The following is a 114294-nucleotide window of genomic DNA, read 5'->3' as shown; positions in this document are numbered from 1 at the left end:
TGCGGGTGATCGTCGCCCCGGTCCGTTCGGTGCTCCAGCCGCAGGTCAAGGGGCTGGCCGAGCTGGAGCCGGTGGCCGTCCGGCGCGGTGGGTCGTACGACCTGGAGGAGGTGGCCCGCCGGCTCTCCGCCGCCGCCTACGCGCGCGTCGAACTGGTCGAGAAGCGCGGCGAGTTCGCCGTCCGCGGCGGCATCCTGGACGTCTTCCCGCCCACCGAGGAGCACCCGCTGCGGGTGGAGTTCTGGGGCGACGAGGTCGAGGAGGTCCGGTACTTCAAGGTCGCCGACCAGCGCTCGCTGGAGATCGCCGAGCACGGCCTGTGGGCGCCGCCCTGTCGCGAGCTGCTGCTCACCGACGAGGTGCGGGCCCGGGCCGCCGAGCTGTCCGCCGAGCACCCCGGGCTGGCCGAGATCCTGGACAAGATCGCCGAGGGCATCGCGGTCGAGGGCATGGAGTCGCTGGCGCCGGTGCTGGTCGACGACATGGAGCTGCTGCTGGACGTGCTGCCGCTCGGCTCCGTCGCCGTGGTCTGCGACCCGGAGCGGGTCCGCACCCGGGCCGCCGACCTGGTCGCGACCAGCCAGGAGTTCCTGCACGCCTCCTGGGTCGCGGCCGCGGCCGGCGGGGACCGGCCGATCGACCTGGAGGCCATCGACGTCTCCGCCGCCTCGCTGCGCTCGCTCGCCGAGGTGCGCGAGCACGCCGACGAGATCGGGCTGCCCTGGTGGTCCGTCAGCCCGTTCGCGACGAGCCAGTCCTCCGTCGACGGCATCCTGGAGTTCGACGCCAACACGCTGACCCTCGGCATGCACGCCGTGGAGGCCTACCGGGGTGACACCGCCCGGGCGATCGCCGACGCCAAGGAGCGGCTGGCCGCCGACTGGCGGGTCGTCATGGTGACCGAGGGCCACGGCCCGGCCTCCCGGCTCGCCGAGGTGCTGGGCAACGAGGGCATCCCGGCCCGTCTGGTCGCCGACCTCACCGAGGCGCCCACCCGGGACGTCGTCCACGTCTCCTGCGGCTCGATCGAGCACGGCTTCGTGGACGAGAACCTCAAGCTCACGGTCATCACCGAGACCGACCTGTCCGGGCAGAAGTCCTCCACCAAGGACATGCGCCGGATGCCCTCGCGCCGCCGCAACGCGATCGACCCGCTGGCGCTGGTGGCCGGCGACTACGTCGTCCACGAGGCGCACGGCGTCGGCAAGTACGTCGAGATGGTGCAGCGCACCGTCCAGGGCGCCACCCGCGAGTACCTGGTGCTGGAGTACGCCCCGGCCAAGCGCGGCCACCCCGGTGACCGGCTGTTCGTGCCGACCGACCAGCTGGACCAGGTCACCAAGTATGTCGGCGGCGAGGCCCCGACGCTGCACCGGCTCGGCGGCGCGGACTGGGCGAAGACCAAGCAGCGGGCCAAGAAGGCCGTCAAGGAGATCGCCGCCGACCTGATCAAGCTGTACTCGGCACGGATGGCCGCCCCCGGCCACACCTTCGGCCCGGACACCCCGTGGCAGCGCGAGCTGGAGGACGCCTTCCCGTACGCGGAGACGCCGGACCAGCTGACCACCATCGCCGAGGTCAAGTCGGACATGGAGAAGTCCGTCCCGATGGACCGGCTGATCTGCGGCGACGTCGGCTACGGCAAGACCGAGATCGCGGTGCGGGCCGCCTTCAAGGCCGTGCAGGACGGCAAGCAGGTGGCCGTCCTGGTGCCGACCACGCTGCTGGTGCAGCAGCACTTCTCGACCTTCGCCGAGCGCTACGCCAACTTCCCGGTGACGGTGAAGGCGCTGTCCCGCTTCCAGACCGACACCGAGGCCAAGGCCGTGCTGGAGGGGCTGTTCGAGGGCTCGGTGGACGTCGTGATCGGCACCCACCGGCTGTTCTCCTCCGAGACCAGGTTCAAGGACCTCGGCCTGGTCATCGTCGACGAGGAGCAGCGGTTCGGCGTCGAGCACAAGGAGCAGCTGAAGAAGCTGCGCGCCAACGTGGACGTGCTCACCATGTCCGCGACGCCGATCCCGCGCACCCTGGAGATGGCCGTCACCGGCATCCGCGAGATGTCCACCATCACCACCCCGCCGGAGGAGCGGCACCCAGTGCTGACCTTCGTCGGACCGTACGACGAGAAGCAGATCTCGGCCGCGATCCGGCGTGAACTCCTGCGCGAGGGCCAGGTGTTCTACATCCACAACCGGGTGGAGTCGATCGACAAGGCGGCCGCCCGGCTGAAGGACCTGGTGCCCGAGGCGCGGATCGCCACCGCGCACGGGCAGATGGGGGAGACCCAGCTGGAGAAGGTCGTCGTCGACTTCTGGGAGAAGGAGTTCGACGTCCTGGTGTCGACCACGATCGTGGAGTCCGGCATCGACATCTCCAACGCCAACACCCTGATCGTGGAACGCGGCGACACCTTCGGCCTCTCCCAGCTGCACCAGCTGCGCGGCCGGGTCGGGCGAGGGCGCGAGCGCGGCTACGCGTACATGCTGTACCCGCCGGAGAAGCCGCTCACCGAGACCGCGCACGAGCGGCTGGCCACCATCGCCCAGCACACCGAGATGGGCGCCGGCATGTACGTCGCGATGAAGGACCTGGAGATCCGCGGCGCGGGCAACCTGCTCGGCGGCGAGCAGTCCGGGCACATCGCGGGTGTCGGCTTCGACCTCTACATGCGGATGGTCGGCGAGGCGGTGGCGGAGTTCCGCGAGTCGCTGGCGGGCGGCGGGGAGCCGGAGGAGGAGCCGCTCGAGGTGAAGATCGAGCTGCCCGTCGACGCCCACGTGCCGCACGACTACGCGCCCGGCGAGCGGCTGCGGCTTCAGGCGTACCGCTCGATCGCCGCCGTCAACTCGGAGGAGGACATCCAGCAGGTCCGGGACGAGCTGGTGGACCGCTACGGCAAGCTGCCCGAGCCGGTGGAGAACCTGCTGCTGGTCGCGGCGCTGCGGCTGTACGCCCGGCGGTGCGGGATCGCGGACATCACCCTCCAGGGCTCCAACGTCCGCTTCGGGCCGGTGGAGCTGCGGGAGTCCCAGCAGCTGCGGCTGAACCGGCTCTACCCGCGCAGCCAGGTGAAGGCGGCGGCCCAGCAGCTGCTGGTGCCGCGCCCGAGCACCGGGCGGATCGGCGGCAAGCCGCTGGTCGGGCGGGAACTGCTGGGCTGGTGCAGCGAGTTCCTGTCGGCCATGTTCGACGACCTGGCGGGGGCGAAGAAGTAGCGTCTGCCGCTCGGCGGTTCCCGGCCGGTTCACGGCCGGCCCCCGCCGGGTTCACAGCCGGATCGCGGCGGTCTCGGGTTTCGGCCCGGGGCCGCCGTTCCGTACGCACGGGGGTGCGGCGGGAGGTCAGCCGAGCTTCCACTGGCCGGCCTGGTTGGAGAAGCCGTTGTCCAGGGCGAACTGGACCTTGTCGAGCTTGGTGCCGTCCGGGACCTCGAAGGTGACGAAGCCCTTGCCCGTCTCGCCGGGAGCGATGTTGGTGGGGGTCTGGAAGGCGGGGCCGGCCTTGGTCTCCTCGAGGTTCGGGCCGTACGCCTGGCCCTGGGCGTCCACGACCTTGGCGCTGCTGGCGGGGACCTCGCCGTACGCCTGGGCACCGGTGGCCTTGATCTGGAACTGCACCGCGACGTAGTGCTTGCCCTCGGCCGGCTTGAGGTACTCGCTGGCGCTCTCGGCCGGGTCGACCACCTTCACCGCGGTGACGTCGGCGGTGTTGCCCTTGTCCATGCCCTTGAGCGCGATGGTGTCGCCGAGCTTGGCGGGGGCCTTGGCGCTGTCGGCGGCCTTGGTGCCGGCGCCGGCGGCCGCGGTCGGCTTCGCCTCGGTCGAGACGGAGGCGCCACCGGTCGAGTCGCAGGCGGTCGCGGTGAGGGTGACCAGCGCGGCGCCCAGCAGCAGGGCGGCGGTGCGGCGGGTGGTGACGCGGCGGGCGGTGGCGGACATGGCTGTTCTCCCGGTGGTCGGTGGTCTTCCTGGTGTCGCCCCCGTCCGGTGGCGACGGAGAGATCACACCACTGGAGCGTGAACCATGTCAACGGGATTTCACGAAAGATCTCTGTTCACACGTGAACGGAGACGGAGATCCGCATCGCTATGCTGTGCGGTCACACCCCCTGCCCGCCCGCGCCACCGAAGGAGCCCCCGTGCCGGACCGTCCCGAAGTGACCGCCGCCGAGATCGCTCGGCTCGCCGGCGTCGGCCGGGCCGCGGTCAGCAACTGGCGCCGCCGCCACCCCGACTTCCCCCGCCCGGTCGGCGGCACCGACGCCAGCCCGGCCTTCGCGCTCGCCGAGGTCGAGTCCTGGCTGCGCGCCCAGGGCAAGATCGCCGAACTCCCGCTGCTGGAGCGGGTCTGGCAGCTCGTCGACACCCTCCGCGACCCGGCCGGCCACCCCGCCGCCCCGCTGGTCGAGGCGGGCGCCCTGCTCCTGCTGCTGCACCGCGAGCCCGGACAGTGGGCCGAGCTCGCCGACCGGCCGGACACCCGGCGCGCCCTCGCGCTGCCCCGGGCCGTCGCCGGCGCCGCCGTGCACGCCTTCGGCCCCGACGGCGCCCGCACCCTCGGCCTCCCGGGCCTGCTCGGCAGCACCCAGCTGGACCTCGCCCGGCTGCTCGCCGAACTCGCCGCCCAGGCCGGCCCGGTCGGCGCGTACGAGCAGCTGCTCACCCGGTACGCCGAGGCCAACACCCGGCAGCTCAGCCCCACCCCGCCGGAGGCCGCCGAACTGCTCGCCGCCGTCGCCGGGGTCCCCGCCACCGTGCTCGACCCGGCCGTCGGCCTCGGCTCCGTCCTGCTCGCCCACCCGCCGACCACCGGCCGCTACGGTCAGGACGCCGACCCGGTCACCGCCGCCCTCGCCCGGCTCCGGATCGCCCTGCACACCCCCGCCGACGAGCCCGGCCCGCTCCCGCTCGACCTGCGGGCCGGCGACGCCCTGCGCGCCGACGGCTTTCCCGGCGACACCTTCGAGGCCGTGCTCTGCCAGCCTCCGTACAACGAACGCGACTGGGGCCACGACGAGCTGCAGTTCGACACCCGCTGGCCCGGCGGGCTCGTCCCGCCGCGCGGCGAGTCCGAACTGGCCTGGGTGCTGCACTGCCTCGCCCACACCCGCCCCGGCGGCCTCGCCGCGCTGCTGCTCCCGCCGACCGTCGCCGCCCGCCGGGCCGGCCGCCGGATCCGGGCCGAACTGCTCCGCTCCGGCGCGCTGCGCGCCGTCATCGCGCTGCCCGCCGGCGCCGCCCCGCCGTACGGCGTCCCGCTGCACCTGTGGGTGCTGCGCGCTCCCCGGCCGGGGAGCGACTTCCGCCAGGTGCTGATGCTCGACGCCGGGGCGGCACCCACCGCCGCGGTCGGGACCGCCGGGGCGCCGGCCGCCGAGGGGGGCCGGGACAGGGTCGACTGGCCCGAGCTGCGCCGCACCGTCCTGGACGCCTGGCGCGGCTTCGACCTCGCCGCGCGCGAGGGCCTGCCGGTCCCCGCCGACCGCCCCGGCGTCCACCGGGCCGTGGCCGCCATCGACCTGCTCGACGACGAGACCGACCTCTCCCCGGCCCGGCACGTCCCGCCGGCCGCACCGCTCGGCGGCGCGGCCGAACTCTCCCACCTCGGCGGCCGGCTGGCCGAACTGCTGGCCGGCCTGCCCGACCCGACCACGCTGCTGCCGCGGCCGGGCACCGCGCCCGACGGGGCGTCCGGCGCCGCTCCCGCAGGGCTGGTCACCATCGGCGAACTGGTCCGCGGCGGCGCGCTGGAGGTGTACTCCTCCGGCACCGCCACCGGCATCGGCACCGCCACCCGGCCGGCCGGCTCGGGAGCGGGCGGCTCGGGGTCGGCCGGGTCGGGGTCGGGCGGCACCCCCGTCGTCACCGACCAGGACCTCGCCACCGGTGCCGCGCCCAGCGCCGTCCTGACCGCCGGCCCCGGCCCGGCCGGGGACGTCCGCACCCGCCCCGGCGACGTCCTGGTCCCCGCCCTCGGCGGCGGCACCGCCCGGGTCGTCCCCGCCGAGGGCCCGCTGGTCGGCGCCGCCCTCGGCCGCCAACTCCACCTCCTGCGGCCCGATCCGGCCGCCCTCGACCCCGAGTTCCTGGCCGGCCAGTTCCGCTCCACCGCCGGCACCCGGCGCGCCGCCAGCCACGCCACCACCACCGCCCGCCTCGACATCCGCCGGGTCGAACTGCCCCGCCTCCCGCTCCCCGCGCAGCAGCGCCTCGGCGCCGCCTTCGCCCGCCTCGCCGCCTTCGACACCGCCCTCGCCCAGGCCGCCGCGCTCGGCCGCGGCCTCGCCCAGGCCGCCACCGACGCCCTGGCGACCGGCACGCTGCTGCCGCCGGACTGAGGGCGGTCCACGGCGGGCGCCGCGGAGGTGACCCCGGCTCAGTAGCGGCGTGGTACCGGCGCGGTACCGATGCGGCAGCGGGCGGACGGAAGCCCTCCGGAGCGACCGGGCCGGGCGGTACGGTGGGCGCAGCCGTCCGCACCGCCCTCGGTGCCGGTCCTCACCAGCTCAGGAGCGCGCATGTCAGGGCACCATCCCGGGCAGTTCGGACCGCCGCCCGGCGGCACGCCGTACGGGCCGGGGCAGGGGCCGCTTCCCGCGCCGGCGCCGGTGGTCGGGCAGGCTCCGATTCCGGGGCGGTTCGGGGTGCTCGCGCGCGTCCTGTGCGCGCTGGCCCCGCTGCTCACCTTCGGCCTGCTCGGGGCCGTCCCCTCGCTGCTGCTGGCGGTCCGGCGCCGGCGGGCGTACGACATCGCCGGTGCGGCGGTGTTCTGCGCGCTGTTGCTCGCCATGGTCGTCTCCGCCGGGGTCGCGGGCAGCCTGAAGAACCCCACCGCCGACACCACCGGCCAGATCACACTGGCCGTGCTGTGGCTCCTGCCGACGGCGCACTTCCTGGTGATGGACAGCCGCGTGGTCTGGCTGGCCGGGCCGCCCGCGCCGCAGGCCGCGCCGTACGCCGTGCCGCAGGCCGTTTCGCCGTACGCGGCGACCGTGCCCGGGTACGGGGTGCCCGCGCCGGCGGCCCCCGGCCCCTCGGTCGCGCCCCGCTTGGTGCAGACCCCCTCCGTGCAGGCTCCCGCGGTGCAGGCCCCCTCGGTGCAGGCCCCCTCGGCGCAGGCCCCCGAGACCGCCCACGACCTGCGCGAGCTGGGCGAGTTGCTGCGCCGCCAGGCCCGCGAGGATCGGCCGTGACCGCCACCCGGCTGATCGCCGGCCGCTACCGGCTCACCGAGAAGATCGGCCACGGCGGCATGGGCCAGGTCTGGGCCGGCCAGGACGAACGGCTGCTCCGCCCGGTCGCGGTCAAGCTGCTCCGCCCCGAGCACCTGCTCCCCGGCGGGACCGGCACCGGCGGCGAACGGGCCGGCCACGGCGACGAGTTGCGCCGCCGCTTCCTGCGCGAGTGCCGGGTCACCGCCGCACTCGACCACCCCGGGCTGGTCACCGTCTTCGACGCGGGCGAGGACGAGGGCGAGCTCTACCTCGTCATGCAGCGCATCCCCGGGGTCAGCCTGGCCGACCTCATCGCCGAGGACGCGCCCTTCCCGATCGAGCGCGCCGCGGCCGTCGCCGCGCAGCTGTGCGCCGCGCTGGCCGCCGTCCACGCCATCCCGGTGGTCCACCGCGACCTCAAGCCGAGCAACGTCATGGTCCGCGAGGACGGCCGCACCGTCCTGCTCGACCTCGGCATCGCCACCGCCCTCGACACCGAGACCACCCGGCTCACCCTCACCGGCGTGCCCGTCGGCAGCCCCTCCTACATGGCCCCCGAACAGGCCCTCGCCGCCACCACCGACCCGCGCAGCGACCTCTACGCGCTCGGCTGCCTGCTGCACGAGATGCTCGCCGGCGAGGAGCCGTTCCGGGCCCCCACCGCGCTCGGCGTCCTGCGCCGGCACGTCGACGAACCACCCGTCCCGCTACGGCAGTTGCGCCCCGAGGTGCCGCAGCCGTTGGAACAACTGGTGCTCGACCTGCTCGCCAAGCAGCCCGCCGACCGCCCCGCCGACGCCTGGACCGTCCACACGCGGCTGCTCCCGCTGCTGCCCCCGGCCGACGGCACCCCGCAGCCCCGCCACACCCCGCTGCCGGACCCGGCCCGCCCCTTCCGGTACCCGCACCAGCCACAGCCGCCGGCCGCGGCGGCCACCCCGGCGCCGACCGTCCGCTCCGAGCCGCGGCCCTTCCTCATGCCGCCCGCCCCGCCGACACCGCCCCCCGCCCCCGCGGGCCCGGACCTCGGCGCCGAATGCGCCCGGCTCTCCGACCTGGTCGACGCCGGCCGCCACACCGAGGTGCTCGGCCTCGCCGCCCGCCTGCTGCCCCGGGCCGAGGCCGAACTAGGCGACGCCACGCCCCTGGTGCGCACCATCCGCACCATCTACGCCCGCACCCTCCTGCACGAGGGCCACCCCCAGCAGGCCCTCCCCGAATACCGCCGCCTCGCCGCCACCGCCGACGGCGGCCCGCACGGCCCCCAGGGCCTCGACCACCGCTACCGCGCCGCGATCTGCCTCGACCGGCTCGGCCACGGACCCGAAGCCCTCGCCGAGTACCAGGCCCTCCTCACCGCCCACACCGCCCGCCTCGAATCCGGCCTCGACACCGACCCCGAGCGCAGCTACGACCTCCGCGAACGCATCGGCCTCCACCTCGCCGCCACCGGAGACCCCCAGAACGCCTGGCAGTGGCTGCTCCCCCTCCTCCTCGACCGCGAACGCCGCGACGGCCCCCACCACCCCACCGTCCGCCGCCTCCGCCAGTCCCTCTCCACCCTCACCCCCACCTCCACCCCCTGGCCCCCGACCCCCCGCTGACCCACCCCGCCGCCCCGGAACCTCCGGCACGGGTGCCCCCGGCGTGGTGGTGTGGCCTTCCGCGTCGCCCTCCGGGACGTTGGCCCCGCGCCCCTTCCGGCTGGCACGACGTGTGCGTGCCGGTTCGGAGCCTTCGGCACGGGCACACCGTGCCGGCCTCGGGACGTTGGCCCCGCGCCTCTTCTGATCACCATCAACACCTCCAGCCCCCTGGGGCCTCCACGCATCCCGGGACGCTGCCACCTGCCGGCCCGTTTGCCGAACGCCGTGCCACAGCCGCTCTCCACCGCCCCGGCGGAGGACGCCGCCATCTCGGATCAGGAAGTCGGCCGGGCCGACTTTTCGTGCGGGTGGCTTGTGGAGGAGCGGGGTGGCGCCTGGGAGTGGGAAGTCGGCGGGCTCGACTTCCTGTGCGGGCGCGGGTCTGGTCGAGGCGTTGGCCCGGGGCGGAGTGGAGTGGGAAGTCGGTCGGGCCGACTTCTCGTGTCGCGGCGGGACTGGCCGGGCGGGAGCGAGGGCGTGGGAAGTCGGCGGGTTCGGCGTTCTGCGCTGGTGGGGGCGTGGCTGGGGGCGGAGGTAGGTTCGGGGTGTGACGACGAATGTTCCGGGCGCGAAGTTGATCCTGCTGACCACCACCCACCGGGTGGCTCCCGGGCTGCTGGCGTGGCCGGCGTGGGAGGCGTTGCGGTCGGCGGGGCGGGTGTTGGTGGGGGACGAGGGGCATCCGCAGGTGGCGGCGGTGCGGCAGGCCGGGGTGGGCGTGGAGGTCGTGCCGGTCGGGTCGGCGCCCGCGTTGGCGCGGCTGCTGACCGGGCAGCCGGCCGGGGGCGGGCCGACGGTGTGGCTGGGCGGCCCGGACGGGGACCCGGGGCTGACCGACGCGTTGGCGCGGCTCGCGGTGGAGCGGGCCGGCGAGGTGCCCGAGATCGAGGTGCTGCCCGGCTCGTACGACCTGCCGGGGTCGCGGCTGCTGGACCTGGTGACGGTGATGGACCGGCTGCGCTCCCCGGGCGGTTGCCCCTGGGACGCCGAGCAGACGCACGAGACCCTGGTGAAGTACCTGGTCGAGGAGGCGTACGAGCTGGTCGAGGCGATCGAGGACGGGGAGCGGCAGACGCTGCGCGAGGAGCTGGGCGACGTCCTGTTCCAGGTGTTCTTCCACTCCCGGATCGCCGAGGAGCACCCGACCGACCCGTTCACCGTCGACGACGTGGCCGGGGACATCGTCGAGAAGCTGATGTACCGGCACCCGCACGTGTTCGGGAACGTCGAGGTCGAGGGCGCCACCGAGGCGGAGGCGAACTGGGAGCAGCTGAAGGCGGCGGAGAAGGCGGACCGCGAGTCGGTGCTGGACGGCGTGCCGTCCGGGCTGCCCGCGCTGGCGTACGCGGCGAAGCTGGTGTCCCGGGTGCGCCGGTCCGGGTTCACCGGGATGCCGGACGAGCCGTACGAGCTGCCCGCCGAGCTGACCGCCGACTCGGCGGGCCGGCTGCTGCTCGCGGTGGTGCAGCGGGCCCATGACGCCGGGGTGGACGTGGACGCGGCGCTGCGGTCGGCCGCGCGCGGTTACCGGGACGGGGTGCGCGCGGCCGAGGGTCTCGAGCCGGACGGGGAGTAGGCGCTAGGCCGCCGTGGCGGTGTGCTCCGGGCGCCGCTGCGGCGGGACGAGTTCGCCGATGGCCTCGCCGACGAGGAGGACGAGTTCGGCGAGCCGCTCCAGGTCGAGGTGGTCGGGCAGGTCGGCCAGCGAGATGATCCGCTCGCCGCCCGGGCCGGCGACGGCGAACAGGTCGATCGGCCCGAGGTGCTTCTCGGCGGTGTCGACGAGGGCGGCGACGTCGCTGGGGCGGCGGATGTCGCCGCAGACGCCGACGACGGGGCAGCCCGGCCGGTCGAGTTCGGTGGCGAGGTCCTCGGCGACGCCGACGTACTGGTCGGCGATCAGCATTCCGGCGGCGCCGGCCGCGGAGAACCGGCGGGCGAGGCCCGCGCCCGACCCGCCGTCGAGGACCGCGATGACGACGACTGACCCGCTGACCCGCATGGCCTGCTCCTCCCTGTGGGCGACACCGCACCGGCGCCCACGCGTACTGCGGAGGATCGTAGGCACGTCCTGACCCTCCGCAACAGGGATTACCCCTCAGGTGACCAGGCTCACGCCCGCCCCGCGGCCAAGAGTCGGCCAAGAGCTGTCCACGGACCGTCCACGACCCGTCCACGGACGGTCAACGGCCCGGCCACGGCCTGTCCATGAGCCGGCCGTGAGCCGGCCGTGACCCGGTCATGACCCCGCCGCGGAGCGCCGCCCGACGGGCGCGGCCCGCCGGAGGGCGGGTGCGCCGGTCGCACCGGATACGGTCGGTCCATGCCAGCTCAGCCCGACCCCGCCCGGCCCGCCGCCGCGTCCTCCGATGCCCCCGCCCCACAGCTGTTCACCTGGGAGTTCGCCTCCGACCCGTACCCCGCCTACGCCTGGCTGCGCGAGCACGCCCCGGTGCACCGCACCACCCTGCCGAGCGGGGTGGAGGCCTGGCTGGTGACCAGGTACGCCGACGCCCGGCAGGCGCTCGCGGACAGCCGGCTGTCGAAGAACCCGGCGCACCACAGCGAGCAGGCGCACCGCACCGGCCGGGTGGGCATCCCGGGGGAGCGGCAGGCGGACCTGATGACCCACCTGCTGAACATCGACCCGCCGGACCACACCCGGCTGCGCCGCCTGGTGTCGAAGGCGTTCACGCCGCGCCGGGTGGCCGAGTTCGAGCCGCGGGTGCAGCAGCTCACCGACCGGCTGATCGACGGCTTCGCGCAGCGCGGCTCGGCGGACCTGATCCACGAGTTCGCCTTCCCGCTCCCCATCTACGCGATCTGCGACATGCTCGGGGTGCCGGCCGAGGACCAGGACGACTTCCGCGACTGGGCCGGGATGATGCTGCGACACACGAAGCCGGGGCAAGGCGGCGGCCAGCGCGGCGGCGTGGGGCGGGCGGTGAAGCGGATGCGGGCGTACCTGCTGGAGCTGATCCACCGCAAGCGCGCGGACCTCGGGGACGACCTGATCTCCGGTCTGATCCGGGCCAGTGACCACGGTGAGCACCTGACGGAGAACGAGGCCGCGGCGATGGCCTTCATCCTCCTGTTCGCGGGCTTCGAGACGACCGTGAACCTGATCGGCAACGGCACGTACGCGCTGCTGCGCAACCCGGACCAGCGCCGGCTGCTGCAGGAGTCGGTGGCGCGCGGGGAGAGCGCGCTGCTGGAGACCGGGATCGAGGAACTCCTGCGCTACGACGGGCCGGTGGAGCTGGCGACCTGGCGGTTCGCGACCCGTCCGCTGACCATCGGCGGGGTGGACATCCCGGTCGGCGACCCGGTGCTGGTGGTGCTGGCCGCGGCGGACCGCGACCCGGCCCGGTTCGCCGCCGAGAACACCCTGGACCTGGCCCGTGCGGACAATCCCCACCTGGGCTTCGGGCACGGCATCCACTACTGCATCGGCGCTCCGCTCGCCCGGTTGGAGGGGCGTGCGGCGCTGGCCTCGCTGCTTTCCCGGCTGCCCGATCTGCGGCTCGCGGAAAGCCCGGACGCCCTGCGCTGGCGCGGTGGCCTGATCATGCGTGGGCTGCGCGAACTACCGGTGGAATTCAGTCCGGAGGGCCGCTCTCCGCATACCCCTCCGTACACCCCTTCGCAGGCCTCTCCAACGCCTCCGACCTGCTGAGATCACGCTGACGGGACGTCGCCGATCGCCCGCCGACGTGGGTGTGAACACCCATCAATCCGGACATAACACCGCCGTTGGTAGGCGATCGAACACGGGCCGTAATTGTCGTGTGATATCGACGATATGAGCTTGTGATTGTCCTGATGATCTGTCTACTCTCCCTGGAGTTCGCAGCTGCGGACCTCGTGCGCGGAACGCCGAATCCTGCCCGCCGCGCCCGGGAAACCGACCAGACCCTGGGCAGGGGCGGGGGAACCAGGTTTGTTGCCGTCTCCCACGGCTTGGGGTGAAGCCGCCCGAGCGGAATCGTTTCCGCGTACGGCGGCCGGGCCACCTCCCGGTCCGAACCCGACAGCTCACCTCGCAGGCGTGCGGAGAGGGACCTCTTCATGCTGTTCGTTGGAACTGGCCGTCACCGTCGTCGCACCCAAGCCGAGAAGGCCATCGCCGTCGCCGGTGTGGCCGGCGTCGGACTCGCGATGCCGCTCCTCACCGCCACCGGCGCCTCCGCCGCCCCGGCCTCCACCTGGGACGCCGTCGCCCAGTGCGAGAGCGGCGGCAACTGGGGCATCAACACCGGCAACGGCTTCTACGGCGGCCTCCAGTTCACCTCCAGCACCTGGAAGGCGTACGGCGGCACCGCCTACGCGTCGCAGGCCAACCAGGCCAGCAAGGCCCAGCAGATCTCGGTCGCCGAGAAGGTGCTGGCCTCGCAGGGGCCGGGCGCCTGGCCGGTCTGCTCCCAGAAGGCGGGTCTGACCAAGGGCGGCGCCGCGGCCGTGGTCGACACCTCCTCGGACGCCAAGCCGCAGTCCGCCCCCAAGCAGCAGACCCCGAAGCCCGCCGCCAAGCCGGCCGAGAAGCCGGCCGCGCAGCAGCCCGCCGCCCAGAAGCCGGTCCAGAAGCCCGCCGCGCAGCCGGTCCAGCAGGCCGCCCCGCAGCAGCAGGCGCAGCCGCAGACCCCGGGCTTCTCCGGCAAGGCCGGCTGGGACGCCGACGCCAAGGTGTTCTGGTACCAGAACAACGGCGCCTGGTACTGGACCAGCCACCAGAGCGTCTACCAGCAGTACGCCGGCCAGGCCGCCGCCCAGCCGCAGTACGCTCCGCTCGCCGCCCAGCAGGCCCCGCAGGCCGCCGGCCACGACTACACCGTCCGCGCCGGGGACACCCTGTCGACCATCGCCGCCGCCCAGGGCGTGTCCGGCGGCTGGCACGCGCTGTACGACCAGAACCACGCCACCGTCGGCGGCGACCCGAACCTGATCATGCCCGGCCAGGTGCTGCACCTCGGCTGAGCCGTCGCACCGGCCGTCACCCGACGCCGTCGTCGCACCGGCCGTCACCCGACGCCGTCGTCACCCCCGTCGTGACCCGACGCCGGTGCCGCTCCGCCCGCCGTCCGAAGGGGACCGGTCCTACCGGTCCCCTTCGTCCGCATTCGCCCGCTCCGGTGGGACAAGCTGGGACAAGCAGGTGAACTACCGGTGGGTAGTGGGGCCACACGCTGAGACGGGACCGAGGCGGACGTGGCCCCGGGAGCCCGGGCGGTTAGGCTCTGGTCGTAACGACTCCGCAATCGTCCTGCTGACAGCACCCACCGTCAGACCGGACCCTGCTTCCGCAAGGAGATGCCTCGTGCCGTCCATCGATGTCGTCGTAGCCCGTGAGATCCTCGACTCGCGCGGCAACCCCACGGTCGAGGTCGAGGTCGGCCTCGACGACGGCAGCACGGGTCGTGCCGCCGTCCCGTCGGGTGCCTCCACCGGTGCCTTCGAGGCGCTGGAGCTGCGCGACGGCGACAAGAACCGCTACTTCGGCAAGGGCGTCGAGAAGGCCGTCCTGGCCGTCATCGAGCAGATCGGCCCGGAGCTGGTCGGCTACGACGCCACCGAGCAGCGCCTGATCGACCAGGCCATGCTGGACCTGGACGCCACCCCGGACAAGTCCTCGCTCGGCGCCAACGCCATCCTGGGCGTCTCGCTGGCCGTCGCGCACGCCGCCTCCGAGGCCAGCGACCTGCCGCTGTTCCGCTACCTGGGCGGCCCGAACGCGCACGTCCTGCCCGTCCCGATGATGAACATCCTCAACGGTGGGTCGCACGCCGACTCCAACGTCGACATCCAGGAGTTCATGATCGCCCCGATCGGCGCGGAGTCCTTCTCCGAGGCCGTCCGCTGGGGCGTCGAGGTCTACCACACGCTCAAGGGCGTGCTGAAGGAGCGCGGCCTGTCCACCGGTCTGGGCGACGAGGGCGGCTTCGCCCCGAACCTGGACTCCAACCGCGAGGCCCTGGACCTCATCGTCGAGGCCATCCAGAAGGCCGGCTACGTGCCCGGCCGTGACGTCGCGCTGGCCCTGGACGTCGCCTCCTCCGAGTTCTACGAGGACGGCGCCTACCACTTCGAGGGCAAGGAGCTCACCGCCGCCGAGCTCATCGAGTACTACGCCGAGCTGGTCGCCGCCTACCCGCTGGTCTCCATCGAGGACCCGCTGGACGAGTCGGACTGGGACGGCTGGAAGGCCATGACCGAGAAGCTGGGCGACAAGGTCCAGCTGGTCGGCGACGACCTGTTCGTCACCAACCCGGCCCGCCTGGCCCGCGGCATCGAGACCGGCACCGCCAACGCGCTGCTGGTGAAGGTGAACCAGATCGGTTCGCTGACCGAGACCCTGGACGCCGTCGAGCTGGCCCAGCGCAACGGCTACCGCTGCATGATGTCGCACCGCTCCGGCGAGACCGAGGACGTCACCATCGCCGACCTGGCCGTCGCCACCAACTGCGGCCAGATCAAGACCGGTGCCCCGGCCCGCTCCGAGCGCGTCGCCAAGTACAACCAGCTGCTGCGCATCGAGGAGATCCTCGACGACGCCGCCGAGTACGCCGGCCGCGGCGCCTTCCCGCGCTTCCGCTCCGCCGAGTGACCAGCGGATCGGTACGGCGAGCCCGGGGCTGAGCGCTCCGGGCACGGGGGCCGAGTGCTCCCGGTAGCGCACGCCTGACCGGTGCCCCGCCGTTCACCCCGTAGGGTGGACGGCGGGGCACCGTCGCGACCAGGAGGGGATACGGGAGATGGCTGGCTGGAGGATCCCGGGCTTGGCGGCCCGGCCCCGGTTCACGAGCCGGGCGACCGTCCTCGTCCTGGTGCTCTGCTCCCTGGTGGCGATCCTCGCCTACCCGACGCGGCAGTTCATCTCCCAGCGCGCCGAGATCTCCGCCCAGCGGGCGAAGGCCGACCACGCGCGCCAGCAGGTCGAGCAGCTGCGCCGGGAGCGGGCCCGCTGGCAGGACCCGGAGTACGTCAAGGCGCAGGCCCGCGCCCGGCTGCACTACGCGGTGCCGGGGGAGACCCCGTACATCGCGGTGGACCCGGCCGGCCAGGGCTCCGCCCAGCCCTCCTCGTCCGCGGCCGGTGCGGCCTCCGCCCGGAACGCGGCCCCCGGAAGCGCCACCGGCCAGGCGATGGCCGCCAAACCCTGGTACGCCAGCATCTGGGACTCGGTGGACGCCGCCGACACCGCCGCGGCGGCCCCCGCCACCCCCCTTCCCCTCCCACCGTCCCCCGTTGGAGACACCTCCCCCCATGACCACTGAGAACCACCCCACCGTCTCCGACGCCGACGTCGCGGCCATCGCCGCCCAGCTCGGCCGGGTGCCGCGCGGCCTGCGCGGCGTGGCGCACCGCTGCCCCTGCGGCAACCCCGACGTCGTGGAGACGGCCCCTCGTCTGCCGGACGGCACGCCGTTCCCGACGCTCTACTACCTGACCTGCCCCAAGGCCGCCTCGCTGATCGGCACCCTGGAGGCGGAGGGCGTGATGAAGGACCAGAGCGCCCGGCTCGCCGAGGACCCGGAGCTGGCCGCCGCCTACCAGAAGGCGCACGAGGACTACATCGCCCGGCGTGACGCGATCGAGGTGCTGGAGGGCTTCCCGAGCGCCGGCGGCATGCCGGACCGGGTGAAGTGCCTGCACGTGCTGGTCGGCCACTCGCTGGCGGCCGGCGAGGGCGTCAACCCGCTCGGCGACGAGGCGATCGGCATGCTGGAGGACTGGTGGGCCAAGGGCCCGTGCGTCTCCCCGGCCGAGGTCGAGGCCGCCGGTGAGCGGGTCGCCCGCAACCGCGCCAAGGGGCAGGACCACGACGCGGTGATCGCCGCCAAGCAGCAGCTGACCGCCGAGCGCGCCGCGAAGAAGCGCGCCGCCGAGGAGGCCGCCGCCGGCGACGCCGCGGCGGAGCAGGAGTCCGAGTGAGCACGACCCGCGTCGCCGCGATCGACTGCGGCACCAACTCGATCCGCCTGCTGGTCGCCGACCTCGACCCGGACACGGGGGAGATCACCGACCTCGACCGCCGGATGATCGTCAACCGGCTGGGTCAGGGCGTGGACCAGACCGGCCGGCTGCACCCGGACGCGTTGGCCCGCACCTTCGCGGCCTGCCGGGAGTACCAGGAGATCATCTCCGGCTTCGGCGTCGGCCCCGAGCGGGTCCGCTTCGTCGCCACCAGCGCCTCCCGGGACGCCGAGAACAGCGACGAGTACGTCAAGGGCGTGCGGGACATCCTGGGCGTCGAGCCCGAGGTGGTGAGCGGCGAGGAGGAGGCGCACCTCTCCTTCGTGGGCGCCACCAAGGAGCTGACCGGCGGTCAGTTCCCCGGCCCGTACCTGGTCTTCGACCTCGGCGGCGGCTCCACCGAGTTCGTGCTCGGCACGGACGACGTGCAGGCCGCGCGCTCGGTGAACATCGGCTGCGTGCGGCTCACCGAGCGGTACTTCGGGGATGCCGAGCTGCCCTCCGAGGAGCAGGTCGAGGCGGCCCGGGCGCACGTGCGCGCCGAGCTGGACCGGGCCGAGGAGGTCGTCCCGCTGACCGGCGCGGGCACCCTGGTGGGCCTGGCCGGGACGGTCACCACGGTGTCCGCGATCGCCCAGGGCCTGCCTGGCTACGACTCGGCGGCGATCCACCACTCCCGGATCAGCCGGGAGCGGGTCGCCGGGATCGCCCGGGAGCTGCTGGCCGCCACCCACGCCGAGCGCGCGGCCATCCCGTCGATGCACCCGGGCCGGGTGGACGTGATCGCGGCCGGGGCGCTGGAGCTGCTGGAGATCATGGAGCGCACCGGCGCCGCCGAGGTGGTCGTGAGCGAGCACGACATCCTCGACGGCATCGCCTTCGGTATCGCCTCCTGACCCCGTGCGGGGCCTGCCCGTCACGGCCCCGGCACCCCGAAAGGGGGGCCGGGGTCCTGGCGCGCCCGCACGCGGGTGGGAAAGTTCGTGAATTTCTTCACATGGCGATCGGGCCATTCGTCGCACCGGCCCGCCCGCTACGTCCGATATGTGGGACCGAAGGCCTGTCGGGCGGGTGGCCCATGGGATCGCAGGTCAGGCCTCGTTTGAGGTTTGAAAATCGAAATCACGCGCGGGAACCCGGGCGTTGTGCGGATCGTTGCTGCTCAGGCCGGTGGTGCTCCGGCGAACGTTCGCGCGGGGCCGTCCGGGGGTGGGGGCCGCCGCGCCGGACCCGGTTTTGCGGCCGCGCAGTGTAGCACGGGGGGTCCGTCAACTTGTGACCGGGCTCACGAAGGCTGCTCCGGACGGTGCTGGATACTTTCGGATATGAGCACCACGGAGCGTCCTCGCATCCTCATTGTCGGCGGTGGTTACGTCGGCCTGTATGCCGCGATGCGCATCCTCAAGAAGATGCGTTACGGCGAAGCGACCGTCACGGTCGTCGACCCGCGGTCGTACATGACGTACCTGCCCTTCCTCCCCGAGGCGGCCGGCGGCAGTGTCGCGCCGCGCAACCTCATCGCGCCGCTGCGCAGCACCCTCAAGAAGGCGGAGGTGCTGACCGGGTCCGTCACCGGCATCGACCACGCCCGCAAGGTCGCCACGATCCAGCCCGCGGCCGGCGACAGCTACGAGCTGCCGTTCGAGTACCTGGTCGTCGCGACCGGCTCGGTCTCCCGCACCTTCCCGATCCCGGGTCTGGCGGAGAACGGCCTCGGCATGAAGACGGTCGAGGAGGCCATCGGCCTCCGCAACCACGTCATGGCCCAGCTCGACAAGGCCGAGTCCACCACGGACGAGGAGATCCGCCGCAAGGCGCTGACCTTCGTGGTGATCGGTGGCGGCTTCGCCGGCATCGAGACGGTCGCCGAGGTCGAGGACATGGCCCGCGACGCGGCCAAGCTGTACAAGACCGTCAGCCGCGACGACATGCGCTTCGTCGTGGTCGAGGCGGCCAACCGCATCCTCCCCGAGATGGGCCCGGACCTCGGTCTGTGGACCAAGGAGAAGCTCGAGGAGCGCAACATCGAGGTCTACATCGAGACCTCGATGGACTCCTGCGTCGACGGCCACGTCATGCTGAAGAACGGCATGGAGATGGACGCCTCCACCATCGTGTGGACGGCCGGCGTGAAGCCGAACCCGGTGCTGGCCAACTTCGGCCTGCCGCTGGGCCCGCGCGGCCACGTCGACACCGCGCCGACCCTGCAGGTCCAGGGCTTCGACTACGTCTGGTCCGCCGGCGACAACGCCCAGGTGCCGGACCTCGCCGCGGGCGAGGGCGCCTGGTGCCCGCCGAACGCGCAGCACGCCAGCCGCCAGGCCATCGTCCTCGGCGACAACGTGATCTCCGGCATGCGCGGCTTCCCGCAGAAGGAGTACAAGCACAAGAACCTGGGTGCGGTCGCCGGTCTCGGCCTGCACAAGGGCGTGGCGATCCTCTTCGGCAAGTACAAGCTGAAGGGCCGTCCGGCCTGGTGGTTCCACCGCCTGTACCACGGCGCGATGGTGCCGACCTTCAACCGCAAGGTGCGCGTCTTCACCGACTGGACGCTCGCGATGTTCCTCAAGCGCGAGATGGTCGGCCTCGCCCAGATGGAGAAGCCGCAGCTGCCGATCCAGGAGGTCACTCCGCCCACCAAGCCCGTCGAGGCCGCCAAGCCGGCCGCCGACAAGGAACTCGCCAGCAAGTAAGCGACTGAGACCCCGGTGTGGGAGCACCGGGGTATGAGTCGGAGGCCCTCCGCCCGGCAGCGTTGCCGGACCACGACCTCCGTGGTGCTCAGCCGGCCGTGTGACCGGGCGGAGTACAGAAGTAGAAGGTCCCCTGCCGAAACCCTCGGGCAGGGGACCTTTCTCGTTCCGGGGCCGGCCGACCGGGAGCGGTCGGCCGGCCCCGGTCGGTCAGTCGGTCTTGATGCTCTCCAGGATGTCCAGCTTGGACGCCCGGCGGGCCGGCCAGATCGCGGCCACCAGGCCGACCACCCCGGCCAGCGCCAGGAACATCGCCAGCTGGCCGTACGGCAGGACCGTGGTCAGACCGGAGAGGGTGGACTTCAGGGTGCCGTTGACCGCCCAGGCGATGAAGCAGCCGAGCAGCAGGCCGATGCCGGCGCCGAACAGCGAGATCACCACGGACTCCAGACGGACCATCCGCTTGATGCCGCTGCGGTCCAGGCCGATCGCCCGCAGCATCCCGATCTCGCGCTTGCGCTCGAAGACCGACATGGCCAGCGTGTTGACCACGCCCAGGATCGCGATCAGGACCGCCATCCCCAGCAGGCCGTACATCAGGTTCAGCGCGAAGGTGATGGTCTGGCTGAACTCGTCCCGGACGTCCTGCTTGGACTTCACCTCGATCACCGGGTTGGCGCCGGTGGCGTCCTTGAGGGCCTGCTTGAGGCTGTCGGTGGCGCCGTCCTTGCCCTTGACCAGGACCTCGGAGATGTACGGCTTCGGCTCGTGCTTGGCGACCTCGCTGTTGGCCAGCAGCGTGCGGCCGAGCACGCCGGCGTTCTCGTACACGCCGCCGATGGTGAGCTGCCCGGTGGACTCGTCCGGGAAGGTCACGTTCACGACCGAGCCGGTGGTGGCGTTCAGCTTCTTGGCCGTGTCCTCGCTGACCAGCAGCTGCCCCTTGGCGAGGTTGGCGGTGGAGCCGGCGGTCAGCTTGACGTCGGTGAGCTGGTCGAGGTTGGCCGCGTCCACGCCGTTGATCACCGCGCCGGTGCCGTTGAGGTCCCAGTAGGAGGTCGTCAGCGCCGAGGATGCGGCCACTCCGGGCGCCTTGGCGATCTGCGCGGGCACCTGCTCGGACAGGCTCATGTTGTTGGCGGCCCCGATGATGTAGTCGGCCTTCATCGCGCTGGTGACGGCCCGGTCGACGGTGTCGTTGACCGAGGCGCCGATCACGGTGAGCCCGGTGACCAGGGTCAGGCCGATGGTCAGCGCGGCGGCGGTGGCCGCGGTGCGGCGCGGGTTGCGCACCGCGTTCTGCTGGGCGAGCTTGCCCGGGGTGCCGCCGAGACCGCGCAGCAGCGGGCCGACCAGCGCGACCACCGGACGGGAGAGCAGCGGCAGCAGGACGAACACGCCGATCAGGGCCAGGAAGGCGCCGGCGCCGACCGGCAGCCGGCCGCTGTCGTTGCCGGTGGAGGCGCCGAAGCCGATCAGGGCGAGGCCGCCGCCGGCGAGCACCGAGCCGATCGTGTTGCGGACCACCAGGCTCTTCTGGGAGACCGGCTGGTCGCCGCTGCTCATCGCGGCCACCGGGGCGATCCGGGAGGCGCGCATGGCGGGCAGCAGGGCCGACAGGACCGTCACCAGGACGCCGACCACGATCGTCACCACGACGGTGAGCGGCTTGATCACCAGCGAGCCGTTCGGCATGTTCTCGTTCAGCGAGCCGATCAGCGACTGCATCCCGGCGCCGATCCCGACGCCGGCCAGCAGGCCGGCCGCGGCGGAGGCGGTGCCGATCAGCAGGGCCTCGATCAGCACGGACCGGGTGACCTGCTTGCGGCTGGCGCCGATGGCGCGCAGCAGGGCCAGCTCCTTGGTGCGCTGGGCGACCAGCATGGTGAAGGTGTTGGCGATGATGAAGATGCCGACGAAGAGCGAGATGAAGGCGAAGACCAGGAGCATGGTGCGCATGCTGCTGGTGGCCTCGGTGATCATCTTCTGCTCGTCGGCGTTGAGCTTGGCGCCGGTCTCGACGTCGAACTGGTGGCCGGACGGCACCTTGGGCTGGGCCTCGGCGAGCAGCGCGTCCTGGCTGGTGCCGGGCTTGGCGGTGAGCACGACGCTGCTGTAGCGGCCCGGCTCCAGCAGGGTCTGCTGGGCGGTGGCCTTGTCGAACAGGGTGAGCGTGCCGCCGGTGTTCACCACCGGGTCGTCGGTGGTGAAGACGCCGGTGAGCTTCGCCTCGACGACCGGGCCGTTCGCGGCGACCCGGACGGTGTCGCCGACCTTGTAGCCCGCCTTGTCGGCGGTCCTGCGGTCGAGCGCGACCTCCTTGGCGGTCTTCGGGCCCTGGCCCTCGACCATCGGGTAGCGCGGGTCCTTGCCGTCCTGGCCGGGGGCGAAGTTGGCGCCCTTGGCGGCCCAGACCTGGCCGATCAGGTTGCCCTTCCTGTCGGCCACGCCGGTGAAGCCGCTGACCACGCCGCGGGCGTTGGCGGTGCCCGGCAGGGCGGCCAGCTGCTGGACGGTGGCGTCGGTGAGGGTGGCCGAGCCGCCCTCACTCTTCTGCCGGGCGGAGGCGTGGGAGCCCGCCGCGCGGTCCACCACCTGGACCGAGACGTCCGAGTAGCTCTTGGAGTTGCTGTCCCGCATGGCCTTGCCGAAGGTGTCGGAGAAGACCATGGTGCCGGCCACGAAGGCGGTGCCGAGCATGACGGCCAGCGCCGTCATCAGCAGTCGGCCCTTGTGGGCCAGCACGTTGCGCAGTGCGGTGCGATACATGGGGTGTCCTGGGAAGAATCGGTGAGCGGGCTACGGCTGCGGGTGTGTCAGCTGGTGCGGCCCTTGGCGTCGAAGCGGCGCATGCGGTCCAGGACGGTGTCGGCGGTGGGGTGGTGGAGCTCGTCGACGATGCGGCCGTCGGCCAGGAAGACGACGCGGTCGGCGTAGGAGGCGGCGACGGGGTCGTGGGTGACCATGACGACGGTCTGGCCGAGCTCGCGCACCGAGTTGCGCAGGAAGGAGAGGATCTCGGCGCCGGAGCGGGAGTCGAGGTTGCCGGTGGGCTCGTCGGCGAAGATGATGTCGGGCTTGGAAGCGAGGGCGCGGGCGCAGGCGACGCGCTGCTGCTGGCCGCCGGAGAGCTGGGAGGGCCGGTGGCTGAGGCGGCCGGAGAGGCCGACGGTGTCGACGACGCGGTCGAGCCAGGCCTTGTCGACCTTGCGGCCGGCGATGTCCATCGGGAGGGTGATGTTCTCCAGGGCGGTCAGCGTGGGGAGCAGGTTGAAGGCCTGGAAGATGAAGCCGATGTGGTCCCGGCGCAGCTGGGTGAGCTGCTTGTCCTTGAGGCCGACGAGCTCGGTGTCGCCGATGGTGGAGGAGCCGGAGGTGACGGTGTCCAGGCCGGCCATGCAGTGCATGAGGGTGGACTTGCCGGAGCCGGACGGGCCCATGATCGCGGTGAACTCGCCCTGGGGGAAGACGACGCTGACGTTGTCGAGGGCGACGACGCGGGTCTCCCCCTCCCCGTAGACCTTGTTCAGACCGGTGGCTCGGGCGGCCGCCAGGCCGGTGTGGACGGCGGTTGCGGTCGGCGTGGTCACGGGAGGCTCCTTGTGCTCGTCGTACTCGTGGACTTGTACCTCCATGTTCCGCGACGTGATCATGGTCTTGCGTCGCTCCGCCGGACGGTTGGCCCTACCACCGCTGGGCGTACGGGAGGGGTTGGCCCCTCCTCCTGCGGTATGACGTGGACCCTGATGCGGAACGGATGGCCGGAACGGATATCCTTCGTGGCCGAATCCCGGACAGTTCGTCAGATGGCAAGGAAACATGACAACTTCCGGGGCTGGGAACATGCGAAAGGGTGAGTCGGGAGACTAGGCTCAGGGTGGTTTCGCAGACGCCCGGATGGTGGAACGCAGACACGGGCAGCTTAAAACTGCTTGGCCGCGAGGCCGTGCCGGTTCGAGTCCGGCTCCGGGCACCGATCACCAGGCGGGGGCGCGACGGCGTCCCCGCCGGTCGTTGTTCACGGATCCTCCTCGCGGCGTATCCCGGAATTTTTGCCAAGCCATTACCCTTGTACGGGGCGGTGCAGTGCCGCCACGGAGGGAATGAGCAATGAGAAGCAGCAACCCGGTCTTCTCGCGGGAGGGGTCCTTCACCCGCGACTCCGGCTACGCAGGGTTCGGTAACACCGCACAGGCCGGGAGCCCGTACGGCAACAACCCCTACGCGGGGACGCCCTACGCCCAGCAGCCGCAGGGTCAGGCCCCGATGACCGACGAACAGCTCTACGAGCTGTACAACGGTCCGTCGGCCGGGCCGGCCGCCACCGGGCGGATGACGCTCGACGACGTGGTCGCCCGCACCGCCATGACGCTGCTGACGCTGGTCGTCGCCGGCGCGGTGGCCTGGTTCGCGCTGCCGTTCGAGAACTTCGGCTTCGCGATCGCCGCCAGCCTGGTGGCCATGGTCGTCGGCCTGGTGGTCTCCTTCAAGCGCAGCGTCAGCCCGCCGCTGATCCTGACGTACGCGGCCCTCCAGGGCTTCGCGATGGGTGCCGTCTCGCACGCCTTCAACACCATGCTGAACGGCATCGTGATCCAGGCGGTGCTGGGCACGGCGGCGGTCTTCGGGGCCATGCTGTTCGCCTACAAGAGCGGCAGGATCCGGGTCACCGCCCGCTATCAGCGGATCGGCATCTCGATCGCCCTCGGCTTCGTGCTGCTGATGCTGGTCAACGTGATCGCGATGGCCTTCGGTGCCGACATGGGGCTGCGCTCCGGTCCGCTGGGCATCGTGGTCGGCCTGATCGGCATCGGCCTGGGCGCCTTCTTCCTGTCGCTGGACTTCGCGGCGATCGAGCAGGCCATCGCCCAGGGCGCCCCGCAGCGCGAGTCGTGGCGGGCCGCCTTCGGGCTGACCCTCTCGCTGGTCTGGATCTACATGGAGATGCTGCGCCTGATCGCGATCCTGCGCGGCGACGACTGACGGTCCCTCCCGCCGTGAACCACTGCCGCCGGGCCCTGGAGCGACTCGCTCCGGGGCCCGGCGGCTTTCTGGCCTAGGCTCCTGTCCATGCATGACGTAGAGCCCCTGGACGTGGATCCCCTGGTCGAAGCCGTCGACAAACTGGCGGATCGTTTCCGCTCGCTGCCGCAGAGCAAGCTGCTGGGCGCCGTGCCCGGGCACGCCTCGCGGGCGGCGGCCGCGCTGGAACTGGCGCGGCGGCTGGCCGGGCTGGCCGCGGCGGCGGAGGGCGGCCCGCGGCGGGACTTCCCGGACGCCGGGGCCTTCGCGGTGGGGGACCAGCTGGCCGTCGCCGGGCACGACCTGGCGACCGCGCTGGCGGCGCTGCCGGACGGGCCGGCGGCGGCCGAGGTGCTGGCCGCGGCCGTGGACGCGGTGCGGGAGACGGCGGCGCTCTGCGGCTGAGGCCCCGGGAGCGCGTACAGGCCGAAGGCCGGCCGGGTCGGTAACCCCGTGACCCGGCCGGCCTTCGGCCTGCCTGCTGCGCGCTGCTGGGCTGGTGTGCTGGTGAGCCGCTGTCAGATGCTGGCGACCACCCGGTCGGCGAGCACGTAGACGGCCTCCTCGTCGGTGGAGAAGGTCAGCGAGTACGAGCCGGAGAAGCGCGAGCCGCCGAGCAGCCGGACGTGCTCGCCGGCGCGGACCGCGTCGATCAGCCGGTAGGCGGCCTCCCGGTCGCCCGGGGCCACGCAGAGGGTGGTGCCGTCGGCGAAGGCGTAGACGTCCAGGGTGCCCAGCGGGCCCGGGCGGACGTCGATCAGGGCGACGGCCTCCTCGGCGAGGGTGGCCAGCCGGCCGTCGGTCCACTCCCGGGACGGCGCCTGGCTGGGCACGAAGTCGGGGTGCGAGGGGTGGCGGCGCGGGTCGGGCATGGCGACCGGGGCCTCCTCGACGGCCGGGTCGGCGTCCAGCAGCCCGGCCTCCAGGCCGGTGGCCAGCAGGTCGGCCTCGCGGCGGGCCCGGGCGTCCTTGGTCTCGCCGACCGGATGGCCGGGGCGCAGCGGCATGCCGCCCTCGGTGGCGGGCTCGGCGGGGGCGGTGCCGCCGCCCTCGTTGATCAGGTCCTCCAGCGCGGAGCGCAGCGCCTCGCCGAACTCCGGGTCCATCGTCCCGGCGTTGTCGACGGCGTCCTGCGGGCCGGTGGGGCGGGGGAAGAAGAGCGGCCACTCGTCGGTGCCGGAGAACGCGCCGGAGAACGGCGAGTCGAACAGCGGCGCGTCCTCGGCCGCGCGGGCCTCCTGCTCGGCCCAGAACGCCCGGGCCTCGGTGATCTCCCGCTCACGGTCGGCGGCGAGCGCCTCGGTGACGGCCCGGCGTATCGCGGCCTCGTCCACCGGGGCGGCCGCGGTCGGGGCCGCGGCCTGCGCGTCCAGTCGGCGGGAGAGTCCGCGGAGGTGGAGCAGCACGGCGGTCGACACGGTGATCAGGATCAGTAGCAGGATGGTGTAGACGGCGCTCACGGAACGTACTCCTAGCGAGGAGCGGAACGGGGTTACGTGTCCACACTGCCGCATGCGGGGCTGTTACCGCAGTGGCGAATGTCCAATTCGTCCAGGACTTTCGCTCTTGTCCCCAAATTGTTAGGTAACACCGTTCTACGCAGTGGAGTTGATCCGCTCCGCAGTGTCGATTTCCGGGCGGAAAGCGAAAGAAATGAGGGCCGGATCGACCTCGCGGTGTGATTCGGCCCTCAATTACGCTGCGTCACTCCAAATGGGTGGTCCAGACCCTTCGGAGGGTGTCCGGAGGGTCAGCTCAGGCGCTCGATGACCATCGCCATGCCCTGGCCGCCGCCGACGCACATGGTCTCCAGGCCGAACTGCTTGTCGTGCCACTGCAGCGAGTTGATCAGGGTGGTGGTGATCCGGGCGCCGGTCATGCCGAAGGGGTGGCCGACCGCGATCGCGCCGCCGTTGACGTTCAGCTTGTCCAGGTCGACGCCGAGGTCGCGGTAGGAGGGGATCACCTGGGCCGCGAAGGCCTCGTTGATCTCGACCAGGTCGATGTCGTCGATGGTCAGGCCGGCCCGCTTGAGCGCCTGCTTGGAGGCCTCGACCGGACCGTAGCCCATGATCTCGGGGGAGAGCGCGCTGACGCCGGTGGAGACCACCCGGGCGAGCGGGGTGATGCCGAGCTCGCGGGCCTTGGTGTCGGACATGATGACCAGCGCGGCCGCGCCGTCGTTCAGCGGGCAGCAGTTACCGGCGGTCACGGTGCCGTCGGGGCGGAACACCGGCTTCAGGCCGGCCACGCCCTCCAGGGTGACACCGGCGCGCGGGCCGTCGTCCGTGCTGACCACGGTGCCGTCCGGGAGCGTCACCGGGGTGATCTCGCGCTCCCAGAAGCCGGCCTTGATGGCGGCCTCGGCGAGGTTCTGCGAGCGGACGCCGAACTCGTCCTGCTCGGCGCGGGTGATGCCCTTGAGCGCGGCCAGGTTCTCGGCGGTCTGGCCCATCGCGATGTAGGCGTCCGGCAGCAGCCCGTCCTCACGCGGGTCGTGCCACTCGCCGCCACCCTCTTCCGCCCGCTTCTTGGTGCGCGCCTGGGCCTCGTCGAAGATCGGGTTCATGGTGCCGGGCAGGCCGTCCGAGGTGCCGTTCACGCTGCGCGAGACGGTCTCCACGCCGGCCGAGACGAAGACGTCGCCCTCGCCGGCCTTGATCGCGTGCAGCGCCATCCGCGTGGTCTGGAGCGAGGAGGAGCAGTAGCGGGTGATGGTGGCGCCGGGCAGGTAGTCCATGCCCATCTGGACGGCCACGATGCGGGCCAGGTTGTGGCCCTGCTCGCCGCCGGGCAGGCCGCAGCCCAGCATCAGGTCGTCGATCTCGCGCGGGTCGAGCTGGGGCACCTTGGCCAGGGCGGCCTGGATGATGTGGGCGGTCAGGTCGTCCGGGCGGACGTCCTTGAGCGAGCCCTTGAAGGCCCGGCCGATCGGCGAACGGGCGGCGCTGACGATGACGGCTTCGGGCATGACGGGCTCCTCGCTGGGTGACGGCGGACCTGACGTCCGGGAGGAAAGTTACCGCCTGGTAGATCAGGCGTCACCCGTACCAGCGTGTGAGCTGGCCGACGTGTTCCCGGGGGTCGTACCGGCCTCCTTCCCGCCCTCCGGGCCGGGCGGGCCGATCCGCAGCCGGTGCCTCAACTGGGCCCAGCGGCGGCCCGCGCCCTCCGTCGGTACGGCCGCCACCTCGGTGCCCTCCCGGTCGGCCGCCGCGGCCGCCGCGACCGCGACCGGCAGCACCGAGGTGCCCGGGACGGCCGCGGCCGGGCGCTCCTCCTCGGGCCAGAGTCCGAGCGTGGCGCAGACCGAGGGCAGCACCGCCATCGCGGCGGTCGCGTAGCCCTGGGCCGAGGGGTGGTAGCGGTCGGCGGCGAACATCTCCGGGCGCGCGGCGAACTCCGGGCCCAGCAGCGAGCCCAGCGAGACCGTCCGGCCGCCCGCCTCCACCACCGCGATGGTCTGCGCGGCGGCCAGCTGCCGGCTCAGCCGGCGGGCCACCCAGCGCAGCGGCGGCCGTACCGGCTTGATCGTCCCGAGGTCGGGGCAGGTGCCCACGACCACCTCGCAGCCGTTGGCGCGCAGGGCGGCGACGGCCTCGCCGAGCTGGCGGACGGCCAGTTGGGCCGGGCTGTGCCGGGTCACGTCGTTGGCGCCGACCATGATCACGGCGACGTCCGGGTGGTGCGGCAGCGCCTGCTCCAGCTGGCCGGAGAGGTCGGCGGAGCGGCCGCCGGAGCGGGCCACGTTGACCAGCCGCACCGGGCGCTCCGCCACCGAGGCGAGGCCGGCGGCGAGCAGGGCGCCCGGGGTCTCGCCGGAGCGGGCCACGCCCAGGCCGGCGCCGGTGGAGTCGCCGAGGACGGCCAGCACGAGCGGGGCCTGCGGGCCGACGGCGCGGTCGGCGAAGGCGTCCCCGTAGACGCCGTCGGCCTTGGGCGGTTGGGTCTCCAGGACGCCGATGGCCTGGATGGCGAGCTTGCTCTCGGTCAGCAGCAGGCCGACCAGGCCCACCCCGAGCAGTCCGAGACCGCCGCCGCCGTAGGCCGCCGCGGTGGCGATCCGACGGGCCACCCGGGCCCGCGAGTCCCGTGCCCCTGGCATCCGGTGCCCCCTTCACGTGCTCCTGCCGCCCCCCGCGGAGGCACGGCGTTGCCTGCACAGCGCTCTTACCCGCGCGGGGGGCGGGACTACCCGGGGCGCCGACGGGGGTGGGCCATTGGGGGAGGTGTGAAAGAGGGGAGCCGAGGGACGGGTGTCACGCCCTAGGCTTTGCAGTACCGAAAAGCAGTCGCACGCCCACAGACCGGGAGGACCCCCGTGCGGTACCACAACTCGATCATCGACCTGGTCGGCAACACGCCGCTGGTCAAGCTGAACAAGGTCACCGAGGGCATCAGCGCGACAGTGCTGGCGAAGGTCGAGTACTTCAACCCCGGCGGCTCGGTCAAGGACCGCATCGCGATGCGCATGATCGAGGCCGCCGAGGCCTCGGGCGCCCTCAAGCCCGGCGGCACCATCGTCGAGCCGACCTCCGGCAACACCGGCGTCGGCCTGGCGATCGTGGCCCAGCAGAAGGGCTACAAGTGCATCTTCGTCTGTCCGGACAAGGTCTCGACCGACAAGATCAACACCCTGCGCGCGTACGGCGCCGAGGTGGTCGTCTGCCCGACCGCCGTCGCCCCGGAGCACCCGGACTCCTACTACAACGTCTCCGACCGCCTGGTCCGGGAGACCCCGAACGCCTGGAAGCCGGACCAGTACTCCAACCCGGACAACCCGGCCTCGCACTACCACTCCACCGGCCCGGAGCTGTGGGAGCAGACCGACGGGAAGATCACCCACTTCGTGGCGGGCGTCGGCACCGGCGGCACCATCTCCGGCACCGGCAACTACCTGAAGGAGGCCTCCGGCGGCAAGGTCAAGGTGATCGGCGCCGACCCGGAGGGCTCGGTCTACTCGGGCGGCACCGGCCGGCCGTACCTGGTCGAGGGCGTCGGTGAGGACTTCTGGCCGACCGCCTACGACCGCAACGTCGCGGACGAGATCGTCGCCGTCTCCGACAAGGACTCGTTCCAGATGACCCGCCGCCTGGCCAAGGAGGAGGGCCTGCTGGTCGGCGGCTCCTGCGGGATGGCCGTGGTGGCCGCGCTGGAGGTGGCCAAGGAGCTCGGGCCGGACGACGTCGTGGTGGTGCTGCTGCCGGACGGCGGCCGCGGCTACCTGTCGAAGATCTTCAACGACGACTGGATGGCCGACTACGGCTTCCTGCCCTCGTCCACCGACGAGGCGCACATCGGCGAGGTGCTGGCCCGCAAGGAGTCCATGGAGCAGGGCGGCGTCCCGCAGTTCGTCCACATGCACCCGAACGAGACGGTCTCCGAGGCGGTCCGGGTGCTGCGCGAGTACGGCGTCTCGCAGATGCCGGTGGTCTCCCCGGGCGCCGGGCACCCGGACATCATGGCCGGCGAGGTGATCGGCTCGGTGGTGGAGAAGCTGCTGCTGGAGGGCATCTTCGCCAAGGAGATCGAGCTCACCGACACGCTGGACAAGGTGATGTCCAAGCCGCTGCCGGTGGTCGGCTCGGGCGAGACCGTCACCAACCTGATGACCGTGCTGGAGAAGGCCGACGCGGCCGTCGTGCTGGTCGAGGGCAAGCCGCAGGGCATCGTCACCCGCCAGGACCTGCTGGGCTTCCTGACCGGTCGCGGCCAGCACTGACCCGGCGTCACCGCCGTCCGCCGTCCGCTGCCCCGTCGCTCGCCGACCGCTGCCCCGCCGCCGCCCGTCGCCGATGCTCCGTCACCGCCGTCCCGCCGTGGACGGATGCGGAGGATTCGTCCACGGGGGAAGTGGTACACCGGCGTCACCTGCCCGCAGCACGTGGTTAACAAGGCTCGGGCATCGTGGTGGTCAACGGCAGGACGCCGAGTGAGGCGACGGCAACCGTCCGGGAGCGGCTCCCCGGCGGCGGCGGTCGGCTCCGGACACACCGGGTGACCCTGACCCGGTCGCTGTGTCCTCCGCCGTGGGAGGCGCCGTCGTCCCGCCCCTGCCCGGCCCCGGCCGGCTGACAGGGTGCGGCGGCTCCCGCGGCAGCACCGCGCCGCACGGCGCGTGTCCCCGTGGCTCCCGGGTGGGGGAGCCCCGGCGGGGAACGGTGGGGCCGGTCCTTCTCCGAGGGACCGGCCCCTTCCGTTCGCGCCGGGCGCGCGGGGTGTGCTCCGGGCGGCCGCCCGCGCACCACGCCGGGCGCGGTCGTCCCGTACGCTCGCACGCATGACCAGCACTGAAACGACCGACCAGGACACCCCGCGCTACGTCCGGGTCAAGATCGAGCTCATCGCGGAGATCACCGACGAGGGCGCGCTCAAGGCGGCCGCCCTGGAGGCGGTCACCGCGGACGAGTACCTCGACGACGAGGAGCGCGCCCAGTCCGTCGAGGCCATCGAGGTGGACCCGTCGGGTTCGCTCGCCCACTTCATCGACCCGGTCGCGCTGCTCGGCGACGTGCCCGGCGTGGAGCTCGCCTCGGCGACCTGGGAGTCGGCGCAGACCGAGTTCGACCCGGACAGCGAGGAGTGGGACGAGTACCAGGTGGACGAGTCCGCCGAGTAGGACGAAGCCGTCGGGTGACGGCGCCCGCCGTCACCGCACGTGAACGCCCGGTCCGCCTCGCGGGCCGGGCGTTTCGTCCCTGTTCATCGGGAAGTTGGGTCATCTCATACGATCGCTTACCCTTCGATGTTGGAACCGTGAACGGGTGGATTGCGTTTCTGTATCCGTAATGCCCGGGATGATCAGCAGGGAGACGCGACGTGACGGCACGGGAAGGTCAGGGGCGGGCGGCCGGAAGCGGCTGGAGTCGGCGCGGGGTCCTCGCGGGACTGATCGGCGCGCCCGTACTGCTGCTGGCGGCCTGTAACGACAACAGCGCCAGCGGTAGCGGCGGTGGCAGCGGCTCCGGCGGCTCGGGCGGCACCCCGAGCGGCGCGAGCAGCAGCGCCCCCAAGACCTCGGCCGCGGTCATCACCGTCAGCCCGGCCGACGGTGCCGCCTCCGCGAGCTTCAGCGAGCCGGTCAAGGTCACCGTCGCCAACGGCACCCTGAGCAGCGTCAAGGTCACCGACACCACCGGCAAGGAGCTGGCGGGCCAGCTCTCCGCCGACGGCACCGGCTGGACCTCGGCCGCCGCCCCCGCGAGCGGTACCAAGTACACCGTCGCCGCCACCGCCTTCGACAAGGACAAGCTGGAGGCGGACTCCAACGCCGTCTTCACCACGGCGACCCCGGCCAACACCTTCGTCGGCTACTTCACCCCCGAGGACGGCTCGACGGTCGGCGTCGGCATGCCGGTCTCGATCAACTTCAGCAAGCCGATCACCGACCGCAAGAGCGTCCAGCAGGCGATCACGGTCATAGCCGAGCCGGGCGTCGAGATCGTCGGTCACTGGTTCTCCAGCACCCGGCTCGACTTCCGGCCCCAGGAGTACTGGGCCAAGGGCACCAAGGTCACCCTCAAGCTCAGGCTCAAGGACGTCGAGGGCGCCAAGGGCGTCTACGGCACCCAGTCCAAGGACGTCGGCTTCACCATCGGCCGCGCCCAGACCAGCGTCGCCGACCTCGCCACCAAGAAGCTCACCGTCACCACCGACGGTCAGGTCAGCGCGGTCTACAAGATCTCCGGCGGCTCGCCCGAGCACACCACCTGGGGCGGCAAGATGGTGATCTCCGAGCAGTACACCCAGACCCGGATGAACTCGCAGACCGTCAACCTGGGCAGCGAGTACGACATCGCGGACGTGCCGCACGCCCAGCGCCTCAGCACCTCGGGCACCTTCATCCACGGCAACTACTGGTCCTCGCCGTCGATCTTCGGCGGCCAGAACACCAGCCACGGCTGCATCGGCCTCCAGGACACCAAGGGCGCCCAGGACACCGGCGCCGACGGCTTCAAGTTCTACAGGTCCTCGATGGTCGGCGACGTGGTCGAGGTCGTGAACTCCGGCGACAAGGCGGTCGCCCCGGACAACGGCCTGAACGGCTGGAACATGAGCTGGTCCGCCTGGAAGGCCGGCAGCGCCGTCTGACCCCGCCGGACCCGGTACGAACGACTCCCCGGGTGGGACCGGATCTCACGGTCCACCCGGGGAGCGGGACGGGTGCGAAACGGCGGTGCCCGGTGGCGCTCAGCGCTTCGCGTAGTCCGCGAAGCCCTGCCAGTCGACGATCACACAGGCCTCCGGGCCCACCGTCCAGGCGTCGTGCCCGGGCGGGCAGAGCATGAAGTCACCGGGGCCCACCTCGCACTCCCGGCCGTCGTCCATGTCAGCCCTGGGTGCGGGCCACGCCGATCGGGCAGGAGGCGCCGGTGCCGCCCAGGCCGCAGTAGCCGTTGGGGTTCTTGGCCTCCGACAGGTACTGCTGGTGGTACGGCTCGGCCGGGAAGAACGGGCCGGCCGGGGCGATCTCGGTGGTGATCGGGCCGTAACCGAGCGCGGTCAGTGACGGCTGGAAGGCGTCCCGGGTGGCCGCGGCGGCCTCGGCCTGGGCGGGGGAGTGGGTGTAGACGGCGGAGCGGTACTGGGTGCCGACGTCGTTGCCCTGACGGTTGCCCTGGGTCGGGTCGTGGGCCTCCCAGAACGTCTTCAGCAGGCGCTCATAGGAGATCACGGCCGGGTCGTACACCACCCGGACCGCCTCGGTGTGCCCGGTCAGCCCGCTGCACACCTCCTCGTACGTCGGGTTGGGGGTGTGGCCGCCCTGATAGCCGACCAGCGTCGTCCAGACGCCGGGCAGCCGCCAGAAGGTGCGTTCGGCGCCCCAGAAACAGCCCAGCCCGAAGTCGGCCACCTCCAGGCCCTGCGGGTACGGGCCGGGCAGCGGGTGCCCGAGCACGGTGTGCGGCTCGGTGAGGGTGAAGGCCGGGGAGGGCCGGCCGGGCAGCGCCTGGTCGGCGGGGACGAGCGAGGTCTTGTGGCGGTTGAACAGCACGGCCTGCTCCAGCGGGTCGGGGAACCTGGCGCAGTGTGCAACGCGCACGGCCGCCCCCGGATTCCGGGAGCGGCCGTGCGGGCCGTTCGGGCGGTCGGGCCCGCTGCGCGGAGGCCGGGAGACCGGGGGCCCCGCGCGCCGCGGTTCCGGCCCGCGGCGCACCCGCTCCCACCTGCGGGTTCACCCCGCTTCACGGTTCGGGCGGGCGTGACGGCATTCGCCCACTAGGCTCGGACCCATGACCGAGCACCAGCTTCCTCAGGGCTTCGAGACTCTCGCCATCCACGCGGGTCAGGAAGCAGACCCCCAGACCGGGGCCGTCGTCACGCCGATCTACCAGGTGTCCACCTACAAGCAGGACGGGGTGGGCGGCCTGCGGGGCGGCTACGAGTACAGCCGCAGCGCCAACCCGACCCGCACCGCGCTGGAGGAGTGCCTCGCGGCACTGGAGGGCGGCGCCCGCGGCCTCGCCTTCGCCTCCGGCCTGGCCGCCGAGGACACCCTGCTGCGCACCATCCTCAAGCCGGGCGACCACATCGTGATCCCCAACGACGCCTACGGCGGCACCTTCCGGCTGTTCGCCAAGGTGCTGACCCGCTGGGGCGTCGAGTTCTCCGTGGCCAACACCCAGGACCTGGCCACCGTCCGCGAGGCGCTGCGCCCCAACACCCGCGCGGTGTGGGTGGAGACCCCGTCCAACCCGCTGCTGGGCATCACCGACCTGGCCGCGCTCGCCGAGATCGCGCACGGCGCCGGCGCGCTGCTGGTGGTCGACAACACCTTCGCCAGCCCGTACCTCCAGCAGCCGATCTCGCTCGGCGCGGACGCGGTCGTGCACTCCACCACCAAGTACATGGGCGGCCACTCCGACGTGGTCGGCGGTGCGCTGGTGCTGGCCGACGCGGCCCTCGGCGAGGAGGTCGCGTACCACCAGAACGCGATGGGCGCCGTCTCCGGCCCGTTCGACGCCTGGCTGGTGCTGCGCGGCATCAAGACGCTGGGTGTCCGGATGGACCGGCACAGCGCCAACGCCGAGAAGGTCGCCGAGCTGCTGGCGAGCCACCCGAAGGTCAGCCAGGTGCTCTACCCGGGCCTGCCCGAGCACCCCGGCCACGACATCGCGGCCAAGCAGATGAAGGCCTTCGGCGGCATGGTCTCGTTCCGGGTCGCCGGCGGCGAGGAGGCGGCCGTCGAGGTCTGCAACCGCGCGCAGCTGTTCACCCTCGGTGAGTCGCTCGGCGGCGTCGAGTCGCTGATCGAGCACCCGGGCCGGATGACCCACGCCTCGGCGGCGGGCTCGCCGCTGGAGGTGCCGTCCGACCTGGTGCGCGTCTCGGTCGGCATCGAGTCGATCGACGACCTGCTGGCCGACCTCAAGCAGGCGCTGGGCTGAGCCTGTACGGGGCCGCGGCCCCTCACTGCCCCTGCTGGTCCGCCGTGTACGACTCCATCGCGAGGTTGAAGCGGGCCAGCAGGGCGCAGAACACGCGCTGCTCCTCCGGCGGCCAGCCGTCCACCAGGCGGCGCGTCAACTCGGCCCGGCCGTCGCGGACTTCGGCGAGCCGGTCGAGGCCGCGCGAGGTCAGCGCGAGCCGTACGGCACGGCGGTCGGCCGGGTCCTGCACCCGGCCGACCAGCCCGGCCGCGACCAGCGGGGCGACCTGGCGGGTCACCGTGGAGGAGTCCACCCCCAGCGACTCGGCCAGCGCCTTGACGTTGGCCGGCCCGTGCCGCTGCAGCCGGTCGAGCAGCAGGTAGGCGGCCCGGTCCAGGGCCCCGACCCCGCCGCCGGAGGTCCGGACCTGTTCCATGCGGCGGGCGAACACCGCCAGCTGGTACTGGAGTTGGGTGTGCACGGGGTCGGTGCGGTCGGTGGCCTGGGGCGAGGTCGTCGTCATCGCGGCTCACGATCGTCGTGCGGTGAGGAAGGCTCAGGAGCAGCAGGGTACGCGGGCCGGGCGGGCCCGGGAACAGGCCCGGCATTCCGGATTGCCGTCGCCCGCGCCCGTAGTCTGGCGCCATGCACACCTGGCCGATCACCCTTGACGACGTCCGCGGCGCCCAGAAGATGCTCGCCGGGGTAGCCCGGGTGACCCCGATGGAGGGCAGCCGGCACCTCTCCGGGCTGATCGGCGCGCCGGTCCACCTGAAGTGCGAGAACCTCCAGCGCACCGGGTCCTTCAAGCTGCGCGGGGCTTACGTGCGGATCGCGGGACTCTCGCCGGTGCAGCGGGCCGGCGGGGTGGTGGCGGCGAGCGCCGGGAACCACGCCCAGGGCGTGGCGCTGGCGGCCTCGCTGCTCGGCGTGCGCTCCACGGTGTTCATGCCGGTCGCGGCGCCGCTGCCGAAGGTCGCGGCCACCCGGGACTACGGCGCCGAGGTGCGGCTGCACGGTGCCACCGTGGACGAGGCCCTGCGGGCGGCGCAGCGGTACGCGGACGCGACCGGCGCGGTGTTCATCCACCCCTTCGACCACTGGGACGTGGTCACCGGCCAGGCGACCGTCGGGCTGGAGATCCTGGAGCAGTGCCCGGAGGTGCGCACCATCCTGGTCGGGGTGGGCGGCGGCGGGCTGCTCGCCGGGATCGCGGCGGCGGTCAAGCCGCTGCGGCCGGACGTGCGGGTCATCGGGGTGCAGGCGGCCGGCGCGGCCGCGTACCCGCCCTCGCTGGCGGCGGGGCGGCCGGTGTCGCTGGAGCACTTCGCCACCATGGCGGACGGGATCATGGTCGGGCGCCCCGGCGACATCCCCTTCGAGGTGGTCAACACGCTGGCCGACGGCATCCGCACGGTCTCCGAGGACGCGCTGTCGCGGGCGCTGCTGCTCGGACTGGAGCGGTTGAAGCTGGTGGTCGAGCCGGCCGGGGCGGCCCCGATCGCGGCGCTGCTGGAGCGGCCGGACTCCTTCGAGGGCCCGGTGGTGGCGGTGCTGTCCGGCGGCAACATCGACCCGCAGCTGATGCAGCGGGTGCTGCGGCACGGGCTGGCGGCGGCCGGGCGCTACCTGTCGCTGCGGGTGCGGCTGGCGGACAAGCCGGGTGCGCTGGCGGACCTGCTGGCCGTGCTGACCAGGGTGGACGCCAACGTGCTGGACGTGGCGCACGTGCGGATCGACCCGCGGCTGGGGCTGACCGAGGTCGAGGTGGACCTGCACCTGGAGACCAAGGGGCCGGAGCACTGCGCGCTGGTGGTCGGGGAGCTGCGGGACGCGGGGTACGTGGTCTCGGACTGAGCTCCGTCCCCGGACTCCGCTCCGCACTTCGGCCGGGCTCCGTCCTGCACGCCGTTCTGCGCTCGGTCCTGGACTCCGTCCCTTGACGCGATATATCGCGTACTGGAAGACTCGCGATACATCGCGTTCGAGTCCCACGGGTCGAGAATCGGGTCGCCCGTGTGCCCGGAAACGGAGCAGAGTGGGACAGATCGCCCCATACGTCCGAGGAGATGAGGCAAGGCCATGGCGCCAGCCATCCAAGCCGAGAACCTGGTGAAGACCTTCGGCGACGTACGAGCCCTGGACGGGGTCAGCCTCGACGTCCCCGAGGGAACGGTGCTCGGGCTGCTCGGCCCCAACGGCGCCGGGAAGACCACCACCGTGCGGGTCCTCACCACCCTGCTCCGCCCCGACTCCGGCCGCGCGGTGGTCGCCGGGGTCGACGTGCTCAAGCACCCCAACCGGGTCCGCAGCCTGATCGGCCTGTCCGGCCAGTACGCGGCGGTCGACGAGTACCTGACCGGCTTCGAGAACCTCACCATGGTCGGCGAGCTCTACCAGATGAGCAACCGCGCCGCGAAGGCCCGCGCGCTGGAGCTGCTGGAGTGGTTCAACCTCACCGAGGCCAAGGACCGCACCGCCAAGACCTACTCCGGCGGCATGCGCCGGCGCCTGGACCTCGCCGCCGCGCTGGTCGTCCGGCCGCCGGTGATGTTCCTGGACGAGCCGACCACCGGTCTCGACCCGCGCAACCGGCTCGCGCTCTGGGAGGTCATCGAGACGCTGGTCGAGCAGGGCACCACGCTGCTGCTCACCACCCAGTACCTGGAGGAGGCCGACCGGCTCGCCCACGACATCGCGGTGGTCGACCAGGGCCGGGTGATCGCCCGCGGCACCGCAGACCAGCTCAAGGCGCAGATCGGCGGCGAGCGGATCGAGGTCGTGGTGCACCGGCCCGGCCTGGTCGGCGACGCCGTCGCCGCGCTGTCCGGCTACGCGCTGAGCGAGCCGACGGTGGAGCGGAACACCCGCAGGATCACCGTGCCGATCAGCGGCGGCGCCCGGGTGCTCGCCGACGCGATCCGCGAACTGGACTCCCGCGGGATCGAGATCGACGACATCGGGCTGCGCCGCCCGACCCTGGACGACGTCTTCCTCACCCTCACCGGCCACGTCGCCGAGGAGCGGTCCGAGGAGGAGGGCGGCGCCGACCGCAAGGCGCGCGGCCGGGGCCAGGACGGCCAGGACGGCCCGGGTGGCCCGGGTGGGCCGGGCGGGCCGGAGCCGGACAAGCAGGCCGTCGCGGCCGGGAAGGAGAGCTGAGATGAGCACCGCCACCGAGCACGCCATCGGCCCGGCGATGCCCAGGCAGCGCCGGGGGATCGCCGCCGCCCTGCACGACTCCTGGGTGGTCGCCAAGCGCAACCTGCGCCGGATGACCCGCATCCCGGAGATCGTGGTCTTCGGGTTGATGCAGCCGGTCATGTTCGTGCTGCTGTTCTCGTACGTGATGGGCGGGGCGATCAAGATCCCCGGCACCGACTCCAGCTCGGACACGTACATCCAGTTCCTGATGGCCGGCATCTTCGCCCAGACCGTCACCTTCGCCGTCGCCGGCGCCTCGGCGGGCATCGCGGAGGACATGAGCAAGGGGCTGGTGGACCGGTTCCGCTCGCTGCCGATGGCCCGGTCCGCGGTGCTGGTCGGCCGCACCCTGGCGGACCTGTGCCAGACCGCGTTCATCCTGGTGGTGCTGGCGATGGTCGCGCTGCTGGTCGGCTGGCGGATCCACGACGGCCTGCTCAACGCGCTCGCCGCCTTCGGCCTGCTGCTCCTGGTCGGCTACGCCTTCTCCTGGATCGGCGCGCTGATCGGCCTGTCGGTGCGCAGCCCCGAGGCGGCCACCTCGGCCGGGCTGATCTGGCTGTTCCCGCTGACCTTCGTGTCCAATGCCTTCGTGCCGGTCACCTCGATGCCGGGCTGGCTCCAGGGGATCGCGTACTGGAACCCGTTCAGCGCCACCGTGCAGGCCTGCCGGGTGCTGTTCGGCAACCAGGTCGGGCCGGTGGACAGCGCCTGGCCGATGCAGCACGCGGCGCTGGTGTCGGTGCTGTGGTCGGTCGTGATCACCGCGGTGTTCTCCTGGCTGGCGGTGCGCAAGTACCGCTCCTCCAGCGCCTGACCGGGAGGCGTTCGGAGCGGGCCGTTCCTCGGGGCGGCCCGCCCGGAACGCCGGAGGGCGGCCGCGGAAGTACTGGACTTCCGCGGCCGCCCTCGGGTCGTGTGCGGCCGGATCAGCCGGCGTGCGGCACGACCTTGACGATCTTCACCATGGCCGGCCTGCCGTTCGGCAGCTCGTAGGTGGCCTCGTCGCCGATCCGCTTGCCGTCGATGGCGCGGCCCAGCGGGGACTGCGGCGAGTAGACGTCCAGGTCGTCGGCGCCCGCGACCTCGCGGGAGGCCAGCAGGAACTCCATCAGGTCGTCCTCGTCGCCGTCGAAGGCGACCGTGACGACCATGCCCGGGGCCACCACGCCCGAGTCGGCCGGGGCCTCGCCGACCTTGGCACGCTCCAGCAGCTGGGTCAGCTGGCGGATGCGCAGCTCGTACTTGCCCTGCTCCTCCTTCGCCGCGTGGTAGCCGGCGTTCTCCTTGAGGTCGCCCTCCTCGCGCGCCGCCTCGATCTTCTGGGCGATCTCGATGCGCCAGGGCCCGGTCAGGTGTTCCAGCTCGGCCTTGAGCTGGTCGTAGCCGGCCTGAGTGAGCCAGGTCACGTTCTCACTGGTCTGGGTCACGGGTGCTCCTCGTAGGTGCTGGGGCTGTGCTGAGGGTGTGAGTCGTCAGCAGGGGTCGGTGGTGATATCGGTCTCAACTACAAAGCAACGCCCGCTCCCGTACCATCCGGTGCGGAAGGGGCGAAACCACGAGCCTAACAAGTCCTGCTGACAAGCGGGAGGGGCGTTCACGCGTCATTGACGGTGGCGTTGCGCCGCGGTGTACGGCAACGGAGTGCGGGACCCTCTACGGATGCCCGCTCTCCGGATCGGATATGCGTGCCGCCGGAGGCGGGTGCGCCGCCCGGGGCGCACTGTCCGGCCCGGGCGCGGCGCCCGGCGGGGGCGCGCTGCCCGGGGGAGCACTACTCGGTCGGGGTGCAGCCCAGCAGCTCGGCGGTGGTGCCGCGCGAGGTGGTGCGCAGGGTGACCACCGCGTCGTAGCTGGAACCGGCCGCCGGGACCGGGAAGTCGGCCACCCCGACCACCCCGTGGTCGTCGCCCTGCGAGCGCACGGTGCAGGTGCCGGCCTGCCCGTCGCCCTTGCGCACGGTGAGGTGCAGCTGGACCTCGGAGTCGGAGAGCACCTGGAAGGTCGGCACCGAGCCGTTGATCTTCGACTCGCGCAGCATGTAGGAACCGCCCAGCCAGGCGATCAGGCCCAGGCCGAGCACGCCGCAGACCGCGCCGATCACCTTCAGGCGGCGGTCCGAGTCGCGGTCGCCGCCGCGGCCGTATCGCCCCTCGGGCAGACCGGTGGCGGTGGTGTCTGCACTCATCGGACTCCGTCCTCTCCTGGGGGAGGGGCCGCGCGGGTGGTGCGGGGGAATGCGACGCTCCTCCAGTCCGTCACTATAGGAGGGGCACGCCCGCGGCCGGTCCGGCGGGGGCAGGGCTCGGCCGCGGCGGCGACGTTCCGCGGCCCGGCCCCGCGGCGACGCGGTCCCGAAGTGAGCGGTTCGTACGGTGGGCAGACCCGGACTTCGCGGAACGCCCGACGAGTGTGGAAGGAACGCAAGGCGTTGACTGAGCAGTTGCGACTGATGGCGGTGCACGCCCACCCGGACGACGAGTCCAGCAAGGGCGCGGCCACCATGGCCATGTACGTCGAGCAGGGCGTGGACGTGCTGGTGGCCACCTGCACGGGGGGCGAGCGCGGGTCGGTCCTCAACCCCAAGCTCCAGGGGGATCGGTACGTCGAGGAGAACATCCACGAGGTGCGCCGCAAGGAGATGGACGAGGCGCGGGCGATCCTCGGCGTCAAGCAGGCCTGGCTGGGCTTCGTGGACTCCGGCCTGCCCGAGGGGGACCCGCTGCCGCCGCTGCCCGAGGGCTGCTTCGCCCTCCAGGACGTCAAGGAGGCCGCGGAGCCGCTGGTCCGGCTGATCCGCGAGTTCAAGCCGCAGGTCATCACGACCTACGACGAGAACGGCGGCTACCCGCACCCGGACCACATCATGACCCACAAGATCACCATGCTGGCCTTCGACGCCGCGGGCGACCCGGACGCCTACCCGGAGGCCGGCGAGCCCTGGCAGCCGCTCAAGCTGTACTACAACCACGGCTTCCCGATGGGCCGCATCCGGGCCCTCCACACGTACCTCACCGAGCACGGCCACGAGTCGCCGTACGGCGAGTGGATCGAGGGCTGGGAGAAGAGCGGCCGCAAGGAGCGCGAGATCACCACCCGGGTCCGCTGCGACGACTGGTTCGAGACCCGCGACCGCGCGCTGATCGCCCACGCGACCCAGATCGACCCGGACGGCCCGTGGTTCCGCGTCCCGCTGGAGGTCCAGCGCGAGGTCTGGCCCACCGAGGACTACGAGCTCAGCCGTACCCTGGTCGACGTGGACCTGCCGGAGGACGACCTGTTCGCCGGCCTGCGCACGCCCACCCTGGCGGTCGAGGCCGCCGACACGCGCGACTGAACCACCCCCCGATGGCCCGGCTCCCCGTGAGCCGGGCCACCATAGAGATATGAGTGCCTCCGTGAACCTCGTCCAGCTCGCCGCTGACCTCGCCGTCGACGACGCCAAGGTCACCCCCGGCCTCCTCGGCTTCGTCGTCTTCGCCGCCCTCGGCGTCGCGACCTGGTTCCTGGCCAAGTCGATGAACAAGCAGTTCAAGAAGGTCGACTTCGTCGAGCAGCCGGAGGCTCCGAAGGAGTGAGCCGGCGGGCCGGTCCCACGGGGCCGGCCTCCGGTTCGTCGGACACGGCCCGGCCGGTTCACCGGACGGGCCTCGGCCGGTTCGCCGTACCCGCCCTGGCGGGCCGTCCGGCTTCGTAGGATCCCGAACCATGACGTGGTCGTGGCACACCGTGGTGCGCAGGGCGGGGTACGGAACGGCGGCGGCGGGGGTGCTGGCGGCCGCGGCGGCGGGGCTGGGGGACCCGGGGCCGCTGATCGTCGGGTCCGGTGCGGTGGGGGTGCTCGCCGGGCTGTTCCCGGCGCTCTGGGCCCCGGGCCGGCTCGGTGCGGTGGGCCCCTCGGTGCTGGTCGCCTGCGCCGTGTCGCTGCTGGTGACGGCCGGATACCGCGGGCCGGTGTCCGGCAGCATCGAGAACTGGTGGCTGCTGGAGACCGTCGCGCTGCTCGTGCCGATCGTCCCCGCGGTGCGTCGGCCCCCGGCGGCGACGGCGTTCGGCCTCGGCGCGCTGCTGGTCGCGACGGCGGCACTGGTGCCGATGCGGATCGGGGTCTGGGCCGAGCCGCCGGCCCCGCCCGGGGCGATCACCAAGCTCTGCCTGACCTCGGCGCTGCTGTCCTGCGCGGTGGTCGGGGTCGGCTGCTACCTGCGCTCGATGGACACCCGGGCCCGGGCGGCGGTGGCGGCCGAACGACGGGCGCAGCGCCTGGACCTGGCCCGCGACCTGCATGACTTCGCCGCGCACGACGTCACCGGGGTGGTGGTGCTGGCTCAGGCCGCGCAGGTGCTGGCCCGGCAGGACCCCCGGCAGGTGGTCGAACTGCTGGCGGGGATCGAGGCGGCCGGGCGGCAGGCGCTGGTCACGATGGACCGGACCGTGCAGGTCTTCGCGGCGGACGACGCCGATCCGGAGCCGCGTGGGCGGTTCGGGGCGGCTGCGGCTGATGCTGCGGTGGCGGAGCGGGGGCCGGGCCGGGGTTCCGGACGGGCGGCGGCGGGCGGGCCCGGGGCGCGCAGCCTGCGCCGCGACCTGAGCGAACTGCCCGCGCTGGCCGAGCGGTTCACCCGCAGCGGCTCCGCGCGGGTGCGGCTGGAGGCTCCGTCGGAGGCCGAACTGGCGGCGGTGCCGGCGGCGATCAGCGGGCTCGGCTACCGGCTGGTGGTGGAGGCGCTGACCAACGTCCGTCGGCACGCGCCCGCGGCCGGGGAGGTGGCGATCGAGGTCGGCCCGGCCCGGCACGGCGGGCGGGCGGCGCTGCGGGTCACGGTCACCGACGACGGGCTGCCGGGCGGGGCAGGGGGCTCGTCCGGTGCGGGTTCGCCCGATGAGGGTGGTGTCGGCGGCGCGTTGGGCGGGACCGAGCGGGAGGGCGGCGGCTTCGGGCTCGCGGGCCTGCGGGAGCGGGTGGAGGCGGCCGGTGGTGAGCTGACCGCCGGACCGGGGCCGGAGGGCGGCTGGCGGGTCGCCGCGGTGCTGCCGACGGAGGGCGTGGCCGGTCTCGGGGGCTGACCGGTCGGAGTCCCGCAGGCCCGGTCCGACGGCGGTTTCGAGCCTGTCGACGGGCTGATCCAGGCCATTCGGCACATCCGGCGGCGGCCGGTTCGGCGTTCGGAACGATCAAATGGGCCGATCGGCCGATGGCGACGCGCTCGGCGGGCGGGCAAGGATGTCGGTGCGGCGATCAGGGTGCGGGGTTCCCCTGAGCCGTCCCGACGAAAGAATCCCGAGCGGGGGATCGGCCTGTGATTCGCATTGCCATGTCTACCGAAGATCTGGCTCGTGTACGAATTGCTGGAAATGTCGAACAGGAGATGGAGGCGGTGCTGGCGCTGGAGGCGTGGCGGAGCGGTGGGGAATTCTTCCGCCCCTGGCAGCGGGCCGTCCGCGGGCAGTTGGCGCGGCAGCCGGTGCTGGCGGAGCGGCTGCGGCGTCTTTCGGGATCCAACGGTGGTTTCCGGGACGTATTGCGGGTGTGGGCGAATGGCCGGATCGTGTCGTCCGGCCGGGGTACCGAGTCGGTGGTCCAGCGGGCCGATGTCGCCGCGGCGGTCCGCGAGTTCCACCAGGTGGCGCTGCGGCCCTGCTGGCCGGACGTCCGGGCCCGGCTGGAGGCGGAGCGGGACGTCCGCCGCCAGATCGCCGGCCGCGGTGGGGTGGACGCGTTGCTCGGCACGTTGCACCCGAAGATCCGCTGGAACGCCCCGGTGCTGGAGGTCCCCGCCGAACGGGACATCGAACTCACCCTCGACGGGCGGGGGTTGCGGCTGGCCCCGTCGCTCTTCCTGCAGGGCGCCGGGGTGCTGCTCCGGCCGCGGCGGGGGGAGCCGGAGGAGGCTCCGACACTGCTCTTCGCGATGCGTCCCGAGCGGGGCGGCCGCCCGGCGCCGGTGGGTGCGCCGGAGGCGGCGGAGTCCGCGCGCCGCGGCGGGGGCGAGCCGCTCGCCGCGCTGGTCGGCCGGACCAGGGCGGCGGCCCTCCATGCCGTGCTGGACGGCTGTACCACCGGCGAGTTGGCGGACCGGCTCGGAGTGACGGCCTCGGCGGTCAGCCAGCACACTTCCGTGCTGCGGGCGGCCGGGCTGATCGACACCCGGCGCTGCGGCAACGGCGTGCTGCACACCGTCACCCCGCTGGGGCGGGCGCTGCTGCGCGGTGAGGCCCCGTCGGGCGGGGAGGGCCGGTCTCCGGGCGGCGCCGCCCCGCGCTGGGTCGAGGGCCGTCGGCGGGCGCTGCGGTGAGGAAGGGGGTCGTGCGGACGGTGTCGGGCGGGTCGGCTCGGGCGAGCCCGGTCAGGTGCGCTCGGCCAGTCCCGACTCCCAGGCCCAGGTGGCGATGCCCACCCGGTTGCGGGCCTTCAACTTGCGTTGGAGGTTGGCCAGATGGGTCTTGACGGTGCTCAGCGAGATGAACAGCTCGGCGCCGATGTCGGCGTTGGTCAGCCCCTCGGCGACCAGGACGGCGATCTCCTCCTCGCGGCTCGTCAGCGGCTCGACCGGAGAGCGGTCGACCCGGCGCGGGCCGGTGAAGTGGTGCAGCAGGCGGGTGGTGATCTGCGGGCTGATCAGCGAGTCGCCGACCACCGCCGAGCGGATCGCCTCGGCCAGCAGCGCGGGCCCTGAGTGCTTGAGCAGGAAGCCGCAGGCGCCGTTGCGCAGCGCGGTGTGCACGTACTCGTCGAGGTCGAAGGTGGTCACCACGACGACCTTCACCTCCGGGGTGATGCCGGCCAGTCTGCGGGTGACCTCCAGTCCGTCCAGCCCCGGCATCCGGATGTCGACCAGCAGGACGTCCGGCCGCAGGGCGCGGACGGCGTCCATGGCCTCCAGGCCGTCCGCAGCCTCGGCCACGACCTCCATGTCGGGCTGGGCCGCCAGGATGTGCCGGAATCCCTGGCGGACGCTCGCCTGGTCGTCGGCGATCACGACACGCGTCTTCATGGCGTCATGATCGCACGGGTTTTCGGCGACCCCGAAGTGAAGGCCTGGATTCCGCCTGGTATGCGTCGGATTCAGTTCCCACTTAACACTGTTGTCACATGACGAGGCGTCGGGGAAGGATGGTTCCTGTCGGAACGGGAAGCCTGGGCTTCGAAAGTTCCGGTGGAAATCGGAATTCCGTTCAGCGGATATTCGAAAGGGGGCGAGCGGCGAAGTGGACGCGAAATACGAGTCGTATGCGATAGCCGATCCGGTGTGGTACGACGCCCTGGAGCGGTGTGACGACCGGGACTCCCGGTTCGCTCCGGGCGGGGGCGTGCTGCCCGAGGGCTGGCACGGCCGCACCCAGGGGGTGTGGGAGGTGCTGGCACCGCCCGGCGCCCCGCAGCTGCCGGAACAGGGCTGGAAGGTCCACGTCAGCGCCACGCCCGAGACCGCCGAGGAGACGATCGAGACGGTCTGGCGGGTCTGCCGCCGGCTCGGGCTGCCCTGGAAGTACCTGCGCAGCAGGCTGGTGGTCGCGGTGACGAACGCCAAGTACGCCGACCGGTCCGCCAGCGGCAAGGTCGTCACCGTCTACCCGCGGATGGCCGCGGAGCTGGAGACCGTCCTCGCCGAGCTGGACGGGGCCCTCGGCGGCCGCCCCGGCCCGTACGTCCTGTCCGACCTGCGGTGGAACCAGGGTCCGGTGTCGGTGCGCTACGGAGGCTTCGCCCTGATGTGGTGCGAGCTGCCGGACGGCACCAGGGTGCCCGCGGTGAAGGATCCGGACGGCCGGCTGGTGCCGGACGCGCGGCGTCCGCGCTTCACCGTCCCCGAGTGGGCCACGACCCCGGACTTCCTGGCCGAGCGGATCGCCGCGGCCGCCGCCGGCGCGGGAGCCGGCCTCGGCCGCTACCGGGTGGTCAAGGCGCTGCACTTCTCCAATGCCGGCGGGGTCTACCTCGCCGAGGACGAGGGCGGCCGACGGGTCGTCATCAAGGAGGCCCGCCCGCACGCCGGGCTGGACGCCTCGGAGACGGACGCGGTGGCCCGGCTGCTGGTCGAGCGGGACGCCCTGGAACGGGTCGGTCACCTGCCGTTCGTGCCGGAGCTGTACGAGTACTTCACCAGCTGGGAGCACCACTACCTGGTGATGGAGTACATCCCCGGCGAGTCCCTCAACGCCTGGCTGGGCCGGGAGTACCCGCTCACCCGGCACCGGCCGGACGCCCGCGCCCTGGCCGACTTCGCGGGGCTCGCGGTCACGCGGCTCGCGCTGGTCGAGGAGTGCGTCGCGGCGCTGCACCGGGAGGGGGTGGCGTTCGGGGACCTCCACCACCGCAACATCATGGTCCGCCCGGATGGCACCGTCGCCCTGATCGACTTCGAGCTCGCGACGCCGCTGGACACCCCGCGCCGGCGCACCCTCGGTGCCCCCGGCTTCACCGACCCGGCGATCACGGACGCCCGTGAGGCCGACCTGTTCGCGCTCGGCTGCTGCCAGCTCGCCGCCCTCGTCTCGCTGACCACGCTGACCCGGCGCAACCCGGCCGTCGTCACCGGGCTGCTGGACCTCGTCGCGGAGTCCTTCCCGACGGTGCCCGCCGACTTCGTCGAGCGGATGACGAAGCGGCTCGCCCTCTCCCCGGCGCTGCGGCCCCACCTCGGGGACCGGCCCGCGGCCGAGGCCGGGGCGGAGCTCACGGTCGCGTCCCTGCTGCGCGGCATCGACGGGGCGGCGACCCCGGAGCGGGAGGACCGCCTCCACCCCGGCGACGTGGCCGGGCTGCGCCCCGGCGGTGCGCTCGGGCTGGCGTACGGCTCCTCCGGCGTGCTGCTCGCCCGGCACCTGGCCGGAGTCGCACCAGGGGAGGCGCAGCTGGACTGGCTCGCCGCCGCTGTGCGGCGCGCCCCGGCCGACACTCCGGTCGGACTGTACGACGGGCTGGCCGGCGCCGGCTGGCTGTTCCACCGGCTCGGGCACCCGGACGCCCCGAACGTGGTGGACCGGCTGCTGGCCGGCCCGTTGCCCGCCTCACCAGGCCTCTACGGCGGCCTGACGGGCGTCGCCCACCTGCTGCTGGAGGCCGGTGCGACGGACGAGGCGCTCGGGCTGGCCGCCAAGGCCGCCGGCCGGATCGGCGAGGCCGGGCTGCTGGACCGGCCGGGGCTGCTGCGCGGCTGGTCGGGGCCGGCAGTGCTGTTCGCCCGCTGCGCAGCCCTCACCGGTGACACGTCCTGGGTCGAGGCCGCCGAACGGGCCGTCCGCTGCGACCTACGGCACGGCCGGCTGGTCGACGACATGCTCCAGATGCACAGCTCGGGCCGGCTGCTGCCGTACCTCGCGGAGGGCTCGGCCGGAGTGGCGCTCGCCGTCCTGGCCCTGCCCTCCGTCCAGGCCGAAGCCCTCGGTGCCGAACGGGTGCTGGAGGCCGCGGCCCGGGCCGGTGCGGTCCGTGTGGTCGTCCAGGGCGGGCTGTTCAACGGCCGCGCCGGGCTCGTCTACACCCTGTTCCAGGTCGCCGCCCGCCTGCCGCACTGGCGGGCCGAGGCGGAGGAGCAACTCCGGCTGCTGGAGCTGCACCTGGCCCCGCAGCAGGACGGCGGTGTCCTGCACGGGGACCAGCTGATCCGGCTCTCGACCGACCTGGCCACCGGCTCCGCCGGCGCCCTGCTGGCGCTGGCTGCCGCCAAGAGCCCCGGGCAGTGCCTGCTCCCCGGTGCCCACCCCAGCCGCGGGTGGGCGCCGGAGCGGGCCGAGCCCGGTACCCCGTCCCGGCGAGACGACGAGAGGAGGTGACCGTGATGGCCGACATCCTGGCCCTTCAGGAGCTCGACGAGGAGATCGTCGTCGACGCCCCGTTCAGCTCGGTCAGCGCGTTCCACTGCTGACCCCCTGGTCCCCGCGGCCCGGTGCCGTGTTCCGGCGAGACGACGAGAGGAGGTGACCGTGATGGCCGACGTCCTGGCGCTTCAGGAGCTCGACGAGGAGATCGTCGTCGACGCCCCGTTCAGCTCGCTCAGCTACTGGGGCTGCTGATCCCGGCAGCCCGGTGCGGTGCTCCGGTGTGATGACGAGAGGAGGTGACCGTGATGGCCGACGTCCTGGCGCTTCAGGAGCTCGACGAGGAGATCGTCGTCGACGCCCCGTTCAGCTCGTACAGCGTGTTCAGCTGCTGACCTTCGAGGTCCTGCAGTACCGGGTGACAGGAGAAGGGGAAGGCCGCGGGACATGCGGCCTTCCCCAACTCTGCATCCTATTTACCGTTTTGGGGTGAGATAACCGTGGCCGTGGCATCGGAACCGACTACCCGTCCGAGTGGACCGCTCGGCGGACTGCGACTGTGCGTCGCCGAGGTACGGGCGTACCCGGGGCGCGTCATAGGTGTCGCGGTGGCCTGCGCGCTCACCGCCACCGGGGTCGGCGCCTGCCTGGTGCTGCTCGCGGCGGTCAGCGGCCGGTCCTACCCGGCGGGCTCGGCGGCCGCCGCGGCGGCCGCCGACACCCAGAACCTGCTGGGTCTGCTGCTGACACTGCTGCTGATGTCCGCGGTGCTGGTGACGGGCTCGACGGTCGCGCTCTGGACCAACCAGCGGCTCGGGCAGTTCGCCGTGCTGCGCGCCCTCGGGGTGACGGCCGGCCGGCTGCGGGCCCTGGTCGTCGCGGACGTCGCGCTGGTCGCCCTGGCCCCCTCCGCCGTCGCGGCGGCGGCCGGGACGGTTCCCGCGGCCGGTTTCGGGCGACGGATGCTGATCGAGCGCGAGCTGTTCCCCGCCGCGGTCGACCTGCCCCCCGCCGGGCAGATCTGGGCGATCGCGGTCGGCGCCTGCCTCGGCACCTGCGCGGTCGCGGTGCTGGCCGCGCTGGCCAGCGTGCTGGCGGCCGGCCGGGTCCAGCCGATCGACCTGCTCAAGGACCAGTCACTGGCGCTGGCCCCGCCCCGCCGCAACCCCGGCCGGCTGGTGGCGGGCATCGCCATGGTCATCATGCTCTGCGGGCCGCTGGTGGTCCTGACGGTCGCGATGGACATGCCGCCGGTGCTCCAGGGCGCCCTGGTGACGGGGCTGGCCATGTCCGTCATCCCCACCCTCGCAGTGCTCGCGCCGTGGTTCGTGCCGCTGCTCATCGGCCCCTGCTGCGCCCTGCTGCAGCTGGTGGACCGGAAGGCCGGCCGGATCGCCGCCGCCGGGCTGCGGGCCGCGCCCGCCCGGACGTCCGCGATCGCGGTGCCCGTCCTGCTGGCCGTCGGCATCGTGGTCTGCCTGCTCGGCTCGGGGGCGACGATGGGCGCCGCCGTGCAGCAGCAGACCGCACAGGCGCTGCGGGCCGACGCGGTGGTGACGGCCGAGCCGGGCAGCCGGCTGCCCGCCCGCCCGGCCGGCCTGCCCGGCGGCACCGCCGTCGCGCCGATCGCCACCGAGGTGACACCGCCGCCCGACTTCTACGACGACAAGCCCCGGCCCACCCGCGCCTGGGGCGTCGACGGAACGGCCCTGCGGAGCGTCCTGGACCTCGGCGAACAGCAGGGCAGACTGGACGAGTTGGTGCCCGGCACGTTCGCCGCCGGCACCACCGCGGTGGCCTCGCAGGGTTGGCAGCTCGGCCAGAGCGTCACCTTCGGGCTCGCCGACGGGCAGGAGGCGCAGCTGCGGCTCGTCGCCGTCTACCAACGGGACCTCGCCTTCCCCTCGTACGTCCTCCCCGCGGACCTCGCCCTCGCCCACACCCCGGCCCCGCACGCCGACCTGGTGCTGCTCGGCGGCGATCCGGGCGGCTGGGAGCCCGGGCCCGGCGAGCGGATCGCCGCACGGGCCGACTACCTGGACCACCTGCGGCCGCGCAGCGTCCAGGACGACCTGGCCTCCCGGCTGATCGTCTCCGTGGTGGCCGGGTACGCGCTGCTCGCCGTCGCCAACACCTGCGCCATCGCCCAGCGGGACCGCCGCTCCCAGCGCGCCCACCTACGGGCCCTCGGCCTCGGCCGGGGCCAGCTGCTGCGCTGCGTGGTGTACGAGGTGCTGGCCTCGGCACTGGTCGGGACGGTGCTGGCGGTGGTGACGGCCGGGATCTGCCTGGTGCCGCTGGCCCGGGCGGTCGGCCAGGGGCTGCCCGCCCTGGACGTGCCGTGGACGGTCGGCGTGCTGCTCGGGGTGCTGGTCGCCACGGCCGTCCCGGCGGCACTGGCGGCCCGTCCGCTGCGCGGCATCCGGAGCCAGTTCGCGACGGGGTCGGCGTGAGCGGGGCGGCCGCCGGGAGGCTGGGGCGGCCGTTCTGGCTGCTCTACGGCGGCGAGTCCGCCTCGGCCCTGGGCACCGCCGCCTCGGTGGTCGCCCTCCCGGTGGTCGCGCTGCGGGCCGGCGGCGACGTCCGGCAGGCCGGCCTGGCCGGCACGGCGCTCTCCGTAGGGGTGCTGCTTGCCCGGCTCCCGGCCGGCGTCCTCGCCGACCGCCGCGAGCGGCGGACGATGCTGCTGCTCGGCAATGCGGCCGGCGCGCTCGTACTGGCCGGGCTGGCCCTGTCGGCCGTCGGCGGCATGCCGCCGCTGTGGGCGGTGCTGGTCGCCGCCCTGCTGCTGGGTGCGGTGGGCAGCACCCTGGCGCCCGTCGAGAACGTCGTGGTGCGCTCCTTCGTGCGGCCCGGTCAACTGCCCCGCGCGGTCAGCCTGTTGCAGAGTCGGGCGGCCGTCGCGGCGACGGCCGGCCCGCTGGCCGGCGGCGCACTGCTGGCCGTCCACCCGTCCTGGGTGTTCGCCGTCGACGCCGGCAGCTACCTGGCGGCCGTCTGCTGCGTGGCACTGCTGCCCAAGGGGCTGCGGGAGCGCCCCGCGGCCGGGTCGGCGGAGCCCGGAGTCCGGGCCGCGCTGGCCGAGGGCGTCCGGTTCATCTGGCGGGTGCCCTTCCTGCGGTACGCGGTGGTCAACGCGGCCGTGCTCAACCTGGTGTTCAACGGCCTGCTGATCGTGGTGGTCGCCTCGGGCGGGGGCGCCGTGAACATCGGGGTGCTGACCGCGGCCCTGGGCACCGGCGGGCTGGCCGGATCGCTGCTCGCGCCGGCCCTGGCCCGGCGGCTCCCGCCGTCCCGGGGCATCGCCCTCGGCACCGCCGTGGTCGCGCTCGCCCTGCCCGGCTTCACCGCGGCCCAGGGGCACTGGGTGGCGGTCCTGCCGCTCGCCCTCGCCGCGGCCGCCGGACCGGTGGTCACCGTGCTGATCGCGGTCACCCAGATGGAGGTGACCCCGCCGGGCCTGCAGGGCCGGGTGCACAGCGGCATCGGCTTCCTCGCCCAGCTGGTCGCGCCCGCCGGGCCGACCCTCGCGGGCCTGTGCGCCCACGCGTTCGGTGTGACCGGCACGGTGGCCGGCGCGGCGGTGGTCGTGGTGGTCCTCGCAGCCGTCGGACTGGCCGCCACCGCGGGTCGGCCCACCGCCGGGCCGACCGGGGCCGGGTGTGCCGCGGAACGACGGAACGACGACCCTGCGGAGGCCCTGCGTGGCTGACATCGACCACGGGGCGGCGCAGCTCGCACCGGCGGACCCGTACCGCTGGCTGGAGGACGCGGACGCCCCGCGCACCCGAGCCTGGCTGGCCGAGCAGCGGCGCCTGCTGGCCGCCCGCCCGCAGCGATCCGACGAGCCCGCCTGGGCCGCACTGCTCGACAGGGTGGAACGGGAGGCGCCCGACCGGACGCCCACCCCGCCCGCCGAGGCCGGTGGCCTGCTCTTCCGCCACGAACGCGGCCCGGACGGCGACTTCCTGACCGTCCGGCACCCCGACGGCACCCGTCGGACGCCGACCGAGGGCGTCATCGGTCGCGGCGACCGGATCGCCGGCTGGCAGCCCGAGCCGCACGGCGGGTTCGTCGCCGTCCAGCTGCACCGGGATGGTGCGGAGAACGGCGGCCTGCACCTGCTGCCCACCCACCAGGGCGGCCGGCCCCGCCACCTGCCCGACGCGGCCCCGTACGCAACCCTCGCCTTCACCGGCGAGGCGCTGGTGTACACGGCCGGCACCCGCACCGAGCACACCCTGGTGGCCCGCCGGCCGGCCGACGGCCCGGCCCGCCGGCTCGCCCTGCCGGTGCCCGGCCCGGTCCGGCTCACCCTCCACGGCGGCCCCGGCGGGCACCTGCTGCTGCGTACCCGCCCGCAGCCGTCCGGCCCGGTGCGCTGGTGGGCCACCCGGTGGACCGGCCGGACGGTGCCCGACTGGCAGCCGCTCGACCTCGACGGCCGGCGGGTCACCGCGCTGGACCTGAACGAGACCGTCTGCCTCCTCGCCGCGGAGGAACTGCTGGCGTTGGACCTGGACGCGGTCGCCCGGGGGGCCACCCGTCGGCCCGCTGCCGTCGCGCAGCCCGCTGCCGTGTTGCCCGCCGTCGCCCTGCCCGCCGCCGGCGCACCGTCCGGCGGCGGTCCGGTCGCGGGCCCGGTCACCACCCTGCGGGTGCTCGGCCCCGGCCCGACGCCCGGCCTGGCGCTGCTCCGCCGGCTCGGGACCACCCACCGGCTCGACGTGCACCGGCCGGGCTGGGCGGCGGACGGACCGGCTGGCGGAGCCTCGGACGGGACGGCGGACGGCGCCACCGCACTGCACTGGCCCGCCCGGCTGCGCCTCGGCGCCACCCCGTACGACCGCCACGGGCGGGTCGGCGGGTCGGTCTGGCTGCTCGCCGACGACCCCCGGTACGGCACCTGGACCTGGAGCCTGGACGGCTCCGGCCCGGTGGAGCCGCCCGAGCGCCGCGCCGCGCTGCGCACGCTCACCGCCGTCGGCCGGGACGGTACGCCCGTCCCGGTGACGGTCTGCGACCCCGGGCCGCAGGGCGGCGGCCCCGTACCCACCCTGCTCACCGTCTACGGGGGCTTCGGCATCCCCCTGGAGCCCAGCTGGGATCCGGCCCTGGAGGCCTGGCTGCGGGCCGGGGGCCGGATCGCCTGGGTGCACGCGCGCGGCGGCGGCGAGCTCGGCCCCGCCTGGGCGGCCGCCGGCCGCGGCCCCGGCAAGAGCACCACCGTGGACGACTTCCGGGCCGCCGCCGCGATGCTGGTCGAGCGCGGCGAGGCCCCGGCCGACGGGCTGGGCGCGCTGGCCGCCAGCAACGGGGCGCTGGTGGTCGCCGCCGCACTGACCCGGGAACCCGGGCTGCTGGCCGCCGCGGTGTGCGCGGCCCCGCTCACCGATCTGGCCCGCTACCAGGTCGGCGGCCTCGGCCGACTCTGGGCCGAGGAGTACGGCGATCCGGCCGACCCGCAGGCGCTGCGGGCCCTGCTCGACTACTCCCCGTACCACCGGGTGGTGCCCGGGACGGCGTACCCGGCGGTGCTCTTCGCCACCGGGGCGAACGACGCGCGGGTGCCGCCCTGGCACGCCTGGAAGCTCTGCGCGGCGCTCGGCCAGGCCGGCAGCGGGGCCGCGCCGGTCCTGCTCGACCACCACGACAGCGGCGGCCACCAGGGGCGCCCGGCCGCCGCCGGACGGGAGCTCGCGGTCCGGTCCCTCGCCCTGCTGGGCGCCGGCACCGGCCTGCGGCCGCCCACCGAGCCGCCCACCGAGCCCGCCGGTCCGCCCTGCCCCCATCCCCGAACCCACCCCCGATCCACGCCCGTGCCCAGCCGAGGAGAGCACCACCGATGACCGCACGCCCGCCCCGCCCCGTCGCGAACCACGCCCCGGCTGCCGCGTCGGCCGTCGACCTGACCAAGGTGCACGGGTCGGGCAACGCCCGGGTGGTGGCGTTGGAACAGGTCTCGGTGTCCTTCCGGGAGGGGGAGTTCGCGGCGATCATGGGCCCGTCCGGCTCGGGCAAGTCCACCCTGCTCCAGTGCCTCGCCGGTCTGGAGTCCTGCACCTCGGGCGCGGCCCGGATCGGCGACGTGGACCTCACCCGGCTCAGCGACGGTCAGCTGACCAGGCTCCGCCGCGACCACGTGGGCTTCGTCTTCCAGGCCTTCCACCTGATCCCCACCCTGACGGTCTCCGAGAACATCACCCTGCCGCTGACCCTGGCCGGCCGCACCCCTGACCGGCAGTGGCTGCGCACCCTGGTCGAGGCGGCCGGCCTCGGTGGCCGGCTCGACCACCGCCCGGCCCAGCTCTCGGGCGGCCAGCAGCAGCGCGTCGCCTGCGTCCGGGCACTGGCCGGCCGGCCCCGGATCGTCTTCGCCGACGAACCGACCGGCAACCTGGACTCCCGCTCCGCCGCCGAGATCCTCGCCCTGCTGCGCCGGTGTGTCCGGGAACTCGGCCAGACCGTCGTGATGGTCACCCACGACCCGGTGGCGGCCTCCTACGCCGACCGCGTCGTCTTCCTCGCGGACGGCCGCATCGTCGACGAACTCCTCCGCCCGACCCCCGACCAGGTGCTCGGCCGGATGCGCACCTTCGACACCAACCTCGGGATCAGCTACTGGTCCGGCCCGGCCTGACCTGCCGCGCTCCGGCCGCCGGATGCGCGAGGACGGGGGCATGCCGAATCGTCTCGCGGACGCGACCCCGCCGTACCTGCTCCAGCACGCCGACAACCCCGTGGACTGGCGGCCCTGGGGCCGGAGGCCTATGTGATGTACGACGAGCGGGACGAGGCTGCGCGCCATTTGCTGGAGGGCTGGAGCATCATGGGCAAGCTGCGACCGCTGTGGTCGCAGCGCGTGCTGGGGATCGCGCACGAGTACCGGGTCGGCGTGCCGCCGGGCGAGGGGCGGATGGTGGCCTTCCGGCGGAAGCCGGGGTGAGGCGCGCGGCCCCGGTCAGGCCGCCGCGCCGATCAGGCCGAGTTGGGCCGCCCGCACGCCGGCCTGGAACCGGGAGCCCGCGTCGAGCTGGGCGAGCAGGGCGGCCACGTGCCGACGGTAGGTGCGCACCGACAGGCCCAGCTCCCGGGCGGCCCGCTCGTCGGTGTAGCCCCGGCTGATCGCCTGCAGGACGCGCACGGAGCATTCGTCGGCCGTCCAGCCCCGGTGGGCGGGCACGAGGCCGGTGGACTGGGTCCAGACGGCGTCATGGAGGAGGGAGATGGCTTGGACGGCCTCCCGACCGGAGATCACGGTGAGTGGCGCGTTGCGCTCCGAGGCCAGCAGGCCGACCAGGCCGTCGGTGATCACGGCGGTGGGCAGCCCGCAGGGGGAGATCCGGATCTGCGCTCCGGCGGTGGCGAGTTCGGTCAGTTTGGCCAGGGCCTCCTCGTCCTGGAGCAGCGTGCCGGTGACGAGCATCCTGACCTCACCTCCCCGGGCCAGGAGTTGGGTGTGCAGCCGGTCCAGGAGCGGGTCGTTGAACTCGTGCGGCCCGTCGGCGTAGCTGGTCTGGGCTCTGACCACGCGGTGGCTGCACTGCTGGATCAGGCGCGCGGCGACCGAGCGGGCGTCCTCGGCGGCCGCGTCGGGGCGGAGGCCGTACGCCACGCCTCCGGAGAGCCGGCCGGCCATCTCCGCCACCTGCAGTGCCAGGTCGCGCAGCGCCGGCAGGGTGGGAGAGCCGAGGTTCTCGAACGACTGCCCGATGCTGGTCAAGTGCCTCTCCGCGGGTCCGTATGGCCGAGCTCGTCCGGGTCATCTCGCCGTCGGTTCGTGATCAACCGCAACCACTCCAGCATGCCCAGCCACAGGCACCATTTCCCATCCGCCTGGGCTATCTTCTTTCGGCCTGCACATATCCGCCAGGGGGATGGCACGTGTTAAATCGGGAACTTCCGGGCGCGGCTCGTGGGCCGCTCGGCGAATCCGCCGAAATCCTCTACGACTTCACGCTCCGGCAGTCCTCTCCGCCGACCCCCGCCGAGGCGGGGCTCGATCTGAACCTGACCGACAGTCAGGTCGACGGGGCGGTAGCGGAATTGCTCGGGCTGAAGCTGCTGCGGGCCGGTGCCGCCGACGCCGGTCGGCTGGTGGCGGTGCCCCCGGAAGCCGCCCGCATCCGGATGCTGGCACCGGTGCTGCAGGATCTGGCGCGGCGGCAGCGGGAGGCCGACCGGCTCTGGTCCACCTACACCGGCCTGGTGGCCGCCTACCAGGAGAAGGTGCTCCGTGGTGCCCGGTCGTCGCCGATCGAGCCCGTGCTGGGTGTCGGCGCCGCGCGTGGCGTGATAGCCGAACTCGCGGCGGCGAGCCGGCGCGAGGTGGTCGCCTCCCAGCCCGGCGGAGCCCGGGACCAGGAGGCCCTGGCGGAGTCGCTGGAGCGCGCCGATGAACTCCTGGCGCGCGGCGTCAAGCTGCGCACGCTCTACCAGCACCCCGCCAGGCACAGTCAGCCCACGCTGACCTTCGTCGAGCACGTGACCGGCCAGGGCGCGGAGGTGCGGACCACCAGCAACGACTTCGTGCGCCTGATGATCTTCGATCGGACGGTCGCGCTGATCGAGCTGCGCGACGATCCGCTGAGCGTGGCGGTGGTACGCGATCCGAGCGTGGTCGACTTCATGTACGCGGCCTTCGAGTTCGCCTGGTCGAGCGCGCTGCCGCTGTCCCCCGGCTATGACCGCAGCATGGTGGAGATAGCGTCGGACGACACCAAGGCGATGATCGTCAGCCTGCTGGTGGACGGCGTCGACGATCGCGCGATCGCCCGCCGCCTCGGGATCTCCATGCGCACCTGCCAGCGCCACATCTCCGAGATCATGCGGCGGCTCGGCGCGAAGAACCGGCTGCACGCCGGCTACCTCCTGCACCAGCTGCAGGACCGCGAGATCCACTGACGAGTGTTCCGGGTGGGACCTGCCCGCCCGGCAGCCGGTCCGGCGCCCCGTCAGCCGCGGGCGCGGGCGACCGGGACGATGCAGAGCAGGGCGATGGCCGTCACCGCGGCGGTGAAGACGGCGGCGGTGTCGAGCAGGGTGGTGGCGCCGAGCAGGAGGCCGGTGCCGACCACTGGCAGGGACAGCCCGAGGTAGGCCGAGGTGAAGTAGCCGGAGACCAGTTGGCCGGCCTGGTCGGGGCGGGCGTTGGCGGAGAGCAGGGCCAGCCCGGAGCGGAAGGCGAATCCGGCGGCGCCGCCGGAGACCGCCGCCCCGACCAGGAAGAGCGTCAGCGAGACGGCCGGGATCGCCGCGACGACCGACACCAGCCCGGCCGGGAGGACGGCCATGCCGGCGATGACGCCCGTCCGGGGTGCGACCCTGCTGCCCCAGACCTGGGCCAGCGCGGCCGCCGTGAAGGCGGTGCCGGGGGCGACGCCGACCATCAGGTGGTTGGTGATGTGCAGGCCGTCCCGGAGGAAGGTGCCGGCCAGGGCGGCGAACAGGCCGAGGGTCGCGAACGGGCCGAGCGCGGCGAGCGCGGAGTAGGCGAACGCCGACCGGTGTTCGGCCGGGATGCGCAGGCGCTGCGGGCGGAGGGGGACCGGGCCGGCGGCGCGGACGACGGTCTCCGGCAGTGCGAGCACGGCGAACCCGGGCAGGAGCAGGGCGGCCAGCGCCAGGTACGGAAGGAGCATCGGGCCGGGGCCGTACTGGACGAGGACGCCGGAGAGCATCGGTCCGATGCCGAGGCCCGCCATGTTGGTCGCCGAGGCCACCAGGGCCGCCTTGCGCCGGTCGGCCAGCAGTTCGCCGAGGTAGGCCGTCGCCGCGCCGGAGGACAGGCCCACGGCGAAGCCGCACAGCAGCCGCCCGCCCAGGATGCCGGGCAGGGTGGGCGAGACGGCGAACAGGGCGCAGCTGAGCAGGCCCAGGCAGAGGGCTGCCAGCAGGATCGGGCGGCGCCCGATCCGGTCCGACAGGCCGCCGAACAGCAGCAGCGTGCAGAGCGTGCCCAGCGCGTAGGTGGAGAACACCGCCGTCACCAGCAGCGGGGTGAGCCCGAGCTCGTGCGCGTAGAGCGGATAGACCGGGGTGGGCACGGTGGCGCCCGCGATCAGGGTGCACATCAGCCAGGCCACGACCCAGGCGGCCCGGGGCCGTCGGCTGGGGTCCGGGACGCCCGCGGGGGTTCCCGGACCCGACTGCAGGGCCTTCTCGACCGCCATGTCAGGCTTGTCCGTGAGCTCCGTCGGCGGCGTAGGACCGGCGCATCGCCCGCTTGAGGGCCTTGCCGGTCACGCCGGTGAACTCCTCGCTCCCCTTGGCGAGAATCCGGTCGGCCGGCAGCAGGGCGGCGGCGGTCAGGGTCTTGTTGATCCGCGTCAACAGCCCGTCCAGGTCGGCGGCCGGGTCGGCGAGTTCGACGGCCAGCACCAGCTCCCCGGTGTCCTCCGACTTCACCAGCGAACAGTCCTGCAGCCCGGGGAAGTTGCGCAGGATCAGCTCCTCGGTCTGGGTGCTGTAGACCGTGCCACGGCTGGTGGTGATGGCGTCCGTGGTGCGGTCGACGTGGTAGAAGCGGCCGTCCTCGTCGCGGAAGGCGAAGTCACCGGTGAGCCAGTAGCCGCGCACCCGGTTCTTCTCGCTGAGCAGCGAGTTGTTCCAGTAACCGGCCGTCACCGTCGGCGACTTGAGGCCGAGCCGGCCGACCGCGAACGGGCCCAGCGGTTCGTCCTGGTCGTCGAAGACCTGGGCGTCTATCCAGGCGAACGGGCGGCCTATGCAGCGGCCGTAGCGGTCGCTGGTCGGCGTGTGCACCTGGCGGAACATGGCGAAACCGAACTCGGACGAGCCGAAGTTGTCGATGAACAGGGACCCGGGCTGCCGCTGCCCCGAGCGGTCGGTGTGGTTGCCGAGCGCGACCAGCTTGCGGATGTGCTGCTCGTGGTTGGCGTCGCCGGTGCACATCCAGTACGAGATGGAGGCGAAGTCCGCCGGGTCCGGGTCCAGTCGGCAGAGGTCGACGAAGACCTTGGGGAATCCGACCACCAACTGCGGGCGGAAGGCGGCGAACCGCTCGACCAGCCGCTTCGGGGAGCGCTCGGTGGCGAGCATGACGTCCAGGCCGCGCAGCACACCGGACATCAGCACCGAGATCGCCGAGGCGTGGCTCTGCGGCAGCACGGACAGGATGCGCTCGCCGAGGTCCGCGTCGGCCTGCTGCCTGATGCCGAAGAAGAAGCCGAAGTGGTTGAACTGCACGGCCTTCGGCACGCCGGTGGTGCCGGAGGTGTGGGCGATCAGCACCGGGTCGTTCTCGGTGTGCTGGAAGTACGTGACCTGGTCCGGAGAGTACGGGTCCGCCTCGTAGTACGGCAGGTCCAGCGCGTCCTTGGCCAGCCGCTCGGGGTCCGAGACCACGGCCACGGCGCCGACCCGCTGGATGAAGGCGCGGGCGGTCTCCGGATCCAGCGAGCTGTTCAGGAAGACCGGGATCGCTCCGAGCTTGTTCAGCGCGATGTAGTGGATCAGGTACCGCACGCTCTCGTCGAGGAAGACGGCCACCGGATCCTTGGCCCGGATGCCGTCGTGGTGGAAGCCGGCCGCCACCCGGTCGGTCAGTTCGTCCAACGCGTTCAGGGTGAACCCGTGCACCTGCTCGCCGCCGAGCGTCAGGTACGGCACGTCCAGTTCGATCCGGCTCTGCGCGGCGCCTCTGGTCGCGGCCGCGGCCAGACGGAACAGGTTCCCGGCCCCGAGTCGGGGGTCGTCAAGCAGACCACTGCTCATTCTTCGCTGTCGCCCCTCGTCGCGAGCCAGTGCCGCAGGCCGGCCTGGATGTCGTCAGGAATGGGAACGGCCCGGTGCGTCTCCAGGGAGGTGAACACCAGGACCGTCTTGAACCGCGCACGCACCTCGCCGGCCTCGGTGCCGCGGTACTCGTAGCCGATGGTGAGCGACTTGGTGCCGATCCGCTCCACCGCGAGCTCCAGCGTCAGGCTGTCGCCGAGGCGGCTGGGTGCGAGGAAGTCGCACTCCAGCCGGACGGTCGGCACGCCGAGCAGACGCTTGGTGAACAGGGCGGCGTAGTCGACGCCGAGGCAGCCGCTGAACCAGGCCTCCTGGGCCTCGTTCAGCAGTACCAGGTACTGCGGGTAGAAGACGATGCCGGCGGGGTCGCAATGGTGGAAGAAGATCCGGCGTTCCAGCCGGAACCGCCGGCCTTCCGGTTCTTGACTGGCCGGCTGCATGACCGCGTCTCCTCCTCCGAGCTCGATCTTCGCTGCCACTCTCACCCGGCTCCCGGCGACCCGGCTCGCGGCTGGCAGGAAGTTGCCATTCCTCGCCCGTGCCGCTGGCAGGAAGCGGTCGAATCGAATGTCTGATCGTTCCCGGACCCGAGGGTGGATCGTCAAGTCTCCGGAGGAGCCATGGACGCATCGATCCCATCCGCGCACGTCGACACCTTCGCCCGCGACCGTCTTCCGCCGGTCGAGGAGTGGCCCGAGATCCTCGTCGACCTGCCCGAGCTGCGTTACCCGCAGCGGCTCAACTGCGCGGCGGAGCTGCTCGACGGGGCGATCGGCCGGTTCGGCGGGGACCGGCCCTGCCTGTTGGACCAGGCGGGCACGGTGTGGTCCTACGAACAGGTCGCCGAGCTGGTCAACCGGACGGCCGAGGAACTGGTGCACGGCCACGGCCTGCGGCCGGGCGACCGGGTGCTGCTGCGCGGACCCAACTCGCCGTGGCTGGCGATCTGCTGGCTGGCCGTGATGAGGATGGGCGGCGTCGCCGTCACCACCATGGCCCTGCTGCGCGCCGTCGAGCTGCGCGAGGTGATCGCCAAGGCCGAGGTGCGGTTCGCGCTGTGCGACGAGCGGTTCACCGAGGAACTGGAGCTCGCGGCCGGGGACGACCTGACCGTGGTCCGGTACGACGTGCACGACGGCGGCGAGCTCGGGCGGCAGGCCAAGGCCCGTACGGGCGTGTTCCCGGCCGTGCCGACGGCCGCCGACGACGTGGCGCTGATCGCCTTCACCTCGGGTACCAGCGGTGTGCCGAAGGCCACCGTGCACTTCCACCGGGACGTGCTGGCCATCGCGGACACCTTCTCCGCCCGGGTGCTCCGGCCCGAGCCGACCGACCTGTTCGCCGGCAGCCCGCCGCTGGGCTTCACCTACGGGCTCGGCGGTCTGCTGATCTTCCCGCTGCGTGTGGGCGCGGCCAGTCTGCTGCTGGAGGAGACCACGCCGGACAAGCTGTTCCGGGCGGTGGCCCGGCACCGGGTGAACGTGCTGTTCACCTCGCCCACGGCCTACCGCCGGGTCCTGGACACGCTGGACGACTACGATCTGGCCAGCCTGCGGCTGTGCGTCTCGGCCGGCGAGACGCTCCCGCTCGCGACCTGGCAGGCCTTCGAGCGGGCCACCGGGCTGCGGCTGGTCGACGGCATCGGCTCCACCGAGATGCTGCACGTGTTCATCTCGGCCGCCGGCGAGGACATCCGGCCAGGCGCCACCGGCCGGGCGGTCCCGGGCTTCCGCGCGCGGGTCGTGGACGAGAGCGGGGCCGAGGTGCCGGACGGAGTGCCGGGCCTGCTGCAGGTGAAGGGCCCGACCGGCTGCCGCTACCTGGCGGACCCTCGCCAGCGAGTTCAGGTGCGGGACGGATGGACCCTCACCGGTGACGTCTTCATCAAGGATGCCGACGGCTACTTCTGGTTCCAGGCGCGCTCCGACGACATGATCGTCAGCTCGGGCTACAACATCGCCGCGCCCGAGGTGGAGAACTCGCTGTTGCGGCACCCGGCGGTCGCGGAGTGCGCGGTGGTGGGCGCGCCGGACCCGGGGCGCGGCGAGATCGTCAAGGCGTACGTGGTGCTCGCGGCCGACCACCAGCCGGGAGAGGAACTCGTCGCCGCACTGCAGTCCTTCGTCAAGAGCGACATCGCGCCGTACAAGTACCCGCGCGCGATCGAGTTCACCGCCGACCTGCCGCGCGGCAACACCGGAAAGCTCCTGCGCAGCGCCCTGCGGAAGTGAGCCGCACGGGGGATCCCGACCGGGGCGATCCCCGTCCACCGGGTGATGGCACATGAGCGGACAGCGGCCGAGCGGACGGACACGCGTGGGTTCCGCCGTCGGGCTCGGGGCGCTGTGAGAGGCTGGGCCGCATGAACCGGTTGGCTGGTGTGACCTCGCCGTATCTGCTTCAGCACGCCGACAATCCGGTCGACTGGTGGCCCTGGGAGCAGGCGGCCTTCGACGAGGCGCGGCGGCGCGGCGTGCCGGTGCTGCTGAGCGTCGGCTACGCGGCTTGTCACTGGTGTCATGTGATGGCACACGAGAGCTTCGAGGACGCCGGGCTCGCCGAGTACCTCAACGAGCGGTTCGTCGCGGTCAAGGTGGACCGGGAGGAGCGGCCCGACGTCGACGCCGTGTACATGGAGGCGGTGCAGGCCGCGACCGGGCAGGGCGGGTGGCCGATGACGGTGTTCCTCACCCCCGACAAGGAGCCGTTCTACTTCGGCACCTACTTCCCGCCGCAGCCCCGGCACGGCATGCCGTCCTTCCGGCAGGTGCTGGAGGGCGTGGACGCCGCCTGGCGGGACCGGCGGCAGGAGGTCGGCGAGGTCGCCGGACGGATCCGGGCCGACCTGGCCGAGCGGGCCGCCGTCTACTCGACCGGTGCCCACCACCCGCCCGGCGAGGCCGACCTGCACCAGGCGCTGGTGACCCTCAGCCGGGACTTCGACCAGAACCGCGGCGGCTTCGGCGGCGCGCCCAAGTTCCCGCCGGCCATGGTGCTGGAGTTCCTGCTGCGCCACCACGCCAGGACCGGCTCGGAGGCGGCGCTGGAGATGGCCGTCCGTACCGGCGAGGCGATGGCCCGCGGCGGCATCCACGACCAGCTCGGCGGCGGCTTCGCCCGGTACGCGGTGGACGCCGGCTGGGTGGTGCCGCACTTCGAGAAGATGCTGTACGACAACGCGCTGCTGCTGCGCGCCTACCTGCACCTGTGGCGGGCCACCGGATCGGGCCTCGCCCGCCGGGTCGCGCTGTCCACGGCGGACTTCCTGCTGCGCGAACTCCGCACGCCCGAGGGTGCGTTCGCCTCCGCGCTGGACGCCGACAGCCTGGACGAGGAGACCGGGCAGTCCGCCGAGGGCGCGTACTACGCGTGGGAACCCGGCCAGTTGGTCGACCTGCTGGGCCCCGCCGACGCGGCCACCGCCGCCCGGCTGTTCACCGTCACCGCCGAGGGCACCTTCGAGCACGGCACCTCGGTGCTCCAACTCCTCGCCGACCCTGAGGACTTCGCCGAGTACGAGACGATCCGGGCCCGGATGGCCGAGGCCCGGACGGCCCGGCCCGCCCCGGCCCGGGACGACAAGGTGGTCGCCGCCTGGAACGGCCTGGCCATCGCCGCGCTCGCCGAGACCGGCGCGCTGCTGGACCGCCCCGACCTGGTCGATGCCGCCGAACGCGCCGCCGACCTGCTGCTCGCCGTCCACCTCACCCCCGAAGGCCGGCTGCTGCGCACCTCCCGGGACGGTCGGCCCGGCGCCAACGCCGGTGTGCTGGAGGACTACGCGGACACCGCCGAGGGCTTCCTCGCGCTGTACGCCGTCACCGGCGAGGCCTCCTGGCTCCAGCTCGCGGGCGGCCTGCTCGACACCGTGCTCAAGCACTTCACCGACGAGGCCTCCGGCGCGCTCTACGACACCGCCGACGACGCCGAGGAGCTGATCCGCCGCCCGCAGGACCCGACCGACAACGCCACCCCGTCCGGCTGGACGGCCGCCGCCGGCGCGCTGCTCACCTACGCCGCGTACACCGGCTCCGACCGGCACCGCACGGCCGCCGAGCGGGCCCTCGGCGTGGTCGGCGCGCTCGCCGGACGGGCACCGCGGTTCATCGGCTGGGGCCTCGCCGTCGCCGAGGCGCTGCTCGACGGACCGCGCGAGGTCGCCGTGATCGGCCCGGACGGCGACCCGTCCACCGCGGCGCTGCGGCGGACCGCGCTGCTCGGGACGGCGCCGGGAGCGGTGGTCGCGGTCGGCGCGCCGGGGGAGTCCGAGGTGCCGCTGCTGGCCGACCGGCCGCTGATCGGCGGGGCGCCCGCGGCGTACGTCTGCCGGCACTTCGCCTGCGACGCCCCGACCACCGATCCGGCGGCGCTGGCCGAGAAGCTGGGCACGGCGGTCGAGTAGGCAAAACGTTGGCGCACCGGTCCCGGCCTGGCCCACCATGGGCCATGACCTGGACCCTCAGCACCTCCCTCGACGAGTTCCGCGACCGGGCGGGCGCCTTCCTGGCCGCCCGCCCCGCCGAGAACACCGTCCTGCTCACCATCGCCCACCGGCTCGCCGAGGCCGGCCTGACGGTGTTCGGCGAGCCGCCGGTCTTCGGCTGGTGGCGGGCCGAGGAGGGCGGCCCGGTCGCGGGCGCCTTCCTCCGGACGCCGCCGTTCGACCCCCGGCTCTCCTTCATGCCCCCGGCCGCGGCCGCCGAGCTGGCGGTCGAACTGGCCGCCGCCGGGCCCGGGTTCACCACGGTGACCGGCGTCGGCGGGGGAGTCGAGGCGGTCCGCGCCTTCGCCGAGGCCTGGACGGCCGCCACCGGCACCCGGCAGTCCGTCCGCTTCGACGAACGGCTCTACCGGCTCGGGGAGTTGGCCGACCCGCCGCGCCCGCCGGCAGGCCGCCACCGGCTGGCCGGCCCGGCCGACCGCGAGCTGGCGATCCGCTGGTACGAGGAGTTCCTGGTCGAGGCCGAGCTCGAACTCCCCGACGTGCCACGGGCGGTGGACGCGCGGATCGCGAACCGCTGCCTGCACCTGTGGGAGGACGGCGGCCGCCCGGTCGCCCTGGCCGGCAGGAGTCCGATCCTCGTCGGCATGTCCCGCATCGGCCCGGTCTACACCCCCGCCGCGAGCCGCGGCCGCGGCTACGGCACCGCCGTGACCGCCGCGGCCTCGGCCCATCTCCTCGCCCACGGCGCCACCGAGGTCCTGCTCTACACGAACCTCGCCAACCCGACCAGCAACTCCATCTACCGGCAGATCGGCTACGTGCCGGTGGAGGACTCCCTGATCGTGGACTTCGACCGGGGGTGAGGGGGCGGTCGTACCGACCGGCTCCGCTCACTCCCAGTCCCAGCGGATCCCCAGCAGGCACGGCCGCAGCGCCGTCGCGACCAGGTGGACGCAGTGGTGGCCGTCGAGGGTGAGCTCCTCGGTCTCGTACGGGGCGGCGCCGGGGGAGTGGAGGGCGAAGCGGTGGCAGCGGACGGGGAGGGCGGCGGGGTGGAAGGTGACCTGGAGGACGTACTGGCCGGCGCCGGCGTTGAAGCCGCGGACGTACTCGCAGCTGGGCTCGGGGGAGGGGGCGTCGTCGAAGCCGTAGCCGAGCAGGTGGGTGTCGCCGGCGCGCAGGCGGCGGTCGAGGAGGAGTTCGGCGGCGAGCAGGTGGTGGGCCTGGTCGCGGCGGATGCGGCCGGGGCGGCAGTTCTCCTCGGCGCGGACACCGACGCGGGTGATGTCGCTGCCCGGGTCGCCCTGGTAGAGGGCGAGGTAGCGGTCGATGCCGTCGCGGTGGGCGCGCAGGGCGTGCTGGGAGTCGCGGCGGGCGAGCTGGCGGTCGGGGCCGCCCCGGATGCGTTCGATGTGGGTGATGGTGTGCAGCCCGGTGTCGCGCGGGCCGGCGAGGGTGGCGAGCAGGCCGTCGACGGCCACCGCGGGGGAGATGAGGTCGCGGTAGGGGCGGACGGGCGGGCCGGTCGGGGCGGGGTCGGCGGCGCGGCGGGGGCCGAGCAGCCGGGTAAGGGAGTGTTCGGGCAGGTCGAGGACGTCCTCCAGGGCGGCGACGGCGCGCAGTGACTCGGCGCGTTCCGGTCGGCGGCGCCCCTGCTGCCAGTAACTGAGGCTGGTGAGGCCGACGTTGACGCCGCGCAGCGCGAGGTGGCGGCGGACGCGGTGCAGGGCGAGGCCCCGGGTGGAGATCGCGGTGCGCAGGGCGAGGTGGAAGGGGCCGGTGCGCAGGGCGGCGGCGAGGTCGGCTGGGTCGCTCTTGTGGATGGCGGCCTCCTGGGGGCGGGGTCCGGCTCCGGGACGGTTCGGGGGCGGCTCGGGGAACGGTTCGGGACGGACCGGCTTTTGACCGTGAATATTCACATCGGTGCGGAGGTTTGTCACCGGTCCTGGCCTGCTGCGCGGGGGTTTCGCGGGCGCCGTTCACATCCGTGCCCGTCCGTTCACACCTCGGTCCTGGCCCCACCGGGAGCCGTTGACCCGTACCTGACGAGAGGCGATGCTCGGGGCGCGATCCGGACCCGCGCCCCCACACGGCACCTCGCTCCACTCGTGCAAGGAGGCACTTCCCCCATGCCAGTTCCACGAATACGGCTGCGCCGCGCGGTCTCCGTGCTCGCCCTCGGCGTGCTGGGCCCGGCGCTCACCGCCGCGGTGGCCGCACCCGCGATCGCCGCCCCCGCCGCATCCGCGATCGCCGCTCCGGCCGCGCACCAGGACCGGGCCGCCCACCAGGTCCGCCAGGCCGCCGCGCCCGGCAGCACGGCCGACCTGGCCGGCACCTACAAGAAGCTCAACATCACCATGCAGCAGCAACAGCAGACCAACTGGTGCTGGGCGGCGAGCGGGAACACCATCGCCACCTGGTTCGGCTACAACTACAGCCAGAACCAGTTCTGCAACGCCGCGTTCGGCCGGGCCGCCAACTCCTCCTGCCCCAACAGCCAGGCCACGCTGGCCGATGTGCAGAACGGGCTGAACTGGGTCGGCATCAACCCGGGCTCGTACGTCAACGGGTACCTGAACTACGGCACCGTGCAGTCCGAGGTGAACGCCAACCGCCCGATCGAGACGCGCATCCAGTGGAGCTCGGGCGGCGGCCACATGCACGTCCTGTACGGCTACGACACCGGGAACAACTGGGTCTACTGGGGCGACCCGTGGCCCTCCAACTACCGCTACAACTGGGCGGACTACTGGTACTACGTGAACAACGACACGTTCTCGTGGACCCACTCCCTGTACCGGATCGGCGCGTGAGGGCGACCATGACCGAGACCACGGGCCGCCGTCGGGCCGCCACCACCGTCACCGTCGTCGCCGCCGCCCTGCTCACCGCCGGCCTCGCGTCGGCGCTCGCCCCGGCCGCGTACGCGGACTCCCCGTCCGCCCCGGCCCCGGTGCCCGCCGCCGAGCTGGCACAGGCCCGCAGCGCGGTCCAGGACCCGGCCGTCCTCGACAAGGTCGGCCACTTCTTCGCCCGCAAGGGCGTCCCGCCGACCCGGCAGCTGACCATCGGCGCGGCCGAGGAGGCCCGGGCGGCGAGCGCGGCCGCGCCGCGGCTGGCCGGCGACACCGTGCCGGTGTACCTCCTGGACCCCGGTTTCGTGGCCGGCATCCCGGGCGCACCGGTGGCGAAGGCCGAGTTCACCGCCAGCAAGGTGGTCGCGGCGGACGGGCAGAGCGCCTCGGTCTGGACCGTCCGGCAGGGCGAGGCCTGGAAGGTGGTCAACATCGCCTCGGGCGGTGACGAGAGCGACTACGCGGCGAAGGCGGCGGGCAGCGGCGGCGGCACCGCCTTCCGCGAGCCGCAGGTCAATGCCTGGTACGTGCTGCGCGACGGCCGGGTGCTGCCGCTGGACGACGAGGCCCTGCGCTCGGTGGGCGCGGGCGGGGTCACGCTGGCCGCGTACCAGCAGCTCGTGCACCAGCGGTACGGGGACAAGCTGCCCGGCTCGGCGTACGACCGGACGGGCAGGGGCGGCGGCTACGAGGCGGACACCGCGGCTCAGCCCGAGGCGGTGTCGCAGCCTGTGGCGGAGGCCGCGGGCGGCGGTTCGCCGCTACCGGCCGTGACGGCGCTCGCTGCCCTGGGGGCCACCGCGCTGGTGGGCGCGGGCGCCGTGCTGCGGCGGAGGACGGCCGTCCGGCGCGGCTGACGGCGGGCGGGGCCCGGTCGGTCGGGCCGGGCCCCGCCGCCCGCCGTCCATGCCGTACACACACGTCGGACGTGCGCGCGTAAGAGAACAGCGGCAGTGTCGGACCCGGCCCTCGACCCAGCGGTCGAGGGCCGGGTCCGGCGTTTCCGGGGAGGCCTTGGGCGGCCCCGGCTCCCGCCGTCGGACCGGGCGGCGCGGCACGGCCCGGCCACGCTCCGTGATGTGTCCTGGAAGTGCTGCTTCCACACAAGGAATTGACGCAACGTTGATCTGTCGTTCGCCGCCCCTGGGCAGTCGGCCATGACTGACGGTAGATACCATGTGGCAATCGGTCAGTGCTGGCCGACGCGTGCCGAGAGCGGAGAAGAGGTGGGGCGGCGGGAGCCGACCACGAGCCCGGCACCGGGAAAGGGGACCAAGGTGGCCGACGCGGACGACAAGCAGATGAGCGCCCAGGTGTGGGGCTCGGCGGTGGTGGTGGGATCGGCGTTGGCCGTGGTCGCGGCCTATCTGATCAACGGCGCCCCGCTGGTCCTGGCGGTCGCCGGGATCGAGACCGTGTTGCTCATGGTCTACGTCGCCCGCCGCTGGCGCGCCCTGCACGGCGGGTCGGCCCCGGTCCGGCACCGCCCGCGCCGCGGCACCCCGGACGCCGCGCACTGCGAGCGCTGCCGCCGGGCCCGTGAGGCGCTGGACGCCCGGGAGGCGCGGGCCCGTTCGGCCGGCGCGGTCCGGCGCTCCGGGGCCGCGACGTTCCCGACCCCGCCCGGCGCGCCGGGCGAGCCGCACCGGCCGTCGCCCGAGCCCTCCCGGGAGTCGCACGGCGAGCTCCACCGCGCGCACGGGGAGTCGCACGGCGCGCACGGCGAGCTGCACCACGCGCACGGGCTGCTGCAGGACGGGGGCCCGCAGTCGGAGCCCGGTGGCGCCGACCACCCGGCCTACTCGCGCCGTCCGCAGATCCGGGCCCCGTACGAGCGGCCCTGGACGGCGGAACGGGCGGCCGGCCGGTCCGTGGACCGTTCGACCGCCCGTCGGGGTGCGCCGGGTTCAGCCGGCCGCGCTGTACGCCACCAGTGAGACGCCGACGTACTGGACGATGAACGCGCCCAGGGTGAAGGCGTGGAACACCTCGTGGAACCCGAACCAGCGCGGTGAGGGGTTGGGCCGCTTGAGCCCGTACACCACGCCGCCGATGCTGTAGAGCACCCCGCCGACGATCATCAGCACCAGGACGGCGACGCCGCCGGTGCGCAGGAAGTCCGGCAGGAAGAAGGCGGCGGCCCAGCCCAGCGCGAGGTACACCGGCGTGTACAGCCAGCGCGGCGCGCCGACCCAGAACACGCGGAACGCGATCCCGGCCAGCGCGCCACCCCAGACCGCCCAGAGCAGCAGCTGCTGGGCGGCGCCCTCGAGCAGCAGCATCGTGAACGGCGTGTAGGTGCCGGCGATGATCAGGAAGATGTTCGCGTGGTCCAGCCGGCGCAGCACGGCGTCCCCACGCGGTCCCCAGTCGAAGCGGTGGTACACCGCGCTGACCCCGAACAGCAGCCAGGCGCTGACCGAGTAGATCGCGCAGGCGATCTTGGCGGGCCTGGAGTCGGCCAGGCAGATCAGCACGATCCCGGCGGCCACCGTGGCGGGGAACATCCCGGCGTGCAGCCAGCCGCGCCACTTCGGCTTGCTCTCCGTGAGTGCACTCTCCGCGAGCGCAGCAGCAGTCATGCGCAGCATGCTACCCGTTACCTACGGATCCGTAGGTTACTGACGCGTAGGAAGTGGCGATCATCACTGTTGGACGTTTTGGAGTAATTGGAGTGTGGCGCCGCGCACTCCGTCGGGCGTTCGGTTGGCATGTTACTCATCAGTAATCATACTGGCTGTAGTAAAAGATGCGTCAATTTCGACGCTTCGCTGCGTTCCGGCCGTGGGTCCGGAGCTACGCTGCAAGCACCCTCAGACCCCCGCGACGCCATCTCCTCGCCGAGATGGCGTGAAACGGAGCGATCGTGTCGTACGAGATCTCTGCTCTCAGCGCATCCGCGCCCACCCGCCACAAGCAGCTGCTCGCTTGGGTGAGCGAGATCGCCGAGCTCACCCAGCCGGACCGCATCGAGTGGTGCGACGGTTCCGACGAGGAGTACCAGCGCCTCGCGGACCTGCTGGTGGCTCAGGGCACCTTCAAGAAGCTCAACGAGGAGAAGCGCCCCAACTCCTACTACGCCGCCTCGGACCCCACGGACGTGGCGCGCGTGGAGGACCGCACCTTCATCTGCTCCGAGCAGGAGAAGGACGCCGGACCGACCAACAACTGGAAGGCCCCCGCCGAGATGCGGGAGCTGTTCCAGGGCGAGCAGGGCCTCTTCCGCGGCGCGATGAAGGGCCGCACGATGTACGTCGTGCCCTTCTCGATGGGCCCGGTCGGCTCCCCGCTGGCCGCGTACGGCGTCGAGATCACCGACTCCGCCTACGTCGCCGTCTCCATGCGCGTGATGACCCGCATGGGTCAGGCCGTGCTAGACCAGCTCGGCGAGGACGGCGACTTCGTCCGGGCCGCGCACACCGTCGGCGCCCCGCTGGCCGAGGGCCAGGCGGACGTGCCGTGGCCGTGCAACACCACCAAGTACATCTCGCACTTCCCGGAGACCAAGGAGATCTGGTCCTTCGGCTCGGGCTACGGCGGCAACGCCCTGCTCGGCAAGAAGTGCTACGCGCTGCGCATCGCCTCGACCATGGCCCGCGACGAGGGCTGGCTGGCCGAGCACATGCTCATCCTGAAGCTCACCCCGCCCAGCGGCGAGGCCAAGTACGTCGCGGCCGCCTTCCCCTCGGCCTGCGGCAAGACCAACCTGGCCATGCTCCAGCCGACGGTCCCGGGCTGGAAGGTCGAGACGATCGGCGACGACATCGCCTGGATGCGCTTCGGCGCCGACGGCCGCCTGTACGCCATCAACCCCGAGGCCGGCTTCTTCGGCGTCGCCCCCGGCACCGGCGTGGACACCAACGCCAACGCCATCGACACCCTCTGGGGCAACACCGTCTTCACCAACGTCGCCCTCACCGACGACGGTGACGTGTGGTGGGAGGGCCTCACCGAGGAGCCCCCGGCGCACCTGACCGACTGGCGCGGCAACGACTGGACCCCCGAGTCCGGCACCCCGGCCGCCCACCCGAACGCCCGCTTCGCCGTCCCGGCCGCGCAGTGCCCGACGATCGCCCCGGAGTGGGAGGACCAGGCGGGCGTGCCGATCTCGGCGATCCTGTTCGGTGGCCGCCGCGCGACCGCCGTCCCGCTGGTGACCGAGTCCTTCGACTGGCAGCACGGCGTCTTCCTCGGCGCCAACATCGCCTCCGAGAAGACCGCCGCCGCCGAGGGCACCGTCGGCGAGCTGCGCCGCGACCCGTTCGCGATGCTGCCGTTCTGCGGCTACAACATGGGTGACTACTTCGCCCACTGGCTGAAGGTCGGCGCCCAGGCCGACGCCGCCAAGCTGCCGAAGATCTACTACGTCAACTGGTTCCGCAAGGACGCCGAGGGCAAGTTCGTCTGGCCCGGCTACGGCGAGAACAGCCGCGTGCTCAAGTGGATCGTCGAGCGCCTGGAGGGCACCGGCGAGGGCGTCGAGACCCCGATCGGCGTGCTGCCGACCGTCGAGGGCTTCGACCTCGGCGACCTGGACCTGTCCAAGGAGGACCTCGACCTGCTCTTCACCGTGGACGCCGACATCTGGCGCCAGGAGGCCGCCCTCGTGCCGGCCCACCTGGAGACCTTCGGCGACCACACCCCGAAGGAGCTGTGGGACGAGTACCGGAACCTCGTCGCGCGTCTCGGCTGAGCCTGAGCCTCAGCCGCGAGAGAGGCGGGCGCGCGGCACGAACCGCGCGCCCCGCCGAGCGGCAGGACGGCCGGAGTTCCGCCGGGCGATCTTTCCCCGACCAAGGAGATCGCCCGGGCCGGAACTCCGGCCGTAGTGTTTTCTCGGCTGCGGCCGGACGGCATCCCCTGCGGCCGGACGTCACCGCCCAGGGCCGCACGTCACCGCCCACGGCCGGGCGCGACCGCCTACTGCTGGACGTAACCGCCGAGGAAGTCGCCGATCCGGGTCACCGCGTCGGTGATCTCCTCCGCCCGGGGCAGCGTGACCAGCCGGAAGTGGTCCGGCTCGGGCCAGTTGAAGCCGGTGCCCTGGACCAGCAGGATGCGCTGGGAGCGCAGCAGGTCCAGCACCATCCGGGCGTCGTCCTTGATCTTGTGGACCTTGGGGTCCAGTCGGGGGAAGGCGTACAGCGCGCCCTTGGGCTTGACGCAGCTGACCCCCGGGATCCGGTTCAGCAGCTCGTACGCGGCGTCGCGCGAGGCGTGCAGCCGGCCGCCGGGCAGCACCAGGTCGCGGATCGACTGCCGCCCGCCGAGCGCGGCGGCCACCGCGTGCTGCGCGGGCATGTTGGCGCACAGCCGCATCGAGGCGAGCACGGTCAGGCCCTCGATGTAGCTGCGGGCCCGGTGCCGGTCGCCGGACAGCACCATCCAGCCGGAGCGGAAGCCCGCGACCCGGTACGCCTTGGACAGTCCGTTGAAGGTGACGCAGAAGAGGTCCGGGGCCAGGGTGGCCAGCGGGACGTGTTCGGCGTCGTCGTAGAGGATCTTGTCGTAGATCTCGTCCGCGTAGACCACCAGGTCGTGCCGGCGGGCGATCTCCGTGATGCCCTCCAGCACCTCGCGCGGGTAGACCGCGCCGGTGGGGTTGTTCGGGTTGATCACCACGATGGCCCTGGTCCGGTCGGTGACCTTGGACTCGATGTCGGCGAGGTCCGGGTACCACTCGGACTGCTCGTCGCAGCGGTAGTGCACCGCGGTGCCGCCGGCCAGCGAGACCGAGGCGGTCCACAGCGGGTAGTCCGGGGCCGGGACGAGCACCTCGTCGCCGTCGTCCAGCAGCGCGGTCATGGCCAGCTGGATCAGTTCGGAGACGCCGTTGCCGAGGAAGACGTCGTCGACGCCCAGGCCGTGCAGTCCGCGCTCCTCGTAGTGCATGACCACCGCGCGGCGGGCGGAGAGCAGACCCTTGGAGTCGCCGTAGCCGTGGGCGTCGGCGAGGTTGCGCAGGATGTCCTGGAGGATCTCCGGGGGCGCCTCGAAACCGAAGGTGGCCGGGTTGCCGGTGTTGAGCTTGAGGATGCGGTGGCCCTGTTCCTCCAGCCGCATCGCCTCGTCGAGCACCGGGCCGCGGATGTCGTAGCAGACATTGGCGAGCTTGCTGGACTGGATGACCTGCATGTCCGCCTACTTTAGGGGTACGGAGGGGCCGTGCGGTGGGCCTTCGGAGGGGTGCTTCCGAGGACCTGAACGGCCCCCTTGGATCGGCAGGCGGGGGTGGCGGGCGGCCTTCCGAACCAGCAGTCGAATGTCCGGAATGCTCCTGTATGCGAGGGGCGCCGCCGTGCCGCCGTGCGGAACGAGACGGACGGCACACCGTCAGGCCGCCCGGCGCGGGAGGATGTGCCCGACGTGTCGGTCGAGGAGGTCGAGGTGGGGGGTGCGTCGATGGTCCCGGTCGTGCCGGTGGCGGCGCTGGTCGGTCTGCTGGCGGCCGCGCCGCTGCGCGGGCTGATCGCCCGGTTCGCGGTGCCGGAGGGCGAGCCCTGGTGTGACGGCTGCCCGGCGTGCGGCCGCGCGGTGCGCCTGCTGCCGCCGACCGGGCGCTGCCCGGGCTGCCGGGAGCGGCTGGGCGCCGGCCCCTGGGCGGTGGAGGCCGTCGCGGTGGCGGTCGCCGTCGCGGTGGCGTACGCGGCGGACGGGCTGGTGGTGGTGACCCTGGCGCTGGCCTGGGCGGCGACGCTCGGCGTGGCGCTCGGCTTCGTCGACGCGCGGGTGCGCCGGCTGCCGTACCGGCTGACCGTGCCGCTGCTCGGCGGGGTGACGGCGCTGCTGCTGGCGGCGGCGCCGAGCGCGGGGCCCGCGGTGGCGCTGCGCTGCCTGCTGGCCGCGCTCGCGGTCGGGGGCGTTCTCGAACTGGCCGTCTGGCTGGGCGCGTTGGGGCCCGGGGACTCCCCGCTCGGGCTCGCCCTGGGCGGGCTGCTCGGCTGGTACGGCTGGTCGGTGGCGCTCGGCGGGCTGTTCGCCGCGATGGTGCTCGCCGGGCTGTGGGGCACCCTGCGGGCCGCCGCCGCGCTGGCCCGCCGCCGTCCGGTGCGCGGACTGGACGTCCCGGTCGGCCCGTTCCTGCTGCTCGGGGCGCTCGTCGCGGTCCTCGCGCGGTGAGCGCGCGCCCCTCGGCACCGGACTCGGCAGCGCCCCCGGTGCCTGTGGACGGGCGGCGGTCATAAGAGGGGACGACGGTAATAAAGGGGAGAGGAACGGAAGGGCCCGCCGCACCGGTCGGTGCGACGGGCCCCGCCGCCGACGCGCAGGCCCCACCCTCAAGGAGCGGCGCGCCGGGGGAGTTGAGCTCTGGTGGCGGTGACGGTGACCGCGGCCGTGAGCCGGCCGCGGCCGAGCGCCGTTACGGCATCTTGTGGACGAACGGGCCGACCGCGTTGGAGAACGCGTTGCCGTTGTTGACGTCCCAGTTGGTCGACCAGGTCATCGCGCCGCGGATGGTCGGCCACTTGGCCGGCGGCACGAAGCTGCCGCAGTTGTTGCCCGTGGCCAGGCAGTCCAGCGCGTTGTTCACCACGGTCGGCGAGACGTAGCCACCGCCCGCCGCCTTGGTGGAGGCCGGGACGCCGATGCCCACCTGGTCCGGCCGCAGCCCGCCCTGGATCTGGGTGCAGACCTGCGAGGTGATGAAGTCGATGGTGCCCTGGGTGTAGACCTTGCCGTCGCAGCCGTTCATGCCGCCCGAGTTGTAGAACTGGGTGTTGACGACGGTGAGGATGTCCTTGGTCTTCAGCGCCAGCTGGAAGTAGGCGCCGGAGGTGTTGTACATCCCGATGGTCTCGGGGGCCATGGTCAGGACGAAGCCGGGGCCGACCTTGGCCTGCAGGGCGTGCAGCGCGTCGCCGAGCGGGCCGGCCTGGACGCCGTTCTCCAGGTCGACGTCGATGCCGTCGAAGCCGTAGTCCTTGATGATCGCGTAGGCGCTGTCGACGAAGTTGGCGCCGGCGGTGGCGTCCCCGACGGTGATCGCGCCGTTCTGGCCGCCGATGGAGAGGATGACCTTCTTGCCGGCCGCCTGCTTGGCCCTGATGTCGGCGCGGAACTGGGCGTCGGTGTAGCCGCCGAGCGCCTTGGACAGGCCCGGGTCCAGGGTGAAGCTGATCGCGCCGGTCCTGGTCGGCACGGCGTCGGCGAAGGACACCGCGATGATGTCGTAGGCGCTCTGGACGTCGCCCAGCCGCTGCACGGTCGAGTTGTTGTCGAAGTTCTGCCAGTAGCCGGTGACCACGTGGGCGGGCAGGCCGGTGGCCGGCGGGGTGGTGCTGGTCGGCGTGGCGGTGGGGGTCGGCGTCGCCGTCCGGGTGGGCGTCGCGGTGGGGGTCGGGCTCGCCGTCTGGGTGGGTGTCGCGGTCGCCGTGGGGGAGGCGGTGGCCGTCGGCGTGGTGGTGGGGGTCGCGGTCGGCGACGGGGTGCCGGTGCCGCCGGGGCCGACCAGCGCGACGTCGTCGGCCAGGTAGGCGCTCTGGCCGTACCAGCCGTGCAGGTAGACGGTGACGCTGGTGGCGTTCGCCCCGGTGGTGAAGGTGGTGGACAGCTGGTTCCAGCTGTTCTGGTTCGACCAGGCGGACGGGTCGGTGCCGCCGGTGCCGCGCGCCCCGAGGTAGACGTACGGGCCCTGGACCCAGGCGCTCAGCGTGTAGCTGGTGTTGGGCAGCACGCTGATGGTCTGGGTGCACTCGGCGGTGTCGCCGGCGCCCGGGGTCGCCTGGAGCGCGCCGGTGCCGGAGTGGACCGGGGAGGAGACCGTGGTCGCGGCGCCGGTGCAGGTCCAGCCCCCGAGCCCGCCGTCGAAGCCGCCGTTGTTGACCAGGTTGCCGACCGCCGCGCTGGCACCGCCGGCGAAGAGGGCGAGGCCGCCGCCGGCCAGGGCGAGGGCGGTGGCACCGGCCGCGACGGCCGGGAGGGGGCTGCGCCGGCGCTTGTGCGAGGACTGGTTCAGCGTGCGGGCCATGGGGCGACGCTCCTGGGGGAGGAGCGGCCGCCGCGGTGGGGGGCGCGGCGGCCGCGTGTGGGGGAGGGGAGGTCCGAAGTGAGCCTGCGGGGCGGAGCCGGAGGATCGTTCCGTCCCGGATCAAAAGCTGGACTAGACCATTGCTGGTCGTCAAGCATCGGAAGGACGGCTTACGGTTCCGTTAAGGATTCGGAGACCGTTCCGTGTCCGCGCCCCCGGGGCCGCGCGACGTGCCCTTCGCCCGTCCGGACGATCCCCGACACGCCGGTCGGGACAGACTTCGCACAGGACCGTGACAAGACCGCTACCTGGGGCTTTACCGTGCACCTGCCCGCCGGAGTAGGCTGCGCCGGGGGCGGTGACGCACCAGATGCAACGAGCAAAGAGGGGCCGGCAAACATGGGTCTGCGCGATGTCGTCGAACGGACGCCGGGGCTGCGCACCATGCTCGGAGGGATGTACGGGCTCTACGGCCGGCGGGTCGAGGTCCACCTCGCGAGCACCCCGCGCCACATCGGCGTGATCCTGGACGGCAACCGCCGCTGGGCCAAGGCGGCCGGCGGCTCCACCGCGTACGGCCACCAGCGCGGCGCCGACAAGATCAGCGAGTTCCTCGGCTGGTGCGACGAGACTCACGTCAAGGTCGTCACCCTCTGGATGCTCTCCACCGACAACCTGGACCGGCCGGCCGACGAGCTCGTCCCGCTGCTCGGCATCATCGAGGACACCGTCACCGGACTGGCCGCCGCCCGCCGCTGGCGGGTCAACCCGGTCGGCGCGCTGGACCTGCTGCCGCAGCACACCGCCGACGTGCTCAAGCGGGCCGCCGAGCAGACCGCCGACATCGACGGCATAACGGTCAACGTCGCGGTCGGCTACGGCGGCCGGCACGAGATCGCCGACGCCGTCCGCTCGCTGCTCCAGGAGCAGGCCGGGCGCGGCACCTCGATCGAGGAACTGGCCGAGATCCTGACCGTCGAGCACATCGCCGAGCACCTGTACACCCGCAACCAGCCCGACCCGGACCTGATCATCCGCACCTCGGGCGAGCAGCGGCTGTCCGGCTTCCTGCTCTGGCAGAGCGCGCACAGCGAGTTCTACTTCTGCGAGGCGTACTGGCCGGCCTTCCGCAAGGTCGACTTCCTGCGCGCGCTGCGCGCGTACGAACAGCGCAACCGCCGGATGGGGTTGTAGTCCCTTTAGCCCCGGCAGTCCCGGCGGCTTCGCCGGCCCCGGCGCGGCGCCTCGGCCGGCCCCGGCCCTCCGGAGGAAATGACCGCCGTAGGCCTGGCCTACCCGGCGCCCGCGCGAGGCCAAACGTTCACCGGCAATGATCCGTCAGTTCGCCGGGGGCGCGAATGCACCGTTCCCCGCCTGGGAATACTCCAGTCAGACCGGCCCCGAGGCCACCGGGGCAGCGGGGGCCGGCTTGCCGCGGATGACGCAGGGTCATCCGCTCTGGAGGCCTAGTGGTCAGTTCCAAGAGCCGCCGGACACCAGACCGGCGCACGTACGTTCTCGACACCAGCGTGCTCCTGGCGGACCCGCTCGCCATGACCCGCTTCGAGGAGCACGAGGTCGTCCTCCCGGTGGTGGTCGTCACCGAGCTGGAGGCCAAGCGGCACCACCCGGAGCTGGGCTACTTCGCCCGCCAGGCGCTGCGACTGCTCGACGACTACCGCATCCGCCACGGCCGGCTCGACGAGCCGATCCCGGTCGGCGAGCTCGGCGGCACCATCCGCGTCGAGCTCAACCACTCCGACGTGTCGATACTGCCGGTCGGCTACCGCGCCGGCGGCGGTGAGGCGGACACCCGGATCCTCGCGGTCGCCCGCAACCTCCAGGCCGAGGGCTACGACGTCACCGTCGTGTCCAAGGACCTGCCGCTGCGGATCAAGGCCAGCTCGGTGGGCCTGCTGGCCGAGGAGTACCGGGCCGAGCTGGCGATCACCTCGGGCTGGACGGGCATGTCCGAGCTGCACGTCCCGGCCGACCAGGTGGACGCGCTGTTCTCGGCCGGCCACGACGCCGGGGTGGACGTCGACGGGGCCACCGAGTTGCCCGTCCACACCGGACTGGTGCTGACCTCGGAGCGCGGCCGCGCGCTCGGCCGGGTCACCGGCGACGGCCGGGTGCGGCTGGTGCGCGGCGAGCGCGAGGCGTTCGGGCTGCGCGGGCGCAGCGCCGAGCAGCGGGTGGCGCTGGACCTGCTGCTCGACCCGGAGATCGGGATCGTCTCGATGGGCGGCCGGGCCGGCACCGGGAAGTCGGCGCTGGCGCTGTGCGCGGGGCTGGAGGCGGTGCTGGAGCGGAGGCAGCACCGCAAGGTGATGGTCTTCCGGCCGCTGTACGCGGTCGGCGGGCAGGAGCTGGGCTACCTGCCCGGCTCCGAGGCGGAGAAGATGGGCCCCTGGGCGCAGGCGGTCTTCGACACCCTCTCCGCGGTCACCACCCCGGACGTGATCGAGGAGGTCATCTCCCGCGGGATGCTGGAGGTGCTGCCGCTGACCCACATCCGGGGGCGCTCGCTGCACGACGCCTTCGTGATCGTGGACGAGGCGCAGTCGCTGGAGCGGAACGTCCTGCTGACGGTGCTGTCCCGGATCGGCCAGGGCTCGCGGGTGGTGCTCACCCACGACGTGGCGCAGCGGGACAACCTCCGGGTGGGCCGCTACGACGGGGTGGTGGCGGTGGTGGAGAAGCTGAAGGGTCATCCGCTCTTCGCCCACATCACGCTGACCCGCTCGGAGCGTTCGCCGATCGCGGCGCTGGTCACGGAGATGCTGGAGGACATCCACCCGTGATCCGCCCGCAGTAGGGCATAGTCGGACAATACGGTCAACTCATGGCCAGGGGTCCGTTCCTGACGGAGCGGGCCCCGCCCGTTTCATCACATCGAGTGCTTTCTGTCCAGGGAACTGCCGTACGGTGGATGTGACATGCGCCACGCGGGCGGGAATTGCGTCGACAGTGCCCGGTGCGGCATGGTGAGGGTTCTGTCAGGCCCCGCGTACGGCGCGGCAGGGCTCCCGGACTCCGGGGGTCAGGCCCCGGAAGGTCCGCCAACTCCGTTCGGTGGACACACAATTGAAGACCGTTGAGCCGTACGCCGCCCGATTCCAACGCCCGGTCGCCTCACCTCGGCCGGACGCCGGGCCAGCACCTCCCGTGACCAGAGCACCATGCGGAGGTCCGTGCCAAGGGGCACGTTGCGCCCGTACGGTCACGCGTGGGCGATGCTGGAAGGAATCCATGTGACTCGGATCTCGGTCCGGGGAGTTGCTGTGGCCTCCGCCACCGCCGTCACCGCTGTCGGTGCCGTCGTTGGTATGGCCTCGGGCAGCGAGGGCAAGACCATGCAGACGGTCGACGTCGCCGGCGCGACCCTGCTTGCCGAAGTCCCCTCTGGCGCCCAGGCGCAGACCATCAGTGACAACATCGGCCAGCAGGCATCCGCCCAGCAGGCCTCCGCCGACGCCGCCGCCAAGGTTGCCGCGGAGCAGAAGGCCGCCGAGGAGGCCGCGCGCCAGCAGGCCGCCGCGGACGCCCAGGCGAAGGCCGATGCCCAGGCCAAGGCCGACGCGGAGAAGGCCGCCAAGGCCGCGGACGACAAGCGCAAGGCCGACGAGGCCGCCGCGAACCGTTCCAAGGCCCGGTCCGCGATGACCGCGGTCGAGGACAGCGCGCCGCCCGTCTCGGTCAGCCCCGGCTCGGTCCAGGACCTCGCCCGGCAGATCGTCGGCAGCGACGCCCAGTTCCAGTGCTTCAGCCAGATCGTGAAGCGCGAGAGCGGCTGGGACTACACCGCGACCAACAAGAGCTCCGGCGCGTACGGTCTGGTCCAGGCGCTGCCCGGCACCAAGATGGCCTCGGCCGGTGCCGACTGGCGCACCAACCCGGCCACCCAGATCAAGTGGGGCCTCAGCTACATGAACTCCCGCTACGGCAGCCCCTGCGGCGCGTGGTCGTTCTGGCAGGGTCACAACTGGTACTAGGAACGGCGGCCGCTCCGGCGGCGCGGTTCCGCACGGCCCCCGGCCGTCCGTCCTCCTCGGACGGGCGACCGGGGGCCGTGGCGTTCCCCGGCCGCAGGTGTCGCGTGGTGGGAGCGGGAGGACCGCGCCGCCCGGGCTGCGCTGACCAGTGCGCCCTCGGACGGTGCGGTCCCGGTTGCGGACGCGGGGCGCGGGAAGGGGTCCTGGTAGCCTCCCGCACCGGCCGGTCCGCCGACAGTTGGCCGTGAGGCGACCTCGGCGGCTCGGCTCCGGGGTCTCGTCCCGACTCCTCCCCAGCGAACTGTGACCGAAACCAGGCGGAACCTGGCGTTTTGTCCGGTTCATCGGGATGGTCGGTTCGAGTCGAACGGACCGGCGGCCGGAATTGCCGCAGCCGCGCCGGGTAGCGTCATCCCTGACGGCCGCGGCGGGACCCGCGGCGTACCGCCGGCACGGCGGGTTCGGCAGGGGAGCGGTGGTAGCGAGGATGGCGCGGGGCGGAAAGGCCTTCAAGGCCCTGGCCAAGGGCGTGGCCGTGGTGGCGAGCGCGGCCGCCGTGATCGAACGGCGCCGGCGGGCCGCGATGGCTGCCGACCCGCACGAGCCGGCCCTCCCGGGAGCGGCCCTCCCGGAGCCGGCCGACGGGCATGTTCCGGCGCTGGTGGACGGGCAGGTCCCGGCACCCGCCGAGGCGCCAGGCCCGGTCCCGGCGCCCCGGGTCGACCCGGGCCCGGTGGCCGAGGCCCTCCCGCCGTCCGCCGCGGCGGCTCCGGGCGCCCCGCCCGCACCGGCCGCGCACGTCGGCCTCGGGCGGGAGTACCACCCCGGCCGACCGGCCACGCCCGCCGAGGCGGTGCCGTGGGGGCTGCGGGTGGCCGCCGAGTCGACCTGGCGGCTGCTGCTGCTCGGCGCCGCGCTCTACGTCGTCTTCTACGTGGTCGACATGCTGCGGCTGGTCGCCTTCTCGGTGCTGGCCTCGCTGCTGATCACCGCGCTGCTGGAGCCCTCGGTCTCCTGGCTGCGCCGGCGCGGGGTGCCGCGCTCGCTGGCGGCGGGCGGGGTGTTCCTCAGCGGTCTGGCCGGGATCGGACTGGTCGGCTGGTTCGTGGTCTGGCAGGTGTCGACCAACCTCTCGGACGTCACCACCCAGGTGAAGACCGGCGTCAACCAGCTGCGGGACTGGATGGTCACCGGGCCGCTGCACCTGACCCAGCAGCAGATCACCGACTTCGCCAACCAGATCACCAAGGCCATCACCACCAACACCGACCAGCTCACCTCGGCCTCGATCACCGGCGCGCAGATCGCCGTCGAGGTGCTGACCGCGCTGCTGATGACCTTCTTCACCACCTTCTTCTTCCTCTACGACGGCGGGAAGATCTGGAACTGGGCGCTGCGCGGCCTGCCCCGGCACTCCCGGTTCGCGATGGCCGGGGCCGGTCCGAAGGCCTGGACGACGCTCACCGCCTATGTGCGCGGCACGGTCTGCGTGGCCTTCATCGACGCGCTCTGCATCGGCATCGGCGTCGACCTGCTGGGCGTACCGCTCGCCCTGCCGCTGGCCGTGATCATCTTCCTGGGCGCCTTCGTCCCGCTGGTCGGCGCGCTGATCACCGGCACCGTCGCGGTGCTGATCGCGCTGGTCACCCAGGGGCCGTGGACGGCGCTGATGGTGCTGGTGGTGCTGGTGGTGGTGATGCAGGTGGAGAGCCACATCCTCCAGCCGCTGATCCTCGGCCGGGCCGTCCGGGTCCACCCGCTCGGCGTCGTGCTCGGCGTCGCGGCCGGCGGGATCATCGGCGGCATCGGCGGCGCGGTGGTCGCCGTCCCGCTGATCGCCGTCACCAACACCGTGGTCGCCCACCTGCGCCGCCGCAACGAGGCCGGCCAGGCCGTCTTCACCGCGCTGGAAGCCGCCCGCGAGGCCGCCGAGCGCACCGCCGCCGCCCCGGCGGGGGCCCCGCGACCACAGGCGCAGCCGCGGTCCGCGGCGGAGTAGTCGACGCGTACGCCGACGGGCCCCTCGCGGACATGGTGTCCGGGAGGGGCCCGTCGGCGTACGCGGGTGCGTCAGGCGTTGGCGAGGGCGGCCTCGGAGTCGAGGACGCCGGCCACGGCCTGGAGGACGGCGGCGATCTTCATCGAGGCCTGGACGACCTCGCGCTCGACACCGGCCTTGCGCAGCACGGCCTCGTGCGAGTCGAGGCACTGGCCGCAGCCGTTGATGGCCGAGACCGCGAAGCACCAGAGCTCGAAGTCGACCTTCTCGACGCCCGGGGTGCCGATGATGTTCATCCGCAGACCGGCCCGCATCGTGCTGTACTCCTTGTCGGAGAGCAGGTGCAGCGTCCGGTAGTAGACGTTGTTCATCCCCATGATCGCGGCCGCGCCCTTGGCGGCGTTGTACGCCTCCGGGGAGAGGTTGGCCTTGGCCTCGGGCTCCAGCTCGCGCAGCAGGCCGGGGCTGCGGGTGGCCATCGCGCAGGACAGCACGGTGCCCCAGAGCTGCTGGGCGGGGAGGTCGGAGTTGCCGATGACCGAGCCCAGGTTGAGCTTGAGGTCCTTGGCGTAGTCCGGGAGGGCGGCCTTCAGGTCGTCGAGAGCCATGGGTCAGCCCGCCAGCAGGGCCTGGGCGTCGAGGGTGTCCTCGCCCTTGCTCCAGTTGCACGGGCACAGCTCGTCGGTCTGCAGGGCGTCCAGCACCCGCAGGACCTCCTTGGGGTTACGGCCGACGGAGCCGGCGGTGACCATGACGAACTGGATCTCGTTGTTCGGGTCGACGATGAAGACGGCGCGCTGGGCGGTACCGTCCTCGTTCTCGACGCCGCAGTCGCGCATCAGGTCGTGCTTGATGTCGGCCAGCATCGGGAAGGGCAGGTCGCGCAGGTCCTTGTGGTCCTTGCGCCAGGCGTGGTGCACGAACTCGGAGTCGCCGGAGACGCCGAGGATCTGGGCGTCACGGTCGGCGAACTCGTCGTTCAGCTTGCCGAACGCGGCGATCTCGGTCGGGCAGACGAAGGTGAAGTCCATCGGCCAGAAGAAGACGACCTTCCACTTGCCCTCGTAGGACTTGTGGTTGATGTCGGCGAAGGCGCTCGCGGCGTCCAGGTCGACACAGGCCTTGAGGTCGAACTCGGGGAACTTGTCACCGATCGTGAGCACGTTCGCTTCTCCTGAAGTGAGATGAGGGGAGATGTCCGGAATCCGGACACCACTCACGATTCCACATCGTGGACTGATCAGGGAAATAGCTACACTTGATGTGTCTGATCGGAGATTGCTATCAGTACCGAATTCCCCACGTCGCGCCCGGCCTCCCGCAGGAAGGGCGGCGCCAGGACCGAGTCCGCTGTGGCGAGTGCCACAGTCCGCAGTCCGCGCACCCCGACCGTCGCCCAGCTGAGGGCCTTCGTCGCGGTGGCCGAACACCGGCACTTCCGGGAGGCCGCCGCCGCCACCGGGACGAGCCAGCCCGCGCTGTCCGGGGCGGTCGCGGCGCTGGAGGAGTCGCTGGGCGCGCAGCTGGTCGAGCGTACGACGCGCAAGGTGATCGTCACACCGCTGGGGGAGCGTGTGCACCAGCACGCCCGCCGGGTGCTCGCCTCGCTCCAGGCCCTCACCGAGGAGGTCGAGGCCGCCCGCCGCCCGTTCACCGGGCCGCTGCACCTGGGCGTCATCCCGACCGTCGCGCCCTACCTGCTGCCCACCGTGCTGCGGCTGGTCCGCGACCGCTTCCCGGACCTGGAGCTGCACGTCCACGAGGAGCGCACCCCCTCGCTGCTGGAGGGCCTGGCCGCCGGGCGGCTGGACGTCCTGCTGCTCGCGCTGCCGGCCGGCGGGGTCTCGCCGACCCTGGACATCCCGCTGTTCGACGAGGACTTCGTCCTGCTCACCCCGCCCGGGCACCCGCTCGCCGGGCGGATCGACGTTCCGCGCGACGTGCTGCTCGACCTGGACGTGCTGCTGCTGGAGGAGGGCCACTGCCTGCGCGACCAGGCGCTGGACATCTGTCGCGAGGTCGGCGCCGACCCGACGGGCTCGACCACCCGCGCGGCCGGCCTGTCCACCCTGGTCCAGCTGGTCGCCGGCGGCCTCGGGGTGACCCTGCTGCCCGCCACCGCGCTGGACGTCGAGGCCGGGCGCACCGACCGGCTGGCGGCCGTCCGCTTCGCCGCCCCGTCGCCCGGCCGCCGGATCGGGCTGGCCGTCCGGCCGGGCTCGGCCCGCGGAGCCGAGTACGCGCGCTTCGCGGCCGCGCTGCGCGAGGTGCTGGTCGAGCTGCCGGTCCGGATCGTCTCCTAGGCTGCCGGTCCGGACCGTCTCCCGGGTCAGCCCCGGGCGCTCTCCGTCGCCGGGGCGCCCAGGCAGAGCCCGACCGTCGTCGCGACCAGTAGCTCCAGCGCGTCCAGGGTTTCCTGGTCGGGCCGGTCGCCGGGGCGGCGCAGGGTGAGGTGGCGGGCCGTCAGGCCGTCGAAGCCGCCGAGGAAGTGGACGGCGATCCGGCGGGCGGGCAGCGCCAGGGTCAGGCCGTGGGCGGCCGCGAGGGCGCCGAGCATCTCGGTGGCGGTGCCCTCGATGTCGTGCTGGAGCCCGAGCATGATCTCCTGCATGTCCGGGTCGCGCATGGCCAGCGCCCCGAACTCGCTCAGCAGCACACAGCGCCCGTGCTCGCCGGTGGCGGCCTCCCAGAGCGCGTGCACCAGGGTGCGGACCTGCTCGCCGAACGCCCCGTCGCCGGGGGAGGCGGCGCGCACCTCGCCGACGAAGTCGGACTTCAGCTGCTCGACGACGGCCCGGTAGAGGTCCTTCTTGGTGCCGAAGGTGTAGTGCACCGTCGCCTGCGCCACGCCGAGCTCGGCGGCGATCGCTCGGGTGCTGCCGGCCGCGATTCCCTCCCTGGTCATCAGGTCGATCGCGGCCTGGACCAGTTGCGGTCGGCGTTCGGAGGCGGGGACATGGGCCATCCAGTCAGGGTAGCGCCACGGGCGGGTAACTGCGTCGTTTGATCTTGTCGATCAACTTTGTCACTCGACAAAGTTCGGTCTACGGTGGGACGCGACCTGCCCTGACCGACCCGAGGGACCGCCGATGGCCACGTACCTGTACCGACTGGGCCGATACTGCTTCCGACGACGGCGAGCCGTCGTCGCCGTCTGGATCGCCGTACTCATCGCCATCGGCGGGGCCGCGGGCGCCTTCGCCGGCAAGACCACCGACGAGTTCAAGGTCCCGGGCACCGAGGCCCAGGCCACCCTGGACCGGATCAAGGACACCTTCCCGGCGCAGGGCCACGGTTCCGCGCAGGTCGTCTTCGCCGCCGGTGCGCCCGGCGGCGTCGCGACGCCCGAGGCGGGCAAGGCGGTCGGCGAGGCCGTCGCCCGGATCGCCGGGGTGCCGGGCGTGGCCGCGGTGCCCGACCCGTACGCCACCGGCGCGCTCTCGCCGGACGGGAAGGTCGCGATCGCCCTGGTCTCGTTCGACCACAAGCTCGCCGACGTCACCGACCAGCAGCGCGAGGCCGTGAAGGCCGCCGCCGAGCCGGCCCGCGCGGCCGGGCTGGACGTGGCCTTCGGCGGCGACGCGTACAACACGATGGCCCGGATCGAGGGCGGCAGCGAGGCGATCGGCCTGGTGGTGGCCGGGGTGGTCCTGGTGGTCACCCTCGGCACGCTGGTCGCCGCCGGGCTGCCGCTGCTGACCGCGCTGGTCGGCGTCGGCGTGACGATGGCCGGCCTGCTGGCGCTCACCGGCTCCTTCGAGATCATCACCACCGCGCCGGTGCTGGCCCTGATGGTCGGCCTCGCGGTCGGCATCGACTACGCGCTGTTCATCCTGTTCCGGTACCGCCGCCACCTGGACGAGGGCCTGGAGCCGGAGGAGGCCGCCGCCCGGGCCACCGCGACCGCCGGCAGCGCCGTCGTCTTCGCCGGCCTGACCGTGGTCGTCGCGCTCGCCGGACTCGCCGTCGCGGGCGTCCCCTTCCTCACCGTGATGGGCCTGGCCGCCTCCGGCGCCGTCGTGGTGGCCGTCCTGGTCGCGATCACCCTGCTGCCCGCCGTGCTGGGCTTCACCGGCCGGGCCATCGACCGGCTGCCGATCTGGAAGCGGGCCCTGACCGCCAACGGCCGCACCACCATGGGCGAGCGCTGGGGCCGCTTCGTGGTCCGCCGCCCGCTGCCCGTGCTGCTGGTCGGACTGGCCGGGCTGGGCGCCCTGGCGGTGCCCGCCGCGAGCCTGAACCTCGGCCTGCCGAGCGGCGGTTCGCAGGCCGCCGGGACGGACGCCCGCAAGGCCTACGACCTGGTGGGCGAGAGCTTCGGGCCGGGCTTCAACGCGCCGTTGGTGGTCGTCGTGGACGCCCACGGCGCGCCGCGGCCCGAGCAGGCGGTGCAGGGCGTGGCCGCGAAGCTCCAGACCCTCGACGGCGTCGGGACGCTGCTGCCGCCGACCGTCGACCGGGCGAGCGGCACCGCGCTGGTGACCGTCATCCCGCGGACCGGCCCGGACCACGAGGACACCAAGGCGCTGGTCAACGAGATCCGCGACCAGAAGGCGGAGCTCAAGGCGGCGACCGGCGCGGACATCGCCGTCACCGGCACCACGGCCGCCAACATCGACGTCTCCACCAAGCTCGGCCAGGCGCTGCCGCCGTTCCTCGCGGTGATCGTCGGGATCGCGGTGGTGCTGCTGGCGCTGGCGTTCCGCTCGGTGCTCGTCCCGCTCAAGGCGGTGGCCGGCTTCCTGCTCAGCGTCACCGCCTCGCTCGGCGCGGTGGTCGCGGTCTACCAGTGGGGCTGGCTGGACGGCCTGATCGACGTGCCCAAGGTCGGTCCGGTGGTGAGCTTCGTGCCGATCCTGCTGATCGGCGTGCTGTTCGGACTGGCGATGGACTACGAGCTGTTCCTGGTCTCCGGGATGAAGGAGCAGCACGTCCACGGCGCGGCGCCGCGCGAGGCCGTGGTGGGCGGCGTGCGCAACGGGGCCCGGGTGGTCACCGCGGCCGCGCTGATCATGGTGGCGGTGTTCGGCTCGTTCGTCTTCGGCCACGACCCGATCGTCCAGCCGATCGGCTTCGCCCTCGCGGTGGGCGTGCTGGTGGACGCCTTCGTGGTGCGGATGGCGCTGGTGCCGGCCGCGATGGCGCTGTTCGGCAAGGCGGCCTGGTGGTTCCCGAAGCGGCTGGAGAAGGTCGTGCCGCGGGTGGACATGGAGGGCGAGCAGCTGATCGCCCGGCTGGCGGAGCAGGCGGAGCAGGCGGCGCAGTCGGGGCAGGCGGCGCAGGAGCCGGCCAAGGAGCCGACCCGGGCCTGACGGACCGACCGGGGCGCCCGGTGGGACGCGTTCCCGCCGGGCGCCGTCGCGTTCACGGCGGCCGCTCGCAACACCGCGTTCACGGCGGCGCGCTCACAACGGCGCGCTCACGCCCCGGCGTTCACGTTCGCGGGCAGCCGCTGCTCGAACCAGACCACCTTGCCGGTGCCCAGCCTGGTCGCGCCCCAGCGGTCCGCGCACCGGGCCACTATCTGCAGCCCGCGCCCGCGTTCGTCCTCCGGCCCGGTGCGGCGCGGGCGCGGCAGCAGCGGGCTGTCGTCGCCGACCTCGCAGCGCAGCCGGGCGGTGCGCACCAGGCTCAGGGTGACCGGCCGGGTCGCGTGCTGGACGGCGTTGGTCACCAGCTCGCTGACCATCAGCTCGGTCGCCTCGCTGAGCTCGTCCAGCCCCCAGCGGCGCAGGGTGTGCGCGGCCAGCCGGCGGGCCCGGCCCGGCGTCTCGTTGCGCGGCTGGAGGTACCAGTGCGCGACGTCCCCGGCCGGGATGCCGTCGAAGCAGGCGCCGAGCAGCGCGATGTCGTCGCCGCGGTCGCCGGGCGGCAGGATCCGCAGCGCCTCCTGGCACAGCTGCTCCGGGGACTGCCAGCGGGCGGCGGCGATCCGGGCGCGCAGCAGCTCCAGGCCGTCGCTGATCGGGCGGGTGCGGGTCTCCACCAGGCCGTCGGTGAACAGCAGCAGCGCCGAGCCGGGCGGCGCGGGCAGTTCGACGGAGTTGAAGTCCACCCCGCCGACGCCGATCGGCGCCCCGGAGTCCAGTTCGACCAGCTCGGCGGTGCCGTCCGGGCGGACCAGCACCGGCGGGACGTGCCCGGCGTTGGCCATCACCACCCGGTTGGCGATCGGGTCGTACACCGCGTAGACGCAGGTGGCCAGGTGTTGTTCGCGGCCGAGCCGCTGGGCCTGTTCGTCCAGGTGGTAGAGCACCTCGTGCGGCGGCAGGTCGAGGGCGGCCAGGGTTTGGGCGCTGGTGCGCAGCTGGCCCATGATGGCGGCCGAGGTGAGCGAGTGGCCCATCACGTCGCCGACGATCAGGGCGACCCGGTTGCCGGGCAGCGGGACGGCGTCGTACCAGTCCCCGCCGACCTGGGCGCCGCGCTCGCCGGGCAGGTAGCGCTGGGCGATCCGGACGCCGTGCGACTGCGGCAGGCGCAGCGGCAGCATGCTGCGCTGCAGCTCGTTGGCGATCTCCCACTCGCGGGCGTAGCGCAGCGCTGTGTCCACGGCCAGCCCGGCCTGGGTGGCGAGGTGCGCCGCGGTCGCGGTGTCCGCGGCGTCGAAGACCGGGCGGCCGCTGCGTTCGGGAGGGCGGCGGATCAGTATCAACAGCCCGAGCACCGCCTTGCGGCCGCGCAGCGGCAGGGCGAGGACGGAGGTGCCGGCGGCCAGCCGGGCCACCCCGCGGGTGCCGTACAGCTCGCGCAGCAGCGTCTCGGCGCGCTCGGCGGAGGGCGTGCCGAGGACGGCGGCCTCGGCGGGGCGGCGGCTCAGCAGGGCGTGGGCGAGCGCCCCGCCGCGGGTCACCGGGGTGGCCGGGCCGCCGTCGGCGGTCGAGCGGGCGCCGTAACGGGAGCGGCGCCGGTCGTCCAGGCCGCTCGGGCGGCCGCGGCGGCCGATCCGGGTGCCGGTGCTGTGGTGTATCCGCAGCTCCTCCGGGAATCCGGGTTCGCGTTCGACGTTGGGCAGCGGGTCGCGCAGGTGGACGACGGCGGCGTCGGCGAGCGTCGGGACGAGCACCCGGCCGATGTTGCGCAGCGTCGCGGCGAGGTCGAGGGCGGTGTTGATCCGCCGGGTCGCCGAGTCGAGGTACGCCAGCCGGTCCGCCATCTCGGCGCGCTCCGGCCGCGCGCCCGTCCGCCGTGCCGGCGCCGGGGCCGCCGGGGTCACCGCCAGGGCCGGGGCGGCCGGAGCCGGGGCCGGGGCCGAGGTCGGGGCCGGTGGCGCGGCCGGGACCTGGCGGCGCTGGCCCGGGACGGCGGGCGGCTGCTCCGCCTCGGTCTTGAGCTGGTCGCGCACGGCTGCCTGTCCTGGATTCGGTGTGGTCGGTGAGCTGTTCTGTTGCGCCGGCCGGGTACGGCCGGTCCTGTCCTGTCCCGGTTCGATCAGCCGACGCGTCGACAGCACAGGAACAGCTGTTCCTCCGGCGGCAGCGAGGTACTGGCCGGTGCGTACGGATGCCCCGAGCACTCCTCGACGGCGAAGCCGGCCGAGACCAGAACCCGCTCCAGATCCTCCCTCAGATACCCACTGATCCGCAGCTCTCTGCCAAGGAACGGAAGCGGAACGTGATCCAGGTCCGCCTCGACCATACCGAGCGCCAGCAGTCCCCCCGGACGCAGGAGTTCGCGCAGCCGCCCGAGCACGGTCGGAATCTCGTCCTGCGGCAGCAGGATCAGCGAGAAGAACGCGGTGACCGCGGCGAAGCGGCCCCGCCCGTCCGGCCCCAGTTCGGGGGCGTTCCAGACCCGGTCCGCACGCTCGGTGGCCAGATCGTACAGGTCGATCCGATGGAAGACTGGCGCAAAGACGCCGGGGAAAGCGGTCCGCCGGGCCAGGGTGAGCATTCCGTCGGAGAGGTCCACGCCGGTCACCCGCAGACCGGCCGCGGCCAGCTGCCGGACGGTCGGGTCACCGGTGCCGCAGCCGACGTCCAGCACCCGGGCACCGGGTTCCAGCCCGGCGAGCAGCCGCCGGCCGCAGGCCAGCTGGCCGTCCTTGGCCGGGAAGGCCTCGCCGTACCCGGCGCCGATGGTGTCGAAGGCGACCGCCTGCAGTGCCCGGGCCGCCCGCCGCCGTACCTCGGGCTCGTCGTCGCCCGCGTCCTCGCCGACGGGGAACGGGTCGGATATCTGTCCGGTCGTCACGTTGCGAGACACCCTTCCACCCGTGGCCTCCGGTGGCGCCTCCCGCGGCCCCGCGGGCCGCTGCCGGTGGCGGTACGTCGCGCTCTGCGCACCACACGGACGGACTGCACCCCGATGCGTATCCGGCAGACACTCGTGTGCGTACTGGCATCTGAGAATATGCGTGATCACTGCGCCATGGGGTCCCTTTCCGGCCAACTCGCCGTGCTTGGACCGTTGTGGCCCGGGTTGCGGAAGCACGAGGGTGTGGGCGAGGTTGTGCGCGAGGCTCCGCGTGCCGGACAATGCGCCAGGCTGACGTCGATGACCTGCGGTTTTGCCGATCCGCAGGCTGACTATCGGACGTTTATCGAACGTCAATCGGCGCGGTGCAGAGTGGAGTCCAGCGCCGGGGAAGCGTTGAGGGCGCTCCCGCAGCCGGGGGGCTGCGGGAGCGCCGACGCGCGGAACGGGGGAGGTCTTCCGTGGGGGAGCGGAGACCTTACGGCGCGGGGGGAGGGAAGGGCTCGGTGTGCTGCTGGGAGATGAGGTCCGCCACGGGGGAGGCCTCGGGCACACCGAGCCGGATGAAGGTCGCATGTGCCTCCTGGAGGCAGGCGAGCCCGCGGGCCGGCTGGGCGAGCGTCAGGAGCGCCTCGCCCAGCGCCGCGTTCGCCAGGCCCTGGCAGTAGGCGGAGTCCAGCTCCTGGGCGATCGCGAGCGACTCGCCGGCCGCCTCGGCGGCCTCGGCGGGCTGTCCGGCCGCGAGCAGGGCGGTGGCGAGGCGGGCCAGGGTGTAACCCCTCCACAGGGTGTTCTGCTGCGACTGGTACAGCCCGTGCGCCTCCCTCAGGTGCGGGACGGCCTCGGCGCCGGAGAGCACCACACCGAGCTGGTAGAGCGTCTGCGCGAGCAGCGGGCCGTTCTTGGACTCCCGAGCGGCGGCGACACCCTCGCCGGCGGACTGGATCGCCGTCTCCGTCATGCCGAGCCGGTGCTGCGCCCGGGCTATGTTGCTGACCACCCGCGCCTCGGACGTCGGTGCGCCGACGGCCTGGCTGGTGGCGCGGGCCTGTTCGTAGAACAACAGGGCCTCGGCCGGACGGTTGCCGACGTTCAGCATCACGCCCAGCATGTTGGCCGTGGCGAGGAGCAGGACGGTCGCGTCGTCCGGCGCCTGGTGGTCCAGGCTTCGGCGGAAGGACTGTTCCGCCCCCTGAAAGTCGCTGGTGTCGGACTGCAGGGTGCCGCGGGCGAAGTGCACCCGGGCGAGCGCCGCCGAGTCGTCACGACGACGCGCGTCCGCACCGATGGCCTCCAGGGTCCGGAGTGCTCGGGGGCCGCGGGTCGGGTCCGGGTCGATGCTGATCAGGTAGTTCAACAGGTCAATGGCTGCGCGCTGCAGGGCGCCGGGGCCGCTCGCGGCGGCCTCGACGGTGCTGAGCAACAGACCGCCCTCGGTACGCAGCCAGTCCTGTGCGGCGTGACTCGTGGGCAGGCCGAGTCCCGGCGACGCGAGTGCGGTCAGCTGTTCGAGCACGGGTTCGTCCGGCTCGATCACCTGGGCCGCGTTTCGCACGGTCGGGATCAGCAGGTCGAGCAGCCGGAGCACCGCCTGCTCCTGCTCGCCGGTGTCTCCTATCCGCTCGTTCTGCCGCTGGGCGTAGAGCCGGAGCAGGTCGTGGTAGCGGTAGCGGCCGGGGGCGAAGCACTCCAGCATGTTCGCCTCGACCAGGGCCTCGGCGAGGCCCTCGGCGGTGTACTCGTCCAAGCCGAGCAGTGCTGCGGCGGCCGCCAGGGGGATGTCGGGGGAGTCGATCAGCGCGAGCAGCCGAAAGGCGCGGGCCTCGGTCGCGGACAGCTGTCCGTAGCCGAGCCCGATGGTGGTCTCCACTGCGAGGTTGCCGAGCTGGAGTTCGTCCAGCCGTCGGCGTTGGTCGGCTAACCGACGGGCCAGGTCGGAGACGCTCCATCGCGGGCGGCTGGCCAGTCGGGCGGCGGCGATGCGGACGGCCAGCGGCAGGAAGCCGCAGGCGGTGACGACCTGCATGGCGGCCTCTGGTTCGGCGGCGACCCGGTGCTCGCCGACGACGGCCGAGAACAGCGCCAGCGCCTCGTCAGGGGTCAGCTCCTCGACGTCGAACAGCTGGGCGCCGGGGATGCCGGCCAGCCGGGAGCGGCTGGTGGCCAGGACGGCGCAGCCGGAGACCCCGGGGATGAGCGGCCGGATCTGGTCGGCGTCGCGGGCGTTGTCGAGCAGGATCAGCATGCGTCGGCTGGCGAGCAGCGAGCGGTAGAGGGCGGCGCGCTGTTCCAGCGAGTCGGGGCTCTCGGCGACGCCGAGCGCGTGCAGGAAGTCGCCCAGGACGCCCGCCGGGTCGGCGGGCGAGACGCCGGCTCCGCGCAGGTCGACGTACAGCTGCCCGTCCGGAAACTCGGCGCGGACCCGGTGGGCGACGTGAACCGCGAGGGTGGTCTTGCCGACGCCGCCGATGCCGGCCAGCGAGGTCACCACCACGGCCTGGCCGGTGGCGTCCATCAGGACCGCCGAGAGGTCGTCCGCCAGTTCCGATCGCCCGCTGAAGTCGGATACATCGGCTGGGAGTTGGGCCGGAGCGGGGGGTGCGGCCGGGCCGTCCTCGCGGACGGTGGGGCCAGGGGCGGGGGCGACCGGGACGGCGAGCGCCGGGTCGGCCGCGAGGATGCGGGTGTGCATCGCGGACAGGCCCGCGCTTGGTTCGACCCCGAGCTCCTCGATCAGCAGCTTGCGGGTGTCGGTGTAGACACCGAGTGCCTCGGCCTGGCGTCCGCAGCGGTACAGCGCCAGCATCAGCAGTTCGCGCAGGCGCTCGCGCAGTGGGTGCTCGGTCGTCAGGTTGTTGAGCTCACCGACGATCTCGGCGTGCAGGCCGACGTCGAGCGCGGCGGCGCACAGCTCCTCGGTCGCCGCCACCTGGCGCTCGGCCAGCCGCCCGCGCTGGGCGTCGGCGTACGGGCCGGGGACGCCGGTCAGCGGACGTCCGCTGAACAGGTCCAGCGCCTGCGTCAGCAGCCGGTGCGCCTTGTGCTTGTCGCCCGAGGTGCGGGCGGTGGCGGCCTCGGCGGAGAGCCGCTCGAAGACCGTCAGGTCGAGGGCCTCGCCCGGGATGCGCAGCGCGTAGCCGTCGGCGACCGAGACCAGCAGTTCGGCGGGCCGGCGCACCTCGCGCCGGGGCTCGATGACGGAGCGCAGGCGGGAGACGTAGGTGCGCAGCGCGGCCACGGCCTGGGTGGGGGGCCGGTCGCCCCAGAGGGCGTCGACCAGGTCCTGGGTGGTGACCGGGCGTCCGGAGTGCAGCAGGAGGGTGGTGAGCACCGCTTGCTGCTGGGGCGATCCGAGGGAGAGGGGCTTGCCGTCGAGCCAGGCCTGGACCGGACCGAGGACTTGGAAGCGCAGCGCAGGGTTCTGCGGCGTCTCCAGAAACTCCATGAAGTCCCCCGATGGCCTATGGTGTCGATTCCGTGAAAGGGCGCTCGGCGGTCCGCCGCGATGCTTCAGCTTAGGCGGACGCCCGACTCTGCCGGATGGTGCCGCAAGCCGCACGATGTTTATCGGACATTTAATCAACCCTACGATACTGTCCGCGCGCCCGCGCCACAGAGGTCGGGCTGAACACATTTGATGACCGAAAGGCGGCCGCCCAATGGCCAATGACCAGAGCGAGACCCCGGTGCTGTCGACGCCCGAGAACACGGCGCAGACCGGCACCCCGGCCGCCGCTGTGGAGGCGGGCAAGGCTGTGGAGGGCGCGGTGACCGCGGCCTCGAACCCGACCGAGTACACCGCGCCGACCGACGCGGAGAAGAACGCGTTCGAGAACGGCTCCTTCGGTGACGAGGGCCAGTACATCGAGGAGCCCGCCGGCGAGCCGGGCGGCCCGTACCGGCCGGAGAACGCGGTCGGCGGCAACCCGTAAGCCGTTCTGGCCGAGTGCCCCCGCGCCCTGTCCGGGCGCGGGGGCGCCGTCGGTTATGCGCGCGCCAATTCGTGTGCGGGTGCACCGTGGTGGCTGATTTCGGTCCCTGGTGCACGCATGGTGACCGGTGCTATCCGTAACGTGCCGGTCGTGGGGCGTCCGGCGTTCCGGAATTCCGGATTCACTGGGGGATTGCCGAGCCCTGAATGCTGCGGTTTGCGTGGATTTTGCCGCAATTACCGCAAATGATCCCATTCAGTCGAATCGCGGGGCCCGGGAACGGGTGAGACCTGGTGCGGTTCGGCGGTCCATTCCCGGCCGCCGCCCTCGGGGCGCAGGTAGTGCTCGCCGCCGAGGGTGTCCATGTAGATGCCGGTGCGTCCGGTCCTCCGGTCGAGGACGAGTTCACCCATGTGTGGCCGGTAGGTCGAGGTGTCGCGCTGTCGGGTGCTCACCGCCTGCTCCTTTCGGCGTGTGCCCAGCATCTCTAGAGAAGCTAATATCTCTAGAGATGTCAACGGTCCGTCGTATCTCCTTACCGGCGACCGCGGGCGCGCCTACGATTTGTCCGAGGCAGAGGGAGAGCGGCGATGACCGGCAGCAGTGGCGACAAACAGCCCAAGTACCAGCGGATCGCCGAAGCGCTGAAGGCGGCCATCGACGCCGGCCGGTACCGTGCGGGCGACCGCCTGCCCGGCGAGAACGACCTCATGGACGAGTACGGCGTGGCCCGGATGACGGCCCGCCAGGCGCTCGGCGTGCTGCAGAGCGAGGGCATCGCCGAGGCGCGCCGAGGTGCCGGGGTGTTCGTCCGGGACTTCCGGCCGCTGCGCCGGCGCGGCATCCAGCGGCTGGCGCAGGGGCAGTGGGGGTCCGGCCGGTCGATATGGTCGGCGGACATCGACAACCGCAGCCTGGTGGTCGACCAGGTGACCGTCGCCGAGCAGGGCGCGCCCGAGCACGTGGCGCGGGTGCTCGGGGTCGACCCGGGCGCCCCGATGTGCGTGCGGCAGCGCCGCTTCGTGCTGGACGGCAAGCCGGTGCTGCTCTCGACCTCCTACCTGCCCGCGGTGCTGGTCGCGGGCACCGCCATCACCCGCGAGGACACCGGCCCCGGCGGTATCTTCGCCCGGCTCGCCGAGATCGGCGCCAAGCCCGTGCACTTCCGCGAGGAGGTCCGCTCCCGGATGCCCAGCGCGGAGGAGTCCACCCGCCTGGAGCTGTCCGCCGGCACCCCGGTCATCCTGATCTGCCGTACCGCCTTCGCCGACGAGGGCCAGGTCGTCGAACTCAACGAGATGACCCTGGACTCCGCCTCCTACGTCCTGGAGTACGACTTCGACGCCTGAGCGCCGACCGGCCGGCCCGGCCTACTGGTAGTGGTAGCGGGCCTTGAGGATCTTCACTTCCTTCTCGTCCGCCCGGTACACCAGTCGGTGCTCGTCGTCGATCCGCCGCGACCAGTAGCCGGCCAGGTCCCCCTTCAGCGGCTCGGGCTTCCCGATGCCGTCGAAGGGGTCCCGCTGGATCTCGCCGATCAGGCGGGTGATCCGCTGGGCCATCTTCCGGTTCGACCCGAGCCAGAACAGGAAGTCCTCCCAGCCGTCCGGGTCGAAGTGGACGCTCCTCACACCTCACCCGCCAGCGCTTCCAGTTCCTCCACGGTCCTGGTGACGCCTGGGTGGCCCGCCCTGTCGCGGGCGACGGCCTCCATGAGTCGCTGGGCGTTGGCGGGGGAGCGCAGGAGGTAGATCGTCTCCTGCCAGGAGTCGTAGTCCTCGGCGGACATCAGGACGGCGTCCCCGCCCTTGGACGTGATCCTTATGGGGGCGTGGTCGTCGTTGACCTTCTTGATCAACGGGAAGAGCTGGGTGCGTGCCTCGCTCGCGCTGATCGCCATGGGATCGTCCTCCGCTCGGGTACCGGATATCCGTACCGCCATGGTACGAGTTACCCGTACTGGATGCCATGGAAAACGGTCGAAACGGAACCGCCCCGGGCGCGGGGCGGCCGGGGCGGTTCGGGGGCGTGCGGGGACGGCCCCGGGCGGGGCTACTCCTTGGAGCGGACGCGCAGGTTGGTGATCAGCGGGCCCTCGGTGGTCTCGCGGAAGAAGTCGTTGCCCTTGTCGTCGACGACGATGAAGGCCGGGAAGTCCTCGACCTCGATGCGCCAGACCGCCTCCATGCCGAGCTCGGCGTACTCCAGCACCTCGACCTTCTTGATGCAGTCCTGGGCGAGGCGGGCGGCCGGGCCGCCGATCGAGCCGAGGTAGAAGCCGCCGTGCGCGGCGCAGGCGTCGGTGACCTGCTTGCTGCGGTTGCCCTTGGCGAGCATGACCATCGATCCGCCGGCCGCCTGGAACTGGTCGACGTAGGAGTCCATCCGGCCGGCCGTGGTCGGGCCGAAGGAGCCGGAGGCGTAGCCCTCGGGGGTCTTGGCCGGGCCCGCGTAGTAGACGGGGTGGTCCTGGAGGTACTTGGGCATGCCCTCGCCGGCGTCCAGGCGCTCCTTGATCTTGGCGTGGGCGATGTCGCGGGCGACCACGAGCGTGCCGGTGAGCGACAGCCGGGTCTTCACCGGGTACTTGGACAGCTCGGCGCGGATCGCGGACATCGGCTGGTCGAGGTCGACGCGCACCACGTCGTCGTCGAGGTGCTCGTCGGTGGTGTCCGGCAGGTACTTCGCCGGGTCGGTCTCCAGCTGCTCCAGGAACACGCCCTCGGCGGTGATCTTGCCGAGCGCCTGGCGGTCGGCGGAGCAGGAGACGGCCATCGCGACCGGCAGCGAGGCGCCGTGCCGCGGCAGGCGCACCACGCGCACGTCGTGGCAGAAGTACTTGCCGCCGAACTGGGCGCCGATGCCGATCTTCTGGGTCAGCTCGGTGACCTTGGCCTCCAGCTCCAGGTCGCGGAAGCCGTGGCCGGTCTTGGCGTTGCCCGAGGTCGGCAGGTTGTCCAGGTAGTGCGCCGAGGCGTACTTGGCGGTCTTCAGCGCGAACTCGGCGCTGGTGCCGCCGATCACGATGGCCAGGTGGTACGGCGGGCAGGCCGCGGTGCCCAGCGAGCGGATCTTCTGCTCCAGGAACGAGAGCATGCTCGCCTCGTTCAGGATGGCCTTGGTCTCCTGGTACAGGTACGACTTGTTGGCGGAGCCGCCGCCCTTGGCCATGAACAGGAACTTGTACGCGTCCCCGTCGGTGGCGTACAGCTCGATCTGGGCCGGCAGGTTGTTGCCGGTGTTCTTCTCGTCCCAGGTGGTCACCGGGGCCATCTGGGAGTAGCGCAGGTTGAGCTTGGTGTACGCGTCGAACACGCCGCGCGCGATGGCGGACTCGTCGCCGCCCTCGGTCAGCACGTTCTGGCCGCGCTTGCCCATGACGATCGCGGTGCCGGTGTCCTGGCACATCGGGAGGATGCCGCCGGCCGAGATGTTGACGTTCTTCAGCAGGTCGAGCGCGACGAAGCGGTCGTTGGGGCTGGCCTCCGGGTCGTCCAGGATGCGGCGCAGCTGGGCGAGGTGGGCGGGGCGCAGGTAGTGCGAGATGTCGTGCATCGCCTCGGCCGTCAGCAGCCGCAGCGCCTCGGGCTCGACCTGGAGGAACGTGCGACCGCCGGCCTCGAAGGTGGAGACACCCTCGGAGGTGAGCTTGCGGTACGGGGTCGGGTCAGCGCCCAGGGGGAGCAGGTCGCTGTACTCGAAGTCTGGCGTGGGAGCCATGGGGGCGGTCCTTAGCTGTCCAGTTGGTCCGGCTGCGTCGGCGAAGCACCATCAAGGGTAGGACCCGTCGGAAGCCGGCATGCGGACAGGGCAGCCTTGCGTGACCGGGCTCACTCGCTCGGGAGTGCGAGCGACTAGTCTGATCCCGTGGACAACTCGCCGTCGCACGACGACCCGGGGCAGCCGCCGGTGCCGGCGCCCGTACCGATGACCAAGCCCGAGAGCAGGGCCCAGGCCGCGCCGCGCCCGCACGCGCCGGCCGCAGAAGCGGAGTTGCGCGTCTCCGACGCCGACCGCGAGAAGGTCGCGGAACTGCTGCGGGACGCCTACGCAGAGGGCCGCCTGGACGCGGACGAGCACGCCGAGCGGATCGAGGCCGCCTACGCCGCGAAGACCTTCGGCGATCTCGCGCCGCTGACCCGGGACCTGCCGGCCCGCCCGCTGTCCTTCGAGAAGCCGCCGCTGGCCGCCCCGCAGCCGTCGTCGCCGCCGCAGCCGCCCGCGCGCCTGGAGTCCCCCACGGTGGTGGCGATCTTCGGTGGCGCCGCCCGCAAGGGCCGCTGGCGGGTGGGCTCGCACCTGAGCGCCTTCGCCGCGTTCGGCGGGGTGGACATCGACCTGACCGACGCCGTGTTCGAGTCCCCCGAGGTGGAGATCACCGTGACGGCGATCTTCGGCGGGGTCCAGGTCCGGGTCCCGGAGAACGTCACCCTGCAGGGCTCCGGCATCGGCATCTTCGGCGGTTTCGACGTCCGGGAGACGACCGCGGCGGACCCGTACGCTCCGGTTGTCCGGATCAAGGGCCTTGCGCTGTTCGGCGGTTGTGAGGCGAAGCCGCGCCGGGGCAAGAAGCTGAAGGAGTGGGTGCGCCGCCAACTCGGCGTCGACTGACCGCCATTGACCTGCGAAGTGCCCGGCCGTGGATCAACTCCCGGCCGGGCACTCGGCGTTGTGGCCAGTGCGCTGCGTAGTCGATTGCGTGCAGTGTGCATGAATCGCGGCCGGGCGGGGTAGTTCCTTCCGCACATCGCTTCTTGGACGGCTGCGCACCGGAGGCGGCCGAGCGGCCGTGCCGGGGTTGGACAGCGGGGGCTCGCGGCCGGCGGGGGAGCGAGGGATCCCCGTGTCCGAGAGCCTCGTCAGGAGTACGGCCGTGCTGCATCCGATCGAGTCCCGCACCACCTCGCCAGTCGCCGCCGCGCAGGTCCTGGAGCGCCGCCCCGGCGTCCGGCCGCAGCCGCAGCCCCAGGGCGGCCAGGCGGGTGCCCCCGCGGGCGAGGACAACCCCTGGCACACCGGTGCCGCGTGTCGGCGGGACGAGGTGGGGCTGTTCTTCGCGCCCTCCAAGGAGCCCACGGCGGCCCGGTTGTCGCGCGAGGAGCAGGCCAAGCAGGTGTGCGCCCGCTGTCCGGTGCTGCTGGAGTGCCGCGAGCACGCGCTGGCCCAGCCGGAGCCGTACGGGGTCTGGGGCGGGCTGACGGCCGCCGAGCGGCGCGTGGTGCTGGCCCGGCGCCGCCGCCGGGACGCGGAGCTGCGCGAGGCGGCCCGGGCGACGGCGGCCGCGCGGCGCCGGATAGCCGGGTGACGGCGGGCCCGAGAGCGGGACGGCGACGCACCGCGGCCCCGGCGGAGGGGGATTCCGCCGGGGCCGCGTGCCGCGTTCTTCCGGGCCTCAGTTGGCGCGGTCGAAGTCGATCGCGCTGTACGCCCGCAGCTTCGAGAGCTTGTGGGTGGAGTTGATCTCGCGGATGGTGCCGCTCTTGGAGCGCATCACCAGCGAGCTGGTGGTGGCGGTCTCCGAGCGGTAGTGCACGCCGCGCAGCAGCTCGCCGTCGGTGATGCCGGTGGCGACGAAGAACACGTTCTCGCCGCTGACCAGGTCGTCCGTGGTGAGCACCCGGTCCAGGTCGTGGCCGGCGTCCAGGGCCTTCTGCCGCTCGGCCTCGTCCTTGGGCCACAGCCGGCCCTGGATCACGCCGCCCATGCACTTCATCGCGCAGGCCGCGATGATGCCCTCGGGGGTGCCGCCGACGCCCATCAGCAGGTCGACGCCGGTGCCCTCGCGGGCGGCCATGATGGCGCCGGCCACGTCGCCGTCCGAGATGAACTTGATCCGGGCGCCCGCCTCGCGGATCTCCCGGACCAGGCCGTCGTGGCGCGGGCGGTCGAGCACGACGACGGTGACGTCCTCGACGGCACTGCCCTTGGCCTTGGCGACCCGGCGGATGTTGACCGCGGCCGGGGCGGTGATGTCGACGAACTCGGCGGCCTCCGGGCCGGCCACCAGCTTGTCCATGTAGAACACGGCGCTGGGGTCGAACATGGTGCCGCGGTCGGCGACGGCCAGCACGGCCACCGCGTTGTTCATGCCCTTGGCGGTCAGCGTGGTGCCGTCCACCGGGTCGACCGCGACGTCGCACTCGGCGCCGGTGCCGTCGCCGACCCGCTCGCCGTTGTAGAGCATCGGGGCTTCGTCCTTCTCGCCCTCGCCGATGACGACCACGCCGTTCATCGACACGGTCGAGACGAGGGTGCGCATCGCCTTCACGGCGGCACCGTCCGCGCCGTTCTTGTCGCCACGTCCGACCCACCGGCCGGCGGCCATCGCGGCCGCCTCGGTGACCCGGACGAGCTCGAGCGCGAGGTTCCGGTCGGGAGCCTCGGGCGCGACCTCCAGGGCACTGGGAAGGTGGTGCGGGTACTGCGTGGTCATCGTCGTTACCTCTCTGTACGCGACGGCCAGTGAGCGCCCGACTACTGCCTGGTCGAACGCCGTGGTGAGGGTATTGCGATCGTATCTGCCCACGAGATGACTGTCTGTGGCGCGGGTCGCTGCTCTATGGCAGAAAACACCGATTCGCCCCCTTTCACCCATACGTGGCCACCCCTGGTGGCCGTCCCGGTGTGTGGATGAGTCACCATGTGGGGGTGGCAGCAGACAGCAAGGGCATGAGGGGTCGGCAGACCGTACGGGACATGGTCCTGTCGATGCTGGCGGTCGGTTTCGTCGTCTGGATCGGGTACCTGTTCCTCCCGCACGACGCCAACGGCGACCCGGTGCACGTGGTCGAGTACAAGGTCGCGGCGGCCTCCGCCAAGCGCGCCGCGCCGTACCCGCTGCTCGCCCCGGAGGGGCTGCCGGAGAAGTGGCGGGCCACCTCGGTCGCCTACCGGCCGGCCGACCAGAACAACGGCAAGGGCAACGCCTGGCACCTGGGCTTCGTGACCCCCTCCGGCCAGTACGCGGCGGTCGAGCAGAGCGACGTCTCGCGCGACTCCCTGGTGTCGGACTACGTCAAGGGCGCCAAGGCGGACGGCGCCTCCGAGGTGGCCGGCCGCACCTGGGACCGGCTGCAGGGCGAGAAGGACCGCGCCCTGGCCGCGCAGACTGGCGTCGGGACCACCCTGCTCACCGGCACCGCCTCCTACGAGGAGCTGGCCGAGCTGGCGCAGGCGCTCAAGTAGCCCGCCCCCGCCTCCGCGCCCGCTTCCGCGCACGCACGCGCGTACGCCGAAGGGCCCCGCGCCGGACGAACCGGTACGGGGCCCTTCGGCGTGCGCGGGGCGGATCAGACCGTGGTGACGACCTCGTCGTAGGCCAGGCGCGGCGAACGCGGGAACCAGGCGTCCTCGCCCGGCCGGCCGATGTTGACCACGGCCAGCACCGAGTGCTCGCCGTCCTCGAAGAACTCCTTGTTGATGCCGTCGGCGTCGAAGCCGGTCATCGGGCCGGCGGCCAGGCCGGCGGCGCGCACGCCGACGATGAAGTAGGCGGCCTGCAGGGCGCCGTTCAGCGTGGCGGACTGCTCGCGGACGCTGCGCTCCGAGAAGAACAGGTCCTTGGCCTGCGGGAAGTGCGGGAGCTGGGTCGGCAGCTCCTCGTGGAACTCGTTGTCCACGGCCAGGATGGCGACCAGCGGGGCGGCGGCGGTCTTGTCCTTGTTGCCGTCCGCCATCTGCCGGACGAGGCGCTCGCGGCCCTCGGCCGAGCGGACCAGGACGACGCGCAGCGGCTGCTGGTTGAAGGCGGTCGGGCCGAACTTGACCAGCTCGTAGATGGCCTGGATCTGCTCCTCGGAGACCGGCTCGTCGGTGAAGGTGTTCGCGGTGCGGGCCTCGCGGAACAGCAGGTCCTGGGCGGCGGCGTCGAGTACCAGAGCGTCGGTGGTCATGCTTGTGCACCTCATGCGGAAAGGGGTTCGTCGGTGTGACCGGCCGTGGCCGATCACCTCTTCCAACATAGGTGAATATTCAACGATTCCCCAAGTGGATGTGACCCGCCTCACCTTCCGCCCGGTTCCACCCGCCGCGCGGCCTCACTCCCCGCCCGGGTTCGCGCCCTCCTCGGCGGCCAGCGCGGCGTCCAGCCGGGCCCGGGCGCCGTCCAGCCAGCGCTGGCACACCTTCGCCAGCTGCTCGCCGCGCTCCCACAGGGCCAGCGACTCCTCCAGCGAGGTTCCGCCGTTCTCCAGCTGCCGGACGACGTCCAGCAGCGCGTCCCTGGCGTGCTCGTAGCCCAGCGCGTCGTCCGGGTTCGGCGCCGCCGCGTCCTGCTGTTCCTGCTGCTCTGCCATGCGTGCCAGCGTAGGGGCTCGGGCCGACACTCCCCAGCCCCGTCCGGCCGTGGTCGGGGCCTGCCTACCGGGGGTCCACGGTGACGTCGAGGCCGCCGCCCGCCACCCGGGCGTGCAGCCCCTCGCCGGGCGCGACCTGCGCCGGGTCGGTCACCACCGTGCCGTCCGCCCGCTGGAGCACCGCGTAGCCGCGCTCCAGGGTGGCCGCCGGGGAGAGCGCGACCACCCGGGCCAGGGTGTGCCCGAGGTCGCTCTGCGCGTGGTCCAGCCGGTGCCGCAGGGTGCGCCGGGCCCGCTCCAGCAGGCCGTCCACCTCCTGCCCGCGCCCGTCCAGCATCCGGTGCGGGGCGGCCAGCGCCGGACGGCTGCGCACCCCGTCCAGCCCGTGCTGCTCGCGCTCGACCCGGGCCAGCACGTGCCGGCGGGCGCGGTCGCGCAGCTGGCGGATCTTCGCCAGCTCCTCGCCGACGTCCGGAACCACCCGTTTGGCCGCGTCGGTCGGGGTGGAGGCGCGCAGGTCGGCCACGAAGTCCAGCAGCGGCTGGTCCGGCTCGTGCCCGATCGCGCTCACCACCGGCGTACGGGCGGCCGCGACCAGCCGCACCAGCCCCTCGTCCGAGAACGGCAGCAGGTCCTCCACGCTGCCGCCGCCGCGGGCCACGACGATCACGTCGACCTCGGGGTGCTCGTCCAGCTCCCGCACGGCCGCGCTCACCCGCTCCACCGCGCTGACCCCCTGCACCGGGACGTTGCGCACCTCGAAGCGGACGGCCGGCCAGCGCCGCCGGGCGTTCTCCAGGACGTCCCGCTCGGCCGCCGAACCGCGCCCGGTGACCAGCCCGACGCACTGCGGCAGGAACGGCAGCGGCTTCTTGCGCTCGGCCGCGAACAGGCCCTCCCCGGCGAGCCGCCGCTTCAGCTGCTCCAGCCGGGCCAGCAGCTCGCCCAGGCCCACCGGCCGGATCTCGGAGGCGCGCATCGACAGCTGCCCGCGCGCCGCGTACCACTCCGGCTTGGCGTGCACGACGACCCGCGCGCCCTCCTGCACCACGTCCGCGACCTGGTCGAACACCGAGCGGAAGCAGGTCACCGTGAGCGACACGTCGGCCTGGGGGTCGCGCAGGGTCAGGAACACCACGCCCGCGCCGGGCCGGCGGCTGAGCTGGGTGATCTGCCCCTCCACCCAGACCGCGCCGAGCCGGTCGATCCAGCCGCCGATCAGCGCGGAGACCTTGCCGACCGGGAGCGGCGCTTCGGGGGAGCTGGTGTTGGCCATGCGTACGAGGCTAGCGGCGCCGGCCGACACGGCTACCGCCACCGCAACGGCCACAGCCGCGCCTACGGCTGTCGGCGCCCGCCGGCCCGGCCGGGGCCGCCGCTTCGGCCGCTCGCCCCCTGGACGGCGAGCACCACCAGACCGACCGCCAGCCAGACCAGCCCGACCAGCTGCGCGGTGGACGAGGCCTCGTACACCACCGCCCCGATCACCGCGATCCCCAGCACCGGCACGACCAGGTGTCGCAGCCACCGTCGCGAGCGGTGCCGCACCGCGTACCAGCCGATCACCGAGGCGTGCAGCAGCGCGAAGGCGGTCAGCGCGCCCACGTTCACCACCGAGGTGAGCTGGTCCAGCCCGTCGTCCCGGTCGGCCGCCCAGACCGCCGCCGCCATCGTGATCACCGCGGCCGTCAGCAGCGCCCGGCGCGGCACCGCGCTGGCCGGGTCGACCGAGCCGAGCGCCCGCGGCAGCCGGCCGTCCCGGGCCATCGCGAAGACCAGCCGGCCGGCCGCGGCCTGCCCGGCCAGGGCGGCGAAGGCCGCGCCGATCGCCTTGCCGGCCGCCACCAGCACGTGCAGCCAGTGCCCGACCCCGCTCTCCACGGTGTCGTAGAAGGCCGAGCCCTGGGCCGCCGGGTCCGCCGCGAGCTGCCGCGGGCCGGTCGGCTCCAGCAGCGCCGCCAGGTAGGTCTGGACGACGAACAGCACCCCGGCCAGCGCCAGGCACCAGAGCACCGCCCTGGCCACCGCCGCGGACGCGCCGACCGCCTCCTCCACGAAGGTGGCGATCGCGTCGAAGCCCAGGTAGGAGAGCACCGCGACGGACACCGCCGAGATCACCGCGGTCAGCGAGAACGCCCCGACGGCGGTGAACGGGGTGTCCCAGCCGCGCCGGGCGCCGTCCTGGACCAGCGCCACCACGGCCGCGGCCGTGAACACCAGCAGCACCGCGATCTCCATCGCGAGCACCGCGAACCCGACCGCCGCCGCCGTCCGCACCCCGACCAGGTTGAGCGCGGTGGTCACCACCACCGCGAGCGCCGTCCAGACCCAGCGGGAGACGTCCGGCACCAGGGAGTTCAGCGCGATCCCGGAGAACAGGTAGGCCACCGCGGGGATCAGGAGGTAGTCGAGCATCGCCATCCACCCGGCGACGAAGCCCGGGCCCTCGCCCAGGCCGGCCCGCGCGTAGGCGAACACCGAGCCGGTCTGCGGCACCGCGCGCACCATCTCGGCGTACGAGAAGGCGGTTAAGCCCATCGCCACCGTCGCGGCCAGGTACACGGCGGCGACGGCTCCGTGGCTCCTGGCGTCCAGCACGCCGAACACGCCGACCGGGGCCATCGGGGCGATGAACAGCAGTCCGTAGACCATCAGATCGCGCACACCCAGGCTGCGGCGCAGGCCGCTCGGCGTCGCCTGCTCGCTCACAGAGCTCATAGACACCACATTTTGAGCGGTATCGACCGAGTCCGCACGGAAAGCGTCCACTGTTGGCGCGGCTCCCCGGCCGGGGCGGCGGGACCCGCCACCGCCCGTACGATGGAGCCATGTCCAAGACCGCGCAGCGCCGTGTCCTGCTCGCCGCCCCCCGGGGCTACTGCGCGGGAGTCGACCGCGCCGTGATCGCCGTGGAGAAGGCCCTGGAGCAGTACGGGGCGCCCATCTACGTCCGCAAGCAGATCGTCCACAACAAGTACGTGGTGCAGACCCTGGAGAAGAAGGGCGCGATCTTCGTCGACGAGACGGAGGAGGTGCCGCAGGGCGCGATCGTCGTCTTCTCCGCGCACGGCGTCGCCCCGTCCGTCCACGACGAGGCGCGGGCCGGGAAGCTCGCCACCATCGACGCGACCTGCCCGCTCGTCACCAAGGTGCACAAGGAGGCCGTGCGCTTCGCCGACGAGGGCTTCGACATCCTGCTGGTGGGCCACGAGGGCCACGAGGAGGTCATCGGCACCATGGGCGAGGCCCCGGACCGGATCCACCTGGTGGACGGTGCCGAGGACGTCGCCAACGTGCGGGTCCGGGACGAGTCCAAGGTCGTCTGGCTGTCCCAGACCACCCTGTCCGTGGACGAGACCATGGCCACCGTCGGCGAGCTGAAGAAGCGCTTCCCCGCGCTGGTCAGCCCGCCCAGCGACGACATCTGCTACGCCACCCAGAACCGCCAGGTCGCGGTCAAGCAGCTGGCCGCGGAGACCGACCTGCTGATCGTGGTCGGCTCCAGGAACTCCTCCAACTCCGTCCGCCTGGTCGAGGTCGGCCTGGAGTACGGCGCCAAGGCCGCCCACCTGGTGGACTTCGCCGAGGAGATCCGCGAGGAGTGGCTGGAGGGCGTCACCACGGTCGGCCTGACCAGCGGCGCCTCGGTGCCGGAGATCCTGGTCGACGGCGTGCTGGAGTTCCTGGCCGCGCGCGGTTACGACACGGTCGAGACGGTCAAGACCGCCGAGGAGCACCTGACCTTCTCGCTGCCCAAGGAGCTGCGCCGCGACCTGCGCGCCGAGGCGGCGGGCAAGCTCTGACCCCACCCGGAAGGCCCGGCACCCCCGACTCGGGGCGCCGGGCCTTCCGCTGTGCACGCCCCGGCGCGCTCTCGTAGCTTTGTGCACAGGCTGTGGACAATCCACCGGCCGCGGACCGGCCCGGTCCGCGGCCGACGGCGGAGGGCGGACGTGATGACGGCGGTATTCGGCGTGGACATCGGCGGTTCGGGGATCAAGGGGGCGCCCGTCGACCTCGCCCGGGGCGCGCTCGTCGAGGAGCGCCACAAGGTGCTCACCCCGCAGCCGTCCGCGCCCGAGGCCGTGGTCGCCGCCGTCTGCGAGGTGGTCCGCCACTTCGACCACCAGGGCCCGGTCGGGCTGACCTTCCCCGGCGTGGTGGTCGACGGCCGCACCAGAACGGCGGCCAACGTGGACAAGGGCTGGATCGGCCTGGACGCGGCGGGCCTCTTCCGCGAGGCACTGGGGATGCCCGCGACCGTCCTGAACGACGCGGACGCGGCCGGCCTGGCCGAGCTGACGCACGGCGCCGGCCGGGGCGAGCCGGGCGTGGTCCTGGTGCTCACCTTCGGCACCGGCATCGGCAGCGCCCTGTTCGTGGACGGCACGCTGGTGCCCAACACCGAGCTGGGCCACCTGGAGCTGCGCGGCAAGGACGCCGAGCGTCGGGCCTCCTCGGCCGCCAAGGAGCGGCACGGGCTGGACTGGGAGCAGTGGGCCGGGCGGGTGGACGACTACCTGGACCTGGTGGAGAGGCTGTTCTCGCCGCACCTGATCGTGATCGGCGGCGGGGTGAGCCGCAAGCACGAGAAGTTCCTGCCTCTGCTGAGGGACCGCGAGGCGCGCGTGGTGCCGGCGGAGCTGCGCAACGACGCGGGCATCGTCGGGGCCGCCATGGCGGCGGCCCGGGCGGAGGGCTGAGCGGGCCGGGCCCCGGGCTCGGTACTCGGTCCTCGGCTCAGGCCTCGGGGCAGGGCGGCGTCAGCGGGAGCGGTGGATCCGGCGCTGAGCGACGAACCGCGCGAGCACGATCAGCACGGCCAGCCCGGTGCCGGAGAACAGCCACCCGGCCCGCAGCGCCAGCCCGGTCGCCAGCGAGACCACCTGGGCGGTGACGCCCGGGGAGCTCACCGGCTCGAGCAGCAGCAGCGCGAGGGCGAAGGCGATCGGCCCACTGATCGGTGCGGCCAGCAGGTCGACGTAGCGCACCCGGACGGCCAGCTGGAAGCAGACCACCAGGTAGCCGAGGCCGAACACCCAGCCCAGGCCGTCGAACAGCAGTCGGTCCACGCCGGCCACCGCGAGCGTCGCCAGGACGGCGACCACCCCGGTGCCGACGGCCGTCAGCCGGGCCCGCCGGCCGGTGCGCCGCCGCCCGTCCGACGGTTCGTCGCCGCGCTGCCCGGCCCCCGGCACGCGCAGGCGCAGCCGGGGGCCGGCCGGGGGCTCGGTGGCCGCCGGGCGCGGCCGGGAGCCGCGCCCGGCGGGGGCCCCGGCGCTCTCGGGGGGGCGGCCCGGGCCGGGGACGGCGGCTGCGGCCCGGCCGGTCGGCGGACGGCGTCTGGGCCCTGGCGGCTGGGTACGGATGCTCTGCTCCACCCGCCCAACGTACGGTCCGATCATCGCCACACTGTGTAATGGACCGTTCAGGTCTTGCCCCGTGTCTTTGGACGGAGTGGTGATGTGATCGTCATTCAGGTCGGCTGACCTGCTCGGACGAGCCGACGGGCGATGACCGCCGGATCCGTACACGGGCTTCCCGCGGGAGGACAACATGACCGATTTCACGTTCGAACGGCTCGATCACGTCCGGCTCGACATCCCGGCCGGTGCCGAGGACGAGTGCCGGGCGTTCCCGGAGCCCGAGGCGGCGACCGAGGAGTGAGGCGGGGCGGGGGCTGCCCGTAGACTTGGGGGTCGGCCCGTACGGTGCCGACCCAACTCCTCCAAGCCCACGGGACTGCGCTTCATGTCGCTCACGATCGGAATCGTCGGCCTGCCGAACGTCGGCAAGTCGACCCTGTTCAACGCCCTGACCAAGAACGACGTGCTGGCGGCCAACTACCCGTTCGCCACCATCGAGCCGAACGTCGGCGTGGTCGGCGTCCCGGACGAGCGGCTGACCAAGCTCGCCGAGATCTTCGGCTCCCAGCGCATCCTCCCGGCGACCGTCGACTTCGTCGACATCGCCGGCATCGTGCGCGGCGCCAGCGAGGGTGAGGGCCTGGGCAACAAGTTCCTCGCCAACATCCGCGAGTCGGACGCGATCTGCCAGGTCGTGCGCGCCTTCACCGACCCGGACGTGGTGCACGTGGACGGCAAGGTGTCGCCCAAGGACGACATCGAGACCATCCACACCGAGCTGATCCTGGCCGACCTCCAGACCATCGAGAAGGTCCTGCCGCGGCTCCAGAAGGAGGCGCGCCTCAAGAAGGACACCGCCCCCGTGCTGGCCGCCGCCGAGGCCGCGCAGGCGGTCCTGGAGACCGGCAAGACCCTCTTCGAGGCGGGCTTCGACACCGCCCCGATCCGCGAGCTCCACCTGCTGACCTCCAAGCCCTTCCTCTACGTCTTCAACGTGGACGAGGACGAGCTGGCCGACGAGGACTTCAAGAACGCCCAGCGCGAGCTGGTCGCCCCGGCCGAGGCGATCTTCCTCAACGCCAAGATCGAGTCCGAGCTGATCGAGCTGGACGAGGCCGAGGCCCTGGAGCTGCTCCAGTCCATGGGCCAGGAGGAGCCCGGCCTCGCCACCCTCGCCCGGGTCGGCTTCGACACCCTGGGCCTCCAGACCTACCTGACGGCCGGCCCGAAGGAAGCCCGCGCCTGGACCATCAAGAAGGGCGCCACCGCCCCCGAGGCCGCCGGAGTCATCCACACCGACTTCCAGAAGGGCTTCATCAAGGCCGAGGTCATCTCCTTCGCCGACCTGGTCGAGACCGGCTCCATCGCCGAGGCCCGCTCCAAGGGCAAGGCCCGCATCGAGGGCAAGGAGTACGTCATGCAGGACGGCGACGTCGTGGAGTTCCGCTTCAACGTCTGATCGGTGACACGGCACGGCACTGCTGATCCGGCGAACGTGCAGGTCGGAGGGGGTCTGTTCCTTTTGGTTCAGACCCCTCGCCGCTCCCGTGCCGAGTTGGCGCCGACCTGGAGACACCCCTGATCACCCCTCGTCGGCGGTCCGGCGCCGACTTCGTGCTGACTCCGGCGACGCACGCCGGGTCACCGCTCTCGACCGGGTCTCCGTCGAGTTCCAGCAGGGCCAGTTCACCGCCATCATGGGACCGTCCGGATCGGGCAAGTCCACGTTGATGCAGTGTCTGGCCGGCCTGGACTCGCCCACCTCGGGCTCGGCCAGGATCGGCACGATGGAGCTGGCACGCCTCTCGGACCGGCTCGGCTACCGGCCCGGAGAGCTCTCCGGGGGGCAGCAGCAACGCGTCGCGTGCGCACGGGCGTTGGCGGGGTGCCCGGAGATCGTCTTCGCCGACGAGCCGACCGGCAACCTCGACACCCGCACGGGGGCCGAAGTCCTCTCCCTGCTCGGTCAGCTGGTCCGGGAGATGGGCCAGACGATCGTGATGGTCACGCACGACCCGGCCGCCGCGGCGTACGCGGACCGCGTGGTCTTCCTCGCCGACGGTCGCATCGTCGACGACCTCTGGCGGCCCGGAACGGGACAGCTCCTGGAGCGCATGAACCGGTTCGACGGCCCGCGGGGACCTCGGGGCCGTTGATCCCACTGTCAGAGCACGCCGCCGCGTCCGGCTGCCGTGGGGCCTCGGCCGGGTGCGCCCGGACACTGCGGACCGACTCGACGGCCGGGCGCGTACCCGTACCGGTCCGGGCGCGTACCCGTACCGGTCCGGGCCCGGACCGGTACGGCGTTGCGGGGGTCAGACGATGGTGACGGTGAGGAGGCCGTCGGGGGTGGTGGTGACGGTGACGGCGGTGAGGGTGTCGGCATGGGCGTCCGGGTGGTGGGGGAGGGCGCGCGGGCCGATGCCGATGACGCGGACGCCGGCGGCCCTGGCGGCGGCGATGCCGGCGCCGGAGTCCTCGAAGGCGAGGCAGTCGGCGGGCGCGAAGCCGAGGGCGGCGGCGCCCTTGAGGAAGCCCTCGGGGTCGGGCTTGCTCGCGCCGACGGACTCGGCGGTGACCAGGACGGGCGGCAGCGGCAGGTCGGCGGCGGCCATCCGGACCCGGGCGAGCGGCTGGTCGGCGGAGGTGACCAGGGCGTGCGGGAGCCCGGCCAGCGAGGCGAGGAGGGCGGCGGCGCCGGGCACCGGGACGACGCCCTCGGTGTCGGCGCGCTCCTCGTCGAGCATCCGCTCGTTGTCGGCCAGGTTGAGCTCGGCCGGGCGCTCGGGCAGCAGGGCGGCCATGGTCGCGTGGCCCTGGCGGCCGTGGGCGACGGCGAGTACCTCGGCGGGGTCCAGGCCGTGCCGCCCGGCCCAGCGGCTCCAGCAGCGCTCGACCACGGCGTCGGAGTCGACGAGCGTCCCGTCCATGTCGAGGAGGACGGCGCGGGCGGTCAGGCGGACGGGGGTGGCGGGCACGGGGTGGCTCCTCGGGGAGTGCGGCGACGGGAGAGCCGGAGAACGCGAGCTCTTTGTTTCGAAATGATACAAAAGATCAGCCGGGCAGGTGGGCGTTGACCGCCCGGGCCTCCTCGGCCAGCTCCGCCAGCTCCACCACCTCGACCCCGGCCGCCGTCAGCAGCGCGGTGCCCTGGCAGTCGGTGACGAACAGGTCCGGCTCGCGCCAGGCGACCACCACCCGCGGCACGCCCGCCGCGACGAGCAGCCGGGCGCACGGTACCGGCCGCGAGGCGCGCTGCCCGCAGGGCTCCAGCGAGCTGTAGACGGTCGCCCCGCGCAGCCGCGGGTCGCCCGCCGGGAGCTTGGCCAGGGCCGCCTCCTCGGCGTGGTCGTGCGGGTCCGTCTCCCGGCTGTAGCCCTCCGCCAGCACCGTGCCGTCGGCGCCGACGATCACCGCGCCGACCGAGAAGGCCGTCTCCGACGGCGGGCAGCGGCGGGAGAGTTCGACGGCCCGGCGCAGGTGGTCGAGATCGGTGGACGCGGGCTGGGTCACGGCGCGGGCTCCTTCGGGGCATACCTGAGCAGGACGACGTCGCCCACGGTACGTGCCTCCAGCAGCCGCATCCGCCGGGCCGGCCCGCCCGGGAATGCGGCCGGGCGGACGAACCGCGGCGCCTCGGCCTGACCGACCAGCAGCGGGGCGACGGCCAGCTGGAGTTCGTCCGCCAGGCCCCGGGCCAGGAACTGGGTGTGCACGCCCCCGCCGCCCTCGACCATCAGCCGGCGCACCCCGCGGGCGCCCAGGTCGTCCAGCACCGCGCCGAGGTCCACCGACTCGCCCAGCGCGACCACCTCGGCCAGCCCGTCCAGCCGGGGCCGGAGCACCGCCGCCCCGCGGTCCGTGGTGTACGCGAGCCGGGCGCCGCCGGTGTGCCAGAACCGCAGGCCGGCGTCGAGGTCGCCGCTCGCGCTGAGGGCCACCTTCAGCGGGTACTCGGGCCGGCCCGCCGCCAGCCGGGCCTCCCGGCGCCCGGGGTCGTTGACCAGCAGTCGGGGGTTGTCGACGCGCAGCGTGTTGCCGCCGACCAGGATCGCGTCGGCGGCGGCGCGCTCCTCGTCGACCCGGTCGAAGTCGGCGGCGTTGGAGAGCAGCAGCCGGTCGGGGGAGGCGTCGTCGAGGTGGCCGTCGAGCGAGACGGCGGCGCTCAGCAGGACGAAGGGGCGCGGGCCGGGCATGGGCGGGGACCGTTCTGTCGGGGGCGCCTCCACGGTACGGCGGCCGGGAGCCGGTCGGGCGGACCGGGCCCGTGGGGGTCGGAATGTGAGACGGATCTTCTCGCTATGCGGGACGGGGAGTAGCGTCGGGGAGCACCGGGACCGACCACACCCAGGGGGACCTCATGACCGGACCGCGGCCCGCCGCCGTCTACACCCACGGCCACCAGGAGGCCGTGCTGCGCTCGCACCGCTCCCGCACCGCCGCCGACTCGGCCGGCTACCTGCTGCCCGAACTGCGGCCCGGGCAGGCCCTGTTGGACGTCGGCTGCGGGCCCGGCACGATCACCGCGGACCTGGCCGGGCTGGTCGGCCCGCAGGGGCGGGTGGTGGCCGTGGACACCTCCGCCGAGGTGCTGGAGCAGGCCGCCGGACACGCCGCCGGCCGGGGCCTGGCCAACGTCGTCTTCGAGCGCGCCGACGTCCACCGACTGCCCTACCGGGACGGCGAGTTCGACGTGGTGCACGCCCACCAGGTGCTCCAGCACGTGGCCGACCCGGTGGCCGCGCTGCGTGAGCTGCGGCGGGTGACGGCGCCGGGCGGCGTGGTCGCGGTCCGCGACGTCGACTACACCTCGATGACCTGGTTCCCGGAGGTCCCCGCGCTGGACCGGTGGCTGGAGCTGTACCGACGGACCGCCCGCGCCAACGGCGGCGAGCCGGACGCCGGCCGACGGCTGCTGTCCTGGGCCCGCGCGGCCGGCTTCACCGAGGTCACCGCGAGCGCCTCCACCTGGACGTTCGCGACGCCCGAGCAGCGCGCCTGGTGGGGCGGGATGTGGGCGGACCGGGTGACGGGCACCGCGCTGGGCCGGACGGCCGTCGGGCTGGGCCTCGCGGACCGGGACGAGCTGGACCGGATCGCGGACGGCTGGCGGGAGTGGAGCGCCGCCGGGGACGGCTGGTTCTCGATGCTGCACGGCGAGATCCTGGCCCGCGGCTGAGCCGACGGAAGGCGGGCCGGAAAGAGTGGACGGACGTTCGGAAAGATCGGGTAAAGTCGCGCGACCGTTCAGATTCGGGCCCGTTCGGGTCCGAGCCATGGTGCCGAGCGCCGAGCCGATGCCCGTTCCGGCGGGGTGGGGGAGTCCACGTGTCCAAGCCTGAGACCGAGCCGCCCGTCCCGGGGCCGGAGGCGGAGACTGCAGTGGCGGCGGAAACGGAAACGGAAACGGAAACGGCGCCGGAGACGCCGGCAGCCGGGCAGGACCCGCGAGTGGACTTCCGCAAGGACACCGCCGAGTCCGGAGCCGAGCCCGCCCCGGCCGGAGCCGAGCCCGCCCCGCCCGCCGACCCCTGGGCCGCACCCGACCTCTCCGCCGGCCCGCCTGCGACCCCGCCCACCGCTCCCGCCCCCGCCCCCGCCCCCGCCCCCGCCCCCGGCCCGGGCCCGACCGAGGCATCGACCGCGGCCCCGGCCCCGCAGGCCGTCCCGCCGTCGGCCGCCCCGCCCCAGCCGCCGCACCCGCTGCCCGCCGGCGGCTGGGCCTCCGTCACCCCCGCCGCCCAGTCCGGCTTCCAGCCGGGCAACCCGTACGCCCCGACCCACGGCCCGGTCCCGGCCGGCGCCCCGCTCCCCGGATTCGCCCCGGGGTTCGCGCCCGGTCCCGGCCCCGCCCCGACCAACGGCTTCGCCGTCGGCTCCCTGGTCACCGGCCTGCTCCTGGTGGCCCCGGTGGCCCTGGTGTTCGGCATCCTCGCGCTGGCCCAGATCAACCGCCGCAAGGAGCGCGGCACCGGCATGGCGGTGACCGGCCTGGTGCTGGGCACGGTCGGCACGGTGCTGCTGGCCCTGATGCTCGGTGCGGCCGACTTCAGCTCGGCGCGGGCCGGCCGCTACGGCCAGGCCCCGAAGGCGCCGGCCGGCTCGGTGCACTGGTCGGACCTCAAGGCCGGCGACTGCTACGACTCGCCCGAGGACGGTTCGACGGTCGACGGGAACGGCGACGCGAAGGTGTACTGGGTGAACCGGGTGGCCTGCGCCAAGCCGCACCACGGCGAGGTGGCGGGCACCGCCGACCTCCTGGACAGGGCCGGCCCGTACCCGGGCGAGGACGTGGTCCGCAAGATGTCCGTCCGGCTGTGCCGCACGGTGCTGGACTCCTACGCGCTCGACCAGTGGGCCGTCCCGGACGGCATGGACGACGTCTACCTCTACCCGACCGCGAAGAACTGGGCGGCCGGCGACCGGTACGTCACCTGCGCCTTCGAGGACGCCGAGGACCGGCACCAGGGGACGGTCCGCACCGACCGGAGCCGCCTGACCGCGCCGCAGCTGGCCTACCTGGAGGCCGCCCGGAGCTTCAACGACGACTACCTGGACGAGCCGGAGCGGGAGGTCTCCGAGGCCGAGGCCGACTACCGGG

At 73.1% G+C, this 114294-nt stretch carries 96 protein-coding genes, 1 tRNA gene, 3 pseudogenes and 1 riboswitch (2 of these 101 cut by a window edge); of the genes and pseudogenes, 61 read left to right on the top strand and 39 right to left on the bottom strand.

The annotated features are described in order from the left end of the window. A protein-coding gene (mfd, locus tag ACGF13_RS14945; protein ID WP_392873933.1) for a transcription-repair coupling factor crosses the window boundary here: on the top strand, window positions 1-3218 show its 3' portion. The gene continues 412 nt to the left of window position 1, outside the view; only the last 3218 of its 3630 coding nucleotides appear in the window; the start codon falls outside the window, past its left edge; it ends in the stop codon at window positions 3216-3218. A 126-nt stretch (window positions 3219-3344) separates the two neighbouring features. Here mfd and ACGF13_RS14940 read toward each other — a convergent pair whose 3' ends face one another. Beyond that, window positions 3345-3941, bottom strand: coding sequence for a DUF4352 domain-containing protein (locus tag ACGF13_RS14940; RefSeq protein WP_392873931.1), 597 nt, complete (start codon window positions 3939-3941; stop codon window positions 3345-3347). A gap of 200 nt (window positions 3942-4141) precedes the next feature. On the opposite strand from ACGF13_RS14940, the gene ACGF13_RS14935 reads away from it, so the two are divergent. The 4 genes from ACGF13_RS14935 to ACGF13_RS14920 all read left to right on the top strand — a co-directional run bounded on the left by ACGF13_RS14935 (window position 4142) and on the right by ACGF13_RS14920 (window position 10438). Continuing rightward, entirely contained in the window at window positions 4142-6340 is a 2199-nt protein-coding gene (locus ACGF13_RS14935) for an N-6 DNA methylase (protein ID WP_392873928.1), read from the top strand. Window positions 6341-6520: 180 nt separating this feature from the next. Continuing rightward, the gene (locus ACGF13_RS14930) at window positions 6521-7195 is read left to right on the top strand and encodes a hypothetical protein (RefSeq protein ID WP_392873925.1); all 675 of its coding nucleotides are present in this window, start codon (window positions 6521-6523) and stop codon (window positions 7193-7195) included. Further along, the gene (locus ACGF13_RS14925) at window positions 7192-8820 is read left to right on the top strand and encodes a protein kinase (RefSeq protein ID WP_392873922.1); all 1629 of its coding nucleotides are present in this window, start codon (window positions 7192-7194) and stop codon (window positions 8818-8820) included. The genes ACGF13_RS14930 and ACGF13_RS14925 overlap by 4 nt, the downstream gene beginning before the upstream one ends. A gap of 589 nt (window positions 8821-9409) precedes the next feature. Beyond that, window positions 9410-10438 carry a MazG family protein gene (locus ACGF13_RS14920; RefSeq protein ID WP_392873919.1) on the top strand — a complete coding sequence of 343 codons (1029 nt, stop codon included), beginning with the start codon at window positions 9410-9412 and terminating at the stop codon, window positions 10436-10438. Between the two features lie 3 nt (window positions 10439-10441). Here the strand turns inward: ACGF13_RS14920 and ACGF13_RS14915 are convergent, their stop codons facing one another. Beyond that, window positions 10442-10864, bottom strand: a complete 423-nt coding sequence (locus tag ACGF13_RS14915; RefSeq protein WP_392873917.1) for an SDR family NAD(P)-dependent oxidoreductase — start codon at window positions 10862-10864, stop codon at window positions 10442-10444. A 321-nt stretch (window positions 10865-11185) separates the two neighbouring features. Here ACGF13_RS14915 and ACGF13_RS14910 point away from each other — a divergent pair, with 321 nt between their 5' ends. From ACGF13_RS14910 to ACGF13_RS14880, 7 genes and pseudogenes are all read left to right on the top strand, one after another. Next, entirely contained in the window at window positions 11186-12538 is a 1353-nt protein-coding gene (locus ACGF13_RS14910) for a cytochrome P450 (protein WP_392873914.1), read from the top strand. 220 nt (window positions 12539-12758) lie between these two features. After that, a riboswitch (cyclic di-AMP (ydaO/yuaA leader) is annotated at window positions 12759-12925 on the top strand. A gap of 5 nt (window positions 12926-12930) precedes the next feature. Beyond that, complete coding sequence (locus ACGF13_RS14905; protein WP_392873911.1) at window positions 12931-13836, top strand: transglycosylase family protein; 906 nt, start codon at window positions 12931-12933, stop codon at window positions 13834-13836. 340 nt (window positions 13837-14176) lie between these two features. Next, window positions 14177-15463: a phosphopyruvate hydratase gene (gene eno / locus ACGF13_RS14900; RefSeq protein ID WP_392873908.1), complete on the top strand. Its 1287-nt coding sequence runs from the start codon at window positions 14177-14179 to the stop codon at window positions 15461-15463. A gap of 148 nt (window positions 15464-15611) precedes the next feature. After that, complete coding sequence (locus ACGF13_RS14895) at window positions 15612-16133, top strand: septum formation initiator family protein (RefSeq protein WP_392873905.1); 522 nt, start codon at window positions 15612-15614, stop codon at window positions 16131-16133. Continuing rightward, window positions 16105-16644 (top strand): annotated as a pseudogene (locus tag ACGF13_RS14890) (DUF501 domain-containing protein); the annotation flags it as partial. The gene ACGF13_RS14895 and the pseudogene ACGF13_RS14890, both read left to right, overlap by 29 nt. A gap of 143 nt (window positions 16645-16787) precedes the next feature. Continuing rightward, window positions 16788-17729, top strand: coding sequence for an exopolyphosphatase (locus ACGF13_RS14885; protein ID WP_392873902.1), 942 nt, complete (start codon window positions 16788-16790; stop codon window positions 17727-17729). A gap of 429 nt (window positions 17730-18158) precedes the next feature. After that, window positions 18159-19526 carry an NAD(P)/FAD-dependent oxidoreductase gene (locus ACGF13_RS14880; protein WP_392873899.1) on the top strand — a complete coding sequence of 456 codons (1368 nt, stop codon included), beginning with the start codon at window positions 18159-18161 and terminating at the stop codon, window positions 19524-19526. Between the two features lie 210 nt (window positions 19527-19736). On the opposite strand, the gene ACGF13_RS14875 is transcribed toward ACGF13_RS14880, so the two are convergent. Continuing rightward, on the bottom strand, window positions 19737-22295 hold the full coding sequence (locus tag ACGF13_RS14875) for an ABC transporter permease (RefSeq protein ID WP_392873896.1): 2559 nt from the start codon (window positions 22293-22295) through the stop codon (window positions 19737-19739). Window positions 22296-22342: 47 nt separating this feature from the next. Next, window positions 22343-23161: an ABC transporter ATP-binding protein gene (locus ACGF13_RS14870; RefSeq protein WP_392874274.1), complete on the bottom strand. Its 819-nt coding sequence runs from the start codon at window positions 23159-23161 to the stop codon at window positions 22343-22345. Window positions 23162-23417: 256 nt separating this feature from the next. On the opposite strand from ACGF13_RS14870, the gene ACGF13_RS14865 reads away from it, so the two are divergent. From ACGF13_RS14865 to ACGF13_RS14855, 3 genes are all read left to right on the top strand, one after another. Continuing rightward, window positions 23418-23499 (top strand) — tRNA-Leu (locus ACGF13_RS14865). Window positions 23500-23636: 137 nt separating this feature from the next. Further along, entirely contained in the window at window positions 23637-24509 is an 873-nt protein-coding gene (locus ACGF13_RS14860; RefSeq protein WP_392873893.1) for a Bax inhibitor-1/YccA family protein, read from the top strand. An 87-nt stretch (window positions 24510-24596) separates the two neighbouring features. Further along, entirely contained in the window at window positions 24597-24953 is a 357-nt protein-coding gene (locus tag ACGF13_RS14855; protein ID WP_392873890.1) for a hypothetical protein, read from the top strand. 113 nt (window positions 24954-25066) lie between these two features. Here the strand turns inward: ACGF13_RS14855 and ACGF13_RS14850 are convergent, their stop codons facing one another. From ACGF13_RS14850 to ACGF13_RS14840, 3 genes are all read right to left on the bottom strand, one after another. Continuing rightward, window positions 25067-26008, bottom strand: coding sequence for a hypothetical protein (locus ACGF13_RS14850; protein WP_392873888.1), 942 nt, complete (start codon window positions 26006-26008; stop codon window positions 25067-25069). A 290-nt stretch (window positions 26009-26298) separates the two neighbouring features. Further along, entirely contained in the window at window positions 26299-27519 is a 1221-nt protein-coding gene (locus tag ACGF13_RS14845) for an acetyl-CoA C-acetyltransferase (protein WP_392873885.1), read from the bottom strand. Between the two features lie 63 nt (window positions 27520-27582). Beyond that, entirely contained in the window at window positions 27583-28653 is a 1071-nt protein-coding gene (locus tag ACGF13_RS14840; protein WP_392873882.1) for an SGNH/GDSL hydrolase family protein, read from the bottom strand. 216 nt (window positions 28654-28869) lie between these two features. On the opposite strand from ACGF13_RS14840, the gene ACGF13_RS14835 reads away from it, so the two are divergent. The 3 genes from ACGF13_RS14835 (at window position 28870) to ACGF13_RS14825 (ending at window position 32639) form a co-directional block, all read left to right on the top strand. After that, on the top strand, window positions 28870-30270 hold the full coding sequence (locus ACGF13_RS14835; protein ID WP_392873879.1) for a cystathionine beta-synthase: 1401 nt from the start codon (window positions 28870-28872) through the stop codon (window positions 30268-30270). 558 nt (window positions 30271-30828) lie between these two features. Continuing rightward, the gene (locus ACGF13_RS14830; protein WP_392873876.1) at window positions 30829-31167 is read left to right on the top strand and encodes a hypothetical protein; all 339 of its coding nucleotides are present in this window, start codon (window positions 30829-30831) and stop codon (window positions 31165-31167) included. A 200-nt stretch (window positions 31168-31367) separates the two neighbouring features. Then, window positions 31368-32639, top strand: coding sequence for an Ig-like domain-containing protein (locus tag ACGF13_RS14825; RefSeq protein WP_392873873.1), 1272 nt, complete (start codon window positions 31368-31370; stop codon window positions 32637-32639). A 99-nt stretch (window positions 32640-32738) separates the two neighbouring features. Here ACGF13_RS14825 and ACGF13_RS14820 read toward each other — a convergent pair whose 3' ends face one another. Then, the gene (locus tag ACGF13_RS14820) at window positions 32739-32876 is read right to left on the bottom strand and encodes a hypothetical protein (RefSeq protein WP_392873870.1); all 138 of its coding nucleotides are present in this window, start codon (window positions 32874-32876) and stop codon (window positions 32739-32741) included. Window position 32877: 1 nt separating this feature from the next. Beyond that, complete coding sequence (gene msrA, locus ACGF13_RS14815; protein ID WP_392874271.1) at window positions 32878-33543, bottom strand: peptide-methionine (S)-S-oxide reductase MsrA; 666 nt, start codon at window positions 33541-33543, stop codon at window positions 32878-32880. Window positions 33544-33781: 238 nt separating this feature from the next. Between msrA and ACGF13_RS14810 the strand changes: the two genes are divergently transcribed. Then, entirely contained in the window at window positions 33782-34936 is a 1155-nt protein-coding gene (locus ACGF13_RS14810; protein ID WP_316526555.1) for a cystathionine gamma-synthase, read from the top strand. A 22-nt stretch (window positions 34937-34958) separates the two neighbouring features. Here ACGF13_RS14810 and ACGF13_RS14805 read toward each other — a convergent pair whose 3' ends face one another. After that, on the bottom strand, window positions 34959-35441 hold the full coding sequence (locus ACGF13_RS14805; RefSeq protein ID WP_392873867.1) for a MarR family winged helix-turn-helix transcriptional regulator: 483 nt from the start codon (window positions 35439-35441) through the stop codon (window positions 34959-34961). A 122-nt stretch (window positions 35442-35563) separates the two neighbouring features. Between ACGF13_RS14805 and ilvA the strand changes: the two genes are divergently transcribed. The 3 genes from ilvA to ACGF13_RS14790 all read left to right on the top strand — a co-directional run bounded on the left by ilvA (window position 35564) and on the right by ACGF13_RS14790 (window position 38939). Beyond that, complete coding sequence (gene ilvA / locus ACGF13_RS14800; RefSeq protein ID WP_392873864.1) at window positions 35564-36775, top strand: threonine ammonia-lyase; 1212 nt, start codon at window positions 35564-35566, stop codon at window positions 36773-36775. Window positions 36776-37000: 225 nt separating this feature from the next. Further along, window positions 37001-38080 carry an ATP-binding cassette domain-containing protein gene (locus ACGF13_RS14795; protein ID WP_392873862.1) on the top strand — a complete coding sequence of 360 codons (1080 nt, stop codon included), beginning with the start codon at window positions 37001-37003 and terminating at the stop codon, window positions 38078-38080. Window position 38081: 1 nt separating this feature from the next. Next, entirely contained in the window at window positions 38082-38939 is an 858-nt protein-coding gene (locus ACGF13_RS14790) for an ABC transporter permease (protein WP_392873859.1), read from the top strand. 112 nt (window positions 38940-39051) lie between these two features. Here the strand turns inward: ACGF13_RS14790 and greA are convergent, their stop codons facing one another. Together greA and ACGF13_RS14780 are read right to left on the bottom strand one after the other, a co-directional pair. After that, entirely contained in the window at window positions 39052-39552 is a 501-nt protein-coding gene (gene greA, locus ACGF13_RS14785; protein WP_392873856.1) for a transcription elongation factor GreA, read from the bottom strand. A 344-nt stretch (window positions 39553-39896) separates the two neighbouring features. Beyond that, window positions 39897-40310 carry a DUF4307 domain-containing protein gene (locus ACGF13_RS14780; protein WP_392873853.1) on the bottom strand — a complete coding sequence of 138 codons (414 nt, stop codon included), beginning with the start codon at window positions 40308-40310 and terminating at the stop codon, window positions 39897-39899. A gap of 243 nt (window positions 40311-40553) precedes the next feature. Here ACGF13_RS14780 and mca point away from each other — a divergent pair, with 243 nt between their 5' ends. The 4 genes from mca to ACGF13_RS14760 all read left to right on the top strand — a co-directional run bounded on the left by mca (window position 40554) and on the right by ACGF13_RS14760 (window position 44418). Then, the gene (gene mca, locus ACGF13_RS14775; RefSeq protein ID WP_392873850.1) at window positions 40554-41459 is read left to right on the top strand and encodes a mycothiol conjugate amidase Mca; all 906 of its coding nucleotides are present in this window, start codon (window positions 40554-40556) and stop codon (window positions 41457-41459) included. A gap of 49 nt (window positions 41460-41508) precedes the next feature. Next, window positions 41509-41700 (top strand): hypothetical protein, encoded by a 192-nt coding sequence (locus ACGF13_RS14770; RefSeq protein WP_392873847.1) that lies wholly within the window; start codon window positions 41509-41511, stop codon window positions 41698-41700. A gap of 130 nt (window positions 41701-41830) precedes the next feature. After that, window positions 41831-43189 carry a sensor histidine kinase gene (locus ACGF13_RS14765; protein ID WP_392873844.1) on the top strand — a complete coding sequence of 453 codons (1359 nt, stop codon included), beginning with the start codon at window positions 41831-41833 and terminating at the stop codon, window positions 43187-43189. 248 nt (window positions 43190-43437) lie between these two features. After that, on the top strand, window positions 43438-44418 hold the full coding sequence (locus ACGF13_RS14760; RefSeq protein ID WP_392873841.1) for an ArsR/SmtB family transcription factor: 981 nt from the start codon (window positions 43438-43440) through the stop codon (window positions 44416-44418). Between the two features lie 51 nt (window positions 44419-44469). On the opposite strand, the gene ACGF13_RS14755 is transcribed toward ACGF13_RS14760, so the two are convergent. Then, a complete protein-coding gene (locus ACGF13_RS14755) occupies window positions 44470-45117 on the bottom strand; it encodes a response regulator (RefSeq protein ID WP_392873839.1) in 648 nt (215 codons plus the stop codon). A gap of 214 nt (window positions 45118-45331) precedes the next feature. Between ACGF13_RS14755 and lanKC the strand changes: the two genes are divergently transcribed. The 9 genes and pseudogenes from lanKC (at window position 45332) to ACGF13_RS14710 (ending at window position 54830) form a co-directional block, all read left to right on the top strand. Then, a complete protein-coding gene (gene lanKC / locus ACGF13_RS14750; RefSeq protein WP_392873836.1) occupies window positions 45332-47899 on the top strand; it encodes a class III lanthionine synthetase LanKC in 2568 nt (855 codons plus the stop codon). 2 nt (window positions 47900-47901) lie between these two features. Further along, the gene (locus tag ACGF13_RS14745) at window positions 47902-47991 is read left to right on the top strand and encodes a class III lanthipeptide (protein WP_392873833.1); all 90 of its coding nucleotides are present in this window, start codon (window positions 47902-47904) and stop codon (window positions 47989-47991) included. A 58-nt stretch (window positions 47992-48049) separates the two neighbouring features. Next, window positions 48050-48139, top strand: a complete 90-nt coding sequence (locus ACGF13_RS14740) for a class III lanthipeptide (RefSeq protein WP_392873830.1) — start codon at window positions 48050-48052, stop codon at window positions 48137-48139. A 251-nt stretch (window positions 48140-48390) separates the two neighbouring features. After that, a complete protein-coding gene (locus ACGF13_RS14735) occupies window positions 48391-50337 on the top strand; it encodes an FtsX-like permease family protein (protein WP_392873827.1) in 1947 nt (648 codons plus the stop codon). Next, complete coding sequence (locus ACGF13_RS14730; protein WP_392873824.1) at window positions 50334-51596, top strand: MFS transporter; 1263 nt, start codon at window positions 50334-50336, stop codon at window positions 51594-51596. Before ACGF13_RS14735 ends, ACGF13_RS14730 begins: the two co-directional genes overlap by 4 nt. Then, on the top strand, window positions 51589-53733 hold the full coding sequence (locus tag ACGF13_RS14725) for a prolyl oligopeptidase family serine peptidase (RefSeq protein ID WP_392873821.1): 2145 nt from the start codon (window positions 51589-51591) through the stop codon (window positions 53731-53733). The genes ACGF13_RS14730 and ACGF13_RS14725 overlap by 8 nt, the downstream gene beginning before the upstream one ends. After that, window positions 53730-54524: an ABC transporter ATP-binding protein gene (locus tag ACGF13_RS14720; protein WP_392873819.1), complete on the top strand. Its 795-nt coding sequence runs from the start codon at window positions 53730-53732 to the stop codon at window positions 54522-54524. Before ACGF13_RS14725 ends, ACGF13_RS14720 begins: the two co-directional genes overlap by 4 nt. A 40-nt stretch (window positions 54525-54564) precedes the next feature. Beyond that, window positions 54565-54642 (top strand): annotated as a pseudogene (locus ACGF13_RS14715) (DUF255 domain-containing protein); the annotation flags it as partial. Window positions 54643-54656: 14 nt separating this feature from the next. Then, complete coding sequence (locus ACGF13_RS14710; RefSeq protein WP_392873816.1) at window positions 54657-54830, top strand: hypothetical protein; 174 nt, start codon at window positions 54657-54659, stop codon at window positions 54828-54830. A gap of 15 nt (window positions 54831-54845) precedes the next feature. Here ACGF13_RS14710 and ACGF13_RS14705 read toward each other — a convergent pair whose 3' ends face one another. Next, window positions 54846-55607, bottom strand: coding sequence for a hypothetical protein (locus ACGF13_RS14705; RefSeq protein WP_392873813.1), 762 nt, complete (start codon window positions 55605-55607; stop codon window positions 54846-54848). Window positions 55608-55627: 20 nt separating this feature from the next. Between ACGF13_RS14705 and ACGF13_RS14700 the strand changes: the two genes are divergently transcribed. Continuing rightward, complete coding sequence (locus tag ACGF13_RS14700) at window positions 55628-56788, top strand: LuxR C-terminal-related transcriptional regulator (RefSeq protein WP_392873810.1); 1161 nt, start codon at window positions 55628-55630, stop codon at window positions 56786-56788. A gap of 50 nt (window positions 56789-56838) precedes the next feature. On the opposite strand, the gene ACGF13_RS14695 is transcribed toward ACGF13_RS14700, so the two are convergent. The 3 genes from ACGF13_RS14695 to ACGF13_RS14685 are packed head-to-tail and all read right to left on the bottom strand — an operon-like array spanning window position 56839 to window position 60081. Then, complete coding sequence (locus ACGF13_RS14695) at window positions 56839-58056, bottom strand: MFS transporter (RefSeq protein WP_392873807.1); 1218 nt, start codon at window positions 58054-58056, stop codon at window positions 56839-56841. Between the two features lies 1 nt (window position 58057). Next, window positions 58058-59620, bottom strand: coding sequence for a class I adenylate-forming enzyme family protein (locus tag ACGF13_RS14690; RefSeq protein ID WP_392873804.1), 1563 nt, complete (start codon window positions 59618-59620; stop codon window positions 58058-58060). Further along, complete coding sequence (locus tag ACGF13_RS14685) at window positions 59617-60081, bottom strand: acyl-CoA thioesterase (protein ID WP_392873801.1); 465 nt, start codon at window positions 60079-60081, stop codon at window positions 59617-59619. Before ACGF13_RS14685 ends, ACGF13_RS14690 begins: the two co-directional genes overlap by 4 nt. A 180-nt stretch (window positions 60082-60261) precedes the next feature. Here ACGF13_RS14685 and ACGF13_RS14680 point away from each other — a divergent pair, with 180 nt between their 5' ends. From ACGF13_RS14680 to ACGF13_RS14670, 3 genes are all read left to right on the top strand, one after another. Beyond that, entirely contained in the window at window positions 60262-61872 is a 1611-nt protein-coding gene (locus ACGF13_RS14680; protein ID WP_392873799.1) for an AMP-binding protein, read from the top strand. Between the two features lie 131 nt (window positions 61873-62003). Beyond that, entirely contained in the window at window positions 62004-64043 is a 2040-nt protein-coding gene (locus tag ACGF13_RS14675; protein WP_392873796.1) for a thioredoxin domain-containing protein, read from the top strand. Window positions 64044-64087: 44 nt separating this feature from the next. Beyond that, a complete protein-coding gene (locus tag ACGF13_RS14670) occupies window positions 64088-64948 on the top strand; it encodes a GNAT family N-acetyltransferase (protein WP_392873794.1) in 861 nt (286 codons plus the stop codon). Between the two features lie 27 nt (window positions 64949-64975). Here ACGF13_RS14670 and ACGF13_RS14665 read toward each other — a convergent pair whose 3' ends face one another. After that, entirely contained in the window at window positions 64976-65908 is a 933-nt protein-coding gene (locus tag ACGF13_RS14665) for a hypothetical protein (protein ID WP_392874268.1), read from the bottom strand. A gap of 306 nt (window positions 65909-66214) precedes the next feature. On the opposite strand from ACGF13_RS14665, the gene ACGF13_RS14660 reads away from it, so the two are divergent. The 3 genes from ACGF13_RS14660 (at window position 66215) to ACGF13_RS14650 (ending at window position 68880) form a co-directional block, all read left to right on the top strand. Further along, entirely contained in the window at window positions 66215-66901 is a 687-nt protein-coding gene (locus tag ACGF13_RS14660) for a papain-like cysteine protease family protein (RefSeq protein WP_392873791.1), read from the top strand. A gap of 8 nt (window positions 66902-66909) precedes the next feature. Further along, window positions 66910-67800, top strand: a complete 891-nt coding sequence (locus tag ACGF13_RS14655) for a hypothetical protein (RefSeq protein ID WP_392873788.1) — start codon at window positions 66910-66912, stop codon at window positions 67798-67800. A gap of 420 nt (window positions 67801-68220) precedes the next feature. Beyond that, window positions 68221-68880, top strand: a complete 660-nt coding sequence (locus tag ACGF13_RS14650; protein WP_392873786.1) for a hypothetical protein — start codon at window positions 68221-68223, stop codon at window positions 68878-68880. On the opposite strand, the gene ACGF13_RS14645 is transcribed toward ACGF13_RS14650, so the two are convergent. Then, window positions 68851-69525: a hemolysin III family protein gene (locus ACGF13_RS14645; RefSeq protein ID WP_392873783.1), complete on the bottom strand. Its 675-nt coding sequence runs from the start codon at window positions 69523-69525 to the stop codon at window positions 68851-68853. The genes ACGF13_RS14650 and ACGF13_RS14645 overlap by 30 nt on opposite strands. A gap of 284 nt (window positions 69526-69809) precedes the next feature. On the opposite strand from ACGF13_RS14645, the gene ACGF13_RS14640 reads away from it, so the two are divergent. Beyond that, the gene (locus tag ACGF13_RS14640; protein ID WP_392873780.1) at window positions 69810-71636 is read left to right on the top strand and encodes a phosphoenolpyruvate carboxykinase (GTP); all 1827 of its coding nucleotides are present in this window, start codon (window positions 69810-69812) and stop codon (window positions 71634-71636) included. A gap of 227 nt (window positions 71637-71863) precedes the next feature. Here the strand turns inward: ACGF13_RS14640 and ACGF13_RS14635 are convergent, their stop codons facing one another. Beyond that, complete coding sequence (locus tag ACGF13_RS14635) at window positions 71864-73078, bottom strand: pyridoxal phosphate-dependent aminotransferase (protein ID WP_392873777.1); 1215 nt, start codon at window positions 73076-73078, stop codon at window positions 71864-71866. Between the two features lie 231 nt (window positions 73079-73309). Here ACGF13_RS14635 and ACGF13_RS14630 point away from each other — a divergent pair, with 231 nt between their 5' ends. Next, window positions 73310-74062, top strand: a complete 753-nt coding sequence (locus ACGF13_RS14630; protein WP_392873774.1) for a prepilin peptidase — start codon at window positions 73310-73312, stop codon at window positions 74060-74062. 241 nt (window positions 74063-74303) lie between these two features. Here the strand turns inward: ACGF13_RS14630 and ACGF13_RS14625 are convergent, their stop codons facing one another. After that, window positions 74304-75911 carry a chitinase gene (locus ACGF13_RS14625; RefSeq protein ID WP_392873771.1) on the bottom strand — a complete coding sequence of 536 codons (1608 nt, stop codon included), beginning with the start codon at window positions 75909-75911 and terminating at the stop codon, window positions 74304-74306. Between the two features lie 399 nt (window positions 75912-76310). Here ACGF13_RS14625 and ACGF13_RS14620 point away from each other — a divergent pair, with 399 nt between their 5' ends. From ACGF13_RS14620 to ACGF13_RS14605, 4 genes are all read left to right on the top strand, one after another. Further along, complete coding sequence (locus ACGF13_RS14620) at window positions 76311-77105, top strand: isoprenyl transferase (RefSeq protein WP_392873769.1); 795 nt, start codon at window positions 76311-76313, stop codon at window positions 77103-77105. Between the two features lie 275 nt (window positions 77106-77380). Further along, window positions 77381-78715, top strand: a complete 1335-nt coding sequence (locus ACGF13_RS14615; RefSeq protein WP_392873766.1) for a PhoH family protein — start codon at window positions 77381-77383, stop codon at window positions 78713-78715. A gap of 432 nt (window positions 78716-79147) precedes the next feature. Then, window positions 79148-79906, top strand: a complete 759-nt coding sequence (locus ACGF13_RS14610) for a transglycosylase SLT domain-containing protein (RefSeq protein ID WP_392873763.1) — start codon at window positions 79148-79150, stop codon at window positions 79904-79906. Between the two features lie 487 nt (window positions 79907-80393). After that, complete coding sequence (locus ACGF13_RS14605; RefSeq protein ID WP_392873760.1) at window positions 80394-81905, top strand: AI-2E family transporter; 1512 nt, start codon at window positions 80394-80396, stop codon at window positions 81903-81905. A 71-nt stretch (window positions 81906-81976) separates the two neighbouring features. On the opposite strand, the gene ACGF13_RS14600 is transcribed toward ACGF13_RS14605, so the two are convergent. Further along, a complete protein-coding gene (locus ACGF13_RS14600; RefSeq protein ID WP_392873757.1) occupies window positions 81977-82513 on the bottom strand; it encodes an alkyl hydroperoxide reductase in 537 nt (178 codons plus the stop codon). Between the two features lie 3 nt (window positions 82514-82516). Continuing rightward, entirely contained in the window at window positions 82517-83068 is a 552-nt protein-coding gene (locus tag ACGF13_RS14595) for a peroxiredoxin (RefSeq protein ID WP_316526531.1), read from the bottom strand. A 189-nt stretch (window positions 83069-83257) separates the two neighbouring features. Here ACGF13_RS14595 and ACGF13_RS14590 point away from each other — a divergent pair, with 189 nt between their 5' ends. Continuing rightward, complete coding sequence (locus tag ACGF13_RS14590) at window positions 83258-84208, top strand: LysR substrate-binding domain-containing protein (protein ID WP_392873753.1); 951 nt, start codon at window positions 83258-83260, stop codon at window positions 84206-84208. A gap of 26 nt (window positions 84209-84234) precedes the next feature. On the opposite strand, the gene ACGF13_RS14585 is transcribed toward ACGF13_RS14590, so the two are convergent. Next, window positions 84235-84870, bottom strand: a complete 636-nt coding sequence (locus ACGF13_RS14585; RefSeq protein WP_392873751.1) for a TetR/AcrR family transcriptional regulator — start codon at window positions 84868-84870, stop codon at window positions 84235-84237. Between the two features lie 124 nt (window positions 84871-84994). Between ACGF13_RS14585 and ACGF13_RS14580 the strand changes: the two genes are divergently transcribed. After that, a complete protein-coding gene (locus tag ACGF13_RS14580) occupies window positions 84995-87217 on the top strand; it encodes an MMPL family transporter (RefSeq protein ID WP_392873748.1) in 2223 nt (740 codons plus the stop codon). A 107-nt stretch (window positions 87218-87324) separates the two neighbouring features. On the opposite strand, the gene ACGF13_RS14575 is transcribed toward ACGF13_RS14580, so the two are convergent. The 3 genes from ACGF13_RS14575 to ACGF13_RS14565 form a co-directional block, all read right to left on the bottom strand. Beyond that, a complete protein-coding gene (locus ACGF13_RS14575) occupies window positions 87325-89250 on the bottom strand; it encodes a SpoIIE family protein phosphatase (protein WP_392873745.1) in 1926 nt (641 codons plus the stop codon). Window positions 89251-89336: 86 nt separating this feature from the next. After that, window positions 89337-90098 carry a class I SAM-dependent methyltransferase gene (locus ACGF13_RS14570; RefSeq protein ID WP_392873742.1) on the bottom strand — a complete coding sequence of 254 codons (762 nt, stop codon included), beginning with the start codon at window positions 90096-90098 and terminating at the stop codon, window positions 89337-89339. Window positions 90099-90579: 481 nt separating this feature from the next. Continuing rightward, a complete protein-coding gene (locus ACGF13_RS14565; RefSeq protein WP_392873739.1) occupies window positions 90580-93546 on the bottom strand; it encodes a BTAD domain-containing putative transcriptional regulator in 2967 nt (988 codons plus the stop codon). 214 nt (window positions 93547-93760) lie between these two features. Between ACGF13_RS14565 and ACGF13_RS14560 the strand changes: the two genes are divergently transcribed. Next, window positions 93761-94033, top strand: coding sequence for a hypothetical protein (locus ACGF13_RS14560; RefSeq protein ID WP_392873736.1), 273 nt, complete (start codon window positions 93761-93763; stop codon window positions 94031-94033). Between the two features lie 236 nt (window positions 94034-94269). Here ACGF13_RS14560 and ACGF13_RS14555 read toward each other — a convergent pair whose 3' ends face one another. After that, entirely contained in the window at window positions 94270-94488 is a 219-nt protein-coding gene (locus ACGF13_RS14555; RefSeq protein ID WP_392873734.1) for a hypothetical protein, read from the bottom strand. Between the two features lie 135 nt (window positions 94489-94623). On the opposite strand from ACGF13_RS14555, the gene ACGF13_RS14550 reads away from it, so the two are divergent. Then, window positions 94624-95382 carry a GntR family transcriptional regulator gene (locus ACGF13_RS14550; RefSeq protein WP_392873731.1) on the top strand — a complete coding sequence of 253 codons (759 nt, stop codon included), beginning with the start codon at window positions 94624-94626 and terminating at the stop codon, window positions 95380-95382. A gap of 21 nt (window positions 95383-95403) precedes the next feature. Here ACGF13_RS14550 and ACGF13_RS14545 read toward each other — a convergent pair whose 3' ends face one another. The 3 genes from ACGF13_RS14545 to ACGF13_RS14535 all read right to left on the bottom strand — a co-directional run bounded on the left by ACGF13_RS14545 (window position 95404) and on the right by ACGF13_RS14535 (window position 97753). After that, window positions 95404-95664, bottom strand: coding sequence for a Txe/YoeB family addiction module toxin (locus ACGF13_RS14545; RefSeq protein WP_049651717.1), 261 nt, complete (start codon window positions 95662-95664; stop codon window positions 95404-95406). Further along, complete coding sequence (locus tag ACGF13_RS14540) at window positions 95661-95933, bottom strand: type II toxin-antitoxin system Phd/YefM family antitoxin (protein WP_392873728.1); 273 nt, start codon at window positions 95931-95933, stop codon at window positions 95661-95663. Before ACGF13_RS14540 ends, ACGF13_RS14545 begins: the two co-directional genes overlap by 4 nt. Window positions 95934-96085: 152 nt before the next feature. Beyond that, window positions 96086-97753, bottom strand: coding sequence for a fumarate hydratase (locus tag ACGF13_RS14535; RefSeq protein WP_392873725.1), 1668 nt, complete (start codon window positions 97751-97753; stop codon window positions 96086-96088). Between the two features lie 207 nt (window positions 97754-97960). Between ACGF13_RS14535 and ACGF13_RS14530 the strand changes: the two genes are divergently transcribed. Then, entirely contained in the window at window positions 97961-98644 is a 684-nt protein-coding gene (locus ACGF13_RS14530) for a DUF1707 domain-containing protein (RefSeq protein ID WP_392874265.1), read from the top strand. A 262-nt stretch (window positions 98645-98906) separates the two neighbouring features. Then, a complete protein-coding gene (locus ACGF13_RS14525; RefSeq protein WP_392873722.1) occupies window positions 98907-99338 on the top strand; it encodes a WhiB family transcriptional regulator in 432 nt (143 codons plus the stop codon). An 87-nt stretch (window positions 99339-99425) separates the two neighbouring features. Here ACGF13_RS14525 and glpX read toward each other — a convergent pair whose 3' ends face one another. Continuing rightward, window positions 99426-100466 carry a class II fructose-bisphosphatase gene (gene glpX, locus ACGF13_RS14520; protein WP_392873719.1) on the bottom strand — a complete coding sequence of 347 codons (1041 nt, stop codon included), beginning with the start codon at window positions 100464-100466 and terminating at the stop codon, window positions 99426-99428. A 215-nt stretch (window positions 100467-100681) separates the two neighbouring features. Between glpX and ACGF13_RS14515 the strand changes: the two genes are divergently transcribed. After that, window positions 100682-101218 carry a DUF4245 domain-containing protein gene (locus ACGF13_RS14515; protein ID WP_392873716.1) on the top strand — a complete coding sequence of 179 codons (537 nt, stop codon included), beginning with the start codon at window positions 100682-100684 and terminating at the stop codon, window positions 101216-101218. Window positions 101219-101322: 104 nt separating this feature from the next. On the opposite strand, the gene ACGF13_RS14510 is transcribed toward ACGF13_RS14515, so the two are convergent. From ACGF13_RS14510 to ACGF13_RS14495, 4 genes are all read right to left on the bottom strand, one after another. Further along, a complete protein-coding gene (locus tag ACGF13_RS14510; protein WP_392873713.1) occupies window positions 101323-101925 on the bottom strand; it encodes a malonic semialdehyde reductase in 603 nt (200 codons plus the stop codon). Between the two features lie 144 nt (window positions 101926-102069). Next, entirely contained in the window at window positions 102070-102327 is a 258-nt protein-coding gene (locus ACGF13_RS14505) for an exodeoxyribonuclease VII small subunit (protein WP_355255301.1), read from the bottom strand. Between the two features lie 64 nt (window positions 102328-102391). Next, window positions 102392-103603 carry an exodeoxyribonuclease VII large subunit gene (gene xseA / locus ACGF13_RS14500; RefSeq protein ID WP_392873710.1) on the bottom strand — a complete coding sequence of 404 codons (1212 nt, stop codon included), beginning with the start codon at window positions 103601-103603 and terminating at the stop codon, window positions 102392-102394. 62 nt (window positions 103604-103665) lie between these two features. Further along, window positions 103666-105045: an APC family permease gene (locus ACGF13_RS14495; RefSeq protein ID WP_392873707.1), complete on the bottom strand. Its 1380-nt coding sequence runs from the start codon at window positions 105043-105045 to the stop codon at window positions 103666-103668. Between the two features lie 110 nt (window positions 105046-105155). On the opposite strand from ACGF13_RS14495, the gene ACGF13_RS14490 reads away from it, so the two are divergent. Then, window positions 105156-106130, top strand: a complete 975-nt coding sequence (locus ACGF13_RS14490; RefSeq protein WP_392873704.1) for a 4-hydroxy-3-methylbut-2-enyl diphosphate reductase — start codon at window positions 105156-105158, stop codon at window positions 106128-106130. A gap of 153 nt (window positions 106131-106283) precedes the next feature. Next, on the top strand, window positions 106284-107030 hold the full coding sequence (gene ppgK / locus ACGF13_RS14485; RefSeq protein WP_392873701.1) for a polyphosphate--glucose phosphotransferase: 747 nt from the start codon (window positions 106284-106286) through the stop codon (window positions 107028-107030). Between the two features lie 60 nt (window positions 107031-107090). Here ppgK and ACGF13_RS14480 read toward each other — a convergent pair whose 3' ends face one another. Next, complete coding sequence (locus tag ACGF13_RS14480; RefSeq protein ID WP_392873698.1) at window positions 107091-107708, bottom strand: DUF6542 domain-containing protein; 618 nt, start codon at window positions 107706-107708, stop codon at window positions 107091-107093. 370 nt (window positions 107709-108078) lie between these two features. Here ACGF13_RS14480 and ychF point away from each other — a divergent pair, with 370 nt between their 5' ends. Further along, window positions 108079-109152 (top strand): redox-regulated ATPase YchF, encoded by a 1074-nt coding sequence (gene ychF, locus ACGF13_RS14475; protein ID WP_392873695.1) that lies wholly within the window; start codon window positions 108079-108081, stop codon window positions 109150-109152. 88 nt (window positions 109153-109240) lie between these two features. Next, window positions 109241-109849: an ABC transporter ATP-binding protein gene (locus ACGF13_RS14470; protein WP_392873692.1), complete on the top strand. Its 609-nt coding sequence runs from the start codon at window positions 109241-109243 to the stop codon at window positions 109847-109849. Window positions 109850-110008: 159 nt separating this feature from the next. Here ACGF13_RS14470 and ACGF13_RS14465 read toward each other — a convergent pair whose 3' ends face one another. After that, window positions 110009-110671, bottom strand: a complete 663-nt coding sequence (locus tag ACGF13_RS14465) for an HAD-IA family hydrolase (RefSeq protein ID WP_392873689.1) — start codon at window positions 110669-110671, stop codon at window positions 110009-110011. Between the two features lie 76 nt (window positions 110672-110747). Then, window positions 110748-111889 (bottom strand): annotated as a pseudogene (locus ACGF13_RS14460) (dihydrofolate reductase family protein). A 164-nt stretch (window positions 111890-112053) separates the two neighbouring features. On the opposite strand from ACGF13_RS14460, the gene ACGF13_RS14455 reads away from it, so the two are divergent. Both ACGF13_RS14455 and ACGF13_RS14450 read left to right on the top strand, forming a co-directional pair. Further along, window positions 112054-112872 carry a methyltransferase domain-containing protein gene (locus ACGF13_RS14455; protein ID WP_392873686.1) on the top strand — a complete coding sequence of 273 codons (819 nt, stop codon included), beginning with the start codon at window positions 112054-112056 and terminating at the stop codon, window positions 112870-112872. Window positions 112873-113144: 272 nt separating this feature from the next. Beyond that, window positions 113145-114294, top strand: the 5' portion of a protein-coding gene (locus ACGF13_RS14450; RefSeq protein ID WP_392873683.1) for a DUF4190 domain-containing protein. The gene runs 281 nt beyond the window's last position; 1150 of the gene's 1431 nt are visible here — the first part of the coding sequence; its start codon is at window positions 113145-113147; its stop codon lies off the right edge, out of view.

This window comes from Kitasatospora sp. NPDC048286 (genome assembly GCF_043201735.1).
In the GTDB taxonomy this organism is placed as follows: Bacteria; Actinomycetota; Actinomycetes; order Streptomycetales; family Streptomycetaceae; genus Kitasatospora.
Note: the sequence above shows the minus strand (reverse complement) of the source record. Positions and strands in the feature narration are given on the sequence as shown.

Coding starts and splice junctions, on each gene's coding strand:
- ACGF13_RS14780 (WP_392873853.1), bottom strand. CDS start 40,310: ATGAGTGCAGACACCACCGCCACCGGTCTGCCCGAGGGGCGATACGGC.
- ACGF13_RS14675 (WP_392873796.1), top strand. CDS start 62,004: ATGAACCGGTTGGCTGGTGTGACCTCGCCGTATCTGCTTCAGCACGCC.
- ACGF13_RS14720 (WP_392873819.1), top strand. CDS start 53,730: ATGACCGCACGCCCGCCCCGCCCCGTCGCGAACCACGCCCCGGCTGCC.
- ACGF13_RS14810 (WP_316526555.1), top strand. CDS start 33,782: ATGACCGAGCACCAGCTTCCTCAGGGCTTCGAGACTCTCGCCATCCAC.
- ychF (WP_392873695.1), top strand. CDS start 108,079: ATGTCGCTCACGATCGGAATCGTCGGCCTGCCGAACGTCGGCAAGTCG.
- ACGF13_RS14660 (WP_392873791.1), top strand. CDS start 66,215: ATGCCAGTTCCACGAATACGGCTGCGCCGCGCGGTCTCCGTGCTCGCC.
- ACGF13_RS14870 (WP_392874274.1), bottom strand. CDS start 23,161: ATGGAGGTACAAGTCCACGAGTACGACGAGCACAAGGAGCCTCCCGTG.
- ACGF13_RS14755 (WP_392873839.1), bottom strand. CDS start 45,117: ATGAAGACGCGTGTCGTGATCGCCGACGACCAGGCGAGCGTCCGCCAG.
- ppgK (WP_392873701.1), top strand. CDS start 106,284: ATGACGGCGGTATTCGGCGTGGACATCGGCGGTTCGGGGATCAAGGGG.
- ACGF13_RS14915 (WP_392873917.1), bottom strand. CDS start 10,864: ATGCGGGTCAGCGGGTCAGTCGTCGTCATCGCGGTCCTCGACGGCGGG.
- ACGF13_RS14765 (WP_392873844.1), top strand. CDS start 41,831: ATGACGTGGTCGTGGCACACCGTGGTGCGCAGGGCGGGGTACGGAACG.
- ACGF13_RS14845 (WP_392873885.1), bottom strand. CDS start 27,519: ATGCCCGAAGCCGTCATCGTCAGCGCCGCCCGTTCGCCGATCGGCCGG.
- ACGF13_RS14540 (WP_392873728.1), bottom strand. CDS start 95,933: ATGGCGATCAGCGCGAGCGAGGCACGCACCCAGCTCTTCCCGTTGATC.
- ACGF13_RS14855 (WP_392873890.1), top strand. CDS start 24,597: ATGCATGACGTAGAGCCCCTGGACGTGGATCCCCTGGTCGAAGCCGTC.
- ACGF13_RS14565 (WP_392873739.1), bottom strand. CDS start 93,546: ATGGAGTTTCTGGAGACGCCGCAGAACCCTGCGCTGCGCTTCCAAGTC.
- ACGF13_RS14770 (WP_392873847.1), top strand. CDS start 41,509: ATGAGTGCCTCCGTGAACCTCGTCCAGCTCGCCGCTGACCTCGCCGTC.
- ACGF13_RS14535 (WP_392873725.1), bottom strand. CDS start 97,753: ATGGCTCCCACGCCAGACTTCGAGTACAGCGACCTGCTCCCCCTGGGC.
- ACGF13_RS14585 (WP_392873751.1), bottom strand. CDS start 84,870: ATGGCCCATGTCCCCGCCTCCGAACGCCGACCGCAACTGGTCCAGGCC.
- ACGF13_RS14490 (WP_392873704.1), top strand. CDS start 105,156: ATGTCCAAGACCGCGCAGCGCCGTGTCCTGCTCGCCGCCCCCCGGGGC.
- ACGF13_RS14875 (WP_392873896.1), bottom strand. CDS start 22,295: ATGTATCGCACCGCACTGCGCAACGTGCTGGCCCACAAGGGCCGACTG.
- ACGF13_RS14635 (WP_392873777.1), bottom strand. CDS start 73,078: ATGCAGGTCATCCAGTCCAGCAAGCTCGCCAATGTCTGCTACGACATC.
- ACGF13_RS14930 (WP_392873925.1), top strand. CDS start 6,521: ATGTCAGGGCACCATCCCGGGCAGTTCGGACCGCCGCCCGGCGGCACG.
- ACGF13_RS14620 (WP_392873769.1), top strand. CDS start 76,311: ATGGGTCTGCGCGATGTCGTCGAACGGACGCCGGGGCTGCGCACCATG.
- ACGF13_RS14700 (WP_392873810.1), top strand. CDS start 55,628: ATGGCCGAGCTCGTCCGGGTCATCTCGCCGTCGGTTCGTGATCAACCG.
- ACGF13_RS14860 (WP_392873893.1), top strand. CDS start 23,637: ATGAGAAGCAGCAACCCGGTCTTCTCGCGGGAGGGGTCCTTCACCCGC.
- ACGF13_RS14820 (WP_392873870.1), bottom strand. CDS start 32,876: ATGGACGACGGCCGGGAGTGCGAGGTGGGCCCCGGTGACTTCATGCTC.
- ACGF13_RS14880 (WP_392873899.1), top strand. CDS start 18,159: ATGAGCACCACGGAGCGTCCTCGCATCCTCATTGTCGGCGGTGGTTAC.
- xseA (WP_392873710.1), bottom strand. CDS start 103,603: ATGGCCAACACCAGCTCCCCCGAAGCGCCGCTCCCGGTCGGCAAGGTC.
- ACGF13_RS14805 (WP_392873867.1), bottom strand. CDS start 35,441: ATGACGACGACCTCGCCCCAGGCCACCGACCGCACCGACCCCGTGCAC.
- ACGF13_RS14510 (WP_392873713.1), bottom strand. CDS start 101,925: ATGACCACCGACGCTCTGGTACTCGACGCCGCCGCCCAGGACCTGCTG.
- ACGF13_RS14580 (WP_392873748.1), top strand. CDS start 84,995: ATGGCCACGTACCTGTACCGACTGGGCCGATACTGCTTCCGACGACGG.
- ACGF13_RS14600 (WP_392873757.1), bottom strand. CDS start 82,513: ATGGCTCTCGACGACCTGAAGGCCGCCCTCCCGGACTACGCCAAGGAC.
- ACGF13_RS14680 (WP_392873799.1), top strand. CDS start 60,262: ATGGACGCATCGATCCCATCCGCGCACGTCGACACCTTCGCCCGCGAC.
- ACGF13_RS14690 (WP_392873804.1), bottom strand. CDS start 59,620: ATGAGCAGTGGTCTGCTTGACGACCCCCGACTCGGGGCCGGGAACCTG.
- ACGF13_RS14495 (WP_392873707.1), bottom strand. CDS start 105,045: ATGAGCTCTGTGAGCGAGCAGGCGACGCCGAGCGGCCTGCGCCGCAGC.
- ACGF13_RS14625 (WP_392873771.1), bottom strand. CDS start 75,911: ATGGCCCGCACGCTGAACCAGTCCTCGCACAAGCGCCGGCGCAGCCCC.
- ACGF13_RS14790 (WP_392873859.1), top strand. CDS start 38,082: ATGAGCACCGCCACCGAGCACGCCATCGGCCCGGCGATGCCCAGGCAG.
- ACGF13_RS14550 (WP_392873731.1), top strand. CDS start 94,624: ATGACCGGCAGCAGTGGCGACAAACAGCCCAAGTACCAGCGGATCGCC.
- ACGF13_RS14605 (WP_392873760.1), top strand. CDS start 80,394: ATGGCGCGGGGCGGAAAGGCCTTCAAGGCCCTGGCCAAGGGCGTGGCC.
- ACGF13_RS14655 (WP_392873788.1), top strand. CDS start 66,910: ATGACCGAGACCACGGGCCGCCGTCGGGCCGCCACCACCGTCACCGTC.
- ACGF13_RS14645 (WP_392873783.1), bottom strand. CDS start 69,525: ATGACTGCTGCTGCGCTCGCGGAGAGTGCACTCACGGAGAGCAAGCCG.
- ACGF13_RS14455 (WP_392873686.1), top strand. CDS start 112,054: ATGACCGGACCGCGGCCCGCCGCCGTCTACACCCACGGCCACCAGGAG.
- ACGF13_RS14695 (WP_392873807.1), bottom strand. CDS start 58,056: ATGGCGGTCGAGAAGGCCCTGCAGTCGGGTCCGGGAACCCCCGCGGGC.
- glpX (WP_392873719.1), bottom strand. CDS start 100,466: ATGACCACGCAGTACCCGCACCACCTTCCCAGTGCCCTGGAGGTCGCG.
- ACGF13_RS14895 (WP_392873905.1), top strand. CDS start 15,612: ATGGCTGGCTGGAGGATCCCGGGCTTGGCGGCCCGGCCCCGGTTCACG.
- ACGF13_RS14560 (WP_392873736.1), top strand. CDS start 93,761: ATGGCCAATGACCAGAGCGAGACCCCGGTGCTGTCGACGCCCGAGAAC.
- ACGF13_RS14530 (WP_392874265.1), top strand. CDS start 97,961: ATGACCAAGCCCGAGAGCAGGGCCCAGGCCGCGCCGCGCCCGCACGCG.
- ACGF13_RS14685 (WP_392873801.1), bottom strand. CDS start 60,081: ATGCAGCCGGCCAGTCAAGAACCGGAAGGCCGGCGGTTCCGGCTGGAA.
- ACGF13_RS14505 (WP_355255301.1), bottom strand. CDS start 102,327: ATGGCAGAGCAGCAGGAACAGCAGGACGCGGCGGCGCCGAACCCGGAC.
- ACGF13_RS14910 (WP_392873914.1), top strand. CDS start 11,186: ATGCCAGCTCAGCCCGACCCCGCCCGGCCCGCCGCCGCGTCCTCCGAT.
- ilvA (WP_392873864.1), top strand. CDS start 35,564: ATGCACACCTGGCCGATCACCCTTGACGACGTCCGCGGCGCCCAGAAG.
- ACGF13_RS14905 (WP_392873911.1), top strand. CDS start 12,931: ATGCTGTTCGTTGGAACTGGCCGTCACCGTCGTCGCACCCAAGCCGAG.
- ACGF13_RS14760 (WP_392873841.1), top strand. CDS start 43,438: ATGTCTACCGAAGATCTGGCTCGTGTACGAATTGCTGGAAATGTCGAA.
- ACGF13_RS14795 (WP_392873862.1), top strand. CDS start 37,001: ATGGCGCCAGCCATCCAAGCCGAGAACCTGGTGAAGACCTTCGGCGAC.
- ACGF13_RS14940 (WP_392873931.1), bottom strand. CDS start 3,941: ATGTCCGCCACCGCCCGCCGCGTCACCACCCGCCGCACCGCCGCCCTG.
- ACGF13_RS14610 (WP_392873763.1), top strand. CDS start 79,148: ATGCTGGAAGGAATCCATGTGACTCGGATCTCGGTCCGGGGAGTTGCT.
- ACGF13_RS14670 (WP_392873794.1), top strand. CDS start 64,088: ATGACCTGGACCCTCAGCACCTCCCTCGACGAGTTCCGCGACCGGGCG.
- ACGF13_RS14840 (WP_392873882.1), bottom strand. CDS start 28,653: ATGCCAGGGGCACGGGACTCGCGGGCCCGGGTGGCCCGTCGGATCGCC.
- ACGF13_RS14830 (WP_392873876.1), top strand. CDS start 30,829: ATGACCAGCACTGAAACGACCGACCAGGACACCCCGCGCTACGTCCGG.